We start from the raw sequence: 108,845 nt of genomic DNA on the forward strand, positions 1-108,845 counted from the left end.
GAACCGCAGTTGCCGGGGCGGCTGGCGCAGATAGCGCCGTATATGGCGGCGGATGACTGGTTGGGGTCGTACCGCGAGTTCGCGGTGATAGAGCCGGTGTTGCGCGGGATTTCGCGGCGGCTCACACAACCCCAGGAATTAGGGTTTGCGATGCAGGAATTGCGTGAGTTGTATGAGCCGTTGAGTGAAGACTTCCGGATCTTCTACCCCGAACTGCAAGCCTTCGCGCATAACCACCTGACAACACAAAGCTAAATGTGGGAGGGGGCAAGCCCCCCCTCCCACATTTGGAGCAGTGTCTAGCTCATATCACGCGGCAAAGGCTGGTCGCGCCGCTACTTGTTCAGTCTCCGGCATCGGCCCAAACAACGCCTTCTGCACCGCCTGCTGCGCCTGGAACGCCAGTGCCGCACGTTCCTGTCCGGCGCAGGCAATCGGTTTGAGCACGTGGATTTCCACATCGCCCTGATCATTGCCGAACAGGCGCATCAGGTGCGAGAGCAAATCGTCATCGCCAATAAACGGTGCCAGCGGGTCGACCTGCCCATTGCGCAGATAACGGATGGCCACCGGTTGCAGCGACACATCCGCGTCAATCGCACTGGCCAGCAAGCGCCCGTGGAAGGTGCGCAGGCTGCGGCCGTCGGTGGTGGTGCCTTCGGGGAACATCAGCAGCGGGTGCTGTTGTTCCAGGTGGCGGGTCATCTGCTTGCGGATCAACTGGCTGTCGCCCGAACCGCGACGGATAAACAAGCTACCGGCCTTGGCCGCCAACCAGCCGGCCACCGGCCAGGTGCGCACTTCGGCCTTGGACAAAAACGACATCGGCGCCACTGCGCCCAGCAACGGAATATCGGTCCAGGACACGTGGTTGCTCACCCACAGCATGTGCTGGGTCGGCAACTCGCCGTGCACTGTCACGCGAAAGGGCAGGGCATTGGTCAGCCGCGCCATGAAGAACCGCGACCAGCGTTGGCGCCGCACCATCGAGTTGGCCACGCCCAAGCGTTCGAACACGCCAAACACACTGGCCATGCTCAAGCCCAGCGCCACTACCACCAGCACCCGGGCGATGCGCCCGTACACGCGCAGGCGGCTCATCACATGGCCGCCTTGAAGTGGCGCGCATAGCGCGGGCATAGCTCATCGCGCTTAAGCAGGATGAACACGTCGGCGACCTGGAAATCTTCATCCCAGCACGGCTCGCCGCAGATCTTCGCACCCAGGCGCATGTAGGCCTTGAGCAGCGGCGGCATCTCGGCGATCACGTTGGTCGGCAGGTCCAGCGCCGGCAGCGGTTTTTTCGGTTCGGCGCGCAGGTGTTCGTTGCACAGGTAACGTTCGCGCAGGCGCTGCATGATCGCGTGGGCCTGGATGCCGCCGTCGTGCATCGGGATGCTCGCGCAGCCCATCAGGTAGCTGTAGCCGCCCTGGTTGAGCACTTCGGCCAACTCGCCCCACAACACGGCGATGGTGCCGCCGTTGCGGTAGGCCGGGTCGACGCAGGTGCGGCCGATTTCCAGGATCGGGCCCTGCAGATGCAGCAGGCCATGCAGGCTGAATTCTTCTTCGCTGTAGAACCGGCCCAGGGTGCTGGCGGCCTGGTGGTCGAGCAAACGGGTGGTGGCGACGAGTCGACCGCTGTTCAAGTCCCGCACGCCGATGTGGCTGCAGTGAACATCATAGTCATCCATGTCCAGGCCGTGTTCCGCGCCTTTGAGCTTGGCGTTGAACTCGCCGCTGAAGACGTTGAAACGCAGGGCCTGGGCTTCCTGCAAAGCCTTGGCGCCAACCAGGCGTTCGGCTTGCAGACGGCGTTCATTGCCGGTGTCGCTGATGCGGGCGATCTGAGTCATGGCGAATCTCCGAGTGCCAGCCACGTTTCGGCCGGTCGACTTTGTTGTCCAAAGTCAGGCTATGTAGCCCCGGTGTCATCTCCATGAAGTTATGGTGACGCTTGGATGACAGGGCCTCTGTAGCAAATCTGTCATTGCCCTCGGCTAGGCTCGCGGGCTTGAATGCTCCCTTGAGTGTGTGTCCATGGTCAGAGGCCTGCTGTGCGTTTCCCTGCTGTTCGTCACCGTTACCGCCTGCGCTGAAACCTGGCCCGACAAGGACTGGGCCAAGGGCACGCCGCTCGCAGGACCCGCCGTCGAAGCCCTTGACGCCTATGCATTCCCGCCCCGTGACGACACTGCCCGCCAAGGCATTCGCACCGACGCGCTGCTGGTGATCCGCGACGGTGTGGTCATCTATGAACGCTACGCCGCACCGACCACGGCCAGCACGCCACACTTGACCTGGTCCATCAGCAAAAGCCTGATGGCCACGGTGCTCGGCGTGGCCTACGGCGAAAACCGTTTCAAACTGACCGACCCTGCGGCACGCTTTTACCCGCCGATGAAACAACACCCCAAGGTGACCATGGCCGACCTGCTGCACTGGGCCTCGGGCCTGGACTGGCAGGAAGAGTATGAATACGCGCCGCTGAAGTCCTCGGTGGTGGCGATGCTTTACACCCGTGGTCGCGCCGATATGGCCGAGTTCGCCGCCAGCACTGAGTCCTTCAGCGCACCGGGCCAGGCCTTTCGTTATTCCAGCGGCGACAGCAATATCCTGTCCGCCGCGCTCAAGGGCATGCTCGGCCACAAGGCGTACATGAGTTACCCCTGGGACGCGCTGTTCAAGCCGCTGGGCATTCATAACGCCACCTGGGAAACCGATGCCGACGAAACCTTTGTCGCCTCGTCCTATGCGTTCCTCACCGCGCGTGACCTGGCGCGTGTCGGCCTGCTGATGGCCCGCGACGGGCGCTGGGGGGATCAACAATTGCTGCCCAGGGACTGGGTGGCGTTCAACCGCCAACCCTTCGACAAATACACCGCCGGCCAGGACGAAGCCGTCCCCGGTGGCCAATGGTGGCTCAACCAAGGCGCCCCGAGGCCCTGGCCCGACGCCCCCGCCGACACCTTCGCCGCCCTCGGTCATTGGGGCCAGGCGCTGTACGTGATGCCCGACGAACACCTGGTGATCGTGCGCTATGGCGATGATCGCGACGGCAGCTACCGCCACAACGAACTGCTCAAGCGCGTGCTTGCGGCGGTGCAACCATGATGCGTCGTCGGCCGTTTACCAGCCTTTTTCTGGTGCTGTTGCTCGCCCTGTCAGGCTGGGTTTGGCACGAGCGCGTCAACCTGCAAGCCTTCCCCGATATCATCGCGGCGTATACCGCCAAGGAGTACTGCTCGTGCCGCTATGTGGCGAACAATCCAGCCGACTATTGCCGGGGTTATGTGAAGCAGTACGTGCCCACAAGTGGGTTCAGCGATAACCCGGAACGCAGTGAAGTGACGGCGAGTGGCTTGGGGCGTACGCACAGCGCGCGGTGGTTGGGGGATCGACAGGGCTGTCGTCTGAATCCCTGACACAGCGCAAGTCACCCCCCACATTGGATTTGCGCCGTTCGTGACATTGCGCTTAAGGTTCGTGCAGGTTTTTCGCCCCACGAGTCCTTAATGTTCAACGCGTCTGTTATCAAACCCCTGGCCTTCGCCCTGCTGGCCGCTGCCGCGGTGCCCGCCCATGCCGACTGGTACCTGGACAACGAGTCCTCGCGCCTGTCGTTCGTCACCACCAAAAACACCGAGATTGCTGAAGTCCATCGCTTCCTGGTGCTGCACGGCAAGGTCGACAGCAAGGGCGCGGCGCAATTGGAAGTAGAGCTGGAGTCGGTCAACAGCGGCATCCCGCTGCGCGACGAGCGCATGCGCAACCAGCTGTTCGAGATCAAGACTTTCCCCGAGGCGCTGATCAGCGCACAGATCAATCTGCAACCCATCAATGACCTGGCGCCTGGCGCGCAACTGGAACTGCGCTTGCCCTTGAGCGTCACCCTGCATGGCAAGACCCAGACCTACAGCGCCGAGTTGTTGGCCACGCGCCTGGATGACCGACGCTTCCAGGTGGTGACCCTGGAACCGGTGGTGTTGCGTGCGGAGGATTTCGACCTGGCGCCGGGGGTGGCAGCGTTGCGCAAGGCGGCAGGGCTTAAGTCGATCAGTTTGTCGGTGCCGGTGGGTGCGGTGCTGATCTTTACGGCGCGCTGACATGAGCGGCGCAGTGTTCCCGTGGCGCAGCGCCAACCGTTTCGAGTTGTTGATCGACGGCCCGCAATTTTTTCCGCAGATGCTGGTGGGCATTGCCCGGGCCGAGCGGCAAGTGGAGTTGGAATTGTATCTGGTGGAGGCTGGCGCCTGCGCCGAAGCGATGGTGCAGGCGCTGGTGCTGGCCGCCGAGCGCGGCGTGCGGGTGCGCTGCCTGTTTGATGACTACGGCAGCCTGGCGTTTACCCTGGGGCTGCGTAAGCGCCTGACCGACGCCGGTGTGGAGCTGCGTTTCTACAATCGCCTGAGCTGGCGCCGCTGGATGCGCAACCTGTATCGCGACCACCGCAAGCTGTTGCTGATCGACCAGGAAACTGCCGTGGTCGGCGGCACGGGCGTCACCGATGAGTTCTGGACGCCGGGGCAAGACACCGCCGAGTGGCATGAGGTGATGGTGCAGGTCCACGGCCCGCTGGTGCTGGACTGGCAGGCGCTGTTCGAACGGCAATGGCACGCCAATGTCGCGCGCCGGGCGTGGAAGCCCGCCACCCATTTCGGTTTGCCGCGTTTGCCCAAGGTGCCGGCGACGGGGCCAGGCCTGGGCCGAGTGGCCTATGCAGACGCCCGACAGCACCGCGATATCCTGCAATCGCTGATCCGCGCGCTGAACAGCAGCCAGCAACGTATCTGGTTCGCCACGCCGTATTTCCTGCCCACCTGGGGCGTGCGCCGCGCACTGCGTCGGGCCGCAGGGCGTGGGGTGGATGTGCGTTTGCTGCTCACCGGCCCGCGCACCGACCACCCCTCCGTGCGCTACGCCGGACACCGTTATTACCCGCGCTTGCTGCGTGCAGGCGTGCAGATCTTTGAATACCAGCCGTGCTTTTTGCACCTGAAGATGGCGCTGGTGGACGATTGGGTGAGTATCGGCTCGTGCAACTTCGATCACTGGAATCTGCGCTTCAACCTGGAAGCCAACCTGGAAGCGTTGGACCCCGGGCTGACGCAGGCGGTGGCGGCGAGCTTTACCGCGGATTTTGCCCAGAGCCTGGTGGTCAGCCTGGAAGCGTGGAAGGCGCGGCCGTTGTGGCGGCGGGTGAAGCAGCGGGTGTGGGGGTGGATTGATCGGTTGGTGGTGAACCTGCTGGATCGACGCGGCTAGCAAGCACACTGAGGTCAAATGTGGGAGGGGGCTTGCTCCCACATTTTTTGACCGTGTCAGGTGTTAGAGCAGTTCGAAGGTCTGCTGCTGTACGTCCTGGGAGTCCAGCCCGATCTGCACATTGAACTCACCCGGTTCGGCGGCGAACTTGAGCTGGGTGTTGTAGAACTTCAAGTCGTCCTCGGTGATGGTGAAGTGCAGCGTGCGTTCTTCGCCAGCCTTGAGCATGACCTTCTGGAAGTTCTTCAGCTCCTTGATCGGACGGATCATCGAACCCGCCACGTCCTGGATATACAACTGCACCACGGTTTCGCCATCGACCTTGCCGGTGTTCTGCACCGTGACGCTGGCGTCGAGCTTGCCGGTCTTGTTCAGGGTGGTGGACGACAGCGCCATGTCCGACAGGCTGAACGTGGTGTAGCTCAGGCCATAGCCAAACGGGAACAGCGGCCCGGTGGTGTCATCGAAGTACTGTGAGGTGTAGTTGCCCGGCTTGCCCGGGGTGAATGGCCGGCCAATGGTCAGGTGGTTGTAGTAGGTCGGAATCTGCCCCACGGAGCGTGGGAAGGTGATCGGCAGCTTGCCCGATGGGTTGTAGTCACCGAACAGCACGTCGGCAATGGCGTTGCCGCCTTCGGTACCGGCGAACCAGGTTTCCAGGATCGCGTCGGCTTGTTGTTTCTCTTCCAGGATCGACAGCGGGCGGCCGTTCATCAGTACCAGCACCAGCGGTTTGCCGGTGGCTTTCAGGGCCTTGATCAGGTCGCGCTGGCTTTGCGGGATATTCAGGTCGGTGCGGCTCGACGATTCGTGGGACATGCCACGGGATTCACCCACGGCGGCGACCACCACGTCGGCATCCTTGGCGGCCTTGACCGCTTCATCGATCATCACCTCGGCCGGGCGGGTGTCATCCACCACTTCCGGTGCATCGAAGTTGAGGAAGTTGAGGTAGTCGACCACCGCCTTGTCGTTGGTGATGTTGGCGCCACGGGCGTAGATGATCTTGCCTTTTTCGCCGATGACCGCGTTCATGCCGTCAAGCAGCGTGACCGATTGCTCCGGCTTGCCGGCCGCCGCCCAACTGCCCATCATGTCGATCGGCGCCTTGGCCAGTGGGCCCACTAGCGCGATGGTCGCGGACTTTTTCAGCGGCAGGGCGTCGTTCTGGTTCTTCAGCAGCACCAGGCTGCGGCGCGCCACATCACGGGCCTCGGCACGGTGCAGGCGGCTGTCGGCGTAGGTGTCGGCCGGGTCATCCTCGGCCTTGCCGATGCGCAGGTACGGGTCTTTGAACAGGCCCATGTCGTACTTGGCGCCGAGCACTTCACGCACGGCGTTGTCGATGTCGCTCTGTTCGATCTCGCCGGACTTGAGCAGCCCCGGCAATTCCTTGCCGTACAACGAGTCGTTCATGCTCATGTCGATGCCGGCCTTGATCGCCAGCTTGGCGGCTTCACGTCCGTCCTTGGCCACGCCGTGCTTGATCAGCTCGAAGATCGCGCCGTGGTCGCTGACGGCCAGGCCCTTGAAGCCCCAGTCCTTGCGCAGCAGGTCGTTCATCAGCCAGGTGTTGGCGGTGGCGGGCACGCCATTGATCGAGTTCAGCGCCACCATCACGCCGCCGGAACCGGCCTTGATCGCCGCGTGGTACGGCGGCAGGTAGTCCTGGTACATCTTGACCGGGCTCATGTCCACCACGTTGTAGTCACGTCCGCCTTCCACTGCGCCGTAGAGGGCGAAGTGCTTGACGCTGGCCATGATGCTGTCGGCATTCGCGGGGCTGGCGCCCTGGAAGGCCTTGACCATCACTTCGGCAATCCGTGAGACCAGATAGGTGTCTTCACCGAAGCCTTCGGACGTGCGACCCCAGCGCGGGTCGCGGGAGATATCGACCATCGGTGCAAAGGTGATGTCGAGGCTGTCGGCGGCGGCTTCCTGGGCGGCGATACGCCCGGAGCGGCCGATGGCGTCCATGTCCCAGCTGGAGGCCAGGGCCAGGCTGATCGGGAAGATCGTGCGGTGGCCGTGGATCACGTCATAGGCGAAGAACATCGGGATCTTCAAGCGGCTGCGCATGGCCGCGTCCTGCATCGGACGGTTTTCCGGGCGGGTGATGGAGTTGAACGTGCCACCGATGCGGCCGGCGGCGATTTCCTTGCGGATCAGCTCGCGGGGCATTTCCGGGCCGATGCTGATCAGGCGCAATTGGCCGATCTTTTCATCCAGGGTCATCTGCTTGAGCAGGTCGCTGACGAAAGCGTCCTTGTCCTTAAGCGCAGCAGGCTTTGTTTCTGCCCAGACGGGGTGGGTGGCCAGCGTGGCAACAAGGCCGAGCAAACACAGCTTCTTCATGAATATCCTTTTTCGGCTCACTGCACAGCGCTTGGGCTGATCGGCCAAAATGTGGGGAGCGTCTATTGTTGTTCGGGTGTTGTTCAGATAAATGCAGCACACTCTGAACTCTTTATCGCGCTGGGCATCTTTGTAGCTGATTGGCTCGATGCATTCCAGTGGTGGCGGATTATGCCCCAAGCGTGTGGTTTTTAGGGTTAGTCGTCATATTCCATCCAGTTTGGGCAGGAGAAACACCATGCAAGCAGCACAACATTCCCGCTGGGGCCTCAAGGCCGCGGCTTTGCTATTGATCAGCACAGTATTGAGCGGCTGCGGCATCAATAACATCCCGACCTTGGACGAACAGGCCAAGGCGGCCTGGGGCCAGGTGCAGAACCAGTACCAGCGCCGCGCCGACCTGATCCCCAACCTGGTGGAAGTGGTCAAGGGTTACGCCGCCCATGAGCAGGACACCCTGACCGCCGTGATCGAGGCGCGGGCCAAGGCCACCTCGATCCAGGTGGATGCCAGCACCCTGGACAACCCGGAAAAACTCAAGCAGTTCCAGCAGGCCCAGGACGGTTTGAGCGGTGCCCTCAGCCGCTTGATGGTGGTCTCCGAGCGCTACCCGGACCTGAAGGCCAACCAGAACTTCCTGGCCCTGCAATCCCAGCTCGAGGGCACCGAAAACCGCATCGCCGTGGCCCGTCGCGATTTCATCCAGGCCGTGCAGGCGTACAACACCGAGAACCGCACCTTCCCTGGCCGCCTGTGGCACAGCGTGATGTACAGCGACCTGCCGATCCGCGCCACCTTTGAAGCCACCAGTGCCGATGCCGATAAAGCGCCGCAAGTGAAGTTCAAATAAGGCTGCACTGAGGTGTCGATGCGTTTATTACGGATAGGCCTGGCGCTATGGATGCTGGCCTGCGTGGGGGTGGCCCAGGCGGCGCTGACGTTCCCGGCGTTGAGCGGGCGGGTGGTGGACACCGCCCAGATGATCGACCCGGCCACGCGCGAGCACATCACCCAGCAGTTGCAGGCGCTGGAGCAGACCCGTGGCGACCAGATCGTGGTGGTCACGGTGCCCGACCTGCAGGGCGTGCCCATCGAGGACTACGGTTACCAGTTGGGTCGCCAGTGGGGCATCGGCCAGAAGGGCAAGGACAACGGCGCGTTGCTGATTGTCGCCCGTGACGAGCGCACGTTGCGGATCGAAGTTGGCTATGGCCTTGAAGGCGTGCTCACCGATGCGCAGGCCTGGGTGATCATCAACCAGGTGATTGCGCCCAAGTTCAAGGCCGGCAATTTCAGCCAGGGCATCAGCGACGGCGTGGCGGCGATGGTGCAGGTGGTCGGCGGCGAACCGCTGGCGGTGCCGGCGCATGTGGCGGATGCCAACTTTGCCAAGGATAATCCCGGCTTTTCCATCGGCCTGTTCATCCTGCTGATCGGCGTGTTGTGGCTGTGCAATCGCATGGGCCTGCCGGTGGGCGCGATCTTTTTGGCGATCCTCGGCAGCAGTGGACGCGGCGGCGGTGGCGGGGGAGGTGGCGGCGGTTTCCGAGGCGGCGGTGGTGGCTTCGGCGGCGGCGGCGCGTCGGGCGGCTGGTAATGACAATAACTAGAGAGCAACTACAACCATGGCATTACTGACTGAACACGAGCAGCGCCAAGTCGCCGAAGCGATTGCCCGGGTCGAAAAAACCACCGACGCCGAACTGGTCACCGTGCTGGCGGCCCGCGCCGACGATTACGCCTACATCCCCCTGCTGTGGGCCAGCCTGATCGCCTTGGTGGTACCGGGCGTGGTGCATTACCTGTCGGGCTACCTGACCATGTACACCTTGCTGTTGGCGCAGTGGGCGACGTTCATCGTGTTGTGCCTGCTGTTTCGCCTGCCCAAGGTGACCACCCGCCTGATCCCGCGCTCGGTACGCCATTGGCGCGCCTCCAACCTCGCGCGCCGGCAGTTCCTGGAGCAGAACCTGCACCACACCCTGGGCAGCACCGGGGTGCTGATTTTTGTCAGCGAAGCGGAGCGTTATGTGGAAATCCTGGTGGACGAAGGTATCTCCAAGCGCCTGGATAACAGCAGTTGGGATGCCATCGTCAAGGCGTTTACCCAGCAGGTGAAACAGGGGCAGACGCTGGCTGGGTTTATTGCCTGTATCGAGGCGTGTGGCGAGTTGTTGAAGGTGCATGTACCGGTGACACACGCCCGGAATGAACTGCCAAATCGCCTGGTCGTACTCGAATAGAACATCCAGCACCGGAGATCAAATGTGGGAGGGGGCAGTACCGTTGATCAAATAACCCCGTGCCCTGAACCCCCATCCCCCCTAAAATGCCCGGCATTCCCTGCCCGAGGCGTTTTTGTTCATGTCCGTTACCGCTCAACCTGCCAGCCCCGCGCCGGATCATCACGCCCAGTTCATCGAACTGTTGAGCACAAGCCTTGCGCAGAACGCCTTTATCAAGCTGGTGCTGGCCAAATACGTCGGCGACGAAGCCGAGTTGCAGCGGCTGATCATCAAGGCGGTGACCGTCAAGGAGCAGCCGTGCCTGTCCTTCGTCTACCGCTACAAGACCCGCGACATCACCAAGAACTTGGCGCTGGCCGACGGCGTGGCGGCGATTGCCGCGTTGCTGCCGGGCTCGTTCAAGAACGCGCACCTGCTGTCGCTGACCGACGAAGCCCAGTTGGAATACAGCAAGAAGAACAAAAGCTCGCTGTTCAGGAGCAAGCCTCAGCAACTGCGCGAGGCGCCATCGGCCGAGCATAACCGTGAGAAACATCGCTTCCTCGACCTGAGCCGGCCGTTCCTCGCCGACCTGGGCGTGACCGACGCCAGGCAGGCGCTGATCCCGTCGATGTCGCGCAAGTGGAAGCAGATCAACAAATTCATCGAAGTGTTCAGCCATGCGCTGACCTCCTCACCGCTGAAGCTGGACCAACCGGTGCGCGTCGCCGATTTCGGTTCGGGCAAGGGCTACCTCACGTTTGCGATCCACGACTACCTGCGCAACACCCTCAAGGCCGAAGGCGAAGTCACCGGCGTCGAGTTGCGCGAAGACATGGTGACCCTGTGCAACACCGCCGCCGCTCGCCTGGAACACCCGGGGCTGGTGTTCAAATGTGGTGATGTGCGCAGCGTGGCGCCCAGCCAACTGGACGTGATGATCGCCCTGCATGCCTGTGACGTCGCCACCGATTACGCGATCCACACCGGCATTCGTTCCGGCGCATCGATCATCATGTGCTCGCCGTGCTGCCATAAGCAGATTCGCCTGCAGATCCAGAGCCCGGCGCTGCTCAAGCCGATGCTGCAATACGGCCTGCACCTGGGCCAGCAGGCGGAAATGGTCACCGACAGCTTGCGTGCGTTGTTCCTCGAAGCGTGCGGCTACGAGACCAAGGTGTTCGAGTTCATCTCCCTGGAGCACACCAACAAGAACAAGATGATCCTGGCGGTCAAGCGTGCGGAGCCGGTGGACAACGCGCAGTTGCTGGAGAGAATCCAGGAGTTGAAGGCGTTCTATCACATCTCCGAACACTGCCTGGAAACCCTGCTGCGCGCGGATGGCTACCTTAAATAGGGGCTCACGCCGACTTAGCGATCGGCGCAGCCTGCACCGCGGTCTTACGCCCGAGCATCACCGTGACGATGACCCCACAGGCAAACACCCAGGTAATCGGCTCGATATGTTCACCAAAGAACAGCGCCGAAAACGCGATGGTGAAGAAGATCTGCAACAGCTGAATCTGGCTGACCCGCGCAATGCCGCCCATGGCCAGGCCGGCGTACCAGGCGAAGAAGCCCAGGAACTGCGAGAACAGCGACACATAGCCGAACGCCCACCAGGCGCGCATCGAGACCGCGCCTTGGTGCTGCGCCGTCAGGTACCACACCGGGCCGATCAACACGGGCGTGGACAGTACCAGCGCCCAGCAGATCACCTGCCAGCCGCCCATCTCCTTGGCCAACCGGCCACCTTCGGCATAGCCCAGGCCACCCACGGCTATCGCGCCGAGCATCAATAAATCGCCGGCCTGGATACTGCCGGCGCCGGTGATCAATGCATAACTCAACACCAACCCGCTGCCCAGCGCCGCGCAGGCCCAGAAGGCTTTCGACGGCCGCTCATGGGACAGCCACGCCGCATACAGCGCCACGCACAGCGGTTGCAGGCCATTGACCAGTGCGCCATGGGAGGCCGGCAAGGTTTGCATGGCCCACGCCGACAGCACCGGGAAGCCCAGAATCACCCCGGCAATGACCAGGCACAAACCCCGCACCTGGCGCCAGGTCGGCCAGCGCTCGCGGCGCCACAGCAACAGCGCCGCCGCCGGGACCGCCGCGAACAAGGCACGGCCCAGGCCGTTGAGCAACGGGTGGATCTCCTGCACCACGATACGGGTGAAGGGCAGGGTCAGGCTGAAGATGATGACACCCAGCAGGCCGAGGGCCATGCCGGTGTTTTCGCGCGAGCTCATGGGCGGGATCCGAAATCCAGAGGGCTTCAAGGGAAGCCCATCTAGCCACAACCCCCGCCGATTGCGGGCCTACAGCTGGGTGCGGATTTATCCGTACAGTTTTCAGAAGAAGCGCGTGATGCTGATCTTGGCGTCGCGCCCCTTGGTGTAGGCACGGTCGCCGCTCAGGGCCGGACGGAAGTTGTTGTTGAACATATTGTCCAGGGTGAAGTTGACCTCAGTGCCCTTGAGGTACGCTTGCTGCGGCTTCCATTTGGCGAACAGGCCCTGGGTGTTGTAGCGCTTGTTGCCATACTGGTCGTAGAACACGTCGCCGACGCTGGAGCCCGGGCCGCCCGAATATTTGTCGCTGGGCAGGCGGTCGGTGGCGCCGACGAATTGCCCCGTCCAACCGACCTGGGCATCCCAGGCCGGGATGTTGGTCCCTAACACCAGTACCCATTTGGTCGGCGGAATATCGCGTGCCGACACATCCGGCCCCCACGGGTTGGTGTAGGCCCCTTCGTGTTGGCCGGTGGCATAGGCGTACGATACCGAGCCGAACAGGTAGGTGGAGTTATAGAACGACTCGACCTCGAAGCCCTTGATGGTCAGGCCGCCGATATTGCGATAGTTGGACATCGCCCCCGGCGGGCAGGCCGTGGAAATGCTGCCGCCGTTGATGGCCTGGTTCTGGCAGCCCACACCGGTAGCCTTGAAGATCTCGTCCTCGACTTTGTTGTGGAACAGGGTCGTGCGTATTTGCAGGTTGTCATCCTGGGCGATCAGGTTATCGAAGCTGGTGATGTTACCCACGGTGATCGAGGTGATGCGCTCCGGGTCGAGGTCGACGCTGGTGGCGGTGCGGCTGCCCAGGCCCTGCACTTCGTACTGCTCGTCGATCACCGGCGCGCGCCAGGTCTGGCTCCAATTGGCAAACAGCCCGACATGGGGGGTTACCGTCCAGAACAGCGCCAGGCGCGGCGACCAGCCGGTGTAGGTCCGGTCGCTGTAGTCGTGGCCGACGGCCGGGTCGGGGTTGCTGTAGTACGGCGCATCGTTGGCCTCGCCGCGGTTGCGCACGTGGTCGTAGCGCAGCGATGGGGTAACGGTCACGTCCCCCAGGGTCACCGCGTCCTGGATGAAGAAGCTGTTGGTATCGACCTTGCCATGCGGCATGAAGCCCGGTTGGAAATGCCCGTAGTTGTAGAGTGGGGTGTTGTAGGTGGCGCCGGGCATCCACATCTCGGTTTTGCGGGTGTGCTTGCGAATTTGGCCGCCGAGGGTCACTGCGTGTTGCAAGGGACCCGTGTCAAACAGGCTGACGTTACGGATGTCGAGGTTCTTGTCGGTGTAGGCCGTGTCCATCTTGCGCCCGCCGGTGGCCAGCTGGAAAAACGCCGTGGCATCGCGCTCGTCGGTCTGGTCGGTGTTGGACTGGGAATATTTGACGGTCAGGTCCACCAGCGGGTTGTCCAGGGGCTGGTACTCATACTTGCCCGACCACGTGGTGTCGACGGTATCGCGGTGGGCTAAAAAACGCTTGAGTGCCCCCTCGTAGCCGTAGCGGTCAATGTTGGCCTGAGTCGGTGGCGTGGGGTAGCTGGCGGCGGAAAACGGTGTCCAGCGGTTGCTGTGGGACCGTGAGTAGGACAGGCCGACGCTGTGTTCATCGGTGAAGTGCGCATTGACCTTGAACAGCTTGCCGTCCACATCCTGGGCCGTATTGGGCAGGCGTTGGGGGTTGATCGGGTAACGGTTGTTCTCATTGGGCAGCTTGGCGGCCACCTTCATGTCGTCACCGTCGCGTTTTGTCAGGTAGGCCAGCGCGTCGAAACGGCCATCGTCGGTGCGGCCATACACGGCGCTGCTGTAGACCTGTTCGTGGTCGTTGCTGGAATAACCGTACTTGAGCATCGCACCGCTGTTGCGACCGTCCTTGAGCAAATCCGGGGCATCCTTGGTGGTCATGTTCACCGTACCGCCAAAGCCGCCGTTCCCGCTGAACGGCGAGTTGGGGCCTTTCTCCACTTCGATGCTCTTGATCAACTCAGGCTCGATAAACACGGTGCCTTGCTGGTAGCGCTCGAAACCGCTTTTGGTCGCGCCATCGACGGTCAGCGGCACGTCTTCGGCATCGCCGAAGCCACGGATGTTGATGGTCTGACCGCCGGGTTTCAGTGAGCCACCCTGGCTCACGCCGGGCAGGGTCTGCAACAGGCTGGGGATGTTATTGGCCTGGTAGCGATCGATATCCGCCTGGCTCAGGGTGGAGCGGCCGACGGTGCTCGAGTCGACATGATTGCCGGTGCCGATCACGCTCAGGGTGTCCAGCTGGATCGCGCCGCTCTGGGTGGTCTTGGCCTCTTCGGGCTTTACCACGTATGTGCTGCCGACCTTGATCAGGGTGAACTCACCGTTTTTCAGCAGGCTGCGAATCGCAACTTCCGGTGTGAAGTCACCGTTGAGCGCCGGTGCCTGCACGTTCTTGAGCAGCTCCTCATCGAACAACAGCTGGATCTTCGCGTGCTGCGCTACTTGGCTCAGGGACGTGGCCAGCGCCTGGGCGGGCAGTTGCAGGGTGAATGACTCGGCTTGGGCGCCGAGGCTGAACGCCAGGCAGGTGGCGATAAGGGTCGGTCGAAGATACAGGTGCGAAGCGTGGCAAGGCGCGCGAAACATGGAATCCCCCGGAGCGGCCAAATGGCCAAAAAGGTGTGCTGATCAGATACAGACCGGAGGAAGACGGGGCAGGCAAAAAAATCCACACCTGCGAATGCAAAATATTCTCAAATAAGAACTTCGCAGGTTATTTGCTCGGTTCAATCCGCACGATGCCATCGGCCGAGACCACGGTTTTCACCGGCAACAGGGCTGGCAGGGCGTTAAGCAGGGCGTCCGGATCATTCACGTCCAGATTGCCCGAGACTTTCAGGTGCGCTACCGCGTTGCTGACCTGCAACGGTGCCTGCGGGCGATACAGGCTAAGTTCATCGATCAGGCTGGCCAGTTCACGGTTGCGGAACGACAAGTGCCCGCTGCGCCAATCGGCGACTTCTTCGGCCGTGAGGGTTTGCTGTTGCAAGGTGCCCTTGGCGTAGCTGTAGATGGCGCGTTGCTGGGCCCCGAGCAGAGAGACGGGGCTTGTGGCGGACGGCTCGAAAGCGACCTGGCCGTGGGCGACGCTGACCACCAGTTGCTGCTGGCTGCGGCGCACATCGAAGCCGGTGCCGACCACCCGCACACTGGCCTCGCCGGCTTGAACGAACAGCGGCCGCTCTTTGTCGGCCGCCACTTCGATATACACCTGGCCCTTGTCCAGGTGCACGATGCGCTGGTGGGCGCTGAAGTCCACGCGCAGGCGGGTGTTGGCATTCACCGACAGGGTGCTGCCATCGGGCAGGTTCAGGGTGCGCATGCCCTTGGCATGGGCCGCCACCTGGCTGTGATACAACTCGCGGGGCGCACCGATGTGAGGGGCCAATACGGCACATAGCACGGCGGCGGCTACGGCCAGGGCCGGGCGCAATACCGATGCTTTGCGCTTGGGCAGCGCCACGGGTTTGTTCAGTTGCTGCAACTGGGCCAGGTCGGCCCACAACTGCTCGAATTCGGCATAGGCGCGGGCATGGGCCGGCGTGGCCTGCCAGGCGGCAAAGGCCTTGCGATCGGCACGGCCTGTGTCGTTCCGGTTGCGCGCAAACCAACTGGCGGCTTGGGCATCGATGGCGTCACTGGCTTCGATATCCAGGCCGTCGGTGTCGCTCAGGCGGTTCATTCTGGCTGCTCCGTGCCGGGGTCGTTTTGAAGGCGTCGCTTGCAATGCAGCAGGGCAAAAGCGATGTGCTTTTCCACCATGCTCGTCGAAATACCCATGCGCTCGGCGATCTGCGCCTGGCTCAGGCCTTCGAAGCGGTGCAGCATAAGGGCTTCTCGCCGGCGGGGCGAGAGTTCGGCGAGGACTTCTTTCAACTGTTCCAGGCGTTGCAGGCGCTGGGCGGCGGCCATGGGGTCGTTTTGCTCGTCGGTGATCGGTTCCGCGTCCCTGTCGGCCTGATCTGGGTGGACGGTCTGCCGTACCTTCTGTTTGCGCCAGTGATCACGCAGCAGGTTGCGTGCCATCTGGAACAAAAATGCCCGTGGCTGTTCGACCTTGGCCCGGTCGCGGTAGTCCAGCCACTGGGTAAAGACGTCCTGGGTCATGTCCGCCGCGTCGCTGGCGTTGTCCGTGCGTCTGCGCAGGAAATACAGAATATCTGCATAGAACCCGCGAAAGGCATCGGCCGACACCGGGTCGGGCTTGGGACGAGACATGGATATCCTTCTTGACGAAGCACGACGTGGAAAAGTCGCGAATGATATCGAGAACCATTGTCATTTGTCTCTATTTTAGACGGGCCCGGATTAAAATATGGGGAGGAGGCAAACCCCTCCCACATAAGGTCGCAGTTTTACCGCAGCAAGGTCTTCAGTTGTTCGATCCCTGCTTCACCCAATGGAAACACCGGCAAACGAGGTTCGCCCGCCTCCAACCCGGTCAGGCGCAGCCCGGCCTTGATCGTCGCCGGCAACCCGCCCTTGAGGATGAACTCCAGCAACGGCAACTGCCGATAAAACAGCTCGCGCGCCTTGTCCAGGTCATTGGCCAGCACCGCCGCATACAACGCCAGGTTCAGGTGCGGGATGAGGTTTGGCGCCGCCGTGCACCAACCCTTGGCTCCGGCCGCGAAGGCTTCCAGGGCCAGCGGGTTGCAGCCGTTGTAGAACGGCACGTCGCTGTGGCGCCGCAGTTGATGCATGCGTTGAACGTCCCCGGTGCTCTCCTTGACCATCGTCACGTTTGCCACCTGCTTGACGATACGCAGGATCAGATCCACCGACATGTCCGTACCGCTGGTGGCCGGGTTGTTGTAGAGCATGATCGGCACGCCGATGCTGTCGCCGATCGCAGCGTAGTGGGCGAGGATTTCCGCCTCGCTGAGCTTCCAATACGAGGCCGGCAGCACCATCACCACATCCGCGCCATTGGCTTCGGCGTAGCGGGCGCGGCGCACGGCCTTGGCGGTGGTCAGGTCGGAGACGCTGACCACCGTGGGCACGCGCCGGGCGATTTTTGCCAGGCTGTAGGCGCTGACTTCGTCCCACTCGGCATCGCTCAAATACGCACCTTCACCGGTGCTGCCCAGAGGCGCGATGGCGTGCACGCCGCTGTCGATCAAACGGTCGATGGAACGACCGAGGGCGTCGAGGTCGATGCGCTGGCCGTCAGCGCTGAACGGGGTGATGGTGTAGCCGATGATGCCGTGAATAGTTGGGCTGGACATGGAAAGTCTCCGGTAGAAAAAGGTCGGGTCAGTTCAGGCAATCGGCGTGCTGGCGCAGGTTCTGCCGCACGTAGTAATTGAACGCGGCGCCGTGGCGCTTGGGTCGGGAAATCCAGGCATGGGCTTCGCGCCCCAGTTGCGGCAGGATCGGCTTGATCGCACCGGCTGCCATGGCGAGCAACTGCAACTTGGCCGCGCGTTCGATCAACTGCGCGATCACGCACGCTTCCTCGACACTCCCTCCGGTCGACAACTGGCCGTGGTGCGACAGCAGGATCGCGCGCTTGTCGCCCAGGGCCTCGGTGATGATTTCCCCCTCTTCATTGCCCACCGGCACGCCCGGCCAGGCCTCCAGGAACGCGCAGTCTTCGTACAACGGGCAGAGGTCCATGTGGGACACCTGCAACGGCACTTCCAACATCGACAGCGCAGCGATATGGGTCGGGTGCGTATGAATAATGCAATTCACATCCGCTCGCCCGCGGTACACCCAGCTGTGAAAGCGGTTGGCCGGGTTGGGGATGCCGTGACCTTCCAGCACCTCAAGATCCTCGTTGACCAGCAACAGGTTGCTGGCCGTGATTTCATCAAAACCCAGGCCCAGTTGCTGGGTGTAGTAGGTGCCCTGTTCAGGCCCGCGCGCGGTGATCTGCCCGGCGAGGCCGGAGTCGTGGCCGTGTTCGAACAGGATTCGGCAAGTGAGCGCCAGCTTTTGCCGGACGGTCCACGTATTATCCGCCAGGGTGTTTTGCATCTGGACCAGCGCTTGCTTGACCAGTTGGTCTTTGGGGAGTGCTAATGTCTTGGCCATATCGGTGTCCTTTGGGTGGTTCAATGGACGTCGGATTTGCTGGTCTCCCGCTGCTCGCAAGGTCGTTGGGTGAGGCAAATGACACTAATGATGCTATATGACACAAAGTGTCATTGGCAAGCGCAGCTTATCGCTTCTGCATGGATTAACCGCAGCACATGTCTATCCGTTTGAAATTATTGAGGAAAAAACTTGGCGTAACCTTGGAGGCCCTGGCTGAAAAGTCCGGGATGACCAAGAGTTACCTGTCCAAGGTCGAGCGTGGGCTCAACACGCCGTCGATTGCCGCTGCGCTGAAACTGGCCAAGGCGTTGAACGTGAAGGTCGAAGAACTGTTCAGCGAAGACCGCGTCAGCCTCGACAGCTACAGCCTGGTGCGCAGCCATGAGCGGCCCGACACCGCGCCGGGTTACGCAGTGCTGGCCCATCAGGTCAGTGAGCGCAGCTTGTTGCCGTTCATCATCTACCCGCCGGCGCAATTCTCCGACAAGACCTTCAAGGAGCACCTTGGAGAGGAGTTCCTGTTCGTGCATGAAGGGGCGGTAGAAGTGGATTTCATGAACGAACGGGTGATTCTGGAGCGCGGCGATGCGCTGCATTTCAATGCGCAGAAGCCGCATCGGCTGCGTTCGGTAGGGCCTGTGCAGGCGCAGCTATTGGTGGTTGTACACAGCTCGCAAGAATGACCGCGCTGACGGTTTGAAATGCGGTCGGTATGGGCGGGAGCAAGCCCCTCCCACCGGTGGCTCAACGTTCGACAGGTACCGACAGTGCGGGGTCACCCAACGGATGCGTGCGCGCGGCAAAAAACTTCAACTGCGCGCCACTGCCATCAAACAACTGCGAATACCGCCGCTTCTGCTGGCGAATAAACCCGTCGCTGCGGCCCGATACCGAGATCGCCAGGGTCGCGGGGCGGGCCTGGCGAATTGCATCCACCACGTGTTGATCCTGCGTTCCCAGGTCATGGCCAAAGATGCACAGCGCGCCCTCATGGCTCAGCAACTGTTCATAGCAGAACGACAGGTAATCCGAGCTGCGGATGGTCTTGAGCTTCTCTTGCACCGTGCCTTCGTTGATAAACAGCGGCACATCGTCCAGGGTCTTGATCGTGTTGTTGATCGCAAAGCTGCTGAGCAAGGTGCTGTCGGTGCTCGGCAATTTGCGTGCGGTGCCGTCAAGGTTGCGCACCAGGTGCAGGCCGCCGTGCAGGTAGAGGATGCGCGTGCTATCGGTGTGGGTGTTGCGCAGGTCGAAGCTGGCATCGGCGCTGCGGAACAGGTCGTCGATGCCCGGCGTGTGCAGGATCGCCCAATAGTTGAGCAGGTCGTAATTGGTGGTGAACACGCTGGTGTAGGTCGCCAGTTCGCGGTTGATCGTCGCCAGCGTCGACGGCTGCACCAGGCGCCACGGAATGTGCACGGCGTGGATGGTATTGATCAGCGCTTCCTTGATCGCGTAGTAGCGATTACGCGGTGCCGCCGAGCTGACCGCCAGGGCCTTGTTGACTCGGCTGGTGGTTTTCAAGGCCCCCAGGGTCTGCTCGAAGCTGCGGGTCTGCAGGGCGTCGAACACGCTGAGCTCGGATGGGCCCAGGGGTTTTTCTTCGACGGTGCGTGCGTTTTCGAACAGCGAGTCGTAGGCAAAGTCTTCCCAAATCGTGCGGCTCGCGCCATTGCCGATCAGAATCCCACTGAAGGCGGTGCGGCTGCGCAGGGCGCTCCAATCTTCAAGGTGGGCGTCAATATCCTGGAAATCCTTCATTGCTGTGGGTCTACTCGAAATCGGCTGGATGGCGACTTTATCACGAGCCGGCGTTGATCCTGGTCAAGATGCCGCAGGCAGGTGAGGTTGATGCTGTAGGCATACACGTCATCCGAGGATTCGCCATGAGCAGCACCTTCTTCATTCCCGCCGTCAACATCATGGGCACCGACTGCCTCGACGAAGCCATGAATGCCATTCGCAACTACGGTTTTCGCAAAGCGCTGATCGTCACCGACGCGGGCCTGGCCAAGGCGGGCGTGGCCGGCATGATCGCCGAGAAGTTGGCGATGCAGGACATCGATTCGGTGATCTACGACGGCGCCAAGCCCAACCCCAATGTGGAAAACGTCGAGAAAGGCCTGGCGTTGCTGCAGCAGAGCGCCTGCGATTTCGTGGTGTCCCTGGGCGGCGGTTCGCCCCATGACTGTGCCAAGGGCATCGCCCTGTGCGCCACCAACGGCGGGCATATCAGCGACTACGAAGGGGTCGACCAATCCAGCAAGCCGCAGATGCCCCTGGTGGCGATCAACACCACCGCAGGCACCGCCAGCGAGATGACGCGTTTCTGCATCATCACCGACGAAACCCGCCACGTGAAAATGGCCATCGTCGACCGCAACGTCACGCCACTGCTGTCGGTCAATGACCCGAGCCTGATGGTCGGCATGCCCAAGGGCCTCACCGCCGCCACCGGCATGGACGCCCTGACCCACGCCATCGAAGCCTACGTGTCCACGGCGGCCACCCCGATCACCGACGCCTGTGCGATCAAGGCCATCGAACTGATCAGCGCCAACCTGCGCCTGGCCGTACGCGACGGCAGCGACAAGGCCGCGCGGGAAAACTTGGCCTATGCCCAGTTCCTCGCAGGCATGGCGTTCAACAATGCCTCCCTCGGTTTCGTGCATGCCATGGCCCACCAACTCGGCGGTCTCTATGACCTGCCTCACGGCGTGTGCAACGCGGTGCTGCTGCCCCATGTACAAAGCTTCAACGCCAGCGTCAGTGCCAAGCGCTTGAGCGATGTCGGCCGCGCGCTGGGTGTCGACGCCAAGGGCACCACTGACGAAGAGGGCGCCCAAGCCGCCATCGCCGCCATTCGCAGCCTGTCCCAGGACGTTGAAATCCCCGCCGGCCTGCGCGAACTGGGGGCCAAGTTGCAGGACATTCCGCTGCTGGCTACCAATGCATTGAAGGACGCGTGCGGGCTGACCAACCCACGGCGCGCCGATCAGCGTCAGATTGAGGAGATCTTTCGTAGCGCGTTCTGATCTGTCCGGCAACTGGCGGTGCACATGAACGCGCCGCCAGCCAATGCCACGCACAAGAGCGCCAATGGCCAAGCCTGCTGGCTCACCAGCAGGCTTGCTACGCCGCCGATCAACGCGGCCATCAACTGATGCATGAAGCCACTCAAGGCCATGGCATAGGAACCGCTGACCGGCGACTGATCATTAGCCAGTGACAAACTGATGGGGTAACTCATCGATTGCCCAAATACTGCCAGGCAATACGGCAACCACAACAACAGCGCGATCCCGCTGGCAAATACACTACCCAACAGCATCAGCGCCGTTCCCATTAACGCCAGCGCCACGCCCCAGCTCATCATCGTCAACCGCCCCATCCGCGCGACGAAGCGGTTGACCATCAACGCCCCCGCCAGATAGGCCCCGCTGATCGGCCACCCCAGCCAGCCGTACTGCGCCGCGCTCCACTCGAAGCGCCCTTGCAGTATCAGCGGAGCACAGGTGTTGAAGGCAATGATCACCCCATAGCCCAGCCCACCGGCCAATGCTGCGTGTAGAAAGGGGGGATGCCGCACAATCGTGGTGTAGATCCGCCAGGCTGAGTCTGGCGAATCAGCCTTCATCACTGACGGAAACACCACCCTTTGCAGCACAGCAATCAACGTGAGGGCACTTATTGCCAACCCATAGAAAATGGCCTTCCAGCCGAAGGCCGCCTGCAACAGCGCCCCCATGAACTGGCCGATACCTAGCGCGATTACAAACGTCATCCCCAGCCACGACAACCCTCTGGCCAAAAGCGCCCCGCTGAAACTGTCCCGCACCAACACCCTGGCCATGACCGCGACTCCACCCGCGCCCAAACCCTGAATCAGGCGTAATGACAAAAAAGACTCGACGTTAAATGCCGATGGAATCGCCGCGCTTGCCGAGGCATATACCGCCAGCGCCGCCAGCAGGACCGGCTTTCTGCCAAAACGCTCCCCCAGGCTGCCCCAGAGCAACATCGGCAGCGCCATGCCCACCAGGTACACGGCCAGGGCCAGTGCGACGTAGTCCTCGGCGGCGAGCAGGGACTGGGCGATGACCGGCACAGCGGGCAAATAGCTGCTAATGCCGACTTGGGCGAGGAAGGCGGCGCAGCAAGCGAGGGCGAGACGGGTGGTGTTTTTCAAGGGGAGGCGTCCTGCGCCTTAAGTTCTGCGTACGTCATCGTAAGTCGATTCCTCCGTATGGATCCGAACAATGATTGATGTTTATGCTCATTGAGAAATAAGAGTGAGTATGTGGCGGTTGTTTATAGTAGGTGCGCAATTTATTTTGCGTCTTTATGTTCCTGTATTAAGGCTGTCAGTGTGGAGCAAAACAACTCTACTGTTTTAGGGCTCATGTCTGCCCGAAGAGTTATACGTAATGCTGCTTTTTCCTTGGGCACGACAGGAAAAAATACGGCAGAGGTGAAAAATCCGCTGTCAGCCAGTCGCATAGCGAGTTTGTTCGCTTTTTCAGCCTCGCCGCAGGTTACCAATCGTATTGCGGTGTCGGCACCCTGTTGTTCAGTGTGGATAAGGCTGTCGAATAACCGGATATTGGTTTGAAGCTGTTCTTGAAGCACGGATAGCTCGGTTGTTTGATGTATTTTTATTGACGCCAGCCCGGCTCCTATAGCGGCAGAATTGAGACTTTGGGACCAGTTACTGGGCCCGCCGTATCGATACATTAGACTTTTCTGTCTTTCGCTACCGAACATGATCATTCCTCCACTGGCACCAAATGATTTGCCTAGAGAGGCCACGATTAAGGTTTTATTGTCTATCTCTTGCAAGCGCGGCCGGATAAAACCGGCCCCTTTATCTCCAAATGCGGACAAGGCGTGGGAGTCATCCAAATAAAGGAACAGTCCGTAACGCGCCTTCAAGTAGAGCAGGCTATCGATATCTGCGACTCCACCCATGCTGTATATGCCGTCTGCTATGTAAGCTACATTTTTACGTTTTTTGCACAAGTCTTCAATCCAGCACATGTCATTGTGAGGCGCGGTTTTTACTTCTGTTTCATCTGCGCACGAGGCTTTAATATGATTCATTGAATAGTGGGAATATTTGTCGAATATCATTGTGGGTGGGGAGTTATTGGTAAATACGCCGCTGGCGAGCATGGGCAAGAGTCCGGAGCTGGCCGCACTACAGGACAAAGTGCTGAGGCAGATTGAGTTGAAAAGGCCTGATAGCTCTGTTTCATATCGTTCAAGTATTTCAAGTTTGCATCGATTTTTTGAGTTTGCAATGCGAAGTGTTTTGGCTTTCTTTTATTCCTTGGATAGCCCCTTTTAGTATCTTTGGGTTATAGTCGAGGCCAAGATATGATGTTGTGCAAAAGTGATGAAGTTTTCGTCCGTACTGATCAATAAGTTGGTTGTTGCTTTTGACTTTTACATTAAGTTCGCAAATTCGGCCTGACTGTGCTGAGTGCCAGTCTCTGTCGGCAAGGTCGATCAGTTTTTTGTAATTTGTGAACTGGTTTTTTGAATGAATATTTTCCATTGTTTTTACCTGTCCTTAGGGAAGGCAAAAACAGTAAAGGGGAAATTTTGATAAGGTAAGTCAGATATTTCCCATGCAAGCTACTCCGAATGGATATTTTGTTGTGAGTAAGGTCCTACATTTTGTAAGTCCCAATGGACATCCGACCGATTCTTATGTGCATGACTCAACGTAGCGGATCCAGGGAGCATTTGATTGTGATTGGGTAAATGAATGCAGTGGGGGCGTTCGCGTTTTGTTGAGGTCGTATCCCGCAGGATTGAGTAAGGTGTCCGCATACCGGCCGGATGTGACGATGGCCTTCAAGGACCTGTCTCTTGGGTAGTCGAAACCATATGGATGAAGGGAGTACTTGATGAGAGTTCTGTTATTCGGTGCCACCGGCATGGTCGGCCAGGGCGTCCTGCGCGAGTGCCTGCTGGCCGCTGACGTACAGGAAGTCGTCGCCGTCGGCCGCACGCCCCTGACCCGGGAACACGGCAAGTTGCATCAGGTATTGCACAGCGACATGCTGGATTTCCAACCCCTGGAAAACCTGCTGCAAGGGTTTGACGCGTGTTTCTTCTGCCTCGGCGTGTCGTCTGCCGGCCTGAATGAAACCAAGTACACCCACCTCACTTATGACCTGACCCTCGTCGCCGCCAGCACCCTGGCGCGGCTTAATCCGCAAATGACGTTTATCTACGTGTCCGGCGCCGGTACCGACAGCTCCGAAGCGGGCAAGTCGATGTGGGCGCGGGTCAAGGGCAAGACCGAGAATGCCCTGCTGCGCCTGCCGTTCAAGGCGGTGTTCCTGTTCCGGCCGGGGATCATTCAGCCGCTGCACGGTGTGCGCTCGAAGACGCCGTTGTATCAAGCCTTCTATTCCGTACTCGGGCCCGTACTGTCGTTGGTGCGTCGGGTCAAGCCGGGCTGGGTGGTGAGCACCGAGACCGTTGGCCGGGCGATGCTCGCGGCGGTGCGCCATGGCGCGCCGCAACCGGTGGTGGAACAGGCCGAGATCAATCGCCTGGCGTCCGAGCGCGCCTGATGCTGCACAAGAGCCTGGTGCGTCGCCTTGACTTGATCACCCTGCAGCTGTTCGTCGCGGTGTTCGAAGAGGGCACCCTGACCCGCGCCGCCGCCCGCGAAGCCATCGCCGTGTCGGCAGCCAGCAAGCGTTTGATGGAGCTGGAGCAGGTGCTGGGGGTGAGCCTGTTCGTGCGACGGGCCAAGGGCATGGACCTCACCGCCGCCGGCGAAACCCTGCTGCACCATGCCCGGCAGATGCTGTTCAACGTGGAAAAAATGGGCCTGGAGCTTGGCGAGCATAGCCACGGCGTGCGCGGTTATGTGCGGATGCTGGCCAATCTCTCGGCGATTATTCAGTTTCTTCCGGAAGACTTGCGGGATTTTTCCAGGCTGCATCCCGAAGTGAAAACCGACCTCGAAGAACGCCCCAGCAACGGCGTGGTGCAAGGTGTGCTGGATGGGGTGGCGGACCTGGGGATCTGCTCCAGTGATACCGACACCAAGGGCCTGCCCAGCGTGACCTATCGCCACGACAAACTGGTGGTGTTGATGCCGGCGGATCACCCCTTGGCGCCGCGCGAAAGCCTGGCCTTCGCCGAGACCCTGGACAGTGACTACGTGGGCCTGCACGCCGCCAGCTCGATCAACATGCGCACCCACGCCGCCGCGCGCGAGGCCGGCAAGACACTGCGCCTGCGTATTCATGTGCCGGGCTTTGATGCGATGTGCCGGATGGTCCAGGCGAACATGGGCATCGGCATCCTGCCGCTGAAGGCCTATGAGTTGTTTGGCCGTGCCCTGGGCCTGCATGCCGTGCCGCTGACCGATGCCTGGTCGGACCGCAGTTTGATCCTGGTGGTGCGCGATGAGGCGCAGTTGTCACCCGTGAGCCGGCTGTTGTTCGATTACCTGAGCGTTCGCATTCAGCGAACGCTCCTTGCCAACTGACGGTTGGATTTTTCCTGTCCCTGTCCTCTAGCCTTGGCTGCACATTCCAAGAATAAGAGGTACACCCCATGACGGCTCCCTTGAGCGGTATCAAGGTGATCGAGATCGGCACGCTGATTGCCGCGCCGTTCGCCGCCCGGCTGATGGCCGAGTTCGGTGCCGAGGTGATCAAGATCGAAGCCCTGGGGCAGGGTGATCCACTTCGTAAATGGCGAAAGCTGCATGAAGGCACCTCGCTGTGGTGGTACCTGCAATCGCGCAACAAGAAATCCCTGGCCCTGGACCTCAAGTCCGCTGAAGGCCTGGACCTGATCAAGCAGCTGCTCGGCGACGCCGATGTGCTGATCGAAAACCTGCGCCCCGGTGGCCTGGAAAAACTCGGCCTGGGCTGGGACGTACTGCACGCGCTCAACCCCAAGCTGACCCTGGTGCGTATCTCCGGCTACGGCCAGACCGGCCCGTACCGCGACCGCCCTGGTTTCGGTGCCATCGGCGAAGCCATGGGCGGGATTCGCTACACCACCGGCAACCCCGACTCGCCCCCGGCGCGGGTCGGCGTCAGCCTAGGCGACTCCCTGGCGTCGTTGCATGGCGTGATCGGCGCGCTGATGGCGTTGCTGCGGGTCAAGACGGGCCAGGGCGACGGGCAGGTTGTCGATGTGTCCCTGGCGGAAAGCGTGTTCAACCTGATGGAAAGCCTGGTGCCCGAATACGACATGCTCGGCCACGTGCGTGAGCGCAGCGGCGGTGCCTTGCCCGGTATCGCACCTTCGAATACCTACCTGACCGCCGACGGTGCCTATGTGGTGATCGCCGGTAACAGCGACCCGATCTACAAGCGCCTGATGACCACCATCGGCCGTGCCGACCTGGCCGAAGCCGCCGAATTCGCCCACAACGATGGCCGTGCGGCGAAAAGCGCTTTGCTCGATGCCGCCATCACCCACTGGACCAGCAGCCTGCCTATCGAGCAGGTGCTCAGCGCCCTGGAAGCCGCCGAAGTGCCGGCCGGGCGCATCTACTCCGTGGCCGATATCGTCAGCGACCCGCACTACCAGGCGCGCGACATGTTGCTCAATGCCGAACTGCCGGGCGGTGTGTCGGTGAAGATGCCCGGCATCGTACCCAAGCTCTCGGAAACCCCCGGCGCCGTGAACTGGCAGGGCCCGAGCCTGGGCCAGCACACCGATGACATCCTCGGCAGCCTGGGCCTTACGGTTGCCGACATCCAACGCCTGAAAACCTCGGGAGTGGTGCAATGATCACTGACTATTCCGACCCGCTGATCGTGCAGGAAGTGTCCCCGCGCGATGGCCTGCAAATCGAACCGACCTGGGTCGAGACCGCTGACAAGATCGCCCTGATCGACCAGCTTTCCCTGGCCGGTTTTTCGCGGATCGAAGCCGGTTCCTTCGTGTCGCCCAAGGCCATCCCTGCATTGCGCGATGGCGAACACGTGTTCCAGGGCATTGCGCGCAAAGCCGGGGTGATCTACGTTGCGCTGATCCCTAACCTCAAGGGCGCCCAGCGCGCCGTCGAGTCGCGCGCCGATGAACTGAACCTGGTGATGTCGGCCAGCCAGACCCACAACCTGGCGAATATGCGCATGCGGTGCGAGGCGTCGTTGGCGGCATTCGGCGAGATCGTCAGCTTTGCCGCCGGGCACCCGGTACGCCTCAACGGCAGCATCGCCACCACCTTTGGCTGCCCGTTCGAAGGCAGGATCGATGAAGACCGCGTGCTGCAACTGGTCGAGGCCTATCTGCAACTCGGCATCCAGGGCATCAGCCTTGCCGACACCACCGGCATGGCCAACCCGCGCCAGGTGGAACGCCTGGTCAAGCGCGTGTTGCAACACGTGCCGGCCAGCGACCTGACCCTGCATTTCCATAACACCCGCGGCCTGGGCCTGTGCAATGTGCTGGCCGCCTACGAAGCCGGGGCACGGCGTTTTGACGCGGCGTTGGGTGGCCTGGGTGGGTGCCCGTTTGCGCCGGGGGCGTCGGGCAATATCTGCACCGAAGACCTGGTCAACCTGTGTGAAGAGGTGGGCATTCACACCGGAGTCGACCTGCCGCACCTGCTGAACCTGTCCCGCCGCTTGCCGGTCTTGCTGGGCCATGAATTGCCTGGCCAGGTGGCCAAGGCCGGGCGCAATTGCGACCTGCATCCGCCGCCGGACTACATCGCCGCCTTGTAACGCCATACCAGACAACAAAAACAATCGGACGCCTGTGAGCAGTCCGCTGGAGAGAAACCATGAGCACTAATACGTTGGAGGCCGGCGCGCGCCCGGCCGCTGAAATCGATGCCGAAAAAGCCCTGGTCAGCAAGGTCGCCTGGCGCCTGATGCCGCTGATCATGGTGTGCTACCTGTTCGCGTTTTTTGACCGCATCAACATCAGCTTTGCCAAGTTCCAGCTGCAGGCCGACCTCAGCCTGAGCGACACCGCCTACGGCCTGGGCGCCGGGTTGTTCGTGGTGGGGTATGTGATCTTTGAAGTGCCGAGCAACATGATGCTGTACAAGGTCGGCGCGCGGCGCTGGATTGCGCGGATCATGATGTCGTGGGGCCTGGCCACGGCGGCCATGGTGTTTGTCACCGCCGAATGGCAGTTCTATGGCCTGCGTTTCATCATCGGTGCGATGGAGGCGGGCTTCGCGCCCGGTGTGCTGTATTACCTGACGTTGTGGTTCCCGCAGCACTTCCGCGGGCGCATTACCTCGATGCTGTTCCTGGCGTCCGCCTTTGCCGGCCTGGTAGGTGCGCCGTTCTCCGGCCTGGTGCTGGAACACCTCGACGGCGTGCTGCAGATGCGCGGCTGGCACTGGCTGTTCCTGCTCGGCGGCTTGCCCTGCATCGGCTTGGGCTTGCTGGTGCTGACCCTGCTCAAGGACCGTATCGAAGATGCGCACTGGCTGACGCCGGCGGAGAAGACCCTGCTGTCGAGCCGCATTGCCCGGCATGAGCCGAACACACATGGCGGCTCACTGTTGTCGGCGATCCGCATTCCCGGCTTCCTGATGCTCGGGTTTATCTACTTCCTGATCCAGGTGGCGTCTTACGGCCTCAACTTCTGGGCGCCGCAGCTGATCCGCAGCGCCGGCACCCAAAGCCCGGTGATGATCGGCCTGCTCACCGCGATTCCCTATGTGTGCGGCGCGATCAGCATGGTGGTGATCGGGCGGCTGTCGGACGCGACCGGCGAGCGCCGCAAGTTTGTCTGCGGCTTGGTGGTGCTGGGCGCGGTGGGCTTCTTCAGTGCCGGGATCTTTGCCGACCACACCACCTTCCTGATCATCGCCCTGGGCATGTTGGGCGCCGGCATCATCGCGTCGATCCCGACCTTCTGGACCCTGCCACCCAAGTTGCTGGCCGGTGCCGGCGCAGGCGCGGCGGGCGGGATTGCGGTGATCAATACCCTCGGGCAGTTCGGTGGGATTGTCAGCCCGGTGATGGTGGGGCGGATCAAGGACCTTACCGGCAGCACCACCCCGGCACTCTATGTGATCGGCGTGTGCGCGCTGTTGGCGGCGGCGCTGCTGCTGTGGGGCCTGCCGCAAAAGCTGCGCACCCTCGACAAGGCCTGATCAGCCGGCGGTTGTCAGCGCGTGGGCCGGTGTGGCGCTGAACTGAATCAACGCCACGCCGCCCATCAACAACAACGCGCCAAGGATTCGGGGCGTTGTCAGTGGGCGCTCCGCCAAGCCAAACAGGCCGAAGTGATCCAGCAGCAGCGACGCGAGAATCTGCCCGGCCATGGCCAGGGCGATAAACCCCGACGCGCCCAGCTTGGGCAGCAGCGTCAACGCCAGCGCGATAAAGCACACGCCAAACGCGCCCCCGGCCCACATCCACAGCGGCGCCTTGGTGATAAATGCGAGGCCGGGCAGCGGCAGGCGCAGCGCCACGATCACCGGCAGCAGCACGAGGATGCTTACCAGCAGCGACGCCAGGGTGGCCCACAGCGGGTGCCCAAGGCTGCGTCCGAGGCTGGCGTTGATCGCACTTTGAAACGGCACCATCGCCCCGGCGATCACCGCCAATAGCAACAAACCGGCCCAATGCAACGTCGTCATGGCGAATCTCCCAGAGGTTTTGCTGGACTCTAGGCTATTCGTCACGCAAATTTAAATTCCAAGTTCTTATGCCGAGCATGCAACTGATGAATGATCTGCGCCGCGTCGACCTTAACCTGTTGGTGGTCCTTGACGCCTTGCTCAGTGAGCAACACGTCACCCGCGCCGCCGAGCGTTTGCACCTCAGCCAGCCGGCAGTGAGCCACGCGCTGGCGCGCTTGCGCGATTTATTGGGTGACCCGTTGCTGGTACGCCAGGGCGGCATGTTAGTGCCCACGGCCCGCGCCCTGGAGTTAGCGGCGCCATTGGCCGAAGCCCTGGCCCAGGTGCAGGCGTTGCTGGCGCCGAATCGCTTTGACCCGGCATCGGCCAAGCGCCGGTTTCGCGTGGCGATGTCGGACTACAGTGCGGCGATTTTCCTACCGGGTCTGGTCCGCGTCCTGCGACGTGAAGCGTCCGGTATCGACCTGCAAATCATCCAGGCCAGCCGCGAAGGCATGGTGGAGGGCGTGCTCAATGGTGATATCGACCTGGCTGCCGGCGTCTTTCCCGACATGCCCGCCGAGCTGCGCACCGCAGCGTTATTCGAAGAGCATTACACCTGCCTGCTGGACCGCAACAGCCTGCCGCAGGGCGGTGCGCTCGACCTGCCCACCTACCTGTCGCGCCCCCACGTACTGTTGGAAATGCGCGGCAGCGGCGCGCCGGAAATCGAGCGGGCACTGACCGCGATTCGCGAGCGACGGCATGTGGCGATCAGCCTGCCGCACTGGGGCGTGGCGCCGCAGTTGATCGAGGGCACGGACTTGATTCTCACCGTATCGTCGCGAGGCTTGCTGAATATTGATCACCCGCATCTGGTCGCCGTGGCGCCGCCGTTTCATATTCCGTCGTTTACCTTTGAACTGGCGTGGCATGCGCGACGGGGCGGGGATTCGGGGTTGCAGTGGTTGATTGGGCAGGTGCAGGGTATGTTGTCCGAAGGCCGCAGATAACAGGAAAAAACATGTTCTCAGGCTTCAACCACTTGACCCTGGCCGTCACCGACGTGAGTCGCAGCGTCACCTTTTACCATGAGTTGTTGCAACTCAAGCTCGACGCCACCTGGGACACCGGCGCCTATTTGTCATTGCCGGGCCTATGGCTATGCCTGTCCCTTGATCCGCTGCGCGACTCGAAGCCGTCGGCCGATTACACCCACTATGGGTTCACTGTCGCTGCGAGTGATTTCGCTGCGCTGGTCTCGCGTCTGCGCGCCGCCAAGGTGCAAGCGTGGCGCGACAATCGCAGCGAAGGTGCCTCGTTCTATTTCCTTGATCCCGACGGCCATAAGCTCGAAGCCCATGTCGGCGACCTGGCTTCGCGCCTGCTGGCCTGCCGTGACCAGCCCTATGCGGGAATGCGGTTTTACCCATAGCGCAGGAACGTGCAGAATCCGTCCACCTTCCCATGTTTTGTCAGAGTCGCGACCATGACCCCCTCCTTGCTGCTTGCCGTCCTCGCTTCGGGTTTTATCTACGGTATTACGCCTGGCCCCGGCGTATTGGCGGTGTTTGGCATCGGCGCCGCCCGGGGGCGTCGTGCCGGGGCGGGGTTTCTGTGCGGGCACTTGCTCGGCGATGTGCTGTGGTGCAGTACGGCGCTGATCGCGATTGTGGGCGCGCGGGAAGTCGGCAGCAGCGCGTTCGATGTGCTCGGCGTGCTCAGTGGGCTGTACCTGTTCTGGCTCGGCTGGCGCGCGATTCGTACCCAGCGTCGCAGCAGTGAAGCCCCCCAGGGCGCGGCGCGGCATCCGTTCTGGCACGGCATCCTGTTCGGCTTGACCAACCCCAAGGCGTATCCGGTGGCCGTGGCGACATTTACTGCATTGCTGTCCAGCCGCGCCGAATTGCTGACCTGGTCGATGCTGCCGGCGTTGATCTTCCTGAGCTTCGTCGGTGGCCTGTTGGCCTACGCGATCCTGATCGGCGTGGTCGGTGCCCAGCGGGTGCGCACGGTGTATCAGCGCCACGAAATCCTCATCACCAGGCTTTGCGGCGTGATGTTTATCGGCTTCGCCATTAATGCCCTGGCCCATGCGCTGCCAGGCCTGTTCGGCAGCAAACCGGCCTGACTGGGCACGACCGTTCGTCGCACGGGCAAGTTTTTTCTAAACCTTTGCCGCCCTGAAAATTCGAATTCAGGGCGAGGTGTCTTTCCCCGCACTTATTTTTGCCCTGGAGGAACCCATCATGAGCCGCATGGCTATCCGGTTACGCACCGCCAGTTTCGCGATGCTGCTGGGCCTCGGCGCCAGCAATGCTTTCGCCCAGTCGCCTGCTGAATTCATCGAGCAGGCTTCGGCCAAAGGCATGGCCGATATCGAAACCAGTCGCATGGCCCACGCCAAGACCTCGTCCCAGGAAATCAAGGACTACACCATCGAGGTGATCAACGAGCGCACCCTGGCCAACCAGCATTTGGCGGCGATCGCCAAGAAGCTTGACCTGCCCGTGGCCCCACGGGAGAAGATCGTCGACAAGGCCGAAACCCTGATGCCCGAACTCAAGGACGGCGACTCCTTCGACGCGGCCTACACCGCGCAGCAAGTGAAGGAAAACGAAGACGCCATTGCCCTGTTCAAGCGCGAAGGGGCGGCCTCGGATGTGCCGGAAATCAAGGCACTGGTGGATGAGACGCTGCCCAAGCTGGAAGAACGTCTGCAAAAGGCCCGAGCCCTGGCCTCGACCTACGGTAAGGGCCATCAAGGCGACGGTTGAGCCTTTCGCTTGATATAAAAAACGGCGGTTGGATCATGTCCAACCGCCGTTTTTTTATGCCTGGTTCAGATCGGTCTTGTTCGGGGCCGCATCGTCGGCCGCGTGGCCACAGCTGCTGTTCAGGCTGACGGTGCCGGTGTTGCCGATGCTGCGGTATTCCTGGCGCAGTTTTTCCAGTTCCTTGCGGTCCAGGCCGTCCAGGCTCAGCACGGCGTTCTGCGCATCCTTGGAGACCCGCAGCAGTTCATCGATCTTGATGTGCAGGATGTCGTTATCGCGGTTTTGCGTGTTCTGGATCAGGAACACCATCAGGAAGGTGATGATGGTGGTCGAGGTGTTGATGATCAACTGCCAGGTGTCGTTGTAGTGGAAGTACGGACCGCTCAAGCTCCACAGGAAAATCAACGCGACCGCCGCATAGAACGTCCGGGCACTGCCTGCCCAACGGGACAGGGATTGTGAGACTGCAGAGAATTTCATGACCGTTTTCCTTAAAGGTGAGTGATGAAAATACTGACCGCAGGCACGCTCTGAAATTTCTTTTTACAACTTAGGGTGTGAGCAACATCGTGCGTTTTCTGCACGGTTCTTAGGAGTGAGCCTACGGCGCTCTGCAGCGATAGGCGCAAGACTGGGTTTTTATGCGGAAATTCCCATGCACGCTGATACCGCCTGCGACCTGCCTACGCTTTATCACCAGACCGAAGATCATTATTTCGCCGCGACGTGCTCGCTGCATCGCCGCTACAACGCCTGTATCAACGCTTACTTTACCGGCGAATATTTCGACCCGTGGAACCTGTTGTTTATCCGGGTCGGCAGTGCCCCGCTGGGGGGGGCTATGACAGCGCCCCTGGACCTGCTTCGTCGTATTTTCCTGGATACGCGCGTCGTGATTCATGAGGAAAAGGTCGGTGCGGTAGCCGAGGCCCTCATCGGGCTGGGCTTTCAGCCTGCCGAAAAGACCACTGCGATGGTCCTCGATCTGTCGGGTTTTGTTTTATCTACGGATGACCGCTCGGTGCAGATCAGCTTGACTCGGAACCTGGCCCACTGGGCAGTTCCCCTTGGCAATGCGTTTTCGATGGCGCCCGAGGGTGTTGCACGTTATCAGGCCCGGCACCAGCGGGCCCTTGAAACGGGCCAATCGCTTTACCACTTCATCCTTTCCACCGAGGGGCAGGTGAGGTGTTCGTTGACTTTATCCATGTGGAATGGAGAGGCACGGCTTAGCGATTTCGGCACGCTCGTGGATTTTCGCGCAAGAGGTTATGGCACGCGATTGCTTCAAGCCGCCCTGCTTCACGCTGCAAGCCTGGGGGCCCGGCGCTGTTTTCTTGAAGCGACGATGGAGGGGATCTCGCTGTATCGCAAGCTGGGTTTCGAAGGCTTATTCGATTACCAGGCTTTTACTCGAGGGCCGGTTGCAATTGCCTGATCAGAAGCTCATTTTCACCTGGCTGCAGTCCTCAAGCGTCAACAGATACTGCTTGGCGTCGAGTCCTCCGGCAAACCCGGTCAAGGTGCCCGAGGCACCAATCACTCGATGGCACGGCGCAATGATCGAGATGGGATTACGCCCATTGGCGGCGCCCACGGCTCGTACGGCTTTCGGGTTGCCAATTTGCCGGGCGATCTGGCTGTAGCTGCGGGTTTCGCCAAAAGGAATAGTCAGCAGCGCCTGCCAGACCTGCTTCTGAAAGGCGGTACCGGTGAAATCCAGTTCCAGGTCGAATGTGTGGCGAGTCCCCGCAAAGTACTCCTTCAACTGGCGCTCGGTTTCCAACAGCACCGGGCTGTCGTTGGCTTCGTGCAATTGACCCAGGCGCACACGGTTGGCGCGCTCGACTTCCCACAGGATGGCACTGAGCTTGCCATCGCGCGCCACCAGGGTGAGCTCACCGACAGGGGAGGGCATGAGCTTGTATTCGTAAGACATGAGCGGGCTCCTCGAGGGGCAGTTGTTAAACGCTACAGGCCTACGGTATTGCCATCCGCCGGACTGAACACTACGTTTCTTGCGGTGGAATTCTCACTGGCCCTGGACATTCCAGTAAACCCAGTTGGAATAGTACGGGTACCAGTAGAACCAGGAAATCCTGTAGAGCCCCATGATGACTGAGGCCTCCCCGATGGCGACCAGGGAAATCAGATTGAACAGCGTGACGATTGCAGCGAATGCGGTGACGCCTCGGCTGGCATGGCGCCTGGCAAACACTACGCCGTAGACGGATGCGGCGATGGATCCGAGCGCCAGCCCCAGCCCCAAGGGGTACGGAAGTCGCACCAGCGCGACCAGCAGTGGCAACACCAGCACCCAGCCGAGTACTTGGCGCAGAACAGGTGTGGATGTGGGTTGTTTGGGTTCAATCATGGCAATAACCCTGGGGCCGCAAGCTCAATGAAGCGACATCATCACGCTATGGATGCAGTGCCGCATTCAGACTTTGCTCCCGTTGCAGCTACCGATCCTGTTGCAGCACCTTGAGCGCCGCCGACGCGAGGAAGCCGGAGCGGCTTTTTTCCTCCGGGTGGTGCAGTACGTATTCATCGATGCGGTTGAGCAGGTAGCCCGGCAACGTGATGTTGAGTTTTTGCGCCTTGCCCAGGTACTTGGTGACATCGATGTCTACAACCGCCCAAGTGCAGCCGGCGTACTGAGGGTTGGCGGCATGCACGGTGACCTTCTGGGCGCTCGGGATCGGCGCGCCGTCTTCCGCGAGGATTTCGAAGTGCCCTTCAATGGCTTCGCGCGCCATGGCCATGGCGTCGTCCAGGTCGTCGCCGGCAGAGTAGCAACCGGGAATATCCGGGACTTCCACGCCCCAGGCGTGATCGTGGTCACCGGTTGAAATTGCGATGGGGTACAGCATGTTCGTTGTCCTCCAGGGACGATTAACTCAACAGAGCTTGTTTCAAAATGCTCTTGGCGGTCTTGTCCAACAGGTCTTTCTTTGGATGGGGGATCGTCACCAAGCCAGGCTTCGTCGGGTGCTTGAAGTGGTGATGACTGCCTCTGATGCGCACCAGGTACCAGCCGTCTGCGACGATGTGACCTATCAAGTATCGGCTATCCACAGCACATCCTTGTGGTGTGTGTTGGTGGTGACTATAACCACTGAAAATAAATTATCAACACTCTACCTACCAGTCTTCGATGGCCGGTATTTCGGCAGGTGGTGAATGCAGTGTAAAAGCCAGTGGGATCGGCGCTGTGGGGAGGTATTGCGAGGTTTTTCGGGTCATTGCCGGATGTGTAATGCCTCTCCTATAACGGCAAGAAACGCGTCAATCAACACACTGTGTCTTTCGGTCGGCGTCAACACCAACAACTGCGCACACGCATCCGCCTCCACCAAAGGCCGATAAGTCACGCCTTTGTTCATCAAACTCCGGGTACAGGCCGGCACCAGCGCCACCCCTTGCCCAGCGGCCACCAGTGCAATGATCGAAGTGATCTGCCGTCCGGTCGGTCCGGCATGCAGGGGCACGCCATGGTGGCGGTAAAGCTGCTCGATGGACTGGTTCAGCCCCGAGCCGTAATCGGCTGGAAACAGAATCAAAGGATAGGCACTGAGCTGCGCCAGGCTGATGTCGGCCTGGCAGGCCAACGGGCTGTCACTCGACACCGCTGCCACCAAGGGTTCCTCGCCCAACGACAGCGTTTGCACTGCGTCGTTTTGTGGCAACAGCCGGCTCAACCCAATATCCAGCCGTCCATCGGCCACTTGCGCACCGAGACTGCCGGAGGCGCATTCCACCAGGGTCAGTTGCACATCGGGAAAGCGTTGGGCGAAGGCCTGGATCGATTGGCTGAACAGGTCCGACAGGGCAATCGAGCTGACGTAGCCCAAGGCCAGTTGACCCGCTGTCCCTGCTGCCAACTTCCCGGCAATCACCTGAGCCAACTCCACCTGTTCCAACACGCCACGTGCATAGGGCAAGAACGAGCGTCCCTGTGCGGTGAGGGTCACGGTGCGGCTGGTGCGATCGAACAGCTTGAAACCCAACTCTGCCTCCAGCGCTGAAATATGCCGGGTCAAAGGCGGCTGGGCGAGGTGCAGGCGCAGGGCCGCGCGACCGAAGTGCAATTCTTCGGCGACGGTCAGAAAGTAACGCAGCTTGCGTAGGTCGAGCATCCTGATCCTTGGGTATCAATCGGTCGGAATTCGGTATTGGTTTAAGACCCGCCGGCCATTCTATAAAGACCTTTCAAAATAAAACGAGAGGTTTCATGAAACCGCGCCTGCATTGTGCCCGCCTTGCCCTGTTCCTGTGTGGCTGCGCGGCGTTTCTCAACCTCTATGCGAGCCAAAGCATTCTCCAGACGTTTGCCGCGCACTTTCATATCAGTGCCAAGGAGGCGGGCTGGAGCATCACCGTCACCACCCTGGCGGTGGCGATCACGGCACCTTTCGTCAGTCGCCTGACCGGACGTTTTGCACAACGCACGGTGATCTCGGTGGCCGCTGTGCTGCTGGCGGTGCCGGCATTGATGACCGCTTATGCCGACAGCTTTGCCGAAGTGCTGGTGTGGCGCTTTGTCGAGGGCATGCTGATCCCGGTACTGTTCGCCACCAGCGTGGCCTACATCGGCGACCGCTGGCACGGCGGCACGGTCACGGAGGTGACGAGTCTCTACGTCGCGGGCACCGTGTTGGGCGGGTTCGCCGGGCGCTTCGTCACCGGAGTCATGACCGAGTATGTGGGCTGGCGTGAGGCCTTTGAAGTGCTCGCAGTGTTGAGCTTGATGGTCGGCGGATTCATCCAGTTTCTGTTGCCGGCCAACCGTCCGCGGACCGTGCAGGTTAAAGCCTCCTCGTCAGGTGTATTTCGCCAGCCGCTGTTGGCCGCATACGCCGTAGGTTTCTGCGTGTTGTTTTCGCAAGTCGCGGCGTTTACCTACGCAGGTTTGTACTTGGGCCTGCCGCCGTTCAACCTCGGGCCTGCGGCGTTGGGGACGCTGTACATGGTGTTCCTGTTGGCGTTGATCGTGATCCCCATCGCCGGACGCCTCAGCAAAGCCCGGCCCCATGCCCAACTGCTGGGTGTCGCCGCCGTGCTGGGCGTCAGTGGTTCGGCGTTGACCCTGATGCCGTCCCTGTGGTGCATCGTAGTGGGCCTGGCGCTTAGTTCCACCGGTGTGTTCCTCGCCCAGGCGGCCGCCAATGGGTTTATCACGGCCACCGCGGGCGATAACAAGACGGGTGCTGTCGGGGTGTATCTCACCTGTTATTACCTGGGCGGCAGCGGCGGCGCCATTGTCCCGGCGCTGATCTGGGAACGCTGGGGCTGGGTCGGGTGCGTGGTGCTGATCATCGGGTTCCAACTGCTGATCTTGTTGATCGCCTTGACCGGCTGGAAGCCCCTTAAACCTGAGCTGATTCCTACGCCATGAACGATACCGTTGCTGTGCCTTCGCCCGAATTATCGACGCGCCGTCGCGCTTTGTTCGCTGGTTGCAGCGCCCATGCCGTGCATGATGGGCTCACTGACGTGATCTACGTTTTGCTGCCTGTCTGGCAGGCTCAGTTCGCCTTGTCCTACGCCCAGATCGGTCTGCTGCGTGGTGCCTATTCCGGGGTGATGGCCGTGTTCCAATTGCTGGCCAGCCGCGCCGCCAGACGCTGGGGCCGCACACCGATGCTGGTGGGCGGCACGGCGCTGGCGGGTACTGCCTACTTGTTGGTGGGGCAGGCTACAGGGCTGAGCGTGTTGCTGGTGGCGCTGCTGCTCGGCGGCCTGGGCGCCAGCACCCAGCACCCATTGGCCTCGTCGATGATCACCGACGCCTACGAGGACGGCGGTGGGATCAAGCAGGCGCTGTCCCAGTACAACTTCTCCGGCGACATCGGCAAAACACTGATTCCTGGTCTGGTCGGGCTGCTGCTCACCGTCATCAGTTGGCGGGCGAGCGCCACGTTGCTGGGCCTGCTTGGCCTGGCGGCGGCGGGGCTGTTGTGGTGGCTGATTCCTGCTCAAGCATCCGAATCCACCGCCACAAAAACAGCCAAGTCCCTCAGGGGTAGCGCCTCCGCCACGGGCCTGCACGCGCTGATCCTCACCGGCACCCTCGACAGCGCCGTGCGCATGGGATTTCTCACTTTCCTGCCGTTCCTGCTGCAAGCCAAAGGCGCCGGTACTGCTGGCATCGGCCTCGCCCTCACCTTGCTGTTCATCGGTGGTGCCTTCGGCAAACTGTTCTGCGGCTACCTCGGCGCACGCATCGGCATGATGAAGACCGTGTGGATCACGGAAACCAGCACTGCAGTGCTGATCGTCGCGGCGGTGTACCTGCCGCTCAGTGGGTTGATGGTGATGCTGCCGCTCTTGGGCCTGGTGCTTAATGGCACCTCCTCGGTACTGTACGGCGCCGTGCCCGACCTTGCCGGCGCGGGCAAGCGCGAGCAGGCGTTTGCGCTGTTCTACACCGGCACGATTGGGGGTGGCGCGCTGGCGCCGGTGGTGTTTGGTGCAGTGGGGGATGTGCTCGGCGTGCCGGTGGCGGTGATGGTGTTGGCGGGGATGTTGGGTGTGACGTTGCCGTTGGCGTGGGTGGTGCAGAGGAGTGGGGTTGAGGCTTAAAAGGCTCACTCTCGGGTACTTGGAATTTTTTGCTTAAATGCCACGGAGTCGAACGGCTGAGGTTCTCGGCTGGACTCAACCATCGCCAGTTCTGCCCGGATTTTCTCACGGGCTTTGGCCGCAAAATCGACAGCCCTTAGGAACTCTGATTTATCACCCTCTGCAATCACCTGAGAAAGGTATTCGTGGATGGCTTCCTGGCTGTCGAGCAGGTCAACAATATCGAAAGCGGTCAATGGCTGAGTCATGATCAAACCTGCGTATGCATTTCTGGTGGGCTGGGGCCATGGACAATGATGTGAGTGGTAGGTTGAATTCAAACGTTCTTCAACGGCTATTTGTTGCCAAAAGCTTCGATTTCTTCACGCTTCGAGCATGGGGCTGAACCTTGCGGCATTGCCTACACAACGATCAGACTCGTCCGAGTTGTGCGCCTTGGACGGCCTCTTTAAGGTTCGTCAGCCGCTGCCCATCAGCGGTCGGGTTTAGTAGCCCGATACGATCAACGGCGTACAGCTGCTCTTATGGTGGCTGCACGCAGGGCGTCTTCGGGCGCGCCGGTTTCGTTGATTCGCCGGTCTACTAACCTGCGTACAGCCGCCACCCATTGTTTAGTAGCTCTGGTATGCGGTCCCTAACGAGGATCAACAGATGTGTACTGACTCATGCAATCCATCCGTAAAACTGTTCAGCGTCCGTCCCGAAATCGACACTCAAGCGCTGCTCGCCAACGCCTACGAAACCATCGCCGGTGCAGGTGCCATGACCCACGAGTTCGTCGAAAGCCTGCCCTCTCAACAGCGCTACCTGGCCCTGGCCATTCAGCAAATGATTGAACTGGGCCTGCTGCTGGTCGAGGCTGTTCAGGACCGCGTGGACCGAGCCGCGTAGGTCACCCGTACGGTGTAAACGGCTTGCCTTCCCAGGCCGCCCATACCACGGGGGAGGGGAGCCAGGATTTACAGTGTCGCCGCCAGCGAAAACGGAATGCGCAACGCACCGATAGGCCCTTCACGCGTACCGCACATTTCATCGTGAACGCAGTGTTGCACCAGTACGCAAGGAAACGGCGGAACCCGCTGCAACAGGTCGCGTAAATGCGTGGTGGACCCGATGCGCATCGGCTTGCCGTGATCGTCCAGTAACGTCGCCTCGACGTGCTCCAGCCTGACGCGAGCGATATAGAAACCGCCCTCCAGGGACAGCAACTCCAGCTCACGTATTTCGCCTTTCCCGGCCAGCTCGGCCAGCATTTGCATATTCATGATTGACCCTCGCTTAGGGCTCATTGGCGACGAAAGAACAGTGTGACCTGACCCCACTCGACACCGAACTTGGACATGCTCGAGCGGTTGATCAAGGTGTCCTCGTCCATCAGGTACATCCAATCGTCAAAGCTGACTTCGTACACCGAGCCATCCACCGGCAGGTTGAGCCGGTAGCGCCAACGCAGCGCATTACCCGCCACTTCGCCGATCGCCTCGCCCACCACATCCCCGGCTCGTCCGCGCCAGCGTCCTGGGCCGTCCGGCGTCAGTGTCCACACTCGTTGCTGGCGCGTGCCATCGCTGTACAAGAAACGCTCATCCAGAATCAACGCGTTGCCCTCGCGCCGGCTGGCAATATCGACCTCAAAGCGCTTGGCCACTTCCCCCGAACGCTTCTGGAAGATGCCCCAGGCTTTCACCGGTTTACTGAAGAAGCGCTCCAGGTCCAGTTTCGGTTGCTGGTCGGCGTAGTGGTCGACACCCACATTGGCGCAGCTGCTCACACTCAATGCCAGCAACAGTGAAACCCATAGACGCGTCATGACCAGGCTCCTTGAGCGTGCGAGGCGCGATGCCAACGCTTGGGCCTGATACTTGTACATAATTCATTGTTTGTACATGTTTTTGAGTGCGCGAGGGATGTTGAAATTTCGGGCATTGCCTACGCAATCATCGGAAGCGTCGGTGTTGTGCGTGTTGGACGAGGTACTTATGGTTTGCCAGCGACTATCCGCGCTTGACCGCAGCTGTATGCAGGGCATTTGGAGTGTGCTGGTGTCCCGAAAAAAGCTACCCCATAGATCAAATGAGAATGGGTTGAGCAGGCCTTACAGAGCACCAGAGGGGAGAGAAGTGGTGGAAAAAGTCTTATTTGATCGTTTGGCGCAAAGTCTGTGGCAGATGGACGAAATCGTTCGAAGTGAACATGGAGGCGTATCGCGTTCTATCTCACTCAGTCGGGGCAAGTCCGAGAGGCAAGGCCTGAGGATAGGCGTAAAGTCCAATGTGCTAGGATTCACGAATACAGAGGGATGCATCGTGAACAAACCGGTTCAACCAAAAAGCACGCAGCTGACCGCCGACAAGGTGTCGGCTGCTTTGTCAGACGCCGACGCGGTGGTTGAGCGACATGCCTCGAAAAGCCTGGCAAGTAGTGCGTTCAGTCGCACCAGTGGGCTTAAGACTCGTTCAATGCGTGCTACGCATCTTTCGAGTGTGGAACGCGAGCTGGCAGAGCTCAAGAAAGTTGTAGCAGCGCTGGCTGTACGCTCTGTCGCGCATGAAGAAATGGCTTTTGATTTGGACCTTTACGGCGTCACTGTGCTTGATGCCGGTACCGCACACCAACTGTTGGATACGCCACCAGAGCCGACAGAGGCTCTGCAAAAATTGCTCGCCTTGCGCTAAGGCCTCTCAATGGGTTTCATTACCGTCAATTTTAACAAGTCTATTGACCGTTCTGCTTTCGATTGTGAAGTTCACCCAGCGCTAAACGCTTATATCGCCCAGCACGCAGGGCAAGACGAAAAGCGCAACGTTTCTCGAACATTCATGTACATCGAAAGGGGCATTTTGCTCGGCTACTATGCTTTGGCGAATGCATCTGTTGCGGTTGACGAACTGAGTGAAGACCAAAAAAAGCGGATGCCCGGATACCCCATGCCGGCAGTGCTTTTGAGTCGTTTGGCGATTGATAAAAGCAGGCAGGGCGTGGGGCTTGGCCAGCGGCTCATGTCCGACTTCTTCAGGCGGGTTTATACGGTGTCCAAACAATCGGGCGTAGCGTTTGTAGTCGTGGATGCTAAAGATCAGAGAGCTGCAAGTTATTACCAGGCTAAGTTGGGTTTCGTGGCGTCAACGAATAATCCTAGGCGTCTAATATTGTCCACTGCAACTCTGATCAAAGGATTCCGGGCGGTGGCTTGAGTTGCTGGTGAGCAGGAAGAATAAGTAGAGGCGTTCCCCAATAAAGCTGATTCTGGAAAGCCCATAAAAAAACCGGCCACCAAGGACCGGTTTTTTTATGCATCCCCCGCCAAAATCCTGCCGGCGTGGAATCTATGTCTGAGTGGAGCGGGTGAAGGGAATCGAACCCTCGTTATCAGCTTGGGAAGCTGGAGTAATGCCATTATACGACACCCGCTCAGAGCGGCTGACTTTGTACCAGATGTGCGCCGGGATTTGAAGTTTTTCTTCGGAATTTGTGCAGCTTGCCGTGGGGAGCAGGTCCGTTCGCCACGGCAAGCCTTCATTTCAGATGGCGAATGCATGCTGCGTCTGGCCCTGGTGATAACGCAATCGGCTGGCTTGCCGTTCCGGTTTCAAAAAGCCCACCACCGCGTCCCGGCTGTCCCGGCAGGCGGCCTTGTGCTCCATATCCAGGAAGTGCCCCGTCGCCTGGATGGTGCTGAAGCTGCTCTTCGTCACGTACTGCCCGAACTGCCTGGCATCCTCGGCGCTGGTGTATTCGTCCCATTCGCCGTTCAAAAACAGCACCGGCACATCGATCTGCCGCGCGGCCTTGAGGTAGCACAGGCGGTCGTTGTGCAGTACCTGGCTGATGTGAAAATGCATCTGCCCGTATTCGTGCTCGGCCAGGCTGCTCACATGCTTGTAGTTGAAACGCTTGAACAGCGACGGCAGGTGTTTGCCGATGGTGCTGTTGATCAAGTGCCCGACGCGGTCGCGGTCGAGGTTGCCGAGGTAGTCGACGCCACGCTCGAGGTAGTCGCGCATCGGCGCGTTGATCACCGGCGAGAACGAGCTGATCACGGCCTTTTCCACACGCCGTGGCCGCTGGGCGAGGGCCACCAGGGTGGCGGCGCCGCCCCAGGAGAAGGACAGCACGTGCTCGGCGGCGAAGTGGTCGATAAGCTCCAGGAGGATCTGGCCTTCGACTTCCTTCGTCAGCATTTGCTCATGACGGTTATGGATTTTGGAGCGACCGGCGTAGGGCTGGTCGTACAAAACCACATTGAATTGCGGGTACAGGCTTTTCACGGTTTGGGCGAAGGAGGCCGTGGTGGCCAGCGAGCCGTTGACCAGGATGATGGTCTTTTCAGCAGCATCCGCGCGGTAGAACTCCGTGTAAACCCGATACTGACCCTGTATATCCAACACAGCGATTTCTGGCCTCATGTCGTAAGACTCCTGGCAAGCGGGTAGGGCGCGCAGATCACTCTGCACGAGCTTTATGACAGGTAGGCATACGCCTGGAAGATGAGAGCCCATGTCGGTCCGATGACGGCTGGCCGACGGCTGTTGTTAGGGCGGGCTGTTTGCCTGGGAGGCCCGTAGATCAAGCGCGGGCGGGGCAAGGTGTTTCTTGGAGGTTATAGGCGACTCGCCAGTCATAATTTGGCTGACGGTTTGATTCAAGCAGTAGACCGGGGATGCCGCAAGTCGCGCAAATGGGTTTTTGCCATCACCGGCCGAACGGTCGTCAGACCTGTCGGATTTCTTCCTCGGACAGCGCCCGGTACTTGCCGGGCGCCAGGGCCGCATCCAAGCCCAATGGGCCCATTCGCTCACGGTGCAGGCCGATCACTTTGTTGTTGAAGTGCCCGAACATGCGCTTCACCTGGTGATAGCGGCCTTCGATGATGCTCAGCCGGGCCAGGCGTGGCCCCAGCAGCTCCAGCTCGGCCGGTTGCGTGGTCAGGTCTTCAAAGGCGAAATAAAGGCCCGCTGCAAAGGTTGCCGCGTATTCGGGGCCGATGTCCTGCTCCGTCTCTACCCGATAGACCTTGGGCAACTTGGTCTGCGGTTGCGTCAGGCGCCGCGACCACTGGCCGTCGTTGGTGATCAGCATCAGGCCGGTGGTGTTGAAATCCAGGCGGCCGGCGATATGCAGCTCGTCTTTGTCCGGCTCATCCAGCAGGTCCAGGACGGTCGGGTGTTGCGGGTCTGAGGTCGCGCTGACGCAGCCCTGGGGTTTGTGCAGCATGAAATAGCGCGCCGCTTTGCCCACCTGCAGTACGTCATCGTCCACGCACACGCGGCTGAATTCGCGCACTTCATGATGACGGTCGCTGACTGCCACGCCATCCACCTTCACCCGCCGCTCCACCAGCAACACGCGCACTTGCTGGCGATTGAAACGCGGCAGGTTGCTGAGGAAACGGTCAACGCGCATTGCGAAGCTGCTCATCCACCTGAGCACAGCGCGGGCACAGGCAGGCTGTGTTGCGCAATGCATCGGGCAGCGCTTCAAGCACCGCCGGGTCGATGGTGACGCTGTAGCACCAGCACGGCTGGTCGGCGGTGCGTGGGTCGGCCAGGGTGCAATTGTTGCGGGCCCCGCAGGCGGGGCAAAGGGTTGGCGTGGTCATGGTCGGTGTGGCAGGGCCTCGGAAGTCCCTGCACGATACAGCGCCGGTCAGTCCCGTTCCAGCACCACGACCCGTTGGCCGGCGCCAATGCCGCTGCCCGGCTGCACCGGGATTTCCCGCACCGCCCCGGCAAAGGGCGCCAGCACCGGGATCTCCATTTTCATCGACTCCAGAATCACCAGCACATCCCCGGCGGCAACCCGCGCACCCACGGCCACCGGCACCTGCCAGAGGTTGCCGGCGATAGGGCTGTCGATGCTGTATTCATTGGCCTTGAGCAGCGTGTCTTGCGCCGCTGGCGCCGCGAGCTCTTCGCTGTCGAAATGCGCCTGGCCGCTGACGATCCAGCGCTCACGCTCGGCATTGAACGCCTGTTGCTGTTGTTCACGAAAAGCACTGATCCCCGAGGCTTCCCGCGCAAGAAATGCCTGGTAATCCGCCAGGTTCAGGGTGCTCTCCTCGATATCCAGCTCGAAGCGTCCCAGGGGGAAATCCCGACGAATCCGTACCAGCTCATCCGCGCTCACGGGATAGAACCGAATCTGATCGAAGAAGCGCAGCAGCCACGGCTTGCCGTCAAACGCCGCCACTTCGCGATAGCGGTTCCACATCTGCAAGGTGCGCCCGACAAACTGATAACCGCCGGGCCCTTCCATGCCGTACACGCACAAATACGCGCCGCCGATGCCCACCGAATTTTCGGCGGTCCAGGTGCGGGCCGGGTTGTATTTGGTGGTCACCAGGCGATGACGCGGGTCCAGCGGCGTAGCCACCGGCGCGCCGAGGTAGACGTCGCCCAGGCCCATCACCAGGTAGCTGGCGTCGAACACGGTGTGGCGCACTTCATCGAGGTTGGCCAGGTCGTTGATGCGACGGATGAACTCCAGGTTGCTCGGGCACCACGGGGCGTCCTTGCGCACGGTGGTCATGTATTTTTCGATGCCCAGCTGGCACGCCGGGTCGTCCCAGGACAGCGGCAGGTGCACGATGCGCGAGGGCACCTGCAGGTTTTGCCGGGTGCACACGGCGGTCCACTCGTGGCTGATCAGTGCGATCAGGTCGGCGAGGGGCAGTTGTTCCGGCTGGTAGTGGATCTGCAACGAGCGGATCCCGGGCGTCAGGTCGATCACGCCCTTCAGCGCTCGGGTTTCCAGGGCCTGCATCAGGGCATGGGCGCGAAAGCGCAGCACCAGGTCCAGCTCCGGCGCGCCGATTTCCAGCAGCAGGTGGGTGTCGCCGGCGAGGCGCGCGACCAGGCGGGTGTCGGCGTGGCCGATGTCCAGGATGATGGGGGATGCCAATTGCTCGATGCGGGCGGCTGACCGAGTTGGTCCCATCGCGAGCAAGCTCTGCTCCCACAGGGTTTCGGCATTCTTTTGATCCCAGTTCAGGGCAAGGTCGCGGGCGGTCTTGAGGTCCACCGGTTCAAAGCGAACCTTGTCACCGGCCTTGAGCTGGCCGAGTTGCCAAAGGTCCGCCTCGATCACCGTGACCGGGCACACGAAACCGCCCAGGCTCGGCCCGTCCGGTCCCAGGATCACCGGCATGTCACCGGTGAAATCCACCGCGCCGATGGCATAGGGGTTGTCATGGATGTTCGATGGATGCAGCCCCGCTTCACCGCCATCGGTACGCGCCCACAATGGCTTGGGCCCGATCAGCCGAACACCGGTGCGGCTGGAGTTGAAATGCACTTCCCACTGCGTGGCGAAGAACGTGTCGATGTACGCCGGCAGGAAGTATTCCGGTGCGCCGTGGGGGCCGTAAATCACCCGCAGTGTGCGGACCTCCGGCAGCGGTTCAGCGACTGATTGTTGCCCGGCGTTCCGGTCTTCCAACGGCAACAGATGCAACACATCGCCCGCCCGCAAGGCGCGCCCGCCATGCCCGCCAAACTGGCCGAGGGTGAAGGTGCTTTTGCTGCCCAGATAGTCCGGCACTTGCAGCCCGCCACGCAGGCACAGGTAACTGCGCGCCCCGGCGCCGGCGAGGGTGCCCAGGCTCAGGACCGACCCGGCCTCAATCAACAACGCGGTGTTCATTGGCACGGCTTGATCATTCAACCGCAGCGGGATTTCAGCGCCGGTCACGGCGACAACCGCCGCGCAATTGAAGCGCAGCAGCGGCCCGCTCAGGGTGATTTCCAGCGCCGCTGCTCCCTCCTCGTTGCCCAGCAGGCGATTGCCCAGGCGCAGCGCGCGGCTGTCCATCGGCCCCGACGGCGGCACGCCCACGGCCCAGTAGCCGAGGCGGCCGGGATAGTCCTGCACACTGGTTTGCGTGCCTGCGCTGATCACTTCAAACGTGGCGGCCACGTAGACCAGGCCTTCCAGGCACCGCGTCCACGGCCGGCCATTGGCAAAGGGCGGAGCCAGCAGGATTTGGCACAGGTAATCGCGGTTGGTTTCCACGCCGTACAACCGACTGTCACTCAACGCCCGGTGCAGATCCAGGCGCGCCTGTTCGCGGGTGGGCGCCCAGGTGATGAGCTTGGCGATCATCGGGTCGAAGTACGGCGGGATCTCGCAGCCGGCTTCCACCCAAGTGTCGATTCGCAGGCCCTCGGCCAGCGGGAAATCCACACAGGTCAGCAAGCCAGGGCTGGGCTGGAAATCGCGGCCCGGGTCTTCGGCATACAGGCGCGCCTGGATCGCGTGGCCCCGGGGGGTTAACTCGAGTGTGTTCAGCGGCGGCATTTCCCCGGCCGCCAGTTGCACCATCCAGCGCACCAGGTCCACGCCCCATACCTGTTCGGTGACGCCGTGTTCCACCTGCAAGCGCGTGTTCACTTCGAGGAAGTAGAAGCGCCCGTCAGCACTGTCATAGATAAATTCCACGGTGCCGGCGCTGCGGTAGTTCACGGCCTTGGCCAGGGTGATGGCGGCGGCGCACAGGGCCTCGGCCATGCCTTCGGGCAGGTTCGGCGCCGGGGTTTCTTCGAGGACTTTCTGGTTGCGCCGTTGCACCGAGCAGTCGCGCACGCCGAGGGCGATCACTTCACCGGCGCCGTCGCCGAACACCTGCACTTCCAGGTGGCGCGCGTGCTCGATGTACTTCTCGATAAACACGCCGGCATCGCTGAAATTGTTCTGCCCCAGGCGTTTGACCGCCTCGAAGGACTCGCTCAACTCCACGCTGCTGCGGCATACGCGCATGCCGATACCGCCACCGCCGGCGGTGCTTTTGAGCATCACCGGGTAGCCCACGGCGTCGGCGGCCAGCAACGCAGAGGCGAGGCTGTCGAGCAGTTCGGTGCCTTCCAGCAGCGGGATCTTGTGTTGCTTGGCCAGGGCGCGGGCGGTGTGCTTGAGGCCAAATACCCGCAGCTGTTGCGGCGTCGGCCCGACAAAGGCGATGCCGGCGTTTTCACAGGCTTCGGCAAACGCGGCGTTCTCCGACAGGAAGCCGTAGCCGGGATGGATCGCCTTGGCCCCACAGGCCTTGGCGGTGGCGAGGATTTTGTCCACCGCCAGGTACGTACTGGCCGCTGCGCCTTCACCGAGGCTGTAGGCCTCGTCGGCTTGCTGGATATGCAGGCTCGCCGCATCGGCCTCGGCGTACACGGCGATGCCCTTGACCTGCAGCTCGCGCAAGGTACGCAGGATGCGGCAGGCGATGGCGCCACGGTTGGCGATCAACAGTTTTTCGAACATGGCAAAACCCTGCGGGCCGTCCCGCAAAGTGGGGGAGCACTGCGGTCGTCCGCAGTGGGTGCAGTCAGTGTGGATCCCAGATTGGCGCGCTATTGTTTGCGGATGCACTGCCCGGCTCGGGATTGGCACAGGGCAAACAGCCAACGGCGCAGGCGCTTGAGTTTCAGTTCCATACCAGCAGCTCCGCAGGGGTGGGGTTGTAGGCGTTGCATGGGTTGTTCAACTGCGGGCAGTTGGAGATCAGCACGATCACATCCATCTCCGCCCGCAGGTCGACGTACTTGCCGGGGGCGGAAATGCCGTCTTCGAAGGTCAGCCCGCCGTCGGCCGTCACCGGCACATTCATGAAGAAATTGATGTTCGGCCCGATGTCGCCTTTGCCCAGGCGGCCGTCGTGGGCACAGGCGCGCAGGTAGTTGTCGCGGCAGCTGTGCATGTAGCGTTTTTCCAGGGCGTAGCGCACGGTGTTGCTCTCTTGGGCGCAGGCGCCGCCGAGGGTGTCGTGGCGTCCGCAGGTGTCATCGACGATGGTCAGCATCGGCTGGCCGAGGTTGGAATACAGCACGCTGCCGGTGCCCAGGTACACGCTGTTCTGCCGGCGCAACGTGCGTTGCACGTCGTAGCGTTCACGGGGGGTTTTCACGCTGTAGAACAACGTGTCGACGGCCTGGTTGCCCTCCAGGTCGAGGATGCGCAGGGTCTGCCCGACCTTGACCTCCATCAGCCACGGTTCGCCGGCGGGGATGGTTGCGCGGTAAACGGCCGCGTCCGGTTGTTTCAGTGCGATAGACATGGCAGCTCCTCAGGCGAACAGGCGGTCGGTGTTGATAAAGCCGCGCTCGTTTTCCGGGCGCGAGGTGCGGCAGTGTTCGGCGACGCTTTTGTCGGCGTTCATCCAGCTCAGTTTCAGCGGTTGCGGGGCGTATTGCGGGTTCGGGTCCATGGGGTGTTGCAGCGCGGTGAGCACTACCAGGGTGTCCATCGGCGCGTAGAGCTCGATGTAATCGCCGGCCTTGGAATGGCCCGGTACAAAGTGCAGGCCTCCGTCGCTGTCCACCGTGACTTTGCTGAACAGGTTGAGGGTCATCAGCAGGTCGGACAGGCCCAGGCCCCACTTGCCCAACTCCACCAACAGGTTGTCGGTGCCGTTGCGGAAGAAGCCATTGCGCAGTTCCTGGTAGCGGCCCTGGCCGTATTTCTCGGCGACTTCGGCGGCGCACAGTACGCCGCCGATGCTGTCGCTCCAGCCGCAGGTGTCGGCGGTGATCGCGGCCAGCACGCGGCCCATGTCCGAGTACAGGCAATGGCCGGTGGTGAGCTTGGCGGTGTGTTGGCATTTGAGACTGTCGGGCAGGTTCAGGCGCTCGGTTTTTTCGTTGGCGTTGAGCAGGGTCAGGCTGACGTTGGCGCCGCCGCGCAGGTCGGTCAGGCGCAGCAGTTGGCCGCGCTTGAGCACGAACGAACGGTGGCCGCCGCCGGGCAGCATTTCTTCGGCAAAGGGTGGGAACAGTTGGGTGGAATCGGTCATTTGGACGTGGCTCCAAGTTCGGCGGCGAGCGCCTTGCGGCGTTCGCTGTTCAAAGGGATGTCGTAGGTGATGCGCGCGCCGTAGGCGCCGGGGGCGTGGGGATCGACGCGAACCTTGTCGAACACCAGCAGGCGCGTGCCGAGGCTGAAGCCTTCGCTCAGGTCATGGGTGACCATGAACACCGTCAGCCGGGTTTCGCGCCACAGCGCCAGCAGCAGCTGGTGCATGTCCTTGCGAATGCCCGGGTCGAGGGCGCCGAAGGGCTCGTCCAGCAGCAACACGCGGGGTTTCATGATCAGGGCCTGGGCGATGGCCAGGCGTTGTTGCATGCCGCCGGAGAGCTGCGCGGGGTACTTGTCCAGGGCGTGGCCGAGGCCGACCTTGTGCAACAGCGCGGCAGCCTGTTCGCGGGCGTCCTTTTTGGCTTTACCGAACAGCCGGCCCAGCAGGCGAGAACGTGGCAGTTCCAGGCCAAGGGCGACGTTGTCGAGCACCGTCAAATGCGGGAACACCGAGTAGCGCTGGAACACCACGCCACGGCTGGCATCCGGCTCGGCGGCGAGGGCCTGGCCGTCCAGCAGGATCTGGCCCTTGCTCGCGGTTTCCTGGCCCAGCAGCAGGCGCAGGAAAGTCGACTTGCCACAGCCGGACGTGCCCACCAGTGTGCAGAATTCACCCTCGGCGACCTGCAGGTTGAGGCCTTCGAGCACCACCTGATCGCCATAGCGCTGCCACACATTATTGACGCTGATAAAGCTCATGCCCGCGCTCCTTCGTACCAAGGGAACGCACGCCGGGTCAGGGCCTTGAGGCCCCAGTCCATCAGCCAGGCGAGCAGGGTGATCCACACCACGTAGGGCAGGATCACGTCCATCGCCAGGTAGCGTCGTACCAGGAAGATCCGGTAGCCCAAACCGTCGGTGGAGGCGATGGCTTCGGCGGCGATCAAAAACAACCACGCCGAGCCGAGCATCAGCCGCAGCGAGATCAGCAGGCGCGGCAGCAATTGCGGCAATACCACACGCAGCATCAGGGTCCAGGTGGAGGCGCCGAGGGTCTGCGCCTTCACCAGCAGCTCGACCGGAATTTCCCGCGCGCGCTGTTCCAGGTCGCGGGCCAGGCAGGGGGTGACGCCGATGACGATCAGCATCACCTTGGACAATTCCCCCAGCCCGAACACGATGAACAGGATCGGCAGGATCGCCAGCGGCGGCACCATCGACAGCACCGTCAGCAACGGTGACAACGGCGCGCCAAACAGCGGCAGCGTGCCGGCGGCGATCCCCAGGCACAGGCCGGCGAGGGCGCTGATGCCCAGGCCGATGGCGAGGCGCCGCAGGCTGGCGGCGCTGTCCTGCCACAGCACGTATTCGCCGGTGCGGGTGTCGGCGTTGAAGGCCAGGCGTTTTACCGCGTCAAGCATTTGCCCGGCACCGGGCAGCAGCTTGTCGTTGGGGTTGTCCGCCAGGCGCTCGGCCGAGCCCACGAAGTAGGCGAACAGCAGCAGGGCGAACGGCAGCAGCACCAACAGCAGGCGGCTGGAGCGGTCCGGATGACGGTTGATCAGGCGCATGGCCGGGTCCTCTTACAGCTTGCCGTCGGCGGCCATCTGTACGTAGCTGGGGTCGAACTGCAGCTTGAGGTTGGCCTTGTCGCCGCTGGTCACACCGTTGGCGAAGCGCATGCCCACGGCGCTGGCGTCCTTGGCGCCTTCACCCAGCAGGCCGTGTTTAAACGAGAACTCGGCGACTTTGCCCATGGTGGCGGGCAACTGTGGACTGGTGGCGAAGGCCAGGGCTTCCTGGGGCGTGGCGAACAGCTTGGTAGTGTCCAGTTGCGACTGGAAGCCCGCAAGGTCCGTGCCGGAGGCCTTGGCCATATGTTCGAGGGCTGCGGTGCTGGCGGGGCCCTTGGCGCTCATCAGCGCGACCACTTCGAACCAGGCGCCGGTGAGGGCTTTGCCCAGCTTGGGGTTGTCTTTGAGGACCTGGGTGTTGACCACCATCATGTCCATGATTTCGCCGGGCACTTTGCTCGAGTCGAACACCTGGCTCACCCCAGGCTTGGCCTTGATCTCCGAAAGCATCGGGTTCCAGGTGGTGACGGCCTGGACCTGGTCGGTGTTGAACGCCGCCGCGATGTCGGCATCGGAGGTGTTGACCACCTTCAGGTCTTTTTCCGTCAAGTCCGCCGACTCCAGCGCGCGGGCCAGCAGGTAGTGGGACACCGAGAGTTCCACCAGGTTGACGTTCATGCCCTTGAGGTCGGCCACGGTCTTGCCGGTGCCCTTGATCACCACGCCGTCGTTGCCGTTGGAGAAGTCGCTGACCACCAGCGCGGTGCTGTCCACGCCACCGGCGGCGGGGATGGTCAGGGCGTCCATGTTGGTCATGGTGCAGCCGTCGAACTGGCCGGCGGTGTATTGGTTGATGGATTCGACGTAGTCGTTGAGCTGCACCATGTCGATGGTGATGCCGTACTTCTTCGCCCACTTGTCGAGGATGCCTTGGCTGCCGGCGTACTCCCACGGCATCCAGCCGGCGTAGATCGTCCAGCACACGCTGAAGTGTTTTTTGGGGGCGGCTTGGGCCTGGACGCTCAGCACGGCGGCAAAGACGACGGCGAGCAGGGCGGGTAAACGGATTGAGGGCATGGGTCTTCTCCAGTTGATCAAGGGCGAGCAGGAGCAACGCGGCACCGTGAACGGTGGCTTGTCTCCCGGGCTTTTATCCCGCCGTGTAACCTCAACTGGAGGTCGCCAACTCTCGGACCAGCCACTCGCTTTCGGCGAGCCGGAACCCTAGTCGGCCATTGCAAATTGTGGTGCCGCGAACCTGTATCAATCCTGCACGCAAGAGATAAAGCGAGAGTCGTGCCAAGTGGCTTCGATGCCCGGCGGTTCAGCCGGGCGGGCGGGAGAGGAGGGTGTAGAAGAGGGCGGTGTGCGCCACGCGGGTGCGTCGGCGCACTGCTATGAGGCGCTTACAGCTGGAACTTGCTGACCAGCACATTGAACGAGGTGGCCAGGCGCGACAGGTCCTGGCTGGAGGCGTTGGTCTGGTGCGCACCGGCGGCGGTCTGGGTGGACAGGTCCTGGATGTTGAGCAGGTTGCGATCCACCTCCCGGGCCACCTGGGCCTGTTCCTCGGACGCCGAGGCGATCACCAGGTTGCGCTCGTTGATGCTGGCCACGCTGGCGGTGATGCGCTCCAGCGCCTGGCCGGCGTTTTGCGCCAGGGTCTGGGTGTTGTTGGCCCAGGTCAGGCTTTTGTTCATGGCGGCCACGGCGCCATCGGCACCGGCCTGGACTTCACCGATCATTTTCTCGATGTCGACCGTGGAGGTCTGGGTGCGGTGGGCCAGCGCGCGCACCTCATCGGCCACCACGGCAAAACCACGGCCTTGTTCACCGGCTCGGGCAGCTTCGATGGCGGCATTGAGGGCCAGCAGGTTGGTCTGGTCGGCAATGCCGCGGATCACATCGATCACCTTGCCGATTTCGCGCACCTGGTTGGCGAGGTCGGCGACCGATTGGGTCGAATCGTTGATCTCGACCACCATCGATGACATGCCCGACACGGCCTGCTCCACCTGCTGGCGACCGTCCTCGGCTTCGGCGGTGGCCTGGCGCGACGCCTCGGAGGTCGACACGGCGTTGCTCGCCACTTCGTCGACCGCTGCGGTCATCTGGTTGACGGCGGTGGCGGCTTGCTGGATTTCGTCGTTCTGGCGGGTCAGGCCGCGGCTGCTTTCGTCGGTGACCGCGCTCAGCTCTTCGGCGGCTGACGCGAGCTGGTCGGAAGCGTTGGCGATTTCCACCAGGGTGCTTTTCAGGCCGCCCTGCATATCCGACAACGCCATCAACAGTTGCCCGGCTTCGTCGGTGCGCTCGGTAACGATGGCTTGGGTCAGGTCACCCTTGGCAATGCGCTGCGCGCCTTCCACCGCCTGTGCGATGGGGCGGGTGATGAGCCGCGTGATCAGCACGCCAATGATGATTGCAATGATGAAGGCCAGCACGATGCCGGCAATCATCCAGGTCATCGCACTGTTGCGCAGATCGTCGGCGGCGGCGGCGCCTTCCTTGATCTGGCGGTTATTGGAGTCGACCATCACGCGAATCAGCTCACGTGCCTGGCGGAACAGTTCATTGTTACTGGTGTTGAGCTGCGTACGGGCTTGCTCAAGCTGGCCGGCATCGAGCATCGCGATGATGCGTTCGGAGTTACTGACGTAGGTGGGCCAGATCTGGTCGAACTTGTCGCCGGCTGCCCGTTCGTCATCTTCCAACGGTGTGGCGCGATAAATGGCGTAGGCGGTCTGGCTGCGCTTGAGTTCGTTGGCGATGTCCTGGCGCACGCGTTCGCGGTCCTGCTGGGCCACATCGCCATTGCTGGCATCCACCAGGCGATACAGGCCACGGTTGTGGGCGACCATGCCATTGAGGGTGGCGGCGGTATTGCTCACCGAGACCAGGTTGTTCGAGAAGGTCAGTTCAAGCGCCGAAGCCAGCCGTGTCACGCCCTTGATACCCAAGGCGCCCACGACGAGGGTGATGAACGCGCACAATACAAATGAGAGCAGCAGTTTGGTTGAAATCTTCATGACTGGAATCCGGGTATGAGGGGAGGAAGCTCGCGCTAGAGCCTCCCTGGCATTGTGCGATGTCGTAATGACATCATGCAAATCCGGAAAGTTTCAGTTCGTACAAAAAAGCCCTGTTCATGACGGTTACACACATGTTTCAAACTATTGCGAAAACGCACCAGTTTCGTTTTTTGATGTCAGATATTTCGTCATTCAGTGAAAGCTGAATGCCGCCCCCCAGCGTCGCTGGAGGTGCTCTTCCGCGGTCCAGGAGGCCGCCATGTATCGACGACTGCTGCTCAGCGCTTTACTCGGTCTGACCCTTTCCGCTTGTGTGCCCTACTACGATGGAGGCCAGAGCTACTACCGTTCCGAGGTCTACACCTCACCGGCGCCGGCTTATTACTATGGCGGCGGCACGGCGTATCAATATCGCCGTGATTACTACCCGTCGCCGCGTTACTACGCTCCGGCACCGCGTTACTACTCGGCACCGCGTTATTACCAGCCGGCGCCTCGCTATTACCCGTCAGGGCCAAGGGCCGGTTACCGGCCTTACCCGAACCAGGGCTGGGGGGATCGTTGGAACAATGGCGGGCATGGACGCGGTGGCGATCATGACCGTGGAGGTGGCCGCGGCGGTCACCGTTGACCGGCCTGTATGACAAGCGGCGCATGAAGCGCCGCTTTTTCATGGGCGCAAAACCTCAGTAATCGGACAAGTCCGCCAGCGGGTGCCGGCCTTCCCACGCCTTGGTGAAGTGCGCCTGCACCACGGCGTCCGGGACCGTATTGATGTCCGGCCAATGCCAATGGGGCTTCTGGTCCTTGTCGATCAACCGCGCGCGCACCCCTTCGCTGAATTCCGGATGGCGGCAGCAGTTCAGGCTCAGGGTGTATTCCATCTGGAACACCTCGGCCAGGGACAGATGGCGGGCCCGCTGGATCTGTTCCCACACCAGGTGCGCGGTCAGCGGGCAGCCTTCGCTCAATGTCTTGCCGGCGCGATTGAACAGTGGGTCCGCGTGGTCACGCAGCGGGCTCAAGGCGCGCCAGGCGCTGCGCACATCGCCGACGTCCAGCCATTCGTCGATCTGTGCTCGGCGCGGCAGCCATTGCGCCTCGGGTTGCTGGGCCACGGCTTCCTGGGCCAGGGCCTTGGACAGGCTGTTGAGCTGTATCGCGGTCTGCTCCTGCCAGTTCAGTTGCAGCAAGCCATCGAGCAACTCGTCTTGTTGATCGTCGCGCAGGAAACGGTCGGCCAGGCCCAGGTCCAGGGCGTCACGGCCGTTGATATGGGCGCCGGTAAGGCCAAGGAATAAGCCCAGCTTGCCCGGCAGGCGCGACAGGAACCAACTGGCGCCCACGTCCGGGTACAGGCCGATGCTGATCTCGGGCATGGCCAGGCGGCTGCTCGGCGTGACAATCCGTATGGCCGCACTTTGCAGCAGGCCCATGCCCCCGCCCAGCACGTAGCCGTGGCCCCAGCAGATCAGTGGTTTAGGGTAAGTGTGCAAGCGGTAGTCGAGACGATATTCCGCAGCAAAAAACTGTGCGGCCAGGGCCGGCACTTCACCCGGCTGCTCGCGGCAGGCCTGGGCCAGGCTGCGCACTTCGCCCCCGGCGCAAAACGCCTTGGGCCCGTTGCCACGCAGCAGCACACAGACGATGTTCGGGTCTTTGGCCCAGGCCTCCAGGCGATCAGTCAGGGCCAGGATCATCGGCAAAGAGAGGGCATTGAGGGACTTTTCAGCGTCGAGGCTGGCGATGCCGACGCGGGCGCCGCCGCTGCCGGTCAGTTCTTCGAAGTGCAGATTCATCGTGACCTCAATCGAGAAGGTGAAGGATCAGTATGATCGCTTCGTGGGAAAGTGCCGGTGGTGTGTCAGATCAATTGACAAGCAGGGCCGGCTTTCCTAGGGTTCGCCTCATTCTTTTCTACAAGACATTTCAACTATGACCGAAGGCGACCGTATCAAACTCGAACCCAGCTGGAAACACGCCCTGCGTGATGAGTTCGATAAGCCCTACATGGGCCAGTTGCGTGAGTTCCTGCGCCAGGAACATGCCGCCGGCAAAGAGATCTACCCACCCGGACCGCTGATCTTCAATGCGCTTAATTCAACGCCGCTGGACAAGGTCAAGGTGGTGATCCTCGGCCAGGACCCGTACCACGGCCCCGGCCAGGCCCACGGTTTGTGCTTTTCGGTACAACCGGGCGTGCCGGCACCGCCGTCCCTGGTCAATATCTACAAAGAGCTCAAACGCGACCTGAACATCGACATCCCCAACCACGGCTGCCTGCAAAGCTGGGCCGACCAAGGCGTGTTGCTGCTCAACACCACCATGACCGTGGAACGCGCCAACGCCAATGCCCATGCGGGCAAGGGCTGGCAGTTCTTTACCGATCGCATTATCGAGGTGGTCAGCGAGCACCAGCCGCACCTGGTGTTCCTGTTGTGGGGCGCCCATGCCCAGGGCAAGCAGAAGCTGGTCGATGCCACCAAGCATTTGGTGCTGACGTCGGTGCATCCGTCGCCGTTGTCGGCGTACCGGGGGTTCCTGGGGTGCGGGCATTTCAGCCGCACCAACAAGTTTCTTGAGCAGAACGGCGAGACGCCGATTGAGTGGCGCCTGCCGCCGCTCTAAGGCCAGGCACAGTTCAACCTGTGCCGAAGGTTTAGATTTTTTCCGGCTGACGGTTCCAATGCCGAAACAACGGCTCCGCCAGGAACAGCACAAACAACAAGCGCATCACCTGCATCGCCGTCACCAACGGCACCGACAGTTGCAGGGTCTCGGCCGTGAGGCTCATCTCGGCAATCCCGCCGGGCATCATGCCCAGGGTCAGCGAGCGCAAATCCAGGTGGGTGAGGGCGCTCAAGCCCACTGCCGCCAACGTTGCCAGCGCCATGGTCAAGGCCGTGCCGATCAAGGTGCGGCCCATGAACGACGGCGCTCGACGGAAGAACTGCCGATTGAAGTGACAGCCCAACCCGCTGCCAATCAACCACTGGCCGATCTGGCTGCCGCCGTCGGGCAGGCCGATATGCAGGTCCCACACCACGCTGGCCGTCGCACTGACCAGCAAGGGGCCGAACAACCACGGGTTAGGCTGGCGCAAGCGCTGCCATCCCCAGGCCACCAGTGCACCGAGTGGAAACAGCAGCGCCAGCCACACCCAACTGACCGGCGCCGGATGAAACTGCGGCGCACCGCCGCCCAACAGGTACTTGAAGATCGCCGGCACACACAGCACCACCACCAGCACACGCAGGCTTTGCCCTGCCGCCACACGGCTGAGTACCGCGCCATTGCGCGAGCCGAGGTTGACCATCTCCCCGGAACCGCCCGGCATGCTCGAGAAAAACGCGGTGGCGCGGTCTTCGCCACTGCGGCGCATCAACCACACGCCGACCACGCTCGACAGGCTGGTGACCAACGCACCGAAGAAAATCAGGCCGAAATGGCTCATTACCTGTTCGATTACCACGGGGGTGAAGTGCAGGCCGATGCCGATGCCCACCACCCATTGGCCGCATTTGCGCCCGCCGGGAATCTCCGCCAACTGCCAGGGCGTTAGGCAACGCACGAGGATGATCGCCAGTAAGGAGCCGACCATGTACGGCAAAGGCCAGCCGACCAGGCTGGCCAGGTAACCGCCGGCCAGGCCGACCAGCGGTGTTCCCCACCAATGTTTAAAGGTGACCTCAGACATCGGCCACGGCACGACGCTGCAGGGCACGTTTGCGGTAGATGCGCACCAGCGGGAAGGCGAGCATCAACGCGGTCAGTACCCACACCCCGAAGGTGATCGGGCTTGACCAGAGAATCTGCAGGTCACCGTTGGAAATCGACAGCGCGCGGCGCAGGTTCTGTTCCATCAGGCCGCCGAGGATAAAGCCCAGCAGCACCGGCGACAGCGGGAAGTCCAGCTTGCGCAGGATGTAGCCGAAGATGCCGATGCCGACCATCAGGAACAGGTCGAAGGTGGTGGCGTGCACCGCGTACACACCGATCGCGGTGATGATCGCGATCACCGGCACCAGCGCCCAGTTCGGCACGGCGAGGATGCGCGTGAAGATGCGGATCATCGGGATGTTGAGGATCACCAGCATGATGTTGGCGATAAACAACGAGGCGATCAGGCCCCAGACGATGTCCGGTTGCTGTTGGAACAGCAGCGGGCCGGGGGTGATGTTGTACAGCGACAGGGCGCCGATCATCACGGCGGTGGTGCCCGAACCGGGAACGCCGAGGGTCAGCATCGGCACCAGGGCACCGCAGGCGGACGCGCCGATGGCGGTTTCCGGTGCCGCCAAGCCGCGCATGTCGCCCTGGCCGAATTTGCCGCTGGCACCGGCCAGGCGTTTCTCGGTCATGTACGCCACGGCCGAGGCCAGGGTCGCGCCCGCGCCGGGCAGCACGCCCATGATGAAACCGAGCAGGCCGCAACGAATGTTCACCACGAACACCGAACCTGCTTCCTTCAGGTTGAACATCATCCGCCCGGTGGCTTTCACCGCTTCCTGGCCACGGTGGGTTTTTTCCAGCAGCAACAGGATCTCGCTGATGGAGAACAAGCCCAATACCAACACCACAAACTGGATGCCGTCGGTGAGGTGGATGTTATCGCCGGTGAACCGGTACACGCCGCTGTTGGCATCGATGCCCACTGCCGAGAGGAACAGGCCGATCAGCGCCGCCACGAAGGTTTTCAGCGGTTTGTCACCGGCCATGCCGCCCAGGCAGACAATCGCGAACACCATCAGCACGAAATATTCCGCCGGGCCGAAGGCAATCGCCCATTTGGCCAGCAGCGGCGCGAACAGCACCATGCCGCAGGTGGCGATAAACGCGCCGATGAACGAACTCCACGCGGACAACGACAGCGCCACGCCGGCCAGGCCTTTGCGGGCCATCGGGTAGCCGTCGAGGGTGGTCATTACGGTGGAGGCTTCGCCCGGGATGTTCAGCAGGATCGAGCTGATACGCCCGCCGTATTCGCAGCCCAGGTACACGGCCGCCAGCAGGATCAGTGCCGATTCCGGCGGCAGGCCCAGGGCGAACGCGATGGGGATCAACAGCGCCACGCCGTTGATCGGGCCCAGGCCCGGCAACAGGCCGACCACGGTGCCGATCAGGGTGCCGCACAGGGCGGTCACCAGGTTGTAGGGGGACAGTGCAACGCCGAAGCCCTGGCCCAAATAGCCGAAAGTATCCATATCAGTTCTCCAGAACGTCGAGCAGGCCGAGGGGCAGTGGAACATCCATGGCCTTATCGAACAGCAGATAAAGACCGATGGCCATCAGGCTGACGATCACCACGCTGGGCACCCAGCGCCCGCCATACAGGCGCGCCATGGGGATGCCGATCAGCATGCTGCTGAGGATGAAGCCCAGGGGCTCGAAGGTGCCGGCAAACACGATCAACAGCGCCACGCAGATGCCGATCTTGACCAGGGTCTGGCGGTCCAATGCCGGTTCTTCTTCGGTGTGCTGGGTGGGTTGCGGGCGGAACAGCATGTAGATCAGCGCCAGGCTCATCAGCCCGAGCATCAGCAATGGGTAGGCGCGGGGCCCTACGGGTTCGTAGGAAAACGACGCCTGGTAGGGCCAGGCCATCAGCGCCAGACCGGCGCAGGCCAGCAGCAGCGCGGCGGCGAATATGCGTTGTAAGAGCATGTTGAACTCCTGGGCCATGCCTGGGGTTCGCCAGGCATGGCCGCGCGACAGAGGGGCGATTACTGGATCAGGCCGAACTCTTTGGCCAGCACTTTGTAGTCAGCCACCTGTTTCTTCACGTAGGTGTCCAGCTCCGGGCCGGTCATGGCGAACGGGAACAGCTCGCGCTGGTCACGCAGCTTGGCGAACTCGTCGGAGGCCAGCAGTTTGTCGAAGGCCTCCTTCCACCAGGCGTAGTCGGCATCGCTGACTTTTGGCCCGAGGTAGAAGCCACGCACCACCGGCCAGACGATGTCGTAGCCTTGCTCTTTGGCGGTCGGAATATTCTTCATTTCCGGCTCGTCCAGGCGCTCCTCGGAGAACACCGCCAGCAGGCGCATGTCACCGCTGAGGATGTGCGGCATGGAGTCGGAGATGTCGGTACTGCCGACCTGGATATGTCCGCCGAGCAGGGCGGTGGCGATTTCACCGCCGCCTTCGAGCGCCACGTAGCGCAGCTCGCGCGGGTTGATCCCGGCGGCCTTGGCGATCAGCGCGGTTTGCATCCAGTCCTGGCTGCCGACGGTGCCGCCGGAACCGATCACCACGCTGCCGGGATCTTTCTTCAGGGCTTTGACGAGGTCGTCGAGGGTCTTGTAGGGCGAATCGGCTTTCACAGCGATGGCACCGTAGCTGGTACCCACGGCGGCCAGCCAACGTACGGCGCTCTCATCGAAGCGCCCGAACTTGCCCTGGGCCAGGTTCAGCAGCGAACCGCTGGACCAGGCCACGAGCGTACCGCCGTCCGCAGGACGCTGGGCCACCACGGCGTTGTAGGCCACCGCGCCCACGCCGCCCGGCATGTAGGTCACGCGCATTGGTTTGCTCAGCAGTTTCTCGTTGACCAGCGCGCTTTGCGCCAGTTTGCAGGTCAGGTCAAAACCACCGCCGGGGGAGGCCGGGGCGATGCATTCCGGGCGCTTGGGTTCGTCGGCGGCCAGCAGTTGGCCGGCGAACAGCATGCAGCCGGCGGCGAGGGCCAATTTACGCAATGAAGGGGTCATGGTGATCTCCGTCTTTGTTGTTATGAGTGGCTTACCAGAGCGCAACGCTGTAGCTGACCAGCAGGCGCATTTCATCCGCATCACGGGCTGAATAGTTGGAACGGTAGGTGGCATTGCGCAGGCGCACGGCGACATCCTTGAACGTACCGCTTTGCACCACGTACTTGATCTCGCTGTTGCGTTCCCATTCCTTGCCGGTGTCGCCGTTCCTGAGCTTGATATTGTCACCCGAGAGGTAACGGCTCATGAAACTCAGGCCGGGAATGCCCAGCTTGGCGAAGTCGCAGTCGTAGCGCGCCTGCCAGGAGCGCTCCTCGGCGCCGGCAAAGTCGTTGATCTGCACGAAGTTGACCAGGTACGGGTCGCTGCCATCCACGTACGGAAAGGCACTGTTGCCGGACATATGCTGGTAGCCGGCGCTGAGCTTATGGCCATTGAGGGCATAGCTGAACAGGCCGTTGAGGGAGGTGTTGTCGATCTTGCCGCCACGGGCTGCGCCTGCGTCATCGCTGATCGCCAGGCGCAGGTCGGTGGCGAAGGTGCCGGGGCCCATCGGGCGCGCGGCAACCAGGCCGAGGAAGTGCTGGCGGTACACGTCGTCGAGTTGGGCGAAGTGGTAGCTGCCGGTGATCTTGTCGGCGAACTTGTAGTCGACCCCGCCGAAGTTGAAATGCTTGCCGGTGGCACCGCTGAGAAAGCGGCTGTTCTTGTTGTTGAGGGCGATGTCCTCGTAGTTGCTGTCGTCGCGGTCCTTGGCCTTGTCGAGGCGGCCGCCGGTGAAGACCAGGTTCTTGAATTCCTTGGAGGTGACCAGGCCACCGTTGAAGGTCTGCGGCAGGATGCGCCCGTCATTGGGCTTGAGGATCGGCAGTTCAGGCATCAGCGAGCCGATCTTGAGCTCGGTGGCGGAAATCTTCACTTTGCCGGTCAGGCCCAGCTTGGAGTACTCGTTGGCGGCGCGGCCATCGTCGTGGGTGGGCAGCAGGCCGGTGCCGGTGCGGTCGGGGCTGGAGTCGAGCTTGACCCCGAGCATGCCCAGCGCATCCACGCCAAAGCCGACGGTGCCGTCGGTGTAGCCCGATTGCAGGTTGAGCATGAAGCCCTGGGCCCACTCGTCGCGCTTGGACTGCTGGGCGCTGGTGCCGTCGCGAAAGTCGCGGTTGAAGTACATGTTGCGGGTTTCCAGGGTCGCACTGCTGTCTTCGAAGAAGGCAGCCTGGCCAAGCGGCGAAAAGCCGGCAAGGGCAGCGGCACTGGCAAGGGCGGTGTGGGTCAGGCGGGAAATACGAACAGGCGGGCAAGCCTGGGGCTGTGTCGACAGCATCGTGGTGCACTCCGTTATTGTTCTTATTTTGGCGAAAACGCTTCGAGGCGTTTTTCGGGCGCGACCCATCAGGTCGCTCGGCAGGCATGACCTACCGTGGCTGGATGCTAAAGGGCGAAGCTTTCACTAACCTTTCAGCTGCCTTTCAATGTTTTCAGGCTTCACAGGGCAGTCGGCGCCTGTAAACTGCCCGGCAAAGCGTGGCGCCGACCACGTCCGAATAAGGTGGAAATCCATGCGTGTCCTTCTGGTTGAAGACCATCTGCAACTCGCCGAAAGCGTCGCCCAAGCGCTCAAGAGCACAGGTTTGACCGTTGACGTATTGCATGACGGCGTGGCCGCCGACCTGGCCTTGAGCAGCGAGGATTACGCGGTGGCCATCCTCGATGTGGGCCTGCCGCGCATGGACGGCTTCGAGGTGCTGGCGCGCTTGCGGGCGCGTGGGAAAAACCTGCCGGTGCTGATGTTGACCGCGCGCAGCGATGTGAAGGACCGCGTGCATGGCCTGAACCTGGGCGCCGATGACTACCTGGCCAAACCGTTCGAACTGACCGAGCTGGAAGCCCGGGTCAAGGCGCTGCTGCGCCGCAGCGTATTGGGCGGCGAGCGCCAGCAGGCCTGCGGGGTGCTGGTCTATGACCTCGACACCCGACGTTTCACGGTGGGCGGCGAGTTGATGACGTTGACCTCCCGCGAGCAAGCCGTGCTTGAAGCGCTGATTGCCCGCCCAGGCCGGGTGATGAGCAAGGAGCAACTGGCTTCCCAGGTGTTCGGCCTGGACGAAGAGGCCAGCCCCGACGCCATCGAAATCTACGTGCACCGCCTGCGCAAGAAGCTCGATGGCCAACCCATTGCCATCGTGACGTTCCGCGGTCTCGGCTACCTGCTGGAAGCCCGCGATGCATAAGCCCAGCAGCCTGCGCTGGCGCCTGCTGTGGAACCTGGCGCTGCTGCTGGTGCTGTTGATGCTCGCCAGTGGCATGAGTGCCTACTGGAACGGTCGCGAAGCGGCCGACACCGCCTATGACCGCACGCTGCTGGCCTCGGCGCGTACCATCGCCGCCGGCCTGACCCAGGTGGACGGTACCCTCAGCGCCAACGTGCCCTATGTCGCCCTCGACACCTTTGCCTACGACAGCGCCGGGCGCATCTATTACCAGGTCAATGACATTGATCAGAAACTGATTTCCGGCTACGAAAACCTCCCCGGCCCGCCCCCCGGCACACCGCGCACCGACGACTACCCGGCGCTGGCGCGCTTCTACAACGCCAAGTACCAGGGCCAGGAAGTGCGGGTGGTCAGCCTGCTGAAGGCGGTCTCCGAACCGAACATGAACGGCATGGCGGAAATCCGCGTGGCCGAAACCGATGAGGCACGGGTGAGCATGGCCCGCAGCCTGATGGCTGACACCTTGCTGCGCCTGGGCATGCTCGCCATTGGCGCCTTGTTGCTGGTGTGGTTTGCCGTCAGCGCCGCCTTGCGCCCGCTGGAGCGCCTGCGCACGGCGGTGGAAGAGCGCCAGCCCGACGACTTGCGGCCGTTGCCGTTGGTGGAGGTTCAGCATGAGTTCGGCCCGCTGGTGCGTTCCCTCAACCACTTCACCGAACGCCTGCGCGGCCAGTTCGAGCGTCAGGCGCAGTTTATTGCCGATGCATCCCATGAACTGCGTACCCCGTTGGCGGCGCTCAAGGCGCGCCTGGAGCTGGGCCTACGCGCCGAAGATCCCGCAACCTGGCGCAGTACCCTGGAGACCGCCGCCCAAGGCACCGATCGGTTGACCCACCTGGCCAATCAGTTGCTGTCCCTGGCGCGCATCGAAAACGGTGCCCGGGCGATTGCCGAAGGCGGCGCGCAGTTGCTCGACCTCAGCCAATTGGCTCGTGAACTGGGCATGGCCATGGCGCCGTTGGCCCATGCGCGCGGCGTGGCACTGGCGCTGGAGGCGGATGAACCGGTGTGGTTGCGTGGCGAGCCGACGCTGCTCAATGAACTGTTGAGCAACCTGGTGGACAACGCCCTGGCGCACACGCCACCGGGCGGCAACGTGATCCTGCGGGTCACGGCGCCGGCGGTACTGGAGGTGGAAGATGATGGCCCGGGTATTCCGCAGGATGAGCGCGACCGGGTGTTCGAGCGCTTCTACCGCCGTAGCCAGCAAGGCATGGGCTCAGGCCTGGGGTTGGCGATCGTGGGCGAAATCTGTCGTGCGCATCTGGCCCAGATCAGCCTGCATGACGGCGAGCACGCGGGGTTGAAGGTGCGGGTGAGTTTTATCGCCGGTTGATCAATCGAACATGGCGCGCGCTTCATCCAGCTCTGCGCGCAGTTTTTCGCTGTAGGGATCAACCCGCAGTTTTTTCATCGCAGGCACGCTGGAGACGTCCACCTTGGCCAGGGGGTGATCGGTGCCGTGATGGCAATACAGCATGGCAATCTGCACTACGTCGATGTAGTCGAGGCAGGCTGAGTCCCGCTCCAGGTTCAGGTACTGGCCCGGCAGTTTCGCCAGCATTTCCGGGAAGTCCCAGCCACTCAGCAACTTGTCGCCCAGCACCGGGTGGATGCTGTCGATCACGTGGTTGAGGCTGACCGGATCCGACAGCAGCTCGTAGTGGTCTTCGGCGTAGGTCAGGATCGGCAGCACGCCGATCTGGTGCACCAGGCCGCCCAGCGCTGCCTGGTCCGGCTTGAGCTGGCTGTGGTTGCGGCACAGGGCGTAGCTTACACCTGCCACTTCCAGGCTGCGGCGCCACACATCGCGCATTTTCTGTTCGACCACTTCGGAACGGGCATGGAAGATCTGTTCCATCACCAGGCCGATGGCCAGGTTGCTGCTGTAGTTGGTGCCCAGCCGGGTGATGGCGGTGTGCAGGTCGGTGACTTCCTGGGTGGCGCGCAACAGCGGGCTGTTGACCACTTTGATCAGGCGCGCCGACAACGCAGTGTCGCGGCCGATCACTTTACTCAAGTGGCTGATGCTGATTTCCGGGTCTTCAGCGGCCTGACGGATGTTCAGGGCCACTTCCGGCAATGTCGGCAGAACCAGGTCATCGTTGTCGATGGCCTTAACCAACGCCTGTTGGACTTTTTCCGCCAGTTTGTTCATTCATGCTCTCTAGGGTGTTGCAGGAAAATACGGCGACTAACGCTGGATCTCACGATCGCGGTCAAGGGTGTAAGGCAGGTCAAGCAGTTGCAAACCGGGGCCTTCCAGTGTGCCTAGGTGCACATCGCCACTATCGGCAGCTTCGGCTTGCAATACCGCCAGAAGTTCAATCACCTGGTCAGCTTTTGCTGCAATCACCACTTCGCCGATCGAGCTGTTGTGGCTGGGGGAAAACAACGGGGTGCCTGGCTCGGGCATTTGCGCCGCGTTCAAGCTCAAGCGGTACAGGCGACGCTTGAGTTTGCCCAGGTACTGCATGCGCGCGACGATTTCCTGGCCGGTGTAGCAGCCTTTCTTGAAGCTGACGCCGCCCACGGCCTGCAGGTTGAGCATCTGCGGGATGAACAGTTCGCGAGTCTGGGGCATGACCTGGCCGATACCGGCGCGGATCTGGCCCAGTAGCCAGTGATTCAAGTCGGTTTGTGTCAACTGTGCGGCCAATTGGCCGCGCACGCCGTCGGCTTGCTCGGCCGGTACCCAGAGTTCGGCGCGGGCGGGGGACACGCGGACGGCGATCAGGTGTTCGGTACGGGCAACGCTGTCCGTTTCGGTGGGCAGCTCAAGGCCAAGGCCGGTCAGCGCCTGATCGCCATCGATCACACCGAAACGCACCCAGGCGGCGCTTTCGTCGGTGAGCTTGGACTTGGAGAACACCGCATATTTCTTCAGGTCCGCCAGTTGCGGTTCGAGCAGTTCGCTGGCCATGGCCAGGAGTACGCCGTCGCCCTGCAACAGGATGCGGAAGCTCGACTGCATGCGGCCTTTTTGCGTGCAGCGCGCACCGAGGCTGGCCTGGGTGTCGCTCAGGTAATTGAGGTTGCAGGTGAGTTGTCCCTGCAGGAACTTGGCAGCGTCGGAGCCGCGGACGGCGAGAACGCCTTCGTGGGACAGGGGGCAGAAGAAAGCAGAGTCAGCCATGGGTCATCGCAGGTCAAAAAGTCATGGGTGCATCATAGAGGGGCGCCCGGCAAATGGATAGTTTCCGTAGGGGGCGACCAAAGCCGACTGTTCCGGTGCCGTCGGGCCTGTATACTTGCACTCTATTTGAGGAGCGCTCCATGGTCGAAGATGTAGAAATCAATCGTCTCTACTGGCACAGCCGTCGTGGCATGCTTGAGCTTGATGTGTTGCTGGTGCCTTTTACCAAAGAGGTGTATGCGACGCTCAATAAGGAAGATCGCGATCTCTACGTCAGGCTGCTGACTTGCGAAGATCAGGACATGTTCGGCTGGTTCATGGAGCGGGCCGAATCCGAAGATCCTGAACTGCAGCGCATGGTCCGGATGATCCTGGATCGTGTCCAGCCCAAGTAATCGTTTTGAATGCCGCTGGCAGGCCTCACGGCTGCTGCTGGCGGCGTATCTCCTTGCCCAGCTGTTCGCGCTGGGTGCGCTGATGGTCCTCGACGCTCCCTTTGCCGTCCTCGGCGTGCTGGCGTGCCTGGCCCAGGCTGCCTGGGTATTGCCGCGTTATGTCCTGCTGACTCACCGTTCGTCGATTCGTGGCCTGCGACGGGATGAAGAGGGCTGGCAATTATTCAGCGGTGAGCGCGGCTGGCATCGCGTGCAGCTGCGCCCCGACAGCCTGGCGTTGCCGCTGATTGTGGTGTTGCGCTATCGCGTACCGGGGGAATGGCGGGTTCGCTCGGTCTGCGTGCCGACGGATTCGCAGGCCGCCGATGTGCACCGGCGCCTGCGGGTTCGCTTGAAGTTCAGCCGCCGTAGGTGGTTGGCACCAGAATAGTGTCGCGGGCCTCGGGCAACATCTGCGGGTAGTCGAGGGTGTAGTGCAGGCCCCGGCTTTCCTTGCGTTCCATGGCCGAACGGATCATCAACTCCGCGACTTGGGCCAGGTTGCGCAGTTCGATCAGGTCACGGCTGACCTTATAGTTGCTGTAGAACTCATCAATCTCATCCAGCAGCAATCGCACCCGGTGCTGTGCCCGTTGCAGGCGCTTGTTGGTGCGCACGATCCCCACGTAATCCCACATGAAGCGCCGCAGCTCGTCCCAGTTGTGGGCGATGATCACGTCTTCGTCCGAGTCGGTAACCTGGCTGGCATCCCAGCGGGGCAGGGCGGCCGGCACCGGGATGCGCGGCAGTTGTTCGAGAATGTCGGCTGCGGCCGAGCGGGCGTAGACGAAGCATTCGAGCAGTGAGTTGCTGGCCATGCGGTTGGCGCCGTGCAGGCCGGTGAAGCTGGTTTCGCCAATCGCGTACAGGCCGGGTACATCGGTACGCCCATGTTGGTCGACCATCACGCCGCCGCAGGTGTAGTGCGCCGCCGGCACCACCGGGATCGGGCCTTTGGTGATGTCGATGTTGAACGCCAGGCAGCGCTCGTAGACGGTCGGGAAGTGGGTCTTGATGAACGCTTCGGGCTTTTGGCTGATGTCCAGGTAGACGCAGTCGATGCCCAGGCGCTTCATTTCATGGTCGATGGCGCGGGCGACAATATCCCGTGGAGCCAGCTCGGCGCGCGGGTCGAAACGCTGCATGAAGCGCTCACCATTGGGCAGCTTGAGGTGTGCACCTTCGCCGCGCAGGGCTTCGGTGATCAGGAAGCTCTTGGCCTGTGGGTGATAAAGGCAGGTGGGGTGGAACTGGTTGAATTCCAGGTTGGCCACCCGGCAGCCCGAGCGCCATGCCATGGCAATGCCGTCGCCGCAGGCGCCGTCGGGGTTGCTGGTATAGAGGTAGACCTTGGCGGCGCCGCCGGAGGCGAGGATGGTGAAGCGCGCACCATAAGTATCCACTTCGCCGCTGGCGCGGTTGAGCACATAGGCGCCGAGGCAGCGTTCGCCCGGCAGGCCCAGGCGCTTTTCGGTGATCAGGTCGACAGCGACGCGTTGTTCCAGCAATTCGATGTTGGGGCGTTGGCGGGCCTGGTCGAGCAAGGTCCTGAAGATCGCGGCACCGGTGGCATCGGCGGCGTGGATGATACGGCGATGGCTGTGGCCGCCTTCGCGGGTCAGATGGAACTCGAAGCCGCCGTCATCGCTGCCTGCGTGTTCATCGCGGGTGAAGGGCACGCCCTGGTCGATCAGCCATTGGATCGCCTCGCGGCTATGCTCGACGGTGAAGCGCACCGCGTCTTCGTTGCACAGGCCACCGCCGGCGTTGAGGGTGTCTTCAACGTGGGATTGCACCGTATCGGTGTCGTCCAGCACCGCGGCGACACCGCCCTGGGCCCAGAATGTCGAACCGTTGGCCAGGTCGCCTTTGCTCAGGACGGCAATGCGCAAGTGGCTGGGAAGGGTAAGTGCAAGGCTCAAGCCGGCCGCGCCGCTACCGATCACCAGGACATCGTGTTGAAACTGTTGGCTCATTTGAAGGATTCCGCAAAAAGCGATCCACAGGGCTGGCGCAAACAGGACGCCTGGATCGGCGAATCAAAGGGTCACACGGGCCACTAGTATATAGAGGGGGGGAGCGGCACAATAGCCGGGCATTCGTGGCAATGTGAGATTACGGTGCACGGCTCGGGTAAAATCGGCAGGTTATTGAGATGGGAACTTTTTGCATAAGCCTCGACTCAATAGCAGGTTGCCCGAAAGCTGGGAAACGTTGAGTTTATTGGCCCGTCGGGAGCATTGGACGCGTCAGAAAACCGACGACAAGATTATTCGCGCAGCCGGCGTTGCCCGCGCTGCGTTTTTCGTGTGTGCCAAATCAGTGCATGCCGGAAACTTGCTTGAAGGGGGAGAACTTTTGCGAAAAGTCCGAGTCTATGTTTGCAAGCCTGATCGTTTAGTTATGCAAGCCTCCTTCAAGTACAACGAGGAGTGTTCATGCTAACCCAGGAAGAGGATCAGCAGCTGGTCGAGCGCGTTCAACGCGGTGACAAGCGAGCATTTGATCTGCTAGTGCTGAAATACCAGCACAAAATTCTCGGGTTGATCGTGCGGTTTGTGCACGACACCCATGAAGCGCAGGACGTTGCACAGGAAGCCTTTATCAAGGCGTACCGTGCACTGGGCAATTTCCGCGGTGATAGTGCGTTTTACACGTGGCTCTACCGCATCGCCATCAACACGGCGAAGAACTATCTGGTGTCTCGCGGACGCCGCCCACCGGATAGTGATGTAAGTTCAGAAGATGCAGAATTTTACGATGGTGATCACGGCCTCAAAGATCTCGAGTCGCCGGAGCGTGCATTGCTGCGCGACGAGATCGAAGGCACCGTTCATCGCACGATTCAGCAACTGCCAGAAGATTTGCGTACGGCGTTAACTTTACGTGAATTCGATGGTCTGAGTTACGAAGACATTGCGAGCGTCATGCAGTGTCCGGTGGGGACTGTAAGGTCACGGATTTTCCGGGCCCGGGAAGCCATCGATAAAGCCTTGCAACCGTTGTTGCAGGAAAACTAAAGACAGCGGCGACAGCCAAGAGAGGAACCGCCATGAGTCGTGATGCCCTGCAGGAATCGCTGTCCGCAGTGATGGATAACGAAGCGGATGAACTGGAACTTCGTCGAGTGCTCAATGCATTTGATGATGCCGAAACCCGTGATACCTGGTCTCGTTACCAAGTCGCTCGGGCGGTGATGCACAAGGATCTTCTAATCCCTCGTCTGGATATTGCTGCGGCCGTTTCTGCCGCGCTGGCTGATGAAGCCGTTCCGGCAAAAGCTGCTCGTGGCCCTTGGCGCAGCCTGGGTCGCCTGGCAGTGGCTGCTTCGGTGACTGTTGCAGTGCTGGCCGGTGTTCGCCTGTACAACCAGGACGAAATCGCCGGTGCCGAACTGGCCCAGCAGACTCAGCAACCGGTCATGGCCGGTCCGCAAGTCAAAGGCCCAGCGGTACTGGCCGGCTACAAGGAAAGCTCCGACACCACCGGCCCTATGGCCAACGGTGTGCTGCAAGGGCAATCCGGCTGGCAGGACCAGCGTCTTCCAGGCTACCTGCGCCAACACGCACAGGAATCCGCCTTGAAAGGCACTGAAAGCGCTCTGCCATACGCTCGCGCTGCAAGCCTGGAAAACCGCTGATCCGTTAAGGAGCCCTATGCGCGCCATACCGCTCCTTACCTTATTGCTCAGTGGTTGGTTTGCACTCCCCGCCCATGCCGACGACGCCCAAGACTGGCTGACTCGACTTGGGCGTGCTGAGCAGCAGCAAAGTTTTCAAGGTACGTTTGTCTACGAACGTAATGGCAGTTTTTCTACCCATGACATCTGGCATCGTGTCCAGAATGGCCAGGTCCGCGAGCGGCTTTTGCAGCTTGATGGTTCTGCCCAGGAAGTCGTTCGCGTAGATGGCCGCACTCAGTGCGTCAGCGGCACTCTTGTCGCCGGCCTTGGCAATTCGCGTGATGCGCCCTCGCGCGCCCTCGATCCGCAAAGACTCAATCAATTCTACGAACTGGCCGTTATCGGCAAATCTCGCGTGGCCGGTCGTAATGCAGTGATTGTGTCGATTACACCCCGTGATCAATACCGCTACGGTTTTGAGCTGCATCTTGATCGTGAAACTGCCTTGCCGCTCAAATCCTTGTTGCTGAATGATCAAGGGCAGTTGCTGGAGCGCTTTCAGTTCACTCGATTGGACACCTCCACCACGCCTAATGATCGCGACTTGCAGCCCAGCGGCGAATGCACCTCCATCGCCGTCGGCGACACCAAGGCAGCGGCCGTAGAGGCCACCGAGGCGTGGCACTTGGAGTGGTTGCCGCCAGGCTTTCAGCTGACCAATAGCAGCGCCCGCAAGGATCCCCATACCAAGGCCACGGTCGACAGCCTGATGTATGAAGATGGACTGGCGCGCTTCTCGGTGTTTCTCGAGCCGATCAGCGATGTGAGCGTGACCGAGACTCGCACCCAATTAGGCCCCACGGTCGCTGTATCTCGTCGCTTGAATACGGTGGATGGCGAAATGATGGTGACTGTGGTCGGCGAAATACCTATTGGCACCGCCGAACGCATCGCACTGTCGGTGCGCGGTGAAAAAAAGGCCACCCCCAAGCCGTGAGTCGTTAATCCTATGTTCATCCGGATCTTTCACAGTACGCCCATGCCAGGTTGGCTGCCGAGAGCATGAAATGTCTGGATCAGCATTTTCACTTGCAAAAATCTCCCATGTTTTTTATAGGTCAGGGCTTGTTGGCCCTGGCCTTGTTTTGTTCGCGGAACAAAGATGTCGTTCGCAGTTTTCGGCGTTTCTTGAACCCTGTCGCTCAACCCTGCTCGTCGTAACGGGAGCTGTATGTCGATACCACGTTTGAAGTCTTACCTATCCATAGTCGCCACGGTATTGGTGCTGGGTCAGGCCGTGCCCGCGCAAGCGGTCGAGTTGCCTGACTTCACCCAATTGGTTGAGCAAGCCTCGCCTGCCGTGGTGAACATCAGTACCACCCAGAAGCTGCCGGATCGCAAAGTCTCCAACCAGCAGATGCCTGACCTGGAAGGCCTGCCGCCGATGCTGCGCGAGTTCTTCGAGCGTGGCATGCCACAACCGCGTGCGCCCCGTGGTGGCGGTGGTGGCCAGCGTGAAGCGCAGTCCCTGGGGTCGGGCTTCATCATTTCGCCAGATGGCTACATCCTCACCAATAACCATGTGATTGCCGACGCCGACGAGATCCTCGTACGCCTGGCCGATCGCAGTGAGCTGAAAGCCAAATTGGTCGGCACCGATCCGCGTTCCGACGTGGCCTTGCTGAAGATCGAGGGCAAGGACCTGCCGGTGCTGAAGCTGGGCAAGTCCCAGGACCTGAAGGCGGGGCAGTGGGTGGTAGCCATCGGCTCGCCGTTTGGTTTTGACCATACCGTTACCCAGGGTATCGTCAGTGCCATTGGTCGCAGCCTGCCGAACGAGAACTATGTGCCGTTCATCCAGACCGACGTGCCGATCAACCCGGGCAACTCCGGTGGCCCGTTGTTCAACCTGGCGGGCGAAGTGGTGGGGATCAACTCGCAGATCTACACCCGTTCCGGTGGCTTCATGGGGGTTTCGTTCGCCATTCCTATCGACGTGGCCATGGATGTTTCCAATCAGCTGAAAAGCGGTGGCAAGGTCAGCCGTGGCTGGTTGGGCGTGGTGATTCAGGAAGTGAACAAGGACCTGGCTGAATCCTTCGGCCTCGACAAGCCGGCGGGCGCCCTGGTCGCGCAAATCCAGGATGACGGCCCGGCTGCCAAAGGCGGTCTGCAAGTGGGCGACGTGATCCTGAGCATGAACGGTCAACCGATCGTTATGTCGGCCGACCTGCCGCACCTGGTTGGCGCACTCAAGGCCGGCAGCAAGGCCAAGTTGGAAGTGATTCGTGATGGCAAGCGCCAGAATGTCGAGCTGACTGTAGGAGCGATCCCTGAAGAGGGCGCGACCCTGGATGCCCTGGGTAACACCAAGCCGGGCGCCGAGCGCAGCAGCAATCGCCTGGGCATTGCCGTGGCCGAGCTGACTGACGAGCAGAAGAAAGCCTTCGATCTCAAGAGCGGCGTGGTGATCAAGGAAGTGCAGGACGGCCCGGCAGCCTTGATCGGCCTGCAGCCTGGCGACGTGATCACTCACCTGAACAATCAGGCGATTGAGACTACCAAGCAGTTCACCGACATCGCCAAGGCGTTGCCGAAGAACCGCTCGGTATCGATGCGCGTGCTTCGCCAGGGGCGTGCCAGCTTCATTACCTTCAAGCTGGCCGAGTAACCCACCCGGCCAATAAAAAGCCCCGCCTTCGTGTTACGAGGGCGGGGCTTTTTTGTGGGCGATAGGTTTAGCCCATCATGCCTTTAACCAGGCGCTCCTGTTCGATCAACTCACGCTGACGTGCATCGATACGTGACGACAACGGGAAATTGCTGCCGGCGCGACGTTTGGCAAAGTCCAACTGCTGAATCGCCTGCTGGAAGTCGCCCACCAATGCAAAGTATTCGGCGCGAGCCTGATGCAGGCCGATGATATTGCCCGACAAACCACGCGTCTCGGCGACCTGGTACCACACATCCGGATCGTCCGGGCGCGACTTGAGCAAGCCATCCAGGGCCTTTTCCGCATCGGCGGTGCGATTCTGTTTAAGCAACAGATCTACCCGAATCTGATTCAGCGGGTAGTTGCCGGGGTATTGGGTCAGCATCCGATCCGTGCGTTGCTGGGCATCGGGCAGGTGGTTGTTGTCGATGTCCAACTGGATCTGCGCCAGGTTGTAGGTGATGTCATTGGGCGCCTTGGCCAGCAAGGGTTGCAGGCTTTCCCGTGCCTGCTTGAACTGGGAGGCCTTGATCTGGGCGATGGCCAGGCCATAGCGCGCCACGTCGTTTTTAGGATTTTCGTCCAGTTGCGCCTGGAAGCGTTTGGCGGCGAGTCCGGAGGTGTCTTCGTATTGCAGCTGTACCCGTGCGCGAATCAGCTGGTAGCGCAGGCTGTCTTCCTTGCCACCGGCCTTGGCTTGTTCCGCGCGGTTGCGGGTGTCGGCGATACGCGATTCGGTCACCGGGTGAGTCAGCAGGAATTCCGGCGGCTTGGCGTCGAAGCGGTACTGACGCATCAGGCGTTCGAACATGGTCGGCATGGAACGCGGGTCGTAGCCGGCTTTCTCCAGGTTGACGATGCCGATACGGTCCGCTTCCTGTTCATTCTGGCGAGAGAATCGTCGTTGTTCCTGGATGGCCGCCGCCTGGGTGCCGGCAATCGCAGCAATCCCGGCATCCCCGGCACCGGCGGCGGCCGCAATGATGCCGCCGAGGAGGGCGGCCATCATCGGGATCTGCATGCGCTGCTGCGCCTCGACACCACGGGCGAAGTGACGCTGGGACAAGTGAGCCAGTTCGTGGGCCAGCACCGACGCGTATTCCCCTTCGGTCTGGGCATTGAGAAACAGGCCGCCGTTCACGCCGACGATACCGCCGGGTGCGGCAAAGGCGTTCAGCTGCGGGCTGTTGATCAGGATGAATTCCAGGCGCCGGTCATTCACCTGGCTGGTTTCCACCAGCTTGTACACGCTGGTTTCGACGTAATCCTTGAGCTGCGGGTCGTTCAACTGCGAGACCTGGCCCCGTAGGTAGGCCAGCCAGGCGCGGCCCAGCTGATATTCCTGTTGCGGCGAGACAATGGCAGAACTGGCGTCGCCAAGTGACGGCAGGTCGTCAGCGAAGCCTGGGGAGGCCAGCAGGCAAGCCAGCGTCAGCAGGGTGGGGCGCAAAAAAGTCATGCACAGAGCCTTTCGACAAAGAGCTTACTGTAGCCGGACACTGAGCTTCGGACCAGATATTCTAAGCACCCCGAATGCGTGCCCGGAGTAAAACCATGACCGACGCTGTAGCCTTTGATGCCGAACTCGATGCCAGCGGCCTCAATTGCCCGTTGCCTCTGCTCAAGGCCAAGCTGGAACTCAATCGATTGGCCAGTGGCGCTGTGCTCAAGGTGATCGCCACCGACGCAGGTTCCCAGCGTGATTTTCGCACCTTCGCCAAGCTGGCCGGCCATACCCTGCTGCATGAAGAAGACGCCGCCGGTGTGTACCGTTACTGGTTGCGCAAGGCCTGAACCGTTTGCCCCTACCACCCGAGGTTGATTGATGTTCAAAGTGTTACGAGACTGGATCCAGCGCTACTTCTCCGATGAAGAAGCCGTGGTGCTGGCGGTCCTGCTGTTTCTGGCCTTTACGGCCGTACTCACCTTGGGAGGCATGCTGGCGCCGGTATTGGCGGGGATGGTGCTGGCTTACCTGATGCAGGGCCTGGTCACCACCCTGGAGCGTCTACGCTTGCCGGGCGGCGCGGCAGTGGGCCTGGTATTCGCCTTGTTCATGGGGCTGCTGGTGGTGTTTGTCGTCGTGGTATTGCCGCTGCTGTGGCACCAACTGATCACGTTGTTCAACGAGTTGCCGGGCATGCTCGCCAAGTGGCAGTCGTTGTTGCTGCTGTTGCCGGAGCGCTACCCGCATCTGGTGTCGGACGAGCAGGTGTTGCAGGCCATAGAAGTGGCACGGGGCGAAATCGGAAAATTCGGGCAATGGGCGCTGACCTTTTCCCTGTCCAGCCTGCCGCTGCTGGTCAACATCATGATCTACCTGGTGCTCGTACCGATCCTGGTGTTCTTCTTCCTCAAGGACCGCGCCATGATCGGACGTTGGGTGAGCGGCTATCTGCCCCGCGAACGAGCGCTGATCACCCGGGTGGCCGAAGAAATGAACCGGCAGATCGCCAACTACATTCGTGGCAAGGTCATCGAGATCATTATCTGCGGGGGCGTTACCTACATCGCGTTTATCGCACTGGACCTCAACTACGCCGCCTTGCTGGCACTGCTGGTAGGGATTTCGGTGGTGGTGCCGTATGTCGGTGCCGTGGTGGTGACGGTGCCGGTGACCTTGATCGCCTTGTTCCAGTGGGGCTGGAGCGACCAGTTCATCTACTTGATGGCGGTCTACGGCATCATCCAGACCCTGGATGGCAACGTGCTGGTGCCGCTGCTGTTCTCGGAGGCGGTCAACCTGCACCCGGTGGCGATCATCTGTGCAGTGTTGTTGTTTGGTGGGCTGTGGGGATTCTGGGGGGTGTTCTTTGCGATTCCCCTGGCGACGCTGTTCAAGGCCGTGCTGGATGCGTGGCCGCGGCAGGAGCCGGTGGTGGCACCGTTGTTGTAAGGGGAGGCGCGAATCACTGCTTCATCGCCGCAGTGATCCGCGCTACAGATCAGGCCTTGTTCAACGCCTGGGCTGCGGCCAGAACGGCGTCCACATGGCCCGGCACTTTCACGCCGCGCCATTCCTGGCGCAGCACACCGTCCTTGTCGATCAGGAAGGTGCTGCGATCCACACCCAGGTATTCCTTGCCGTACAGCTTCTTCAGCTTGATGACGTCGAACAGCTGGCAGACCGCCTCATCCTTGTCGCTGATCAGCTCGAACGGGAATTCCTGCTTGCCCTTGAAGTTCTCATGGGACTTCACGCTGTCGCGCGACACGCCAAACACCTCGGTGTTGGCCGCCTTGAATGCCGCGTACTGGTCACGGAAACCCTGGCCTTCGGTGGTGCAGCCCGGGGTGCTGTCCTTCGGGTAGAAATAGATCACCACTTGCTTGCCCTTGAGGGTGGCAAGGCTGAAGGTCTGGCCGCTGGTGGCCTGGGCTTCGAAATCGGCGACCGGTTTATCGATGACTACCGCCATGATGACTTCCTTACATTGGGTTCTGTGGGCGCCACGGCTCGATCAGCGCGTCGAGGTTCAGGGCATCGGCGAAATCCAGGAACTGGTCGCGCAGCCAACTGATCTGCACGCCGGCCGGCAGGGTCACGGTGAAGGTGGCGTTGAGCATGGTGCCGCCGGTTTGCGGGGCCTGGTAGGTGTCGCAGGTCAGGTTCTCCAGTTCGACGTTATGGTCGATGAAGAACTGGCACAGCTCATTGACGATGTCCGAGCGGTAGGCCGAGCTGACATACGCCACATAAGGAAGCGCCTGCGGGCGATTTTCCAGGGCGGCGCTGCGCACCACGTTGACGGTGAAGTCGTGCTTCTTGGCCAGGCCCGGCAGGCCGGTCTCCAGGCGCGCCAGGGCATCCCAGGTGCCGGAAATCTGCAGGACCAGCGCACTGCACTCGCCATGGCGGGTCAGGCGGGAGGTCACCACGGCACAGCGGTTTTCATGGCTGGCGCGGCACAGGACGTTGGTCAGCTCCATGGGGTTGGCGCCGAGGGCACTGATAACAAGGAATTGTTCGCGAACTGTGGGGGTGGACATGCAGCCTTCCTAAAACGATGAGCGGTCGATACGGTGAGGGCTGTATCGATCAAAGCATGAAGGGTAGCGAAAAGCGTCGCCAAGGGATAGGAGGTGGCGTTTTCATTACGTGATCCGCCTGATTTTGCCCTGTCTCAACCGGTGCTTTGGCCCGATGATGGCATTGCCCGTCGTTTAGTTGCGCCAGAACGCATCCTCAGGCGGTACTTCGCTTGTACAAGCATCTTGGCGCCAGTACCATTACGGCTCTCTTTTTCCGGCAGGAGCGGTTGCATGATTGCGGGCAGTATGGTGGCACTGGTCACACCCATGGATGCACAAGGTCATCTCGACTGGGACAGCCTGGGCAAACTGGTGGACTTCCACCTGCAAGAAGGCACCAACGCCATCGTGGCGGTCGGCACCACAGGTGAATCGGCCACCCTCGATGTGGAAGAACACATCCAGGTGATCGAATTCGTGGTCAAGCGTGTCGCAGGGCGTATCGCCGTGATCGCCGGCACGGGCGCCAACTCGACGCGCGAAGCCATCGAGCTGACCCGAAACGCCAAGAAAGCCGGCGCCGACGCTTGCCTGCTGGTGACCCCGTACTACAACAAGCCGACCCAGGAAGGCCTGTACCAGCACTTCCGCACCATTGCCGAAGCCGTCGACATCCCGCAGATCCTCTATAACGTGCCGGGTCGTACCGCGTGCGACATGAAGGCCGAGACCGTGATCCGCCTGTCCACCGTGCCGAACATCATCGGCATCAAGGAAGCCACCGGCGACCTGCAGCGCGCCAAGGACATCCTGGCCGGGGTGAGCGGCGATTTCCTGCTGTATTCCGGTGACGACGCCACGGCTGTCGAGCTGATCCTGCTGGGCGGCAAGGGCAATATCTCCGTGACCGCCAACGTGGCCCCGCGCGCCATGAGCGACCTGTGTGCCGCCGCCATCGCCGGCGACGCCGTGACCGCCCGTGCGATCCACGAGAAGCTGATGCCGCTCAACAAGACACTGTTTATCGAATCCAACCCTATTCCCGTGAAGTGGGCGCTGTTCGAGATGGGCCTGATGCCGGACGGTATCCGTCTGCCGCTCACCCGCCTCAGCGAAGCCTGTCACGAACCGCTGCGACAGGCCCTGCGCCAGTCCGGCGTCCTGGTTTAATTGAGGAAGCACTACGCATGAAGCGATTGGCCGGACTTTCCGCACTTGCCTTGATTATCTCCAGCACCAGTGGCTGCGGTTGGATCTGGGGCCCGGAAGGCTACTTCCGTGACCGCGGCAGCGATTACCTGGAAGCACAAGCAACCAAACCGATGCAACTGCCGCCGGACGTCAACGTCGCCAAGCGCCTTGACCCGTTGCTGCCGATTCCACGCAACGTTGCCGACGACACCACCAAGGGTGAATACGTCGTGCCACGTCCACAGCCGATCTCGGCCGTGGCGGATGCCAGCGACTACAGCCTGCAGAAGAGCGGTGATTCGCGTTGGATCGTGGCGCAGCGCCCTCCTGCCGAAGTCTGGCCGGTAGCGGTGCAGTTCTTCCAGGATAACGGTTTCCGCATCGACGAGCAGCGCCCGCAGACCGGTGAATTCACCACGGCATGGCAGCAGGGCAGCGAGCTGTCCGCCACCATGGCCAAGCGCCTGCAGGCCGGTGGTGTCGCCGCCGACAGCGAAGCCCGAGTGCGTGTGCGCATCGAGCCGGGCGTACAGCGCAACACCAGTGAAGTCTACGTGGTCAGCGCCGAGCGTCCTGCCGGCAGCACCGCCAACGTCGACTTCACCAACCGCTCGGTCAACACCGGTGTCGACTCGGCATTGGTCGACGAGATGCTGGCCAGCATGAGCCGTATCTCCGAGAAGGGCGGTTCCGTTTCCTTGCTCGCCGCCCGTGATTACGACACCCCGAGCCGTGTCAGCCTCACCGAGGACGGCAGCGGCAACGTGGTGCTGAACCTGGGTGAAGACCTGGATCGCGCCTGGGCCAGCGTCGGCCGCGCGTTGGAGCAAGGCCCATGGCGTGTTGAAGACATCAACCGCAGCCTGGGCCTGTACTACATCAACGTGGCTGAAAAGGCCGAGCGCAAAGACGAAGAGCCTGGTTTCTTCGGCAAACTGTTCGGCAGCAAGCCGACCAAGGAAGAAATCGAAACCCGCGCCGAGCGTTATCAGGTGCGTTTGAGCAAGGTTGGCGAGACTGTGCAGGTCACCGTCGAGAAGAACATCAACACCGTCGCGCCGGCTGAAACAGCGCGCAAGGTGTTGGGCGTGATTCAGGACAACCTGGGCTGATCCGATGCGTTTTGCCGTTCTCGGCAGCGGTAGCCAAGGGAACGGCACGCTGGTCGCCCATGACGACACGTACGTGCTGGTGGATTGTGGTTTCTCGTTAAAGGAAACCGAGCGGCGCCTGCTGCGCCTGGGGGTTCACCCCTCGCAGCTGAGCGCGATTCTGGTGACCCACGAACATGCCGATCACGTGCATGGCGTGGGTTTGCTGTCTCGGCGCTACAATCTTCCGGTGTACCTCAGTCGCGGCACACTGCGCGGGATGCGCAAACCTATAGAACCCGCAGGTTTCCTGGCCGGTGGCGAGCAGCTGCAAATCGGTGCCCTGAGCATCGATGTGATTGCCGTGGCGCACGACGCCCAGGAACCGACGCAGTATGTATTCAGTGACGGAGAGCGGCGTTTCGGCGTGCTCACCGACCTGGGCTCCTACTGCGCCAAGGTACTGGACGGCTACCGGAACCTCGATGCCTTGATGATCGAGTCCAACCACTGCCGAGACCTGTTGGCTCGCGGTCACTATCCGTACTTTCTCAAGCAACGGGTCGGCGGCGAACTGGGACATTTGAACAACCATCAGGCGGCGTACCTGGTGTATGAGTTGGGCTGGCAAGACCTGCAACACCTGGTCCTGGCCCACTTGAGCAGCAAGAACAACCTGCCGACGCTTGCCCGGCAATGTTTTGTCGACACCCTCGGGTGCGACCCGGACTGGCTGCAACTGGCCGATCAAGATTCAGGGCTCGACTGGCGACATATCGCCTAGCCCACCTCACTCAAAGCGGAGCCCATCATGGAAAAACGTGAAGAACTCTACCGCGGCAAAGCCAAGTCGGTTTACAAGACCGACGACGCCAACCGCCTGATCCTGCTGTTTCGCAACGACACCTCGGCGTTCGACGGCAAGCGCATCGAACAACTTGATCGCAAGGGCATGGTGAACAACAAGTTCAACGCCTTCATCATGCAGAAACTCGAAGCGGCCGGCATTCCGACCCAATTCGACAAACTGCTGGGCGACAACGAGTGCCTGGTGAAGAAGCTGGACATGATCCCGGTGGAATGCGTCGTGCGTAACTACGCCGCCGGCAGCCTGGTCAAGCGCCTGGGCGTGGAAGAGGGCCTCAAGCTCAACCCTTACACGTTCGAGCTGTTCCTGAAGGACGACGCCAAGGGCGACCCGTTCATCAACGAATCCCACGTCGTGGCATTCGGCTGGGGCACCGCCGAGCAACTGGCACGCATGAAGGAGTTGTCCCTCAAGGTCAACGACGTGCTGAGCAAGCTGTTCGACGACGCAGGCCTGCTGCTGGTGGACTTCAAGCTGGAATTCGGTGTGTTCCACGATGGCTCCATCGTCCTCGGCGACGAATTCAGCCCGGACGGCTGCCGCCTGTGGGACAAGGACACCAAGAAGAAGATGGACAAGGACCGCTTCCGCCAAGGCCTCGGTGATGTGATCGAAGCCTACGAAGAAGTCGCCAAGCGCCTCGGCGTACCGCTTTAATCGACGCAAGCATCTGATAGCACGGAAAAAAATCGCATCCGCGCTTTGCTTCCACGAAACAGGCTGTTATGATGCGCGCCGTTGGAGAGATGCCAGAGTGGCCGAATGGGACGGATTCGAAATCCGTTGTACCTTCACCGGTACCTAGGGTTCGAATCCCTATCTCTCCGCCATTACATAGAAAAAGCCCCGTAGCTGAATAAGCTACGGGGCTTTTTCGTTTCTGAGAGTTTGGGGCAGAGCTACTCGTTCCGAGCAGCAAACAAGGCCGTAGTGGTTCTTTCCAGCAGGCACAACCAACCGTATTCCATCTTCAAGCATGCCTTACTGGCTTGATCAGGCTTTCTGCTGGAATTCCAAACATCTCATGCAGCTTCCAAATCATTGGCAAGGTCAGCGCTCGTTTTCCATTCAGCACTTCATAAACACGATTCTGGCGGCCAATGGCGGGAATAAGATCAGCCGCCGACAGGCCAGACTGTTCCATTCTGAAGCGAATGGCATCGATTGGGTTGGGCAGGTCCATGGGAAAGTGTTTGGCTTCATAGGCCTCGATCAGCGTGATCATTACGTCAAAGTAATCACCTTCCGGGGTGCCGGGTTCTGGTTCGTTGTCGAACAGTGCAGAGACAGACTTGAGCGCGTCCTTGTAATCCTGTTCGGTGTGGATAGGTCGGATGTTCATGGGTTACTCCGTTTCGACGGTATCGGCGTCAATTGCGTCGTACTGCTTATGTGTACCGACAAACTTGATGTAGACAGCGCCATAGCGATAGGCCACGGCGACCACGAGCCTGTAGTCGTTACCTTTGATGTTGAAGACGACCCTTCGGCTTTTGAGAATGCTAGCGCTGCGAAAGTGTTCCTTGATGTCAGCCGGGTTTGACCAGTCGGCGTTTTTTACTTCGTCTATCCAGGCCAGGAACGGTTGCTCCGAATCCGGGTGCTTGTGCCAAAAGGTTTTGAGTTGACTGAGTGCGACTATTCTCATGGGAAAATCCTAGTCCCGCCTTGGGACTTTTGCAAGTGGGCACATGGGAGCAAGCAGTTTTCCAGACGGGTGTCATGGGCTCTCAAGGCATTTCTCCACATAAGGCATTCCCCTTGTAACCGTGCATGACCGGTCCCAGGAACATGAAAGGACCACAGGCATATAAGGGCGAGGGAGCGGGATGTGAGCGGCACACGGGGAGCTTCAGGGGTATTGGAACTACAGCCCAAAGCGTCACGCCGCACCATGCTCGTTCAGGCGGGTTCTGTTGAGGGGTGGTGCGTACGTTTTTCTGTTCAGGAAGTGAAAGTTGTGCGCCGATGCAGCCGTATAGGCAAGAAATCAGTGCCAGAGTAATGACGGCTTTTTCCATGTCAGACCTGCTGGTGGGGTAATCCTTTGATGTTCCCAGTATTGTCGTTGGTGGGCGCCGTGCTCGTCGATACTGCAAATAACTCACTGATATTTATAACTTCCCATTTCCTGGGTGTACGCCCCTCAAGTCTTTACCTACACGGCCGAAACACTCTCGTACGACATCGTATCCCCAATAAGAGAGTCCCCCCTAATGTCCCTTCGCAGCCTGTCCATCGCCCGCCGTGCGGGTCTGGGTTTTGCCCTGATTGCTTTGCTCGTGGCCCTGCTGGGTTTTTTTGCACTGTCGAACATGGCAAGCATCCGCGCCAGCGCGGTGCAGGTGGAAAGCGGGCTGGTGCCGAAGATGCGGCTGGTGGCGGACATTCGTGAAATCATGCTGCGCATTCGTACGATCTCTTTGCGCATGGCCCTGGACCCGAACCCGGCGAGCATCCCGCAATACCGTAGCCAGATGGACACCCGCAGCCAGGACCTGAGCAAACGGCTGGCCGACCTCGATGCAGTGATCGACACCCCCGAAGTACGCACGCTCTATGACCAGTTCCAGGTCTCGCTGCGCCAATACCAGCAAGGGCTGGCGCAGTCGTTCATCCTTGCCGACAAGCAGCAGGGCGCCGAGCTCAACAAGTTGTTGCTGGTGGATATGAAAACCGTGGTGGATGGCTCCGGGGCCCAACTCAATGCCCTGGCCGACTACTACAACGCCCAGATCAACCAGCAAGGCCAGGCGGCCGAATCGCAGTACGGCCGTTCGCGCACCATGGTGTTCGGCTTTGTGATCGTGGCCGGGTTGAGCACCGTGCTGCTGGCCTGGTTGCTCACGCGCAGCATTGTCGGCCCGCTCAGTCATGCCGTACGGGCTGCCGAGAACGTTGCCGAAGGTGACCTGACCCAAACGGTGGACGTGAGCGGCGACGACGAAGTGACGCGCCTGCTCGTGGCACTCAAGACCATGCAGGCCAACCTGCGCGGGACCTTGCAACTGATTCGCCAGTCGGCCGGGCAGATGGCGTCATCGGCCACCGACCTCAACGGCATCACCGACCAGAGCAGCCGCAGCCTGCAAAAGCAGACCGCTGAAATCGAGCAGGCCGCCACCGCCGTCAACGAGATGACCTCGGCGGCGGATGAGGTAGCGCGCAATGCGGTGTCCACCTCCGAGTCCACTCGCCTTTCCAATGAAACCGCGCGCGAAGGCCAGCACCGTGTGGGTGAAACCGTCAGCGCCATTCAAGCCCTGAGCACCAACATCGGCGAAACCTCGACCCTGGTGCAGAACCTCGCCGAGCAATCGCGGGATATCGGCAAGGTGCTCGATGTGATCCGCTCCATCGCCGAGCAGACCAACCTGCTGGCACTCAACGCTGCGATCGAGGCGGCGCGGGCCGGTGAGTCCGGGCGTGGCTTTGCGGTGGTGGCTGACGAAGTCCGTGCACTGGCCCACCGTACCCAGCAATCGACCCTGGAAATCGACCAGATGGTGACCGCGATGCGCACGGGGTCCAACGACGCGTTGAGCTCGATGCAGTCGAGTACCCAGCGTGCCACCGACACTCTGGCATTGGCTGAGGGCGCGGGCGGCGCATTGAGCCAGATCACCGACTCCATCGACCAGATCCACCAGCGCAACCTGGTCATCGCCAGCGCCGCCGAGGAGCAGGCCCAGGTGGCCAAGGAAGTCGATCGCAACATCGTCAATATTCGCGACCTGTCTGCGCAATCCTCTTCCGGCGCCGGGCAGATCAATGGATCGAGTCGAGAACTGGCGCAGCTGGCCGTTTCCCTGAACGAAGCCGTCGCAAGGTTTCAGCTGTAGTGACATGCGCGGGCTAGTTCAGTGTCGACTCGTCCACGATCTCGATATTGACGGCCTGCCAGTCGCCGCCCGGGCCCCTGACCAATTCGTAGGTGACCGTCTGCCCCTCGCGCAGCCGCCGTCCGCCCTGGGCGGTGGTGGCACTGCGAAAGAAAATGTCCTGCTCATCGTAGGCGGCAGTCTTGCTGCTGATGGAGATTGCAGTCTGTGGAGTTTTCCTGGGCATGGCCGTTCTCCTTTCCAGTGCAATAGGTGGCCCGTCGGGGCAGGTATGTCTGCGGGCATCAAGCGGGTCAGGACACGATTTGGACTTTATCGGCCTGCATGCCTTTCTGGCCCTGTACGGCTTCAAAGGTGACCTTCTGGCCCTCCTTCAATGTTTTGAACCCGTTGCCCTCGATTGCCCTGAAGTGGACGAACAGGTCGGGGCCGCTCTCCGGCGTGATGAATCCGTAACCCTTTTCATCGTTGAACCACTTCACTGTGCCGTTCTGTCTGTCGCTCATTCTTCCTGTCCTCGAACCGGTGTGCCCCGCTGCAGATTCGTCGCGGTAACCATAAGCAAAGTCCCGAAGCCGCTGCTCGTCAACGCGCCACGGGACCAGCGGTACTGTCATTCCTGACAGGTTCGCCGCCTGTGCCGTTGCGCGATACTGCTTCGTTTTACCGTGGGTTTTCGCGCCGCGCGGGCATTCGGTTTTCGCCGCCTTCGGGCACCAGGCAGGTGCCTTTTGGCGTGGTGCCCCTGTCCCTTCTAACGCTCGCCTGCCGTCCCATCCAGCCCACGGCGGATCTTTTCCAGCAACTCATCGATGTGAAACGGCTTGGAAATCAGATCCATGCCTTCGCCGAGGAAACTTTGCCGGTTCGCGGCATTTTCCGCGTAGCCGGTCATGAACAGGATCGGCAAGGTGTGGCGGATCTCGCGTGCCACGTCTGCCAGTTCGCGCCCGGTCATAAAGGGCAGGCCGACGTCGGTCAACAACAGGTTGATGCTCGGGTCGCTGCGCAGGCAGACCACCGCTTCGTCACCATTGGCGGCCAGGCTGCAACGGTAGCCGGCGTCGGCCAGGATTTCGGCGACAAAGCTGCGCACCGAAGGCATGTCTTCGACGACCAGCACATGTTCGCCCTGGCTCTGGCCGGGTGCGGCCAGAGGCTTGGTCACGATGCTGGCAGGCCCGCTGGCGGCGGGAAGCATGATGGTCACTTCGGTGCCCTGGCGGGTCACGCTGCGGATCTGTGCATCGCCGCCGGACTGGCGGGCAAACCCGTAGATGGTCGACAGGCCCAGCCCGGTACCCTGGCCCAGCGGCTTGGTGGTGAAGAAAGGGTCGAAGACTTTGTCGATGACGCTGTGTTCGATGCCCACCCCGTTGTCCCGCACCGACAGGGCGATGTAGGCGCCGTTTTCCAGTTTCAGGTTGCCACTGGAGTAGGCCGGGTAAGTCGTCACCCAGACAGTGCCGCCCTTGGGCAGCGCGTCGCGGGCGTTGATCACCAGGTTCAGCACCGCACTTTCCAGCTGGATCGGATCGACCATCGCCACGGCAGGGTTGTGGGTCAGCTCCAGCTTCAGCGCGATATGTTCACCGATGGTGCGTACCAGCAGTTCCTCCAGGGAGCGGATATGCGCGTTGATGTCGATCGGCCGTGTGTCCAGCGGCTGCTGGCGGGCGAAGGCGAGCAGGCGGTTGGTCAGGCCGGCGGCGCTGAGGGCCGAGCTCAACGCTGCATCGGCATAGGCCATGACCTTGTCGGTGCGCTGGGTCTCGATGCGTTTCTTGATCAGCTCCAGGCTGGTGATGATCCCGGTCAGCAGGTTGTTGAAGTCATGGGCAATGCCGCCGGTGAGCTTGCCCAGGGCATCCATCTTCTGCGCCTGCAACAGTTGCGCCTCGGTACGTGCCAACTGGGTGGCGGCGTTGGCCAGCTCGGCCTGTTGGTGCCGCTCGCGGTGGCGGTGCTCGGTGACGTCTTCGACAAACACCAGGCTCAATTCGGCGCTGCGGTAGGGCGAAACCTGCCATTCGGTCTCGCGCAACTGACCGTCGACCTTCATGTGCAGGGTGCCCTTCCAGCGCTCGCCGGCAGCCAGGCGCTGGCACAGTTCCTGGAGCACGCCGAGTTGATCGGCGGCGAAGCACTCCAGCAGGGCGTCGGGGTTGAGGTTGTCGTGAATCAATTGGGCGAAGGCGTGGTTACATTCGTGGACCTTGAGCTGCGCATCCATGACCGCAATCGGTGCGCTGATATTGAAGAATATTTCGCGAAAGCGTGCCTCGCTCTCGCGCAGCGCATATTCGGTGTCGCGCACCCGCAGCAAGGTCCGCAGGGTCGCCAGCAGCACATCGGGGTCGATGGGGTGGATCAGGTAGGCATCGGCCCCGGCATCCAGGCCGGTGATGATATCGCCGGTCTCGATGGAGGCGGCCGACACGTGCACCACCGGCAGCAAGGCCGTGACCGGATCGGCGCGCAGCCCGCGTACGATGTCGAAGCCGCTCATGTCCGGCAGGTTGACGTCGAGGATCAGCCCGTCGATCTTTTGGCTGGCGATCAGGTCCAGCCCTTCCTGGCCGGTGCCGGCCTCGAGCACGCGGTAGTCATGGTTCTCCAGGCGCCGGCGCAGGGCATAGCGGGTCGCCGCGTTGTCGTCGACGATCAGCAGTTGGATGTCACGGTTCATCAACAAGCCCGCCAGGAATAGAGAGAGGAATGATCACGAAGAACATCGAGCCCACGCCTGGGGTACTTTCCACGCCGACGCGGCCGCCGAGCAACTCGGCAAAGCGTTTGCACAGCGACAGCCCCAGGCCGGTGCCGCGCAGGCGTTTTTGCAGCGGCGAATCGATCTGGGAAAAGTCTTCGAACAGGTTGCTATGCAATTCGGCCGGAATGCCCAGGCCGGTGTCGTGCACGGCAAAGCGGATTTCCTGATCACCCACTCTTTGCGCCGACACTCGCACTTCACCTTGCACCGTGAACTTCAGGGCGTTGGAAATGAAGTTGCGCAGGATCTGCGCGAGCTTCTTGTCATCGGTGTACAGCTTGGGCAAGCCGATCGGCTCTTCGAAGATCAAGTCCACCGACGTCGCATCGACGATCGGGCGGAACATCCCGCGCAACGCCGAGAACAGATCGAACATGTCGAACCAGGCCGGCGAGATCGTGATGCGCCCGGCCTCGATCTTGGCCAGGTCCAGCAGGTCGTCGACCATTTCCCGCAGTTCGCGTGCCGAGCTGCGGATAAACCCGACCTGTGTGTGCTGCTCAGGGCTCAGGGGACCGTCGAGTTCGTCGGCCAACAGACTGGTGATGCTCAGGATCGAGCCCAGGGGCGTGCGGAATTCATGGCTCATGTACGACAGGAAACGGCTTTTCAGGTCCGACGCCTGGCGCAGTTGGTCGGCCTGGGTATCCAGCTCGGCATAGAGTGCCAATACGCCCTGGTTGGTTTCGTCCAGTTCGGCGCGCAGTGCATCGGCTTCCAGGCGAAGCGTTCGCACTTGCTCCTCAAGCGAAACGGTGGTGTCAGCCATCGATGGCCTCCAGGGCAATCACAAAGACGGTAACGTCATCCCGGCCGCGACAGAAATCACGGTGCAGGACGGCGGCGATCAGGGCGGGGTGGCGATGGGAAAGCCCGGGATAGTCCGCCAGGTTCCAGCGTGACTGCAGGCCGTCGCTGTAGAGGATCAGCATCTGGCCACCCACTTGAGCGTAGTCGAAGGGCTGCGCCTTGCGAAACTGCACGCCGACGATCCCCGGATGGGACGCCAGCCCGCGGGACTTGCCGGGGCCGATCAGGCTGGCGCCGATATTGCCCACCCCGGTAAAGCGCAGGCTGTCTGCCGTGGCATCGTACTGCGCCACGGCCACGGCTGCGCCGCGGGTGCCGTTCATGCCGATATGCAGGTCGTTGAACAGCTCGCCTGCGTCGAAGAAGGCGTCTTGGGCAAACACCGCTTCGCCGGCCTGCGCCGCGCGTTCGGCTTCGCTGCCATGGCCCAGGCCGTCGGCTACCATCACGCTGAACCGGCCGGGTTCGATCACCAGGTGCCAGGCATCGCCGCAGGCCGGGTCGTCGTGCAGGGAATGCTGGCTGACGCCGTAGCGCATATCTTTGCTGGCCGATGCCCGTGGATACAGGCGCGCCAGCATCGCCGTTCCGCGCTGATCGGCGTACACGTCGAACACCTGGGCCACACGCGAAATGGCGCCCATGCCGATGCCCTGGGTGCCGCCGGTGGAAAAGCCGTCCACCAGGCAACTGTCCAGGTCAAAGCCCTGGCCACGGTCCACGGCGATCAGCTCCACGCCCTGGTTACCCGTGAGGCGCAGATGCAATTGGCCATGGGCGGCATGCTTGAGGATATTGCTGGCCAGCTCGGTGGCCACCAGTGCCACGCGGCCGGCATCGGTCTCGTCGAAACCCGATTGTTCGGCCAACTGTTGCGCGGTGCGTCGGGCATGGCCGATCTGGCTGACATCCTCGATCAACAACACCTGGGTCAGGGCACTGGGAATATTCAGGCCCATCGGGTAATCGTCACGCGGGTGCCCTGGCCGGGTGCGGTGTCCAGTTCAAACTCGTCCACCAACCGCTTGGCGCCGGTCAGGCCCAGGCCCAGGCCGCTGCCGGAGGTCCAGCCGTCGGTCATCGCCAACTTGAGGTCGGGGATGCCCGGCCCTTCGTCGCGAAAGGTCAGGCGCAGGCCTGGGCGGTGGTCTTTTTCGACCACGGCCCAATCCATATGGCCGCCGCCGCCGTACACCACGGTGTTGCGCGCCAGCTCACTGACGGCGGTGACCAGCTTGGTCAGGTCGATCAGGCGCATGCCGCATTCCTGGGCCAGCTTGCGCACCAATTGTCGGGCCAGCACTACGTCCTGTTCGATGAGCACCGGGTGAGTGCCACTGCTGGCCTGGGTCATGAGTGATCTACCCGGTCACGCAGCAACTTCATGCCGCGCTCGACGTTCAACGCGGTGGCCACGCCCGGCAGGGTCATGCCCAGTTCCACCAGCGTGATCGCCACGGCCGGCTGCATGCCTACCAGCACGGTCTGGGCATCCATGATGCGCGACAGGCCGGAAATGGTGCCGATCATGCGGCCGATAAACGAGTCGACCATGTCCAGCGCCGAAATGTCGATCAGCACGCCCCGGGCCGATGTACGGCTGATGCGCTCGGACAGGTCGTCCTGCAGCGTCAGCGCGAGCTGGTCATGCATGTCGACCTGGATCGTCACGAGCAGGAATTCGCCCATCTGCAAAATAGGGATACGTTCCATGCTTAAACAGCCTTGCTGATGGTGACGCCCAGGCGTTTCAGGGCCAGCGCCAAGGCATCCGCCAGGTTGGCCTTGGTCACCACGCCTTGCAGGTCGAGGCCCAGGTGCACGATGGTCTGGGCGATCTGCGGACGCACGCCGCTGATGATGCAGTCGGCCCCCATGAGGCGGATGGCCGTAACGGTTTTCAACAGGTGCTGGGCTACCAGGGTGTCCACGGTGGGTACGCCGGTGATGTCGATGATGGCGATTTCCGAGCCGGTGTCGACGATGCGCTGCAGCAGGGACTCCATGACCACCTGGGTGCGTTGCGAATCCAGGGTGCCGATCATCGGCAGGGCCAGCACGCCGTCCCACAGCTTGACCACCGGGGTGGACAGTTCCAGCAATTCTTCCTGCTGGCGCTTGATCACCGACTCACGGGATTTCTGGAACGTACGGATGGTGTGCATGCCCAGCGCGTCAAGCAGCTCGGAGATTTCCCACAGTTGTTCGGCCAGTTGCGTCGGTTGTTCGGCGTACTCCCGTTGCAGCAGGGCGAACAGCGGGCCCTTGAGGGCAAAGATAAAGCTGGCGGTCTGTTGCGAGTCCTGGCCGACCAGGGCGCGGCTGTGGGAGAGCTTTTCCAGGAATACCCGGGTTTCTGCCCAGTTTTCATGGTTGACCGGCTGGGAACCGCCTTGCTGCAGCGCCGCGATGAGCAGGTTGAGGAAGTCGTTGGCCTGCTGCCGGGTGTCTTCGGCCTTGACGTTACGCGTGGCCCCCGAAGCTTCAAGGCTGGCAACCCATTCGGTCAGCAGGGTCGGGCGATGGGTGTGCAGTGCCTGGATGGTGTGAGCTTGCAGAGTTGCCACGGGAAACCTCCTTGAATGCCTTGTTGAGTGGCATGCAATTTATACTAAATTGAAGTGCTTTGAATTGTTTCGAAGGTTTTCGTTCATTTGCCTCAAGCCCTGTGGACCGGGCGCTTCAGACTGGTGGAGGCGGGATGGGGGGCCATGCTGCCGTCGATCGCGATACTGGCGTCGGAGCAGCCCATTTGGCTGAGTGTGCGGTGGGTGGAACCGCAGGTGATGGGTAATGTGGGCTTGATCAAACGCCGCGGACGGAGCTGGCCGCCGGCGGCGCTGGAATTGGAGCGGTTGGTGCGCGAGATGCCGTTTCGGTCAGTGTGCCACCGAGTCCAGGCCGGTGGATTGCACCACCGGTTGTGCCTGGGGCGACGCGAGGAATTGCAACAAGGCCTTGGCCTGTGCAGGGTGTTCGGCATTGACCGGAATGCCCGCCGCAAAGCGCGTCACCGATTGCACGTCTTCCGGGATCTTGCCGACGTACGTCACACCCGGCACCGGCAATAACTCCGCCACCTGCTGCAAGCCCACCTCGTAATCGCCCTTGGCGACCTGTTCGGCCACCGGGAGGCGTTCGATCATGGTGCCTTTGGCGGGCATGCCGAGCTTCTTGAACAGCTCTTTCTCGACATACACACCGCTGGCGCTGTCCGAATACGCCACGGACTTGGCCTTGCTCAGTACGGCCTTGAGTTCGGCATCGGTGCCGATCGCGGGTTTGGTCGCACCTGCCTTCACCACCAGGCCGATGCGCGAATCCGCCAGTTCCACGCGGGACGCCGGGTCGACCTTGCCTTGTTTGATCAAGTCATCCAGGGCATAGCCGACCATGATCACCACGTCGGCATGTTCACCACGGGCCAGGCGGTTGGGAATCGCTTCCGGCGCCTTGCCCATGGACGGGCCGAGGACGGTATCGAGGGTGTCGCCGCTGTGCTGGGCGTATTGCGGGCCCAGCAGTTTATAGGCGGCGGTGAAGCCACCGGAGGTCATCACCTTGAGTTCCTCGGCCTGGGCCGTCAGCGCCAGGGCACCGAGGGCCAGGGCCGCCAGGGTCTTGAACAGAGACTTCATCACGCCGCCCCCTGCATCACCTGCCCGCGTGCGTTGGCGCGACGATACAGCGCCAGGGTCGAACACAGCGCGCACAACGCAGCGAACATCATCCAATAGGCCGGCGAGGCCTTGTCTTCAGTGATGTGAATAAACCAGGTGGAGATCGCCGGGGTAAACCCACCGAAGATCGCGGTCGCCAGGCTGTAGGCCAGGGAGAAGCCCGCCACGCGCACTTCCACCGGCATGATTTCCGTGAGGGCGGGGATCATCGCGCCGTTGTACATGCCGTACAGGAACGAGAACCACAGCAGCGTCTCCAGCATATGGGCGAAGCTCGGTGCATTCACCACGTAGGACAGCGCTGGATAAGCCGTGAGTACCGTCAACGCGGTCATGGCGATCAGCACCGGCTTGCGGCCGAAGCGGTCGCTCAGGGTGCCGCCGATCGGCAGCCAGACAAAGTTCGACACCGCCACCAGCAAGGTCACCAGCAGCGCGTCGGAGGTGCTCAGTTGCAGCACGGTCTTGCCGAAGGTCGGCGCGTACACGGTGATCAGGTAGAACGCGGTGGTGGTCATGGCCACCATCAGCATGCCGCCGATGACCACGGTCCAGTTTTTCACCAGTGTGGCCAGCACCTCGCGCATGGTCGGGCGATGCTTGCGGTTGGCGAATTCTTCGGTTTCCTGCAGGTTGCGACGCAACACAAAGATAAAGGGGATGATCACGCAACCGATGGCGAACGGAATGCGCCAGCCCCAATCGGCAACCACCGCCGGTTCCATCCACACGTTCAAGCCATAGCCCAGGGCGGCGGCGACCACGATGGAGATCTGTTGGCTGCCCGATTGCCAACTGGTGTAGAACCCCTTGCGGCCTGGGGTGGCCATTTCAGACAGGTACACCGACACACCGCCCAGCTCCGCACCGGCCGAAAAGCCTTGCAGCAAGCGGCCCACCAGCACCAGCAGCGGGGCCCACAGGCCAATGGTGTGATAGCCCGGCACCAGCACGATCAACAGCGTGCCGCTGGCCATGATCGACAAGGTCACGATCAACCCTTTGCGGCGACCGACGTCATCGATATAAGCGCCGAGGATGATGGCGCCCAGTGGGCGCATCAGGAAGCCCGCGCCGAACACGGCGAAGGTCATCATTAATGACGCAAATTCATTGGCGGCAGGGAAGAACGCGGCAGCGATGTAGGTGGCGTAGAAGCCGAACAGAAAGAAGTCGAATTGTTCAAGGAAGTTGCCCGAAGTAACGCGGAATACCGCACCTACTTTCGAACGGGCAGAATCGGGCCGGGAAGGGCTAGTCATGGGTTTGTGTCTCCAGCGTTCTTTTTAAATGCTTGTTTCGCGTAAGACCGAGGATAGTGGCTGACACATTTAGAAATGAAAAGTGAAAAATATGGATTGATTAATGTCTGTTGGTTATGAATTTGCGTGTCTGTCAAAGATCCCGCTCTGTTCTATGCTGGAAGGTATGACCCATTCTTACGGAGGGGAGATGGCTATGGGCAATGAACCGAAGCGCCAAGATGAGCCGGAGCATGAGCAACCCCGGCGACATGAAGAGGAAAAACCCCAGACCTGGAAGCACCCGGACGACGGCACTGAGCTGTCCGAGCGGGATCAGGAGCGTCCGCTCAAGCCCTGATCAATGTTCGGCCGGAGCCAAAAAGCACCCTTGACGGGCCATGAACTGCCTCCACGAAGGGCTCTCCGTGGGGTCGGGTGTTACCTGGGTCGGGGTTTCGAATTCCGCCAGCGCGGCGCCGGTATCGGCATTGATCACCTTAACGCGACACCACCCACTGTCGGCGTCGGCAATCCCGCCTTTGAGCAGGTAGCGTCCCTGGGCGGCGAACTGGGTGTTGAACTCAATCACACAGCGCCGGCCGGCGCTCGCCAGGCCCGACACGATCAAGTGCAGCGGTTGGTCGGCGGCGATGTCCACGTAACCGTCGGGGCGCGAAGTGCTGCTGTGCACCGCAAACAGTGCGGTTTCCTTACTCGGCGTTCCCACCCTGCCTTGCAGGCATTCATGATCCGTCGAAACGCTGACAGACAGCCATTCGTTGTAGCTGGCGTGGGTGCTCAACTCACTTTTGAGCTGCGCGCGCGGGCCTTCGAGCGGTGCCTTGTAGGGCGTCATGGCGGTACATCCGGCCAGTAACAGCGGTAGTGCGATGTTGCGGCTGTTTATCAAGGCAATAGCATCCAGTTCAAAGAAGGGGCGTTATGAAACCAGCAACGAAACAGGAAAACCCGAGGCCAGCACCAGGTACGCCACCACTGCTGCCAGGCACAGGCCGACGAACACCCGCAACAAGGTGCGGGCGGTGGGGCGGGTGACAAAGCGGATAAGCCAGAGGCAGAGTCCGGCCACCAGAATGGCCAGGCCAAAAATGACCAGCACGGTAGTGTTCCTGCGACGTTCGAGCGCTGTTTATAGTCCCAAAGCCGGGTGATGAACAGTGTGCACATAGACGCGGCCGGCCCGGCTTTCTAAACTGCGGCTTGTCTTGGGCTAGGGGCAGGCGCCGATGAATCGCAATGAATTACGCAAGGCCGACATCAACCTGATGGTGGTCTTCGAAGCACTGATGCTCGAGCGCAATGTGACGCGGGTGGCCGAGAAGCTGTTTCTCGGCCAGCCGACCATCAGTTCGGCCCTCAACCGTCTGCGCACCCTGTTCAACGACCCGCTGTTCATTCGCGTCGGCCATCGCATGGAACCTACCGCGCGCGCCGAGGAAATCATCCAGCACCTGTCGCCCGCCCTGGACTCACTGTCGTCGGCCTTGAGCCTGACCCACGATTTCGACCCATCCATCAGCACCATGACCTTTCGCATCGGCCTGTCCGACGACGTCGAGTTCGGCCTGTTGCCACCGTTGTTGCGCGCCTTGCGCCAGGAAGCGCCGCAGGTGGTGTTCGTGGTGCAGCACGTGGACTATTGGCGGATTCCCGATCTGCTGGCGTCCGGCCATATTACCGTCGGCATCACCCAGACCCGTGGCCTGCCGGCGAATGCCAAGCGCAAGCTGCTGCGCCACATTCGTCCGCGACTGCTGCGCGCCGATGCCTCGGACACCCCGCTGACCCTCGATGAATATTGCTCGCGCCCCCATGTGCTGGTGTCCCACACCGCCAACGTGTCCGGGTTTGCCGATGAGTGGCTGGCGGAAATCGGCCGCAAGCGCCATGTGGTGTTGTCGGTGCCGCAATACAGCGCATTGCCCGCGCTGCTGGCCGGGACCGACTTGATCGCCAGCCTGCCGGACTACACCGCCGAGGCCATGGCGGTGTCGGGCAACCTGTTCTGCGAGCCGTTTCCGTTCGAGACGCCGACTCTGGATTTGTCCATGGTCTGGCTCAGTCATGTGGACACCGACCCGGCCGAACGCTGGGTGCGTTCGCGGCTGGAAGCGTTCATGAGCGATCGAGGTCAGGCGAACAAGGCCTGAGGCTTTTATCCGTGCTATATCTACAGACTTTCCTACGAATGACTCGGAGTCATCCATGCCACACCTGCACTTGGAATACACCGCCAACCTGACAAACCTGGCCGTCGAGAAAACCCTGTTGCGGCTCAACAATGTGCTGATGGCGTCCGGGCAGTTCGGTTCCGAGTTCGATATCAAAAGCCGCGCCGTGAAGCTCGAGAGTTTTCAGGTCGGCACCTCCCTCAACCCACGCGCTTTCATCGCGGTGAAGCTGTCACTGCTCAGCGGGCGGTCGCCGCAGGTCAAGCAGCAATTGTCGCAAAGCCTGCTGGCAGCGTTGCAGGATCTGGGCGACTGGCCGACGGATCTGCAGGTTCAACTCAGTGTCCAGCTGGTCGACATGGATCGCGATTCCTACAGCAAAGTCGCCATCGGCTAACCCTCGCCACAGAAGTCAGAGTAATCCCTGATCCGCACACACCTTCACCACCTGTTCACGAAACCAGGTATTGGCACTGTCCTGTTCACTGCTTTCATTCCACTGCATATCCAGGGTGAACCCCGGCAACCCGTTGGGGGCCTCGCAGTGGCCGAACACCGTCGCCGGTGCCAGCAGTTTCTGCACGCGGCGCGGCAGGGTGACGATGAAGTCGGTGCCGGTGATCATCTTCAGCGCCGCGCTGTAGCTGTTGGCGCGGGCGATCACCTGGCGCTTGTGGGCCTGGCGCGCCAGCCAGCCGTCGATCATGTTGGTGTCGGACGTCCATGGCGTGGGGAACACGTGGCGCCGCTCGACGAATGATTGCAGGCTGAATGCCGGCTCGCGCGGTGCCGAGCGTTTATCGAAGACGCACACCAGATCGTCCTCCAGCAGCATCTGGGTCTTGAAGTCTTTATGGGCGCGGTGAAAGTGCGGTCCGAAGCAGATCACCAGGTCCAGGCGGCCCTCGCGCAGGTCGTCGGCGGGGATGTCGGCTTCCAGTTTCTGCACATTGACGATCACCGGCAGGTCGGCGCGGTCGAAATGCTTCAACAGGCGCGGCAGGATCAGTTGTTCGAAGTACTCCGGCGCGCAGACATTGAAGGTCACGGCCTTCTGGGTCGGGTCGAAGGCCTGGCCACCGGCGTGGCACAGGTTGATGCTTTCGAGGATCTTCTGCACATGGGCGTACATGGTAGTAGCCTTGTACGTAGGCCGCATGCCCGCCCGCGTGTTGATAAACAGTTCGTCTTCAAAACTGGTCCGCAGTTTCTTCAGGCTGTAGCTCACGGTGGACTGGCTGACGAACAGCGTTTCTGACACGTCGGTAACGCTGCTCTGGTCATAGACGGCGATAAACACCATCAAGTCCTGCATATCGAGTTTTCTGAGCAAGTTACTGTTTAACATCGGTTTCGTCCGTAAACCCCATGTACCGAAGTCAGTACAAGACAGCGCGAAAGCTTAACGGAACGGCCGTACCAATAGAAAGCTCTGTAGGGCGTTTCTATGTTTGTCGTGAGACAAATACTGTTTACAACACGACGTCAGCGAATGTGTTCTGCGTAATGCCTTGGGTTGAAGCGCGTGACGATCAGCAGCATCACCACGACCACCGCCGTCAACGACCACCAGGCCCATTCGAAGCTGCCCAGCTGGTCGCGGATCATCCCGGCGATCAGCGGCGACAGGCCGGCAATCAGGTAGCCGATGCCCTGCACGAATGCGGTAAGGCCCCCTGCGCGGCGCGGGTTGTCGAGGTGGTCGAGGGACAGGATCAGGCTCATCGGGAACAACCCGCCGATACCCAGGCCCAGCAGGCACGGCCACAGCAGACTGAGGTGTTGCGGGCTGAGGATCAGGCCGCAGAACCCCAGGATGATCAGCCCCAGCAACACCGCCACCACCCCGCGTTTATCCCGGCGGCGGTTGGCGATGGCCGGCGTCACCAGGCCGGACACCACCTCCATCGCGGTCAGGAATCCCAGCAACAAACCGGCATTCTGTTCGCTCCAGCCTTGCTCAACGTAGTACGGCGCCAGCCACGCCAGCACGCAGGTGTAGGACGCCGTACCGAGGCCGAAAAAGATCGCCAGCAACCAGGCGCGGCCGTTGCCGAAAAACGATTCCTGAGGGCCAGCGGCGGCTTGGGGCAACGGTGGCAACACCGAGCGCTGGGCGTACCAGAACACCAGGGCCAGCAGCGCCAGAAACCCCCAGATCGCCAGGCCGATGCGCCAACTGCCGGTCTGCACCTGCACGAAGGGGGAGAACGCTGCCGCCAGCGCCGCGCCGCCCATGATGGCGGTGACGTAGAGGCCCATGAACAGCGACACGTTGTCGCTGAACCGCGACTTGATCAGGGCCGGCATCAACGCCTGGATCATGGCGATGCCCACACCGGCGGCAATGGCGCTGACGATCAATTCCAGGGCCGAATCCAGGAACAGCCGCGACAACGTCGCCACGCCAATCACCAGCAGTGACAGCACAATGCTGCGGTGCTCGCCAACGCGCTTGGCCAGGCCCATGCCAAAGAACATCGCCAGGCCCATGGCCATGACCGGCAACATGGTCAGCAACGCCGCGCTGCTGAAACTCAACGGCACCTCGCCGCGAATCGACGACAACAACGGCCCCACGGCGGCCATCGACGGCCGCAGGTTAAGGGCGACCAGCACGACGCTGATCATCAGCCATACGGCGGTGGTGGGTTTTGCCTGAACGTTTTCCATGGGCCTGCCTTGAATGAACAAGGGTGAATCAGGCCACGCAGGGGGGAGGGGGGCAAATGAGAAAGTCGCAGGGACTATCTAAAAATTGCGGTTAACTGAAACACCGCAAGTCAAAGTGTGAGAGCGGGCAAGCCCGCTCACCACAGTTACAGTGTTCCTCCTTAACTGACTGGCATTAGGTGCAAGCTCCCTCCCATATTTGTTCTGCGTCGTCAGATAGACCGGATCACATGCTTGATCTCCTGAAACGCCGCCAGCCCCCACGGGCCCAGCTCACGGCCGATACTGCTCTGCTTGTAACCGCCCCATGCGGTCTGCGGGAAGATCACCTGCGGTGAGTTGATCCACACCAGCCCGGCCTGCAAGGCATTCGCCACGCGCTCGGTGGTCTCGACGCTACGGCTGACCACGCTGGCCACCAGGCCGAAATCGCTGTCGTTGGCCAGGGCAATGGCCTCTTCCTCAGTGGCAAAAGCTCGTACACACAGCACCGGGCCGAAGATTTCTTCGTTCCACAATGCACTGTCCAGTGGCACGTCGGTAAACACCGTCGGGCGAATGAAGTAGCCCTTCGCCAGGTTCGCCGGGCGTTCGCCGCCACACACCAATCGTGCGCCAGCCTCGACGCCCCGTTGGATATGCCCCAGCACCCGCTGATACTGCACGCGGTTGATCAGCGCGCCCATTCCCACGTCGTCGGCAAATGGGTCGGCGACGCGAATCCCTTCAGCCCGTGCCTGCAAGCGTTGCAGGAATTCATCCGCCAGGCTGTCGGCCACCAGCACGCGGCTGGTGGCGGAACACATTTGCCCGGCGTTGAAAAAACCACCGCCACACGCCAGTTCCACCGCCAGGTCGAGGTCGGCATCCGCCAGTACCAGCAGCGAAGATTTACCACCCAATTCCAGGCTTACGCCCTTGATGGTTTCCGCTGCGCGTTGCATCACCTGCACGCCCACGGCGTTGCTGCCGGTGAAGGAAATCTTCGCCACGCGACGGTCTGCGGCCAACGGTGCGCCAACGGCCAAGCCGGTGCCGCAGACCAGGTTGAACACCCCCGCCGGGCAGCCCGCGTCAGCGATGATTTGCGCCAACTGCAACTCCGCCAATGGCGTTACTTCCGAGGGCTTGAGCACCACGCAGCAACCGGCGGCAAGGGCCGGGGCGAGTTTCCAGGCGGTGGTGACCATCGGGAAATTCCACGGCACGATCAGCCCCACCACGCCGCACGGCTCACGGCGCAGGCGCGCGCTGAAGTCATCGCTGGGCAGCGCCACCGGGCGGTCCTGGCCGGCGTCCATGTCGTCGGCGATACCGGCGTAGTACTCGAACGTGGCGATCACGTCGTCCACATCGATGCCGGCTTCGAACAGTGGCTTGCCGTTGTTGCTCGATTGCAGGTGCATCAGCTGTTCGCGCTGCGCGCTGACGCCTTGGGCAATTTTGCGCAGCAGGCTGGCGCGATCACGGCCGCTACTTTTCGACCAGTCGATAAAGGCCGCGCTGGCTGCATCCACGGCCTGGGTCACGGCCTGCCCATCGCCGACGCTGACCCGGGCCAGGGTCGCCTCGGTGGCCGGGTTGATCACCTCCAGCACGTCATGGCCGGCACGCCATGCACCGTCGATATACACACCGTTCACTACTGCGCTCATACCGCTGTCTCCTTCATCCATAGGTCCTGGTCGATCTCAATCAGCGTCGGCCCCGGGCGATCGGCGGCGGCGCGCAAGGCGTTGCGCAGCTGTGCAACGCTGTGAGCGCTGTCGGCAGCACTGCCGAGGGCCTTGGCCACGCCGATAAAATCCGGGGTGTAGATGTCTACGCCGACCGGTTCGATGGCGCGGTTGAGCATGTATTTCTTGATCTCTTCATAACCCTGGTTATTCCACAGCAGCACGATGATCGGCGTGCGCGCTTCCACTGCGCTGGCCAGTTCCGGCAGGGTGAATTGCAGCCCGCCGTCACCGATCAAACACACCACCGGTTGCCCATCGCCACGGCCCAACCAGGCGCCGATGGCGGCCGGCAGGGCGTAGCCCAAGGTGCCGTAGCCGGTGGAGGAATTGAACCAGCGGCGCGGGTGGTCGAGGTTCAGGGTCAGGTTGCCGCTGTACACCGGTTGGGTCGAGTCGCCCACCAGCACGGCGCCCGGCAGTGCTTCCAGCACCGTATTGAGGAACAGGGTTTGCGCGCGGGTGGCGGCGTCCCAGGTGGGGACCAGTTCGGCCCACAACCGGGCGACGCGCTGAGCGCCCCAGTCGGTGTGGCGAGGGGCCAGCGGCGTGCGGTTCAATTCCGTCAGCAAGGCATCGGCGGCGATCTGCGCATCGGCCACCAGTGCGAGGTGCGGCGGGTAATTGCGCACGGTCTGGTCGGGGTCGATATCGATGCGCAGCAGCGCGCCGGGTATCTCGAAGCCACCGGCGAAGGTCACGTCGTAGTCGGTCTCGGCCAGCTCGGTGCCGATGGCCAGCACCACATCGGCCTCGGCCACCAGCGCGCGGGTAGCGACCAGGGACTGGGTGGAGCCGATCAGCAGCGGATGCTCGGAAGGCAGCATGCCCTTCGCATTGATGGTCAGGGCCACCGGCGCGCCGAGGGTTTCGGCCAGGCGAGTCAATTCGGCGGCCGCCTCAATCGCGCCGCCACCGGCCAGGATCAGCGGACGTTTGGCGGCGGCGAGCAACTGGCTCATCTGCCTGACCGCCGCCGGTGCCGCACCGGCACGGGCGATGCTGACCGGTTGACTGCCCAGCAGTGCATCGGCGTTTTCCACCAGCACATCCAACGGAATCTCGATATGCACCGGGCGCGGCCTGCCGGCCTGGAACAACGCAAACGCCCGCGCCAGCACCGCGGGCAGCTCCGCTGCCGACATCAAGGTATGGGAGAACGCCGCCACCCCGGCCATCATCGCGCCCTGGTTCGGCAGCTCATGCAGCTTGCCGCGCCCACCACCCAATTGGCTGCGCGATTGCACGCTGGAAATCACCAGCATCGGGATCGAGTCGGCGTAGGCCTGGCCCATGGCGGTGGTGATATTGGTCATGCCCGGGCCGGTGATGATGAAACATACGCCCGGCTTGCCACGGGTGCGCGCGTAGCCGTCGGCCATAAAGCCGGCGCCCTGTTCGTGGCGCGGGGTGACGTGGCGGATGCTCGAGCGGGCCAGGCCGCGATACAGCTCCACGGTGTGCACGCCGGGGATACCAAACACCTGGTCCACGCCGTAGCGTTCCAGGAGGTTGACCAATACTTCGCCGCAGGTCGCCATAGGTGTCGCTCTTGTTATGGAATCGTGGCGGTATTGGACCGGTTGGCCCGTAGCGGCAACAATCGATAAAAAGTCATACTAGCCATGTCCTCACGTCATGGCTGCGCCCATATGAAACGCCTTCCGCCCCTGCCCGCGCTGCATACCTTCTGGGTCACGGCCCAGTGCTGCAACTTCACCCGCGCCGCCGAGCAACTGCACATCACCCAAGGCGCGGTGAGCCGGCAGATCGCCGGCCTGGAGAGCCATTTGGGCTACGCCTTGTTCCAGCGCCAGGCACGGGGGTTGAGCCTGACCGAAGAAGGTCGCGAGTGGTCGCAACGGGTGCAGCAGGTGTTTGGCCTGCTCGGTGACGCGCTGGAACAGATCGGCAATCGCCGCCAGACCCTGCAAATCAAGGCCTCCACCTGTGTCATGCGCTGGTTGTTGCCGCGTCTGATGCAATGGCAGCGGGAGCGCCCGGACGTGCCGGTGGAACTCACCACCACCGTGGCCTACAGCGTGGATTTTCGTCGCGAGCAATTCGACGCGGCGGTGATCTATGCGCCCATCGCCGAGCAATCGGCCGAGGCGCGGCACTTGTTCGATGAGCAACTCACCCCGGTCTGCGCCCCCGCGCTGCTCGCCGGTTTGCACACCCCGGCGGACTTGCAGCAACAGGTGCTGTTGCACCCCACCCGGGACGAGCGCGATTGGGCGCGGTGGCTCAAGGCGGCGGATACGCGGTTGAGCAACTTGAGCCAGGGGCATCATTTCGAAACGTTGGACTTGGCGATGAACGTGGCCTCCCAGGGCTCCGGGGTGGCGATGGGCGACAGTGCGTTGATGGGCGAGGATCTCAAGGCGGGGCGCTTGGCGATGCCGTTTGAACTGCGCGTGCCGACGGGGAAGGGGTACTACCTGGTGTATCCGCCGGGGACGGTGCCGTCGGCAGGGCTTGAAGCGTTGATGGACTGGTTGGTGAGCCAGGCACGACAGTCGTAGGCGCTGGAGGTCCAAATGTGGGAGGGGGCAAGCCCCCTCCCACAGGTGTCAGTAGCCGACGGTGAAGCGCTGGCGCGAGTGCTTCGGTGCTTCCACTTCATCGAGCATGGCGATGGCGTAGTCGGCAAAGCTGATTGAGCTGGTACCGTCACTGCTCACCAGTAAATCATCCTGGCCCAGGCGGAATTTACCGGTGCGTTCGGTGCCATCGAACAAGGCCGACGGCGACAGGAACGTCCAATCCAGGTCCTTTTCCTGACGCAGCACGTCAAGAAACTCGGCGCCTGCACTGGCTTCGGCCTTGTATTCGGCAGGGAAGCCCGCGCTGTCGATCACCCGCTCGCCACCGGGCAGCAGCAACGAACCGGCGCCACCCACCACCAGCAGGCGTTTCACCCCGGCTTTTTTCACCGGGCCGATCACAGCGCTGGCGGGCAGCGTGGCGAAATGTGCCGCGCTGATCACCACATCGCTGCCGCTGATGGCTTGTTCCAGGGCATTGGCATCCAGTGCATCAACCTGCTTGACGGTGACGCCGGGGCGTACGGCCAGCTTGTCGGTGTTACGCGCGATAGCCACCACGCTATGCCCACGACGCAGGGCTTCTTCCAGCAATTGGCTGCCGGCACGGCCGGTGGCCCCAATGATTGCGATCTTGCTCATGATGTTCTCCAGTACGGTCAGGGTTTAAAGCCATTCACCACTTCATTTCGCCCTTGGCGACTTTGGCGCTGAGTTCCAGCGAGCTTTCGTCGGCGAGGGTGGGGTAGCGCTTTTTCATGGCCGCGATCAGGGCGGCGGCGTCCTTGGCCTTGGCGGTTTCTACGTCGAAGGCCTTGATGTAGTCGGCAGTAAAGGCCACGGATTGCGGCGATGGCGTGCCCAGGTAGTGGCCCGGAATCACCGTGCGAGGTTTCAGCTGTTCGATGCGTTGCAGGGTCGCAAGCCAGTCTTTATGGGATTGCGCGCTTTGGGTGTCGGCCATCCACAGGTGAATGTTTTGCGCGACCACCACGCCCCCGACCACGGCCTTGATCGACGGGATCCACACGAAGCTGCGGTCCGGCTGCGGGCCATCCAGGCCGATCACCTCCAGTTGCTGCCCTTCAAGGGTCAGGCTGTGGCCTTGCAGCACCTGGGGCACGATGGTTTTGCCCGGTTTGTCGGCACCCATTTTCGGGCCCCAGAACTCAAGTTTGCCGGCCACGGTGGCGTTGATATGGTCGACCACCGGTTGCGGTGCCAGGACCTTGGCGTCGGGGTACGCGGCCGTCAGGGTGTCGAGGCCGAAGTAGTAATCCGGGTCGCCGTGGCTGATGTAGATGGTGGTCAGGTGTTTGCCGCTGGCGCGGATCTTCTGCACCAGTTGCTCGGCCTGGCCTTTGCCGAATTGTGCGTCCACGAGGATCGCGTCTTTGGCGCCGCTGACCAGCACCGAGCTGACCGGGAAGATCGCCGCCTCGCCTGGGTTGTAGACATCCAGGGTCAGGTCGGCCGCCGCTGCATGGCCGGCAAACGCCAAGGTAGCGGTGAAGGTCAAGCGCTTGAGGGTTGAGAACATCGGGCAGCTCCAGCAGTGGATTCAAAGGATGCACAGAGCTTAGTTGCACTAAACCGAACTAAAAATGCGATGCTGGGACATAGTTTGTTTCTGAAATCGGGCAAATCATGGATCGTCTTCAAGCAATGCGCGTGTTTGTCACGGTGGTGGACCTGGGCAGCCAGTCCGCCGCCGCCGATCATCTGGACCTGTCGCGCCCGGTGGTGTCGCGTTACCTGGCCGAGTTGGAAGACTGGGTCGGCGCGCGCCTGTTGCACCGCACCACCCGCAAACTCAGCCTTACGGCGGCCGGTGGCGAAACCCTGCCACGCTGTCGGCAACTCCTGGAGTTGTGCGGCGATATGCAGGCCGCCGTCAGTGAGCCTGATAATGCGCCCCGTGGCCTGTTGCGCCTGAGTGTCAGCACCTCGTTCGGCCAGGCGCAATTGGCCGAGGCCATTGCCGAGTACGTCAAGCGCTACCCCTTGGTGACCATTGACCTGCAAATGCTCGACCGCACGGTGAACCTGGTGGATGAGCGCATCGACCTGGCCATCCGCACCAGCAACGACCTGGACCCCAACCTGATCGCCCGGCGCCTGACGGTCTGTCGCTCCGTGGTGTGCGCAACCCCGGCCTACCTGTTGGAGCACCCGGCGCCGCAGAAAGTCGAGGACCTGGCCCGGCACAACTGTCTGACCCATTCGTACTTCGGCAAAAGCCTGTGGCATTTCGAGGAGCACGGCGAGCACGTGTCGGTGCCGGTGCACGGCAATATCACCGCTAACGAAGCCAGTACGTTGTTACGCGTGACGCTGGCCGGCGCGGGTGTGGCGATGCTGCCCAGCTACCAGGCCGGCGATCACATTCGCCGTGGTGAACTGGTACGTCTGCTACCCGAGGCCGAACCCCGGCAGATGAACATCTACGCGGTCTATGCGTCGCGCAAACACATGCCATCGGCGTTGCGCAGCCTGCTGGATTTCCTGGTGGTGAGGTTCCCCGAGCAGCCGGTGTGGGATAGGGGGCTCTAAGGCGACATAACCCTGTTGAATGTCGCCCGATAATGGCAACTCGCCCTGGTTGACCTATGCTTTAAACAGCACCCTGTAGATCCGCTCAGAGGTCTGTGCCATGAGCATTAAAACCCGCAAATACCTGATGATTTTCTTCCTCTGCGCCCTGGCGACCGGGCTGTATGGCACCGCCGCCTACCGCGTGGAGCAGACCCGGATGCAGCCGACCTTTGCGATCAGCTGCCATCAGGACCAATGCGTTCCCCACACCGGCAGTTTCAGTGCACTCAGGTAGGCGGCTGTTCGGCCTTGAGTTGCTCGCGAAACGCCTTGGGTGAGAACCCGACCCGTCGGCGGAACAGCCGAGAGAAGTTGGTCGGGTCGGAAAAACCCAGTACTTCCGACATTTCATTGATGGTCATGCTGGTGTAGGTCAGCAGGCGCTTGGCTTCGAGTAATTGACGGTCATGCATGATCTGCAAGGCAGGCTGCCCGCCCAGTTCCCGACACGTCCCATTCAGGTGTGAGACCGAGATACCCAGTTTGTGGGCCAGATCCTCAATCTTCGGGTGTTCCCGATAGTGCTGTTCAACCAATTGCGTAAAGCGCCGGAAATACTCGCGGCCCCTTGGCGCGCGCGGGTGGCGACGCTGGATGGCCTGGCGGCTGATCCACACCAGCAGCACACTGACCAGCGCATGCATCAGCATGTCCCGGGCCGGTTGGTCGTCGGCGTATTCGTCCTGCAGGCGGGCGAACTGGCTGTTGAGGTAATCACTGTCCTTGCCCGCCGGGTAGCTGCCCAGGGTCTGCAAACCGCCTGCCGTTGCGCCCAGTTGGGCTTGCAAGTGGCTGACCAGCGGTGCCGCCAGGGTGACTACATAGCCTTCCACATCTTCGGCAAAGCGAAACCCATGCACGCACAACGGCGGCAATACCTGCAGCGTGGCTTCTTTGAGGGTGGTGCGCAGGCCTTCGATTTCCAACTCGGCCTGGCCTTTGTGCACGTACAGCAATTGGCACAGATCCGCGTGCCGGTGGGGCTGGATTTCCCACTGGTATTCCCGACTGCGCCGGGAAATGGTTTCGCAGTGCAACAAATCGGGGGTCGGCCATTGCTGGCTTTCTCCGTAAAGCTTGAAGACCGGAATCGCGGTGTTGGTCATGGTTTCAATCCGATACTCAGGACAGTGGTGCGGTAATCGCCCAAATTGGCAAAAAGCGCAGGTTTTGTCGCAGTTTTCACCTTCTTATACTGCGCACTCAAGTGAAAACTGTCAGCCACAAGATCAATGACAACTCTTTCACTCGATCCGTTCGGGTGGAACTTGCGGGCGATAAAAATAATGAAAACCCTGAAAACCCAAGTCGCCATTATCGGCGCCGGTCCCTCCGGACTCTTGCTCGGCCAGCTGTTGCACAACGCCGGTATCCAGACCCTGATCCTGGAGCGCCAGAGTGCCGACTACGTACAAGGCCGCATCCGCGCCGGGGTGCTGGAACAAGGCATGGTCAACCTGCTGCGCGAGGCGGGCGTGAGCCAGCGCATGGATGCCGAAGGCCTGGTGCATGATGGCTTCGAGCTGGCGCTGGACGGCCAACTGACCCACATCGACCTCAAGGCGCTGACCGGCGGCCAATCGGTGATGATCTACGGCCAGACCGAAGTCACCCGCGACCTGATGGCCGCCCGCGCCGCCGCTGGCGCCACCACCCTGTATGAAGCGCGCGACGTGCAGCCCCATGATCTTAAAAGTGATCGACCCTGGCTGACTTTCGAGCATCAGGGCCAGGCGTTTCGCCTGGAGTGCGACTACATCGCCGGTTGTGATGGGTTCCACGGTGTGGCGCGCCAGTCGATCCCGGCTGAATCGCTGAAGGTGTTCGAGCGGGTCTACCCCTTCGGTTGGCTGGGTATCCTTGCCGACACCCCGCCGGTGCACGCGGAACTGGTGTACGCCAAGCACCCACGGGGCTTTGCGCTGTGCAGCATGCGTTCGCCGACGCGCAGCCGCTACTACCTGCAAGTGCCGGCCGAGGAACCCGTGGATGAATGGTCGGACGAACGTTTCTGGGCGGAACTGAAAACCCGCCTGCCCAGCGCCTTGGCTGAACAACTGGTCACCGGCCCCTCCATCGAAAAAAGCATCGCGCCCCTGCGCAGTTTTGTGGTGGAACCGATGCAGTACGGGCGCCTGTTCCTGCTCGGCGATGCGGCCCATATCGTGCCGCCCACCGGGGCCAAGGGCTTGAACCTGGCGGCCAGCGACGTGAGCACCTTGTTCCGGATTTTGCTCAAGGTGTATGGCGAGGGGCGCGTGGACTTGCTCGAACGCTATTCCGCCATCTGCCTGCGCCGGGTGTGGAAGGCCGAACGGTTTTCCTGGTGGATGACCTCGATGTTGCATCAATTCCCTGAGTCCGACGGATTCAGCCAGCGCATTGCCCAGAGCGAGCTGGAGTACTTCATCCACTCCGAAGCCGGGCGCCAGACCATTGCGGAAAATTACGTCGGACTTCCTTACGAGCCTATCGAATAGCCTGCTATCGTATCGAGCATTCCCGCGGGCCGCCTTTTCCCGCGGGCCTTGCTCGAAGGTTCTGCCGTGACTCAGCTCAATCAGCCCGCGCCACCGCTCCCCGCGGTGCGCAGTATTCTCGCCTCGTTGATGATGGCGATCTTCCTCGGTGCCCTGGACCAGACCATTGTCGCGGTGTCCATGCCCGCCATCTCCGCGCAATTCCACGACGTCAACCTGCTGGCCTGGGTCATCTCCGGTTATATGGTGGCGATGACGGTGGCGGTGCCGATCTACGGCAAGCTCGGCGACCTTTACGGGCGGCGGCCGATGATGCTGATCGGCATGGGCCTGTTCACCGTCGCTTCGTTGTTCTGCGGCATGGCCCAGAGTATGGAGCAACTGGTGCTGGCGCGGGTGCTGCAGGGCATCGGCGCCGGCGGGATGATCTCGGTGAGCCAGGCGATCATCGGCGACATCATCCCGCCCCGTGAGCGCGGGCGCTATCAGGGCTATTTCAGCAGTATGTACGCGGTGGCCAGCGTGGCCGGGCCGGTGTTGGGCGGCTACATGACCGAGTATTTATCCTGGCGTTGGGTGTTCCTGATCAACCTGCCGTTGGGCGCCGGTGCCTGGTACGTGGCCCATCGCACCCTGGTGGGGCTGCCGGCACCGCAACGCAAGCCGATCATCGATTACCTCGGCACCGTGCTGATGATCATCGGTCTCACCGCCTTGCTGTTGGGCATCACCGAAATCGGCCAGGGCCATCATTGGCGTGACAGCCAGGTGCTGGGGCTGCTGGCCTGTGCCCTGGTGGCATTGACCCTGTTCGTCTGGCACGAGCGCCGCGCCCGCGAGCCCTTGCTGCCGATGCACCTGTTTGCCAACCGCAGCGCGGTGCTGTGCTGGTGCACGATTTTCTTCACCAGCTTCCAGGCGATTTCCCTGACGGTGCTGATGCCCTTGCGCTTTCAGACAGTGACCGGCGGCGGTGCCGACAGCGCCGCCTTGCATTTGCTGCCCCTGGCGATGGGCCTGCCCATCGGCGCCTATTGCGCCGGGCGCATGACCTCGGTGACCGGGCGTTACAAACCGATGATCCTAAGCGGCGCGCTGTTGAGCCCGCTGGCGATCCTGGGCATGGCCTACAGTGCGCCCCAGGATATGCTGCTGACCGGCGTGTGCATGTTGCTGTGCGGGATCGCCGCCGGCATGCAGTTCCCCACCTCCCTCGTGGGGGCGCAGAACTCGGTGCAGCAACGGGACATCGGCGTTGCTACCAGCACCACCAACCTGTTCCGCTCCCTGGGCGGCGCGGTGGGGGTGGCGTGCATGTCGGCGTTGCTGCTGGCGTTGTTGCAGGACTCCAGCTTCGCCCACCTGGCCAGCGGTGCGCTGGTGGTCGAAGGCGGTTCCGGCAACGTGCTGCTCGACGGCCTGAACGCCGCGCCAGGCCCGGCGCAGGATGCCCTGCGCGGGGAGCTGGGGGTGACGTTCAGGCATTTGCTGCTGGTGAGTGCGGGGGTGTCGCTGCTGGGGTTGGCGGCGGCGATCGCGATGCCCAATCGCGTGCTGCGCGGGCGGGAAGACAAAACCCGCTGACTGACACAATAGAGATTTGATGTGAGAGGGGCTTACCCCCTCCCACATTTGAATGCATTCCAGTTCAGATCAGGGGCTGTAGTAACCCACCGCAACCATGAAATGCCCGGCCTTGCGCACATACGCATGCTTGTTCTC

General features: G+C 61.7%; 117 protein-coding genes, 2 tRNA genes, 3 pseudogenes and 1 riboswitch (2 of these 123 only partly in view). Of the genes and pseudogenes, 54 read left to right on the forward strand and 68 right to left on the reverse strand.

Annotated elements, in window-relative coordinates; genetic code table 11:
- Positions 1-255: the end of an acyl carrier protein phosphodiesterase gene (locus B9N88_RS08710; RefSeq protein WP_027604387.1), read on the forward strand. It extends 330 nt beyond the left edge of the window; the window shows 255 of its 585 coding nt (coding positions 331-585); the start codon falls outside the window, past its left edge; it ends in the stop codon at positions 253-255.
- Between the two features lie 54 nt (positions 256-309).
- Here the strand turns inward: B9N88_RS08710 and B9N88_RS08715 are convergent, their stop codons facing one another.
- Complete coding sequence (locus B9N88_RS08715) at positions 310-1,101, reverse strand: lysophospholipid acyltransferase family protein (protein ID WP_027604386.1); 792 nt, start codon at positions 1,099-1,101, stop codon at positions 310-312.
- Positions 1,101-1,856, reverse strand: coding sequence for an L-ornithine N(alpha)-acyltransferase (gene olsB / locus B9N88_RS08720; protein WP_027604385.1), 756 nt, complete (start codon positions 1,854-1,856; stop codon positions 1,101-1,103). The genes B9N88_RS08715 and olsB overlap by 1 nt, the downstream gene beginning before the upstream one ends.
- A gap of 184 nt (positions 1,857-2,040) precedes the next feature.
- On the opposite strand from olsB, the gene B9N88_RS08725 reads away from it, so the two are divergent.
- The 4 genes from B9N88_RS08725 (at position 2,041) to B9N88_RS08740 (ending at position 5,265) form a co-directional block, all read left to right on the forward strand.
- On the forward strand, positions 2,041-3,114 hold the full coding sequence (locus tag B9N88_RS08725) for a serine hydrolase domain-containing protein (RefSeq protein WP_027604384.1): 1,074 nt from the start codon (positions 2,041-2,043) through the stop codon (positions 3,112-3,114).
- A complete protein-coding gene (locus B9N88_RS08730; protein WP_027604383.1) occupies positions 3,111-3,425 on the forward strand; it encodes a hypothetical protein in 315 nt (104 codons plus the stop codon). The genes B9N88_RS08725 and B9N88_RS08730 overlap by 4 nt, the downstream gene beginning before the upstream one ends.
- Positions 3,426-3,515: 90 nt before the next feature.
- Complete coding sequence (locus tag B9N88_RS08735; RefSeq protein ID WP_027604382.1) at positions 3,516-4,106, forward strand: YceI family protein; 591 nt, start codon at positions 3,516-3,518, stop codon at positions 4,104-4,106.
- A gap of 1 nt (position 4,107) precedes the next feature.
- Positions 4,108-5,265: a phospholipase D-like domain-containing protein gene (locus tag B9N88_RS08740; RefSeq protein WP_027604381.1), complete on the forward strand. Its 1,158-nt coding sequence runs from the start codon at positions 4,108-4,110 to the stop codon at positions 5,263-5,265.
- Positions 5,266-5,328: 63 nt separating this feature from the next.
- Here the strand turns inward: B9N88_RS08740 and bglX are convergent, their stop codons facing one another.
- The gene (gene bglX / locus B9N88_RS08745) at positions 5,329-7,620 is read right to left on the reverse strand and encodes a beta-glucosidase BglX (RefSeq protein WP_027604380.1); all 2,292 of its coding nucleotides are present in this window, start codon (positions 7,618-7,620) and stop codon (positions 5,329-5,331) included.
- Positions 7,621-7,858: 238 nt separating this feature from the next.
- Here bglX and B9N88_RS08750 point away from each other — a divergent pair, with 238 nt between their 5' ends.
- From B9N88_RS08750 to B9N88_RS08765, 4 genes are all read left to right on the forward strand, one after another.
- Positions 7,859-8,470 carry a LemA family protein gene (locus tag B9N88_RS08750; protein ID WP_027604379.1) on the forward strand — a complete coding sequence of 204 codons (612 nt, stop codon included), beginning with the start codon at positions 7,859-7,861 and terminating at the stop codon, positions 8,468-8,470.
- Positions 8,471-8,488: 18 nt separating this feature from the next.
- Positions 8,489-9,217 (forward strand): TPM domain-containing protein, encoded by a 729-nt coding sequence (locus tag B9N88_RS08755; RefSeq protein ID WP_027604378.1) that lies wholly within the window; start codon positions 8,489-8,491, stop codon positions 9,215-9,217.
- A gap of 28 nt (positions 9,218-9,245) precedes the next feature.
- Positions 9,246-9,863, forward strand: a complete 618-nt coding sequence (locus tag B9N88_RS08760; protein WP_027604377.1) for a TPM domain-containing protein — start codon at positions 9,246-9,248, stop codon at positions 9,861-9,863.
- 121 nt (positions 9,864-9,984) lie between these two features.
- Entirely contained in the window at positions 9,985-11,202 is a 1,218-nt protein-coding gene (locus B9N88_RS08765) for a class I SAM-dependent methyltransferase (protein WP_027604376.1), read from the forward strand.
- A 4-nt stretch (positions 11,203-11,206) separates the two neighbouring features.
- On the opposite strand, the gene B9N88_RS08770 is transcribed toward B9N88_RS08765, so the two are convergent.
- From B9N88_RS08770 to B9N88_RS08795, 6 genes are all read right to left on the reverse strand, one after another.
- Positions 11,207-12,100: a DMT family transporter gene (locus B9N88_RS08770; RefSeq protein ID WP_027604375.1), complete on the reverse strand. Its 894-nt coding sequence runs from the start codon at positions 12,098-12,100 to the stop codon at positions 11,207-11,209.
- 102 nt (positions 12,101-12,202) lie between these two features.
- On the reverse strand, positions 12,203-14,761 hold the full coding sequence (locus B9N88_RS08775) for a TonB-dependent receptor (RefSeq protein WP_027604374.1): 2,559 nt from the start codon (positions 14,759-14,761) through the stop codon (positions 12,203-12,205).
- A 127-nt stretch (positions 14,762-14,888) separates the two neighbouring features.
- Complete coding sequence (locus tag B9N88_RS08780; RefSeq protein WP_027604373.1) at positions 14,889-15,857, reverse strand: FecR family protein; 969 nt, start codon at positions 15,855-15,857, stop codon at positions 14,889-14,891.
- Positions 15,854-16,393: an RNA polymerase sigma factor gene (locus tag B9N88_RS08785; RefSeq protein WP_027604372.1), complete on the reverse strand. Its 540-nt coding sequence runs from the start codon at positions 16,391-16,393 to the stop codon at positions 15,854-15,856. The genes B9N88_RS08780 and B9N88_RS08785 overlap by 4 nt, the downstream gene beginning before the upstream one ends.
- Positions 16,394-16,530: 137 nt before the next feature.
- Positions 16,531-17,403 (reverse strand): dihydrodipicolinate synthase family protein, encoded by an 873-nt coding sequence (locus tag B9N88_RS08790; protein ID WP_027604371.1) that lies wholly within the window; start codon positions 17,401-17,403, stop codon positions 16,531-16,533.
- Between the two features lie 28 nt (positions 17,404-17,431).
- The gene (locus tag B9N88_RS08795; RefSeq protein WP_027604370.1) at positions 17,432-18,214 is read right to left on the reverse strand and encodes an aldolase; all 783 of its coding nucleotides are present in this window, start codon (positions 18,212-18,214) and stop codon (positions 17,432-17,434) included.
- A 158-nt stretch (positions 18,215-18,372) separates the two neighbouring features.
- Between B9N88_RS08795 and B9N88_RS08800 the strand changes: the two genes are divergently transcribed.
- Positions 18,373-18,900, forward strand: a complete 528-nt coding sequence (locus B9N88_RS08800; RefSeq protein WP_027604369.1) for a helix-turn-helix domain-containing protein — start codon at positions 18,373-18,375, stop codon at positions 18,898-18,900.
- Between the two features lie 61 nt (positions 18,901-18,961).
- On the opposite strand, the gene B9N88_RS08805 is transcribed toward B9N88_RS08800, so the two are convergent.
- The gene (locus B9N88_RS08805) at positions 18,962-19,978 is read right to left on the reverse strand and encodes a DUF4917 family protein (protein ID WP_027604368.1); all 1,017 of its coding nucleotides are present in this window, start codon (positions 19,976-19,978) and stop codon (positions 18,962-18,964) included.
- A 125-nt stretch (positions 19,979-20,103) separates the two neighbouring features.
- Between B9N88_RS08805 and yiaY the strand changes: the two genes are divergently transcribed.
- Positions 20,104-21,252 (forward strand): L-threonine dehydrogenase, encoded by a 1,149-nt coding sequence (gene yiaY, locus B9N88_RS08810; protein ID WP_027604367.1) that lies wholly within the window; start codon positions 20,104-20,106, stop codon positions 21,250-21,252.
- Here yiaY and B9N88_RS08815 read toward each other — a convergent pair.
- Both B9N88_RS08815 and B9N88_RS08820 read right to left on the reverse strand, forming a co-directional pair.
- On the reverse strand, positions 21,219-22,406 hold the full coding sequence (locus B9N88_RS08815; protein ID WP_027604366.1) for an MFS transporter: 1,188 nt from the start codon (positions 22,404-22,406) through the stop codon (positions 21,219-21,221). The genes yiaY and B9N88_RS08815 overlap by 34 nt on opposite strands.
- A 140-nt stretch (positions 22,407-22,546) precedes the next feature.
- Positions 22,547-23,774, reverse strand: a pseudogene (locus tag B9N88_RS08820) (aminotransferase class I/II-fold pyridoxal phosphate-dependent enzyme).
- Positions 23,775-24,129: 355 nt separating this feature from the next.
- Between B9N88_RS08820 and B9N88_RS08825 the strand changes: the two are divergent.
- From B9N88_RS08825 to B9N88_RS08845, 5 genes are all read left to right on the forward strand, one after another.
- On the forward strand, positions 24,130-24,804 hold the full coding sequence (locus B9N88_RS08825) for an NAD(P)H-binding protein (protein WP_027604365.1): 675 nt from the start codon (positions 24,130-24,132) through the stop codon (positions 24,802-24,804).
- Positions 24,804-25,733: a LysR family transcriptional regulator gene (locus B9N88_RS08830; RefSeq protein WP_027604364.1), complete on the forward strand. Its 930-nt coding sequence runs from the start codon at positions 24,804-24,806 to the stop codon at positions 25,731-25,733. The genes B9N88_RS08825 and B9N88_RS08830 overlap by 1 nt, the downstream gene beginning before the upstream one ends.
- A gap of 68 nt (positions 25,734-25,801) precedes the next feature.
- Positions 25,802-26,995: a CaiB/BaiF CoA transferase family protein gene (locus B9N88_RS08835; protein WP_027604363.1), complete on the forward strand. Its 1,194-nt coding sequence runs from the start codon at positions 25,802-25,804 to the stop codon at positions 26,993-26,995.
- On the forward strand, positions 26,992-27,933 hold the full coding sequence (locus B9N88_RS08840; protein ID WP_027604362.1) for a hydroxymethylglutaryl-CoA lyase: 942 nt from the start codon (positions 26,992-26,994) through the stop codon (positions 27,931-27,933). The genes B9N88_RS08835 and B9N88_RS08840 overlap by 4 nt, the downstream gene beginning before the upstream one ends.
- A gap of 59 nt (positions 27,934-27,992) precedes the next feature.
- Positions 27,993-29,324 (forward strand): MFS transporter, encoded by a 1,332-nt coding sequence (locus B9N88_RS08845; protein ID WP_027604361.1) that lies wholly within the window; start codon positions 27,993-27,995, stop codon positions 29,322-29,324.
- On the opposite strand, the gene B9N88_RS08850 is transcribed toward B9N88_RS08845, so the two are convergent.
- The gene (locus B9N88_RS08850; RefSeq protein WP_027604360.1) at positions 29,325-29,813 is read right to left on the reverse strand and encodes a DMT family transporter; all 489 of its coding nucleotides are present in this window, start codon (positions 29,811-29,813) and stop codon (positions 29,325-29,327) included.
- 68 nt (positions 29,814-29,881) lie between these two features.
- Here B9N88_RS08850 and B9N88_RS08855 point away from each other — a divergent pair, with 68 nt between their 5' ends.
- The 4 genes from B9N88_RS08855 to B9N88_RS08870 all read left to right on the forward strand — a co-directional run bounded on the left by B9N88_RS08855 (position 29,882) and on the right by B9N88_RS08870 (position 32,572).
- Positions 29,882-30,808, forward strand: coding sequence for a LysR family transcriptional regulator (locus B9N88_RS08855; RefSeq protein WP_027604359.1), 927 nt, complete (start codon positions 29,882-29,884; stop codon positions 30,806-30,808).
- Positions 30,809-30,819: 11 nt separating this feature from the next.
- Positions 30,820-31,230, forward strand: a complete 411-nt coding sequence (gene fos, locus B9N88_RS08860; protein ID WP_027604358.1) for a fosfomycin resistance glutathione transferase — start codon at positions 30,820-30,822, stop codon at positions 31,228-31,230.
- Positions 31,231-31,284: 54 nt separating this feature from the next.
- Positions 31,285-31,926 (forward strand): LysE family translocator, encoded by a 642-nt coding sequence (locus tag B9N88_RS08865; RefSeq protein ID WP_027604357.1) that lies wholly within the window; start codon positions 31,285-31,287, stop codon positions 31,924-31,926.
- 118 nt (positions 31,927-32,044) lie between these two features.
- Positions 32,045-32,572 carry a DUF4142 domain-containing protein gene (locus B9N88_RS08870; protein ID WP_027604356.1) on the forward strand — a complete coding sequence of 176 codons (528 nt, stop codon included), beginning with the start codon at positions 32,045-32,047 and terminating at the stop codon, positions 32,570-32,572.
- Positions 32,573-32,626: 54 nt separating this feature from the next.
- On the opposite strand, the gene B9N88_RS08875 is transcribed toward B9N88_RS08870, so the two are convergent.
- A complete protein-coding gene (locus B9N88_RS08875) occupies positions 32,627-33,052 on the reverse strand; it encodes a low affinity iron permease family protein (protein ID WP_027604355.1) in 426 nt (141 codons plus the stop codon).
- A gap of 175 nt (positions 33,053-33,227) precedes the next feature.
- Here B9N88_RS08875 and B9N88_RS08880 point away from each other — a divergent pair, with 175 nt between their 5' ends.
- Positions 33,228-34,010 (forward strand): GNAT family N-acetyltransferase, encoded by a 783-nt coding sequence (locus B9N88_RS08880; protein WP_027604354.1) that lies wholly within the window; start codon positions 33,228-33,230, stop codon positions 34,008-34,010.
- Here the strand turns inward: B9N88_RS08880 and B9N88_RS08885 are convergent, their stop codons facing one another.
- The 5 genes from B9N88_RS08885 to B9N88_RS08905 form a co-directional block, all read right to left on the reverse strand.
- Complete coding sequence (locus B9N88_RS08885) at positions 34,011-34,511, reverse strand: methylated-DNA--[protein]-cysteine S-methyltransferase (RefSeq protein ID WP_027604353.1); 501 nt, start codon at positions 34,509-34,511, stop codon at positions 34,011-34,013.
- Between the two features lie 93 nt (positions 34,512-34,604).
- Positions 34,605-34,946, reverse strand: a complete 342-nt coding sequence (locus B9N88_RS08890) for a hypothetical protein (RefSeq protein ID WP_027604352.1) — start codon at positions 34,944-34,946, stop codon at positions 34,605-34,607.
- An 88-nt stretch (positions 34,947-35,034) separates the two neighbouring features.
- Positions 35,035-35,445 (reverse strand): type II toxin-antitoxin system HicB family antitoxin, encoded by a 411-nt coding sequence (locus B9N88_RS08895; RefSeq protein ID WP_027604351.1) that lies wholly within the window; start codon positions 35,443-35,445, stop codon positions 35,035-35,037.
- A 22-nt stretch (positions 35,446-35,467) separates the two neighbouring features.
- Complete coding sequence (locus B9N88_RS08900; protein WP_003189411.1) at positions 35,468-35,650, reverse strand: type II toxin-antitoxin system HicA family toxin; 183 nt, start codon at positions 35,648-35,650, stop codon at positions 35,468-35,470.
- A gap of 164 nt (positions 35,651-35,814) precedes the next feature.
- Positions 35,815-36,711 (reverse strand): LysR family transcriptional regulator, encoded by an 897-nt coding sequence (locus B9N88_RS08905; protein ID WP_027604350.1) that lies wholly within the window; start codon positions 36,709-36,711, stop codon positions 35,815-35,817.
- A gap of 95 nt (positions 36,712-36,806) precedes the next feature.
- Here B9N88_RS08905 and B9N88_RS08910 point away from each other — a divergent pair, with 95 nt between their 5' ends.
- Positions 36,807-37,970, forward strand: coding sequence for an MFS transporter (locus B9N88_RS08910; RefSeq protein ID WP_027604349.1), 1,164 nt, complete (start codon positions 36,807-36,809; stop codon positions 37,968-37,970).
- Entirely contained in the window at positions 37,967-39,157 is a 1,191-nt protein-coding gene (locus B9N88_RS08915) for an MFS transporter (RefSeq protein WP_027604348.1), read from the forward strand. The genes B9N88_RS08910 and B9N88_RS08915 overlap by 4 nt, the downstream gene beginning before the upstream one ends.
- A 5-nt stretch (positions 39,158-39,162) precedes the next feature.
- On the opposite strand, the gene B9N88_RS32645 is transcribed toward B9N88_RS08915, so the two are convergent.
- Entirely contained in the window at positions 39,163-39,405 is a 243-nt protein-coding gene (locus B9N88_RS32645; protein ID WP_051429321.1) for a helix-turn-helix domain-containing transcriptional regulator, read from the reverse strand.
- Between the two features lie 403 nt (positions 39,406-39,808).
- Here B9N88_RS32645 and B9N88_RS08925 point away from each other — a divergent pair, with 403 nt between their 5' ends.
- Complete coding sequence (locus tag B9N88_RS08925; RefSeq protein WP_027604347.1) at positions 39,809-40,048, forward strand: DUF6124 family protein; 240 nt, start codon at positions 39,809-39,811, stop codon at positions 40,046-40,048.
- A gap of 68 nt (positions 40,049-40,116) precedes the next feature.
- Here B9N88_RS08925 and B9N88_RS08930 read toward each other — a convergent pair whose 3' ends face one another.
- Positions 40,117-40,422, reverse strand: a complete 306-nt coding sequence (locus B9N88_RS08930) for a DUF6482 family protein (RefSeq protein ID WP_027604346.1) — start codon at positions 40,420-40,422, stop codon at positions 40,117-40,119.
- A 20-nt stretch (positions 40,423-40,442) separates the two neighbouring features.
- Positions 40,443-40,967, reverse strand: a complete 525-nt coding sequence (locus tag B9N88_RS08935) for a DUF3833 domain-containing protein (RefSeq protein ID WP_027604345.1) — start codon at positions 40,965-40,967, stop codon at positions 40,443-40,445.
- A 313-nt stretch (positions 40,968-41,280) separates the two neighbouring features.
- Between B9N88_RS08935 and B9N88_RS08940 the strand changes: the two genes are divergently transcribed.
- On the forward strand, positions 41,281-41,832 hold the full coding sequence (locus B9N88_RS08940; RefSeq protein WP_141156994.1) for a hypothetical protein: 552 nt from the start codon (positions 41,281-41,283) through the stop codon (positions 41,830-41,832).
- A gap of 9 nt (positions 41,833-41,841) precedes the next feature.
- The gene (locus tag B9N88_RS08945; protein ID WP_027604343.1) at positions 41,842-42,351 is read left to right on the forward strand and encodes a GNAT family N-acetyltransferase; all 510 of its coding nucleotides are present in this window, start codon (positions 41,842-41,844) and stop codon (positions 42,349-42,351) included.
- 143 nt (positions 42,352-42,494) lie between these two features.
- Here the strand turns inward: B9N88_RS08945 and B9N88_RS08950 are convergent.
- The 11 genes from B9N88_RS08950 to B9N88_RS09000 all read right to left on the reverse strand — a co-directional run bounded on the left by B9N88_RS08950 (position 42,495) and on the right by B9N88_RS09000 (position 54,542).
- Positions 42,495-42,568 (reverse strand) — tRNA-Gly (locus B9N88_RS08950).
- A gap of 110 nt (positions 42,569-42,678) precedes the next feature.
- A complete protein-coding gene (locus tag B9N88_RS08955) occupies positions 42,679-43,563 on the reverse strand; it encodes an alpha/beta fold hydrolase (protein ID WP_027604342.1) in 885 nt (294 codons plus the stop codon).
- Positions 43,564-43,867: 304 nt separating this feature from the next.
- Entirely contained in the window at positions 43,868-44,560 is a 693-nt protein-coding gene (locus tag B9N88_RS08960; protein ID WP_027604341.1) for a pseudouridine synthase, read from the reverse strand.
- Complete coding sequence (locus tag B9N88_RS08965) at positions 44,550-44,756, reverse strand: cysteine-rich CWC family protein (protein WP_027604340.1); 207 nt, start codon at positions 44,754-44,756, stop codon at positions 44,550-44,552. Before B9N88_RS08965 ends, B9N88_RS08960 begins: the two co-directional genes overlap by 11 nt.
- A 47-nt stretch (positions 44,757-44,803) precedes the next feature.
- Positions 44,804-48,409: an urea carboxylase gene (gene uca / locus B9N88_RS08970; RefSeq protein ID WP_027604339.1), complete on the reverse strand. Its 3,606-nt coding sequence runs from the start codon at positions 48,407-48,409 to the stop codon at positions 44,804-44,806.
- A 163-nt stretch (positions 48,410-48,572) separates the two neighbouring features.
- A complete protein-coding gene (locus tag B9N88_RS08975; protein ID WP_027604338.1) occupies positions 48,573-49,202 on the reverse strand; it encodes an urea amidolyase associated protein UAAP2 in 630 nt (209 codons plus the stop codon).
- 9 nt (positions 49,203-49,211) lie between these two features.
- Positions 49,212-49,937, reverse strand: coding sequence for an urea amidolyase associated protein UAAP1 (locus B9N88_RS08980; RefSeq protein WP_027604337.1), 726 nt, complete (start codon positions 49,935-49,937; stop codon positions 49,212-49,214).
- On the reverse strand, positions 49,934-50,698 hold the full coding sequence (locus B9N88_RS08985) for an ABC transporter ATP-binding protein (RefSeq protein ID WP_027604336.1): 765 nt from the start codon (positions 50,696-50,698) through the stop codon (positions 49,934-49,936). The genes B9N88_RS08980 and B9N88_RS08985 overlap by 4 nt, the downstream gene beginning before the upstream one ends.
- Complete coding sequence (locus tag B9N88_RS08990) at positions 50,695-51,510, reverse strand: ABC transporter permease (RefSeq protein ID WP_027604335.1); 816 nt, start codon at positions 51,508-51,510, stop codon at positions 50,695-50,697. Before B9N88_RS08990 ends, B9N88_RS08985 begins: the two co-directional genes overlap by 4 nt.
- 12 nt (positions 51,511-51,522) lie before the next feature.
- Positions 51,523-52,590 (reverse strand): putative urea ABC transporter substrate-binding protein, encoded by a 1,068-nt coding sequence (locus B9N88_RS08995; RefSeq protein WP_027604334.1) that lies wholly within the window; start codon positions 52,588-52,590, stop codon positions 51,523-51,525.
- A 60-nt stretch (positions 52,591-52,650) separates the two neighbouring features.
- Positions 52,651-52,752, reverse strand: a riboswitch (guanidine-I (ykkC/yxkD leader).
- 167 nt (positions 52,753-52,919) lie between these two features.
- The gene (locus B9N88_RS09000; RefSeq protein ID WP_027604333.1) at positions 52,920-54,542 is read right to left on the reverse strand and encodes a methyl-accepting chemotaxis protein; all 1,623 of its coding nucleotides are present in this window, start codon (positions 54,540-54,542) and stop codon (positions 52,920-52,922) included.
- Positions 54,543-54,804: 262 nt separating this feature from the next.
- On the opposite strand from B9N88_RS09000, the gene B9N88_RS09005 reads away from it, so the two are divergent.
- On the forward strand, positions 54,805-55,176 hold the full coding sequence (locus B9N88_RS09005) for a hypothetical protein (protein ID WP_081744398.1): 372 nt from the start codon (positions 54,805-54,807) through the stop codon (positions 55,174-55,176).
- 55 nt (positions 55,177-55,231) lie between these two features.
- On the opposite strand, the gene B9N88_RS09010 is transcribed toward B9N88_RS09005, so the two are convergent.
- Complete coding sequence (locus B9N88_RS09010; protein WP_027604332.1) at positions 55,232-56,344, reverse strand: enoyl-CoA hydratase/isomerase family protein; 1,113 nt, start codon at positions 56,342-56,344, stop codon at positions 55,232-55,234.
- Positions 56,345-56,480: 136 nt separating this feature from the next.
- Here B9N88_RS09010 and ung point away from each other — a divergent pair, with 136 nt between their 5' ends.
- The gene (gene ung / locus B9N88_RS09015) at positions 56,481-57,173 is read left to right on the forward strand and encodes a uracil-DNA glycosylase (protein ID WP_027604331.1); all 693 of its coding nucleotides are present in this window, start codon (positions 56,481-56,483) and stop codon (positions 57,171-57,173) included.
- Between the two features lie 31 nt (positions 57,174-57,204).
- On the opposite strand, the gene B9N88_RS09020 is transcribed toward ung, so the two are convergent.
- From B9N88_RS09020 to B9N88_RS09040, 5 genes are read right to left on the reverse strand one after another with little or no spacing between them, the layout of a single operon-like run.
- Positions 57,205-58,242: an AbrB family transcriptional regulator gene (locus tag B9N88_RS09020; RefSeq protein ID WP_027604330.1), complete on the reverse strand. Its 1,038-nt coding sequence runs from the start codon at positions 58,240-58,242 to the stop codon at positions 57,205-57,207.
- A complete protein-coding gene (locus tag B9N88_RS09025) occupies positions 58,235-59,749 on the reverse strand; it encodes a tripartite tricarboxylate transporter permease (protein ID WP_027604329.1) in 1,515 nt (504 codons plus the stop codon). Before B9N88_RS09025 ends, B9N88_RS09020 begins: the two co-directional genes overlap by 8 nt.
- A 1-nt stretch (position 59,750) precedes the next feature.
- On the reverse strand, positions 59,751-60,209 hold the full coding sequence (locus tag B9N88_RS09030; protein ID WP_027604328.1) for a tripartite tricarboxylate transporter TctB family protein: 459 nt from the start codon (positions 60,207-60,209) through the stop codon (positions 59,751-59,753).
- 59 nt (positions 60,210-60,268) lie between these two features.
- Positions 60,269-61,252: a Bug family tripartite tricarboxylate transporter substrate binding protein gene (locus tag B9N88_RS09035; RefSeq protein WP_027604327.1), complete on the reverse strand. Its 984-nt coding sequence runs from the start codon at positions 61,250-61,252 to the stop codon at positions 60,269-60,271.
- 31 nt (positions 61,253-61,283) lie between these two features.
- Positions 61,284-62,576 carry an OprD family porin gene (locus B9N88_RS09040; RefSeq protein ID WP_027604326.1) on the reverse strand — a complete coding sequence of 431 codons (1,293 nt, stop codon included), beginning with the start codon at positions 62,574-62,576 and terminating at the stop codon, positions 61,284-61,286.
- A 235-nt stretch (positions 62,577-62,811) separates the two neighbouring features.
- Between B9N88_RS09040 and B9N88_RS09045 the strand changes: the two genes are divergently transcribed.
- On the forward strand, positions 62,812-63,483 hold the full coding sequence (locus tag B9N88_RS09045) for a response regulator (RefSeq protein ID WP_027604325.1): 672 nt from the start codon (positions 62,812-62,814) through the stop codon (positions 63,481-63,483).
- Entirely contained in the window at positions 63,476-64,861 is a 1,386-nt protein-coding gene (locus tag B9N88_RS09050) for a sensor histidine kinase (protein WP_027604324.1), read from the forward strand. Before B9N88_RS09045 ends, B9N88_RS09050 begins: the two co-directional genes overlap by 8 nt.
- Here B9N88_RS09050 and B9N88_RS09055 read toward each other — a convergent pair whose 3' ends face one another.
- Complete coding sequence (locus B9N88_RS09055) at positions 64,862-65,683, reverse strand: HDOD domain-containing protein (RefSeq protein ID WP_027604323.1); 822 nt, start codon at positions 65,681-65,683, stop codon at positions 64,862-64,864. It abuts the gene before it with no gap.
- A gap of 36 nt (positions 65,684-65,719) precedes the next feature.
- Positions 65,720-66,661 (reverse strand): CAF17-like 4Fe-4S cluster assembly/insertion protein YgfZ, encoded by a 942-nt coding sequence (locus B9N88_RS09060; RefSeq protein WP_027604322.1) that lies wholly within the window; start codon positions 66,659-66,661, stop codon positions 65,720-65,722.
- Between the two features lie 140 nt (positions 66,662-66,801).
- Here B9N88_RS09060 and B9N88_RS09065 point away from each other — a divergent pair, with 140 nt between their 5' ends.
- Positions 66,802-67,056, forward strand: coding sequence for an FAD assembly factor SdhE (locus B9N88_RS09065; RefSeq protein WP_027604321.1), 255 nt, complete (start codon positions 66,802-66,804; stop codon positions 67,054-67,056).
- Positions 67,040-67,486: a protein YgfX gene (locus B9N88_RS09070; RefSeq protein WP_027604320.1), complete on the forward strand. Its 447-nt coding sequence runs from the start codon at positions 67,040-67,042 to the stop codon at positions 67,484-67,486. Before B9N88_RS09065 ends, B9N88_RS09070 begins: the two co-directional genes overlap by 17 nt.
- Here B9N88_RS09070 and nadB read toward each other — a convergent pair.
- Positions 67,455-69,071 (reverse strand): L-aspartate oxidase, encoded by a 1,617-nt coding sequence (gene nadB, locus B9N88_RS09075; protein ID WP_027604319.1) that lies wholly within the window; start codon positions 69,069-69,071, stop codon positions 67,455-67,457. The two genes, B9N88_RS09070 and nadB, sit on opposite strands and share 32 nt — an antisense overlap.
- 462 nt (positions 69,072-69,533) lie before the next feature.
- Here nadB and rpoE point away from each other — a divergent pair, with 462 nt between their 5' ends.
- From rpoE to B9N88_RS09090, 3 genes are read left to right on the forward strand one after another with little or no spacing between them, the layout of a single operon-like run.
- The gene (rpoE, locus tag B9N88_RS09080) at positions 69,534-70,115 is read left to right on the forward strand and encodes an RNA polymerase sigma factor RpoE (protein ID WP_003172477.1); all 582 of its coding nucleotides are present in this window, start codon (positions 69,534-69,536) and stop codon (positions 70,113-70,115) included.
- Positions 70,116-70,147: 32 nt separating this feature from the next.
- Positions 70,148-70,735 (forward strand): sigma-E factor negative regulatory protein, encoded by a 588-nt coding sequence (locus tag B9N88_RS09085; protein ID WP_003172479.1) that lies wholly within the window; start codon positions 70,148-70,150, stop codon positions 70,733-70,735.
- 16 nt (positions 70,736-70,751) lie between these two features.
- Positions 70,752-71,714 carry a MucB/RseB C-terminal domain-containing protein gene (locus tag B9N88_RS09090; RefSeq protein ID WP_051429320.1) on the forward strand — a complete coding sequence of 321 codons (963 nt, stop codon included), beginning with the start codon at positions 70,752-70,754 and terminating at the stop codon, positions 71,712-71,714.
- 29 nt (positions 71,715-71,743) lie between these two features.
- Here B9N88_RS09090 and B9N88_RS32325 read toward each other — a convergent pair whose 3' ends face one another.
- Positions 71,744-71,923 (reverse strand): hypothetical protein, encoded by a 180-nt coding sequence (locus B9N88_RS32325; protein ID WP_133822131.1) that lies wholly within the window; start codon positions 71,921-71,923, stop codon positions 71,744-71,746.
- Between the two features lie 25 nt (positions 71,924-71,948).
- Between B9N88_RS32325 and B9N88_RS09095 the strand changes: the two genes are divergently transcribed.
- The gene (locus B9N88_RS09095) at positions 71,949-73,388 is read left to right on the forward strand and encodes a DegQ family serine endoprotease (protein WP_027604316.1); all 1,440 of its coding nucleotides are present in this window, start codon (positions 71,949-71,951) and stop codon (positions 73,386-73,388) included.
- Between the two features lie 67 nt (positions 73,389-73,455).
- On the opposite strand, the gene B9N88_RS09100 is transcribed toward B9N88_RS09095, so the two are convergent.
- Complete coding sequence (locus tag B9N88_RS09100; protein WP_027604315.1) at positions 73,456-74,889, reverse strand: M48 family metalloprotease; 1,434 nt, start codon at positions 74,887-74,889, stop codon at positions 73,456-73,458.
- Between the two features lie 95 nt (positions 74,890-74,984).
- On the opposite strand from B9N88_RS09100, the gene B9N88_RS09105 reads away from it, so the two are divergent.
- Together B9N88_RS09105 and B9N88_RS09110 are read left to right on the forward strand one after the other, a co-directional pair.
- Positions 74,985-75,224, forward strand: coding sequence for a sulfurtransferase TusA family protein (locus B9N88_RS09105; RefSeq protein ID WP_010212198.1), 240 nt, complete (start codon positions 74,985-74,987; stop codon positions 75,222-75,224).
- A 31-nt stretch (positions 75,225-75,255) separates the two neighbouring features.
- Positions 75,256-76,326: an AI-2E family transporter gene (locus B9N88_RS09110; protein ID WP_027604314.1), complete on the forward strand. Its 1,071-nt coding sequence runs from the start codon at positions 75,256-75,258 to the stop codon at positions 76,324-76,326.
- Positions 76,327-76,375: 49 nt separating this feature from the next.
- Here B9N88_RS09110 and B9N88_RS09115 read toward each other — a convergent pair whose 3' ends face one another.
- Together B9N88_RS09115 and B9N88_RS09120 are read right to left on the reverse strand one after the other, a co-directional pair.
- Positions 76,376-76,849: a peroxiredoxin gene (locus B9N88_RS09115; RefSeq protein WP_027604313.1), complete on the reverse strand. Its 474-nt coding sequence runs from the start codon at positions 76,847-76,849 to the stop codon at positions 76,376-76,378.
- A 10-nt stretch (positions 76,850-76,859) separates the two neighbouring features.
- Positions 76,860-77,420, reverse strand: a complete 561-nt coding sequence (locus B9N88_RS09120; protein WP_003172487.1) for a glycine cleavage system transcriptional repressor — start codon at positions 77,418-77,420, stop codon at positions 76,860-76,862.
- A 273-nt stretch (positions 77,421-77,693) separates the two neighbouring features.
- Here B9N88_RS09120 and dapA point away from each other — a divergent pair, with 273 nt between their 5' ends.
- The 5 genes from dapA (at position 77,694) to B9N88_RS09145 (ending at position 81,382) form a co-directional block, all read left to right on the forward strand.
- Positions 77,694-78,572, forward strand: coding sequence for a 4-hydroxy-tetrahydrodipicolinate synthase (gene dapA / locus B9N88_RS09125; protein WP_027604312.1), 879 nt, complete (start codon positions 77,694-77,696; stop codon positions 78,570-78,572).
- A gap of 17 nt (positions 78,573-78,589) precedes the next feature.
- Positions 78,590-79,705, forward strand: coding sequence for an outer membrane protein assembly factor BamC (gene bamC, locus B9N88_RS09130; protein ID WP_027604311.1), 1,116 nt, complete (start codon positions 78,590-78,592; stop codon positions 79,703-79,705).
- A 4-nt stretch (positions 79,706-79,709) separates the two neighbouring features.
- Positions 79,710-80,468 carry an MBL fold metallo-hydrolase gene (locus tag B9N88_RS09135; protein WP_027604310.1) on the forward strand — a complete coding sequence of 253 codons (759 nt, stop codon included), beginning with the start codon at positions 79,710-79,712 and terminating at the stop codon, positions 80,466-80,468.
- A gap of 27 nt (positions 80,469-80,495) precedes the next feature.
- Entirely contained in the window at positions 80,496-81,209 is a 714-nt protein-coding gene (purC, locus tag B9N88_RS09140; RefSeq protein ID WP_027604309.1) for a phosphoribosylaminoimidazolesuccinocarboxamide synthase, read from the forward strand.
- Positions 81,210-81,292: 83 nt separating this feature from the next.
- Positions 81,293-81,382 (forward strand) — tRNA-Ser (locus tag B9N88_RS09145).
- A gap of 140 nt (positions 81,383-81,522) precedes the next feature.
- Here B9N88_RS09145 and B9N88_RS09150 read toward each other — a convergent pair.
- Positions 81,523-81,894, reverse strand: a complete 372-nt coding sequence (locus tag B9N88_RS09150; protein ID WP_027604308.1) for a helix-turn-helix domain-containing protein — start codon at positions 81,892-81,894, stop codon at positions 81,523-81,525.
- A gap of 3 nt (positions 81,895-81,897) precedes the next feature.
- On the reverse strand, positions 81,898-82,200 hold the full coding sequence (locus B9N88_RS09155; protein ID WP_027604307.1) for a type II toxin-antitoxin system HigB family toxin: 303 nt from the start codon (positions 82,198-82,200) through the stop codon (positions 81,898-81,900).
- A 568-nt stretch (positions 82,201-82,768) separates the two neighbouring features.
- Here B9N88_RS09155 and B9N88_RS33240 point away from each other — a divergent pair.
- A pseudogene (locus B9N88_RS33240) lies at positions 82,769-83,536 on the forward strand (MCP four helix bundle domain-containing protein); the annotation flags it as partial.
- 48 nt (positions 83,537-83,584) lie between these two features.
- Positions 83,585-84,394 (forward strand): methyl-accepting chemotaxis protein, encoded by an 810-nt coding sequence (locus B9N88_RS33245; protein ID WP_371856053.1) that lies wholly within the window; start codon positions 83,585-83,587, stop codon positions 84,392-84,394.
- Positions 84,395-84,407: 13 nt separating this feature from the next.
- On the opposite strand, the gene B9N88_RS09170 is transcribed toward B9N88_RS33245, so the two are convergent.
- The 8 genes from B9N88_RS09170 to B9N88_RS09205 all read right to left on the reverse strand — a co-directional run bounded on the left by B9N88_RS09170 (position 84,408) and on the right by B9N88_RS09205 (position 90,544).
- Positions 84,408-84,620 carry a cold-shock protein gene (locus B9N88_RS09170; RefSeq protein WP_027604305.1) on the reverse strand — a complete coding sequence of 71 codons (213 nt, stop codon included), beginning with the start codon at positions 84,618-84,620 and terminating at the stop codon, positions 84,408-84,410.
- Between the two features lie 67 nt (positions 84,621-84,687).
- Positions 84,688-84,900 (reverse strand): cold-shock protein, encoded by a 213-nt coding sequence (locus B9N88_RS09175; RefSeq protein WP_027604304.1) that lies wholly within the window; start codon positions 84,898-84,900, stop codon positions 84,688-84,690.
- A 248-nt stretch (positions 84,901-85,148) separates the two neighbouring features.
- Positions 85,149-87,083 carry a response regulator gene (locus B9N88_RS09180; RefSeq protein ID WP_027604303.1) on the reverse strand — a complete coding sequence of 645 codons (1,935 nt, stop codon included), beginning with the start codon at positions 87,081-87,083 and terminating at the stop codon, positions 85,149-85,151.
- Positions 87,073-87,936: a sensor histidine kinase gene (locus B9N88_RS09185; protein ID WP_027604302.1), complete on the reverse strand. Its 864-nt coding sequence runs from the start codon at positions 87,934-87,936 to the stop codon at positions 87,073-87,075. Before B9N88_RS09185 ends, B9N88_RS09180 begins: the two co-directional genes overlap by 11 nt.
- Positions 87,929-88,936 carry an ATP-binding protein gene (locus B9N88_RS09190; RefSeq protein ID WP_081744396.1) on the reverse strand — a complete coding sequence of 336 codons (1,008 nt, stop codon included), beginning with the start codon at positions 88,934-88,936 and terminating at the stop codon, positions 87,929-87,931. Before B9N88_RS09190 ends, B9N88_RS09185 begins: the two co-directional genes overlap by 8 nt.
- Entirely contained in the window at positions 88,927-89,331 is a 405-nt protein-coding gene (locus tag B9N88_RS09195; protein WP_027604300.1) for an ATP-binding protein, read from the reverse strand. Before B9N88_RS09195 ends, B9N88_RS09190 begins: the two co-directional genes overlap by 10 nt.
- Positions 89,328-89,690: an STAS domain-containing protein gene (locus tag B9N88_RS09200; RefSeq protein WP_027604299.1), complete on the reverse strand. Its 363-nt coding sequence runs from the start codon at positions 89,688-89,690 to the stop codon at positions 89,328-89,330. The genes B9N88_RS09195 and B9N88_RS09200 overlap by 4 nt, the downstream gene beginning before the upstream one ends.
- A 2-nt stretch (positions 89,691-89,692) precedes the next feature.
- Complete coding sequence (locus B9N88_RS09205) at positions 89,693-90,544, reverse strand: STAS domain-containing protein (RefSeq protein WP_027604298.1); 852 nt, start codon at positions 90,542-90,544, stop codon at positions 89,693-89,695.
- 120 nt (positions 90,545-90,664) lie between these two features.
- On the opposite strand from B9N88_RS09205, the pseudogene B9N88_RS32890 reads away from it, so the two are divergent.
- A pseudogene (locus tag B9N88_RS32890) lies at positions 90,665-90,859 on the forward strand (LysR family transcriptional regulator); the annotation flags it as partial.
- Here B9N88_RS32890 and B9N88_RS09215 read toward each other — a convergent pair.
- Together B9N88_RS09215 and B9N88_RS09220 are read right to left on the reverse strand one after the other, a co-directional pair.
- Entirely contained in the window at positions 90,857-91,615 is a 759-nt protein-coding gene (locus B9N88_RS09215) for a substrate-binding domain-containing protein (protein ID WP_027604297.1), read from the reverse strand. The pseudogene B9N88_RS32890 and the gene B9N88_RS09215 sit on opposite strands and share 3 nt — an antisense overlap.
- The gene (locus B9N88_RS09220; protein WP_027604296.1) at positions 91,615-92,919 is read right to left on the reverse strand and encodes an MFS transporter; all 1,305 of its coding nucleotides are present in this window, start codon (positions 92,917-92,919) and stop codon (positions 91,615-91,617) included. The genes B9N88_RS09215 and B9N88_RS09220 overlap by 1 nt, the downstream gene beginning before the upstream one ends.
- Before the next feature lie 196 nt (positions 92,920-93,115).
- Here B9N88_RS09220 and B9N88_RS32650 point away from each other — a divergent pair, with 196 nt between their 5' ends.
- Entirely contained in the window at positions 93,116-93,259 is a 144-nt protein-coding gene (locus B9N88_RS32650) for a hypothetical protein (RefSeq protein ID WP_162844254.1), read from the forward strand.
- Here the strand turns inward: B9N88_RS32650 and B9N88_RS09230 are convergent, their stop codons facing one another.
- Positions 93,260-93,757 (reverse strand): hypothetical protein, encoded by a 498-nt coding sequence (locus B9N88_RS09230; RefSeq protein ID WP_051429319.1) that lies wholly within the window; start codon positions 93,755-93,757, stop codon positions 93,260-93,262.
- A gap of 84 nt (positions 93,758-93,841) precedes the next feature.
- Positions 93,842-94,021 carry a hypothetical protein gene (locus B9N88_RS09235; protein WP_027604295.1) on the reverse strand — a complete coding sequence of 60 codons (180 nt, stop codon included), beginning with the start codon at positions 94,019-94,021 and terminating at the stop codon, positions 93,842-93,844.
- Positions 94,022-94,148: 127 nt separating this feature from the next.
- Here B9N88_RS09235 and B9N88_RS09240 point away from each other — a divergent pair, with 127 nt between their 5' ends.
- Together B9N88_RS09240 and B9N88_RS09245 are read left to right on the forward strand one after the other, a co-directional pair.
- Positions 94,149-95,072: a LysR substrate-binding domain-containing protein gene (locus B9N88_RS09240; RefSeq protein WP_027604294.1), complete on the forward strand. Its 924-nt coding sequence runs from the start codon at positions 94,149-94,151 to the stop codon at positions 95,070-95,072.
- 55 nt (positions 95,073-95,127) lie between these two features.
- Complete coding sequence (locus B9N88_RS09245) at positions 95,128-95,490, forward strand: 5-carboxymethyl-2-hydroxymuconate Delta-isomerase (protein ID WP_027604293.1); 363 nt, start codon at positions 95,128-95,130, stop codon at positions 95,488-95,490.
- 15 nt (positions 95,491-95,505) lie between these two features.
- Here the strand turns inward: B9N88_RS09245 and B9N88_RS09250 are convergent, their stop codons facing one another.
- From B9N88_RS09250 to B9N88_RS09265, 4 genes are all read right to left on the reverse strand, one after another.
- Positions 95,506-96,441 carry a LysR family transcriptional regulator gene (locus B9N88_RS09250; protein ID WP_027604292.1) on the reverse strand — a complete coding sequence of 312 codons (936 nt, stop codon included), beginning with the start codon at positions 96,439-96,441 and terminating at the stop codon, positions 95,506-95,508.
- Between the two features lie 137 nt (positions 96,442-96,578).
- On the reverse strand, positions 96,579-97,766 hold the full coding sequence (locus B9N88_RS09255) for a cyanate transporter (RefSeq protein WP_027604291.1): 1,188 nt from the start codon (positions 97,764-97,766) through the stop codon (positions 96,579-96,581).
- 212 nt (positions 97,767-97,978) lie between these two features.
- Positions 97,979-99,421 (reverse strand): aldehyde dehydrogenase family protein, encoded by a 1,443-nt coding sequence (locus B9N88_RS09260; protein WP_027604290.1) that lies wholly within the window; start codon positions 99,419-99,421, stop codon positions 97,979-97,981.
- On the reverse strand, positions 99,418-101,043 hold the full coding sequence (locus B9N88_RS09265) for a 5-guanidino-2-oxopentanoate decarboxylase (RefSeq protein ID WP_027604289.1): 1,626 nt from the start codon (positions 101,041-101,043) through the stop codon (positions 99,418-99,420). Before B9N88_RS09265 ends, B9N88_RS09260 begins: the two co-directional genes overlap by 4 nt.
- Before the next feature lie 111 nt (positions 101,044-101,154).
- On the opposite strand from B9N88_RS09265, the gene B9N88_RS09270 reads away from it, so the two are divergent.
- Positions 101,155-102,027, forward strand: a complete 873-nt coding sequence (locus B9N88_RS09270; RefSeq protein WP_027604288.1) for a LysR substrate-binding domain-containing protein — start codon at positions 101,155-101,157, stop codon at positions 102,025-102,027.
- Between the two features lie 48 nt (positions 102,028-102,075).
- Here the strand turns inward: B9N88_RS09270 and B9N88_RS09275 are convergent, their stop codons facing one another.
- Complete coding sequence (locus B9N88_RS09275) at positions 102,076-102,690, reverse strand: NAD(P)-dependent oxidoreductase (RefSeq protein ID WP_027604287.1); 615 nt, start codon at positions 102,688-102,690, stop codon at positions 102,076-102,078.
- A 34-nt stretch (positions 102,691-102,724) separates the two neighbouring features.
- Positions 102,725-103,588: an MBL fold metallo-hydrolase gene (locus B9N88_RS09280; protein WP_027604286.1), complete on the reverse strand. Its 864-nt coding sequence runs from the start codon at positions 103,586-103,588 to the stop codon at positions 102,725-102,727.
- 107 nt (positions 103,589-103,695) lie between these two features.
- Here B9N88_RS09280 and B9N88_RS09285 point away from each other — a divergent pair, with 107 nt between their 5' ends.
- Together B9N88_RS09285 and B9N88_RS32655 are read left to right on the forward strand one after the other, a co-directional pair.
- Positions 103,696-104,601: a LysR family transcriptional regulator gene (locus B9N88_RS09285; protein WP_027604285.1), complete on the forward strand. Its 906-nt coding sequence runs from the start codon at positions 103,696-103,698 to the stop codon at positions 104,599-104,601.
- A gap of 100 nt (positions 104,602-104,701) precedes the next feature.
- A complete protein-coding gene (locus tag B9N88_RS32655; RefSeq protein WP_162844255.1) occupies positions 104,702-104,878 on the forward strand; it encodes a hypothetical protein in 177 nt (58 codons plus the stop codon).
- On the opposite strand, the gene B9N88_RS09290 is transcribed toward B9N88_RS32655, so the two are convergent.
- Complete coding sequence (locus B9N88_RS09290; RefSeq protein ID WP_027604284.1) at positions 104,871-105,749, reverse strand: helix-turn-helix domain-containing protein; 879 nt, start codon at positions 105,747-105,749, stop codon at positions 104,871-104,873. The genes B9N88_RS32655 and B9N88_RS09290 overlap by 8 nt on opposite strands.
- Before the next feature lie 189 nt (positions 105,750-105,938).
- On the opposite strand from B9N88_RS09290, the gene pobA reads away from it, so the two are divergent.
- Positions 105,939-107,123, forward strand: coding sequence for a 4-hydroxybenzoate 3-monooxygenase (gene pobA, locus B9N88_RS09295; protein WP_175472305.1), 1,185 nt, complete (start codon positions 105,939-105,941; stop codon positions 107,121-107,123).
- Positions 107,124-107,189: 66 nt separating this feature from the next.
- Complete coding sequence (locus B9N88_RS09300; protein ID WP_051429325.1) at positions 107,190-108,707, forward strand: MDR family MFS transporter; 1,518 nt, start codon at positions 107,190-107,192, stop codon at positions 108,705-108,707.
- Positions 108,708-108,776: 69 nt separating this feature from the next.
- Here B9N88_RS09300 and B9N88_RS09305 read toward each other — a convergent pair whose 3' ends face one another.
- A protein-coding gene (locus B9N88_RS09305; protein WP_027604281.1) for a cache domain-containing protein crosses the window boundary here: on the reverse strand, positions 108,777-108,845 show its 3' end. The gene runs 771 nt beyond the window's last position; the window shows 69 of its 840 coding nt (coding positions 772-840); its start codon lies beyond the right edge, outside the window — the gene reads right to left on this strand; the stop codon is at positions 108,777-108,779.

Source organism: Pseudomonas sp. LAMO17WK12:I1 (assembly GCF_900177315.1).
Classification (GTDB): Bacteria; Pseudomonadota; Gammaproteobacteria; order Pseudomonadales; family Pseudomonadaceae; genus Aquipseudomonas; species Aquipseudomonas marginalis.

Excerpts from the sequence above, each read along its gene's own strand:
- B9N88_RS08825 (WP_027604365.1), top strand. The coding sequence starts at position 24,130 with ATGAGAGTTCTGTTATTCGGTGCCACCGGCATGGTCGGCCAGGGCGTC.
- B9N88_RS09265 (WP_027604289.1), bottom strand. The coding sequence starts at position 101,043 with ATGGCGACCTGCGGCGAAGTATTGGTCAACCTCCTGGAACGCTACGGC.
- B9N88_RS09030 (WP_027604328.1), bottom strand. The coding sequence starts at position 60,209 with ATGCTCTTACAACGCATATTCGCCGCCGCGCTGCTGCTGGCCTGCGCC.
- B9N88_RS09110 (WP_027604314.1), top strand. The coding sequence starts at position 75,256 with ATGTTCAAAGTGTTACGAGACTGGATCCAGCGCTACTTCTCCGATGAA.
- B9N88_RS08880 (WP_027604354.1), top strand. The coding sequence starts at position 33,228 with ATGCACGCTGATACCGCCTGCGACCTGCCTACGCTTTATCACCAGACC.
- B9N88_RS08925 (WP_027604347.1), top strand. The coding sequence starts at position 39,809 with ATGTGTACTGACTCATGCAATCCATCCGTAAAACTGTTCAGCGTCCGT.
- B9N88_RS09245 (WP_027604293.1), top strand. The coding sequence starts at position 95,128 with ATGCCACACCTGCACTTGGAATACACCGCCAACCTGACAAACCTGGCC.
- B9N88_RS08795 (WP_027604370.1), bottom strand. The coding sequence starts at position 18,214 with ATGGCCAAGACATTAGCACTCCCCAAAGACCAACTGGTCAAGCAAGCG.
- B9N88_RS09260 (WP_027604290.1), bottom strand. The coding sequence starts at position 99,421 with ATGAGCGCAGTAGTGAACGGTGTGTATATCGACGGTGCATGGCGTGCC.
- B9N88_RS08845 (WP_027604361.1), top strand. The coding sequence starts at position 27,993 with ATGAGCACTAATACGTTGGAGGCCGGCGCGCGCCCGGCCGCTGAAATC.
- rpoE (WP_003172477.1), top strand. The coding sequence starts at position 69,534 with ATGCTAACCCAGGAAGAGGATCAGCAGCTGGTCGAGCGCGTTCAACGC.
- B9N88_RS08985 (WP_027604336.1), bottom strand. The coding sequence starts at position 50,698 with ATGAGCTTTATCAGCGTCAATAATGTGTGGCAGCGCTATGGCGATCAG.
- B9N88_RS08945 (WP_027604343.1), top strand. The coding sequence starts at position 41,842 with ATGGGTTTCATTACCGTCAATTTTAACAAGTCTATTGACCGTTCTGCT.
- B9N88_RS08770 (WP_027604375.1), bottom strand. The coding sequence starts at position 12,100 with ATGAGCTCGCGCGAAAACACCGGCATGGCCCTCGGCCTGCTGGGTGTC.
- B9N88_RS09060 (WP_027604322.1), bottom strand. The coding sequence starts at position 66,661 with ATGGCTGACTCTGCTTTCTTCTGCCCCCTGTCCCACGAAGGCGTTCTC.
- B9N88_RS09050 (WP_027604324.1), top strand. The coding sequence starts at position 63,476 with ATGCATAAGCCCAGCAGCCTGCGCTGGCGCCTGCTGTGGAACCTGGCG.
- B9N88_RS09200 (WP_027604299.1), bottom strand. The coding sequence starts at position 89,690 with ATGGAACGTATCCCTATTTTGCAGATGGGCGAATTCCTGCTCGTGACG.
- B9N88_RS08870 (WP_027604356.1), top strand. The coding sequence starts at position 32,045 with ATGAGCCGCATGGCTATCCGGTTACGCACCGCCAGTTTCGCGATGCTG.
- B9N88_RS09005 (WP_081744398.1), top strand. The coding sequence starts at position 54,805 with ATGTATCGACGACTGCTGCTCAGCGCTTTACTCGGTCTGACCCTTTCC.
- B9N88_RS08840 (WP_027604362.1), top strand. The coding sequence starts at position 26,992 with ATGATCACTGACTATTCCGACCCGCTGATCGTGCAGGAAGTGTCCCCG.
- B9N88_RS09220 (WP_027604296.1), bottom strand. The coding sequence starts at position 92,919 with ATGACTAGCCCTTCCCGGCCCGATTCTGCCCGTTCGAAAGTAGGTGCG.
- B9N88_RS08960 (WP_027604341.1), bottom strand. The coding sequence starts at position 44,560 with ATGCGCGTTGACCGTTTCCTCAGCAACCTGCCGCGTTTCAATCGCCAG.
- B9N88_RS09115 (WP_027604313.1), bottom strand. The coding sequence starts at position 76,849 with ATGGCGGTAGTCATCGATAAACCGGTCGCCGATTTCGAAGCCCAGGCC.
- B9N88_RS08755 (WP_027604378.1), top strand. The coding sequence starts at position 8,489 with ATGCGTTTATTACGGATAGGCCTGGCGCTATGGATGCTGGCCTGCGTG.
- B9N88_RS09065 (WP_027604321.1), top strand. The coding sequence starts at position 66,802 with ATGGTCGAAGATGTAGAAATCAATCGTCTCTACTGGCACAGCCGTCGT.
- bglX (WP_027604380.1), bottom strand. The coding sequence starts at position 7,620 with ATGAAGAAGCTGTGTTTGCTCGGCCTTGTTGCCACGCTGGCCACCCAC.
- B9N88_RS08715 (WP_027604386.1), bottom strand. The coding sequence starts at position 1,101 with ATGAGCCGCCTGCGCGTGTACGGGCGCATCGCCCGGGTGCTGGTGGTA.
- nadB (WP_027604319.1), bottom strand. The coding sequence starts at position 69,071 with ATGAGCCAACAGTTTCAACACGATGTCCTGGTGATCGGTAGCGGCGCG.
- B9N88_RS08955 (WP_027604342.1), bottom strand. The coding sequence starts at position 43,563 with ATGAGGCCAGAAATCGCTGTGTTGGATATACAGGGTCAGTATCGGGTT.
- B9N88_RS08975 (WP_027604338.1), bottom strand. The coding sequence starts at position 49,202 with ATGTCTATCGCACTGAAACAACCGGACGCGGCCGTTTACCGCGCAACC.
- B9N88_RS09170 (WP_027604305.1), bottom strand. The coding sequence starts at position 84,620 with ATGCCCAGGAAAACTCCACAGACTGCAATCTCCATCAGCAGCAAGACT.
- B9N88_RS09250 (WP_027604292.1), bottom strand. The coding sequence starts at position 96,441 with ATGTTAAACAGTAACTTGCTCAGAAAACTCGATATGCAGGACTTGATG.
- B9N88_RS08785 (WP_027604372.1), bottom strand. The coding sequence starts at position 16,393 with ATGTCTCGTCCCAAGCCCGACCCGGTGTCGGCCGATGCCTTTCGCGGG.
- ung (WP_027604331.1), top strand. The coding sequence starts at position 56,481 with ATGACCGAAGGCGACCGTATCAAACTCGAACCCAGCTGGAAACACGCC.
- bamC (WP_027604311.1), top strand. The coding sequence starts at position 78,590 with ATGAAGCGATTGGCCGGACTTTCCGCACTTGCCTTGATTATCTCCAGC.
- B9N88_RS09120 (WP_003172487.1), bottom strand. The coding sequence starts at position 77,420 with ATGTCCACCCCCACAGTTCGCGAACAATTCCTTGTTATCAGTGCCCTC.
- B9N88_RS08905 (WP_027604350.1), bottom strand. The coding sequence starts at position 36,711 with ATGCTCGACCTACGCAAGCTGCGTTACTTTCTGACCGTCGCCGAAGAA.
- B9N88_RS09105 (WP_010212198.1), top strand. The coding sequence starts at position 74,985 with ATGACCGACGCTGTAGCCTTTGATGCCGAACTCGATGCCAGCGGCCTC.
- B9N88_RS08780 (WP_027604373.1), bottom strand. The coding sequence starts at position 15,857 with ATGAACCGCCTGAGCGACACCGACGGCCTGGATATCGAAGCCAGTGAC.
- purC (WP_027604309.1), top strand. The coding sequence starts at position 80,496 with ATGGAAAAACGTGAAGAACTCTACCGCGGCAAAGCCAAGTCGGTTTAC.
- B9N88_RS09275 (WP_027604287.1), bottom strand. The coding sequence starts at position 102,690 with ATGAGCAAGATCGCAATCATTGGGGCCACCGGCCGTGCCGGCAGCCAA.
- B9N88_RS09285 (WP_027604285.1), top strand. The coding sequence starts at position 103,696 with ATGGATCGTCTTCAAGCAATGCGCGTGTTTGTCACGGTGGTGGACCTG.
- dapA (WP_027604312.1), top strand. The coding sequence starts at position 77,694 with ATGATTGCGGGCAGTATGGTGGCACTGGTCACACCCATGGATGCACAA.
- B9N88_RS09055 (WP_027604323.1), bottom strand. The coding sequence starts at position 65,683 with ATGAACAAACTGGCGGAAAAAGTCCAACAGGCGTTGGTTAAGGCCATC.
- B9N88_RS09175 (WP_027604304.1), bottom strand. The coding sequence starts at position 84,900 with ATGAGCGACAGACAGAACGGCACAGTGAAGTGGTTCAACGATGAAAAG.
- B9N88_RS09280 (WP_027604286.1), bottom strand. The coding sequence starts at position 103,588 with ATGTTCTCAACCCTCAAGCGCTTGACCTTCACCGCTACCTTGGCGTTT.
- B9N88_RS08890 (WP_027604352.1), bottom strand. The coding sequence starts at position 34,946 with ATGATTGAACCCAAACAACCCACATCCACACCTGTTCTGCGCCAAGTA.
- B9N88_RS08775 (WP_027604374.1), bottom strand. The coding sequence starts at position 14,761 with ATGTTTCGCGCGCCTTGCCACGCTTCGCACCTGTATCTTCGACCGACC.
- B9N88_RS08875 (WP_027604355.1), bottom strand. The coding sequence starts at position 33,052 with ATGAAATTCTCTGCAGTCTCACAATCCCTGTCCCGTTGGGCAGGCAGT.
- B9N88_RS09290 (WP_027604284.1), bottom strand. The coding sequence starts at position 105,749 with ATGACCAACACCGCGATTCCGGTCTTCAAGCTTTACGGAGAAAGCCAG.
- B9N88_RS09155 (WP_027604307.1), bottom strand. The coding sequence starts at position 82,200 with ATGAGAATAGTCGCACTCAGTCAACTCAAAACCTTTTGGCACAAGCAC.
- B9N88_RS09035 (WP_027604327.1), bottom strand. The coding sequence starts at position 61,252 with ATGACCCCTTCATTGCGTAAATTGGCCCTCGCCGCCGGCTGCATGCTG.
- B9N88_RS09010 (WP_027604332.1), bottom strand. The coding sequence starts at position 56,344 with ATGAATCTGCACTTCGAAGAACTGACCGGCAGCGGCGGCGCCCGCGTC.
- B9N88_RS08790 (WP_027604371.1), bottom strand. The coding sequence starts at position 17,403 with ATGTCCAGCCCAACTATTCACGGCATCATCGGCTACACCATCACCCCG.
- uca (WP_027604339.1), bottom strand. The coding sequence starts at position 48,409 with ATGTTCGAAAAACTGTTGATCGCCAACCGTGGCGCCATCGCCTGCCGC.
- B9N88_RS09190 (WP_081744396.1), bottom strand. The coding sequence starts at position 88,936 with ATGGGCCTGAATATTCCCAGTGCCCTGACCCAGGTGTTGTTGATCGAG.
- B9N88_RS08735 (WP_027604382.1), top strand. The coding sequence starts at position 3,516 with ATGTTCAACGCGTCTGTTATCAAACCCCTGGCCTTCGCCCTGCTGGCC.
- B9N88_RS08965 (WP_027604340.1), bottom strand. The coding sequence starts at position 44,756 with ATGACCACGCCAACCCTTTGCCCCGCCTGCGGGGCCCGCAACAATTGC.
- B9N88_RS09195 (WP_027604300.1), bottom strand. The coding sequence starts at position 89,331 with ATGACCCAGGCCAGCAGTGGCACTCACCCGGTGCTCATCGAACAGGAC.
- B9N88_RS08800 (WP_027604369.1), top strand. The coding sequence starts at position 18,373 with ATGTCTATCCGTTTGAAATTATTGAGGAAAAAACTTGGCGTAACCTTG.
- B9N88_RS08990 (WP_027604335.1), bottom strand. The coding sequence starts at position 51,510 with ATGCGCCTGATCAACCGTCATCCGGACCGCTCCAGCCGCCTGCTGTTG.
- B9N88_RS09135 (WP_027604310.1), top strand. The coding sequence starts at position 79,710 with ATGCGTTTTGCCGTTCTCGGCAGCGGTAGCCAAGGGAACGGCACGCTG.
- B9N88_RS09150 (WP_027604308.1), bottom strand. The coding sequence starts at position 81,894 with ATGAACATCCGACCTATCCACACCGAACAGGATTACAAGGACGCGCTC.
- B9N88_RS08850 (WP_027604360.1), bottom strand. The coding sequence starts at position 29,813 with ATGACGACGTTGCATTGGGCCGGTTTGTTGCTATTGGCGGTGATCGCC.
- B9N88_RS09185 (WP_027604302.1), bottom strand. The coding sequence starts at position 87,936 with ATGGCTGACACCACCGTTTCGCTTGAGGAGCAAGTGCGAACGCTTCGC.
- B9N88_RS09020 (WP_027604330.1), bottom strand. The coding sequence starts at position 58,242 with ATGTCTGAGGTCACCTTTAAACATTGGTGGGGAACACCGCTGGTCGGC.
- B9N88_RS32650 (WP_162844254.1), top strand. The coding sequence starts at position 93,116 with ATGGGCAATGAACCGAAGCGCCAAGATGAGCCGGAGCATGAGCAACCC.
- B9N88_RS33245 (WP_371856053.1), top strand. The coding sequence starts at position 83,585 with ATGGCGTCATCGGCCACCGACCTCAACGGCATCACCGACCAGAGCAGC.
- B9N88_RS09215 (WP_027604297.1), bottom strand. The coding sequence starts at position 91,615 with ATGAAGTCTCTGTTCAAGACCCTGGCGGCCCTGGCCCTCGGTGCCCTG.
- B9N88_RS08765 (WP_027604376.1), top strand. The coding sequence starts at position 9,985 with ATGTCCGTTACCGCTCAACCTGCCAGCCCCGCGCCGGATCATCACGCC.
- B9N88_RS09040 (WP_027604326.1), bottom strand. The coding sequence starts at position 62,576 with ATGCTGTCGACACAGCCCCAGGCTTGCCCGCCTGTTCGTATTTCCCGC.
- B9N88_RS08730 (WP_027604383.1), top strand. The coding sequence starts at position 3,111 with ATGATGCGTCGTCGGCCGTTTACCAGCCTTTTTCTGGTGCTGTTGCTC.
- B9N88_RS08865 (WP_027604357.1), top strand. The coding sequence starts at position 31,285 with ATGACCCCCTCCTTGCTGCTTGCCGTCCTCGCTTCGGGTTTTATCTAC.
- B9N88_RS09240 (WP_027604294.1), top strand. The coding sequence starts at position 94,149 with ATGAATCGCAATGAATTACGCAAGGCCGACATCAACCTGATGGTGGTC.
- B9N88_RS08935 (WP_027604345.1), bottom strand. The coding sequence starts at position 40,967 with ATGACGCGTCTATGGGTTTCACTGTTGCTGGCATTGAGTGTGAGCAGC.
- B9N88_RS09085 (WP_003172479.1), top strand. The coding sequence starts at position 70,148 with ATGAGTCGTGATGCCCTGCAGGAATCGCTGTCCGCAGTGATGGATAAC.
- B9N88_RS08930 (WP_027604346.1), bottom strand. The coding sequence starts at position 40,422 with ATGAATATGCAAATGCTGGCCGAGCTGGCCGGGAAAGGCGAAATACGT.
- B9N88_RS09045 (WP_027604325.1), top strand. The coding sequence starts at position 62,812 with ATGCGTGTCCTTCTGGTTGAAGACCATCTGCAACTCGCCGAAAGCGTC.
- B9N88_RS09025 (WP_027604329.1), bottom strand. The coding sequence starts at position 59,749 with ATGGATACTTTCGGCTATTTGGGCCAGGGCTTCGGCGTTGCACTGTCC.
- B9N88_RS08805 (WP_027604368.1), bottom strand. The coding sequence starts at position 19,978 with ATGAAGGATTTCCAGGATATTGACGCCCACCTTGAAGATTGGAGCGCC.
- B9N88_RS09100 (WP_027604315.1), bottom strand. The coding sequence starts at position 74,889 with ATGACTTTTTTGCGCCCCACCCTGCTGACGCTGGCTTGCCTGCTGGCC.
- B9N88_RS08830 (WP_027604364.1), top strand. The coding sequence starts at position 24,804 with ATGCTGCACAAGAGCCTGGTGCGTCGCCTTGACTTGATCACCCTGCAG.
- B9N88_RS09095 (WP_027604316.1), top strand. The coding sequence starts at position 71,949 with ATGTCGATACCACGTTTGAAGTCTTACCTATCCATAGTCGCCACGGTA.
- B9N88_RS08980 (WP_027604337.1), bottom strand. The coding sequence starts at position 49,937 with ATGACCGATTCCACCCAACTGTTCCCACCCTTTGCCGAAGAAATGCTG.
- B9N88_RS08740 (WP_027604381.1), top strand. The coding sequence starts at position 4,108 with ATGAGCGGCGCAGTGTTCCCGTGGCGCAGCGCCAACCGTTTCGAGTTG.
- yiaY (WP_027604367.1), top strand. The coding sequence starts at position 20,104 with ATGAGCAGCACCTTCTTCATTCCCGCCGTCAACATCATGGGCACCGAC.
- B9N88_RS08725 (WP_027604384.1), top strand. The coding sequence starts at position 2,041 with ATGGTCAGAGGCCTGCTGTGCGTTTCCCTGCTGTTCGTCACCGTTACC.
- B9N88_RS08750 (WP_027604379.1), top strand. The coding sequence starts at position 7,859 with ATGCAAGCAGCACAACATTCCCGCTGGGGCCTCAAGGCCGCGGCTTTG.
- B9N88_RS09270 (WP_027604288.1), top strand. The coding sequence starts at position 101,155 with ATGAAACGCCTTCCGCCCCTGCCCGCGCTGCATACCTTCTGGGTCACG.
- B9N88_RS09230 (WP_051429319.1), bottom strand. The coding sequence starts at position 93,757 with ATGACGCCCTACAAGGCACCGCTCGAAGGCCCGCGCGCGCAGCTCAAA.
- B9N88_RS08855 (WP_027604359.1), top strand. The coding sequence starts at position 29,882 with ATGCCGAGCATGCAACTGATGAATGATCTGCGCCGCGTCGACCTTAAC.
- B9N88_RS09090 (WP_051429320.1), top strand. The coding sequence starts at position 70,752 with ATGCGCGCCATACCGCTCCTTACCTTATTGCTCAGTGGTTGGTTTGCA.
- B9N88_RS32655 (WP_162844255.1), top strand. The coding sequence starts at position 104,702 with ATGAGCATTAAAACCCGCAAATACCTGATGATTTTCTTCCTCTGCGCC.
- B9N88_RS08895 (WP_027604351.1), bottom strand. The coding sequence starts at position 35,445 with ATGCTGTACCCCATCGCAATTTCAACCGGTGACCACGATCACGCCTGG.
- B9N88_RS08835 (WP_027604363.1), top strand. The coding sequence starts at position 25,802 with ATGACGGCTCCCTTGAGCGGTATCAAGGTGATCGAGATCGGCACGCTG.
- B9N88_RS09255 (WP_027604291.1), bottom strand. The coding sequence starts at position 97,766 with ATGGAAAACGTTCAGGCAAAACCCACCACCGCCGTATGGCTGATGATC.
- B9N88_RS09000 (WP_027604333.1), bottom strand. The coding sequence starts at position 54,542 with ATGAAGATTTCAACCAAACTGCTGCTCTCATTTGTATTGTGCGCGTTC.
- fos (WP_027604358.1), top strand. The coding sequence starts at position 30,820 with ATGTTCTCAGGCTTCAACCACTTGACCCTGGCCGTCACCGACGTGAGT.
- B9N88_RS08760 (WP_027604377.1), top strand. The coding sequence starts at position 9,246 with ATGGCATTACTGACTGAACACGAGCAGCGCCAAGTCGCCGAAGCGATT.
- olsB (WP_027604385.1), bottom strand. The coding sequence starts at position 1,856 with ATGACTCAGATCGCCCGCATCAGCGACACCGGCAATGAACGCCGTCTG.
- B9N88_RS08910 (WP_027604349.1), top strand. The coding sequence starts at position 36,807 with ATGAAACCGCGCCTGCATTGTGCCCGCCTTGCCCTGTTCCTGTGTGGC.
- B9N88_RS09180 (WP_027604303.1), bottom strand. The coding sequence starts at position 87,083 with ATGAACCGTGACATCCAACTGCTGATCGTCGACGACAACGCGGCGACC.
- B9N88_RS08915 (WP_027604348.1), top strand. The coding sequence starts at position 37,967 with ATGAACGATACCGTTGCTGTGCCTTCGCCCGAATTATCGACGCGCCGT.
- B9N88_RS08885 (WP_027604353.1), bottom strand. The coding sequence starts at position 34,511 with ATGTCTTACGAATACAAGCTCATGCCCTCCCCTGTCGGTGAGCTCACC.
- B9N88_RS08995 (WP_027604334.1), bottom strand. The coding sequence starts at position 52,590 with ATGCCCTCAATCCGTTTACCCGCCCTGCTCGCCGTCGTCTTTGCCGCC.
- B9N88_RS32645 (WP_051429321.1), bottom strand. The coding sequence starts at position 39,405 with ATGACTCAGCCATTGACCGCTTTCGATATTGTTGACCTGCTCGACAGC.